This is a genomic window from Deinococcus malanensis, from assembly GCF_014647655.1.
GTDB lineage: Bacteria > Deinococcota > Deinococci > Deinococcales > Deinococcaceae > Deinococcus > Deinococcus malanensis.
Genome location: NZ_BMPP01000005.1, coordinates 1 through 113,163, shown reverse-complemented (window position 1 = coordinate 113,163; position 113,163 = coordinate 1). Strand labels below are relative to the sequence as shown.

General features: G+C 65.2%; 105 protein-coding genes, 1 tRNA gene and 2 pseudogenes (1 of these 108 only partly in view). 62 read left to right on the top strand and 46 right to left on the bottom strand.

Annotation, left to right across the window (positions count from 1 at the left end; all coding sequences use genetic code 11):
- The 12 genes from fakA to aroQ all read left to right on the top strand — a co-directional run.
- Positions 1–353, top strand: the end of a protein-coding gene (gene fakA, locus IEY49_RS07435; protein WP_189006554.1) for a DAK2 domain-containing protein. Its footprint begins 1,210 nt before the window's first position; the window shows 353 of its 1,563 coding nt (coding positions 1,211–1,563); its start codon lies off the left edge, out of view; the stop codon is at positions 351–353.
- A gap of 74 nt (positions 354–427) precedes the next feature.
- Complete coding sequence (murF, locus tag IEY49_RS07430) at positions 428–1,735, top strand: UDP-N-acetylmuramoyl-tripeptide--D-alanyl-D-alanine ligase (RefSeq protein ID WP_189006096.1); 1,308 nt, start codon at positions 428–430, stop codon at positions 1,733–1,735.
- 239 nt (positions 1,736–1,974) lie between these two features.
- Positions 1,975–2,757: a hypothetical protein gene (locus tag IEY49_RS07425; RefSeq protein WP_189006093.1), complete on the top strand. Its 783-nt coding sequence runs from the start codon at positions 1,975–1,977 to the stop codon at positions 2,755–2,757.
- A gap of 390 nt (positions 2,758–3,147) precedes the next feature.
- Entirely contained in the window at positions 3,148–4,326 is a 1,179-nt protein-coding gene (gene pilM / locus IEY49_RS07420) for a type IV pilus assembly protein PilM (RefSeq protein WP_189006090.1), read from the top strand.
- Positions 4,319–5,023 carry a fimbrial assembly protein gene (locus tag IEY49_RS07415; RefSeq protein WP_189006087.1) on the top strand — a complete coding sequence of 235 codons (705 nt, stop codon included), beginning with the start codon at positions 4,319–4,321 and terminating at the stop codon, positions 5,021–5,023. The genes pilM and IEY49_RS07415 overlap by 8 nt, the downstream gene beginning before the upstream one ends.
- On the top strand, positions 5,013–5,678 hold the full coding sequence (locus tag IEY49_RS07410) for a type IV pilus inner membrane component PilO (protein WP_189006084.1): 666 nt from the start codon (positions 5,013–5,015) through the stop codon (positions 5,676–5,678). The genes IEY49_RS07415 and IEY49_RS07410 overlap by 11 nt, the downstream gene beginning before the upstream one ends.
- A complete protein-coding gene (locus IEY49_RS07405; RefSeq protein WP_189006081.1) occupies positions 5,675–7,036 on the top strand; it encodes a hypothetical protein in 1,362 nt (453 codons plus the stop codon). The genes IEY49_RS07410 and IEY49_RS07405 overlap by 4 nt, the downstream gene beginning before the upstream one ends.
- A gap of 3 nt (positions 7,037–7,039) precedes the next feature.
- Positions 7,040–9,124 (top strand): secretin N-terminal domain-containing protein, encoded by a 2,085-nt coding sequence (locus IEY49_RS07400; protein WP_189006078.1) that lies wholly within the window; start codon positions 7,040–7,042, stop codon positions 9,122–9,124.
- Positions 9,125–9,217: 93 nt separating this feature from the next.
- Positions 9,218–10,366: a chorismate synthase gene (gene aroC / locus IEY49_RS07395; protein ID WP_189006075.1), complete on the top strand. Its 1,149-nt coding sequence runs from the start codon at positions 9,218–9,220 to the stop codon at positions 10,364–10,366.
- A gap of 136 nt (positions 10,367–10,502) precedes the next feature.
- Positions 10,503–11,102, top strand: coding sequence for a shikimate kinase (locus tag IEY49_RS07390; RefSeq protein ID WP_189006066.1), 600 nt, complete (start codon positions 10,503–10,505; stop codon positions 11,100–11,102).
- Positions 11,089–12,174 (top strand): 3-dehydroquinate synthase, encoded by a 1,086-nt coding sequence (aroB, locus tag IEY49_RS07385; RefSeq protein ID WP_189006063.1) that lies wholly within the window; start codon positions 11,089–11,091, stop codon positions 12,172–12,174. The genes IEY49_RS07390 and aroB overlap by 14 nt, the downstream gene beginning before the upstream one ends.
- Positions 12,175–12,183: 9 nt before the next feature.
- A complete protein-coding gene (aroQ, locus tag IEY49_RS07380) occupies positions 12,184–12,621 on the top strand; it encodes a type II 3-dehydroquinate dehydratase (protein WP_189006060.1) in 438 nt (145 codons plus the stop codon).
- 484 nt (positions 12,622–13,105) lie between these two features.
- On the opposite strand, the gene IEY49_RS07375 is transcribed toward aroQ, so the two are convergent.
- The 6 genes and pseudogenes from IEY49_RS07375 to IEY49_RS07345 all read right to left on the bottom strand — a co-directional run bounded on the left by IEY49_RS07375 (position 13,106) and on the right by IEY49_RS07345 (position 17,595).
- Positions 13,106–13,378, bottom strand: a complete 273-nt coding sequence (locus IEY49_RS07375) for a DUF4242 domain-containing protein (RefSeq protein ID WP_189006057.1) — start codon at positions 13,376–13,378, stop codon at positions 13,106–13,108.
- Positions 13,379–13,461: 83 nt separating this feature from the next.
- The gene (locus IEY49_RS07370) at positions 13,462–14,667 is read right to left on the bottom strand and encodes a helix-turn-helix transcriptional regulator (protein ID WP_189006054.1); all 1,206 of its coding nucleotides are present in this window, start codon (positions 14,665–14,667) and stop codon (positions 13,462–13,464) included.
- A gap of 72 nt (positions 14,668–14,739) precedes the next feature.
- On the bottom strand, positions 14,740–15,339 hold the full coding sequence (locus IEY49_RS07365) for a hypothetical protein (RefSeq protein WP_229780688.1): 600 nt from the start codon (positions 15,337–15,339) through the stop codon (positions 14,740–14,742).
- A gap of 11 nt (positions 15,340–15,350) precedes the next feature.
- A pseudogene (locus IEY49_RS21395) lies at positions 15,351–16,033 on the bottom strand (ATP-binding protein).
- Positions 16,034–16,268: 235 nt separating this feature from the next.
- Positions 16,269–16,345: transfer RNA gene (locus tag IEY49_RS07350), tRNA-Ile, on the bottom strand.
- Between the two features lie 107 nt (positions 16,346–16,452).
- Complete coding sequence (locus IEY49_RS07345) at positions 16,453–17,595, bottom strand: deoxyguanosinetriphosphate triphosphohydrolase (RefSeq protein ID WP_189006045.1); 1,143 nt, start codon at positions 17,593–17,595, stop codon at positions 16,453–16,455.
- Between the two features lie 316 nt (positions 17,596–17,911).
- Here IEY49_RS07345 and IEY49_RS07340 point away from each other — a divergent pair, with 316 nt between their 5' ends.
- The 4 genes from IEY49_RS07340 to ribF all read left to right on the top strand — a co-directional run bounded on the left by IEY49_RS07340 (position 17,912) and on the right by ribF (position 23,418).
- Positions 17,912–21,034: an eCIS core domain-containing protein gene (locus tag IEY49_RS07340; RefSeq protein WP_229780687.1), complete on the top strand. Its 3,123-nt coding sequence runs from the start codon at positions 17,912–17,914 to the stop codon at positions 21,032–21,034.
- Complete coding sequence (locus IEY49_RS07335) at positions 21,031–21,891, top strand: hypothetical protein (RefSeq protein WP_189006043.1); 861 nt, start codon at positions 21,031–21,033, stop codon at positions 21,889–21,891. Before IEY49_RS07340 ends, IEY49_RS07335 begins: the two co-directional genes overlap by 4 nt.
- 124 nt (positions 21,892–22,015) lie before the next feature.
- Complete coding sequence (locus tag IEY49_RS07330; RefSeq protein ID WP_189006040.1) at positions 22,016–22,522, top strand: NUDIX hydrolase; 507 nt, start codon at positions 22,016–22,018, stop codon at positions 22,520–22,522.
- Positions 22,519–23,418, top strand: a complete 900-nt coding sequence (gene ribF / locus IEY49_RS07325; RefSeq protein ID WP_189006038.1) for a riboflavin biosynthesis protein RibF — start codon at positions 22,519–22,521, stop codon at positions 23,416–23,418. Before IEY49_RS07330 ends, ribF begins: the two co-directional genes overlap by 4 nt.
- A 123-nt stretch (positions 23,419–23,541) precedes the next feature.
- On the opposite strand, the gene IEY49_RS07320 is transcribed toward ribF, so the two are convergent.
- A complete protein-coding gene (locus IEY49_RS07320; protein WP_189006036.1) occupies positions 23,542–24,075 on the bottom strand; it encodes a DUF6174 domain-containing protein in 534 nt (177 codons plus the stop codon).
- A 110-nt stretch (positions 24,076–24,185) separates the two neighbouring features.
- Between IEY49_RS07320 and IEY49_RS07315 the strand changes: the two genes are divergently transcribed.
- The 3 genes from IEY49_RS07315 to IEY49_RS07305 all read left to right on the top strand — a co-directional run bounded on the left by IEY49_RS07315 (position 24,186) and on the right by IEY49_RS07305 (position 26,878).
- On the top strand, positions 24,186–25,064 hold the full coding sequence (locus tag IEY49_RS07315) for a 1,4-dihydroxy-6-naphtoate synthase (RefSeq protein ID WP_189006034.1): 879 nt from the start codon (positions 24,186–24,188) through the stop codon (positions 25,062–25,064).
- A 67-nt stretch (positions 25,065–25,131) separates the two neighbouring features.
- Positions 25,132–26,070, top strand: coding sequence for an ABC transporter ATP-binding protein (locus tag IEY49_RS07310; protein WP_189006032.1), 939 nt, complete (start codon positions 25,132–25,134; stop codon positions 26,068–26,070).
- A gap of 34 nt (positions 26,071–26,104) precedes the next feature.
- Positions 26,105–26,878, top strand: coding sequence for a DUF2705 family protein (locus tag IEY49_RS07305; RefSeq protein WP_189006030.1), 774 nt, complete (start codon positions 26,105–26,107; stop codon positions 26,876–26,878).
- Between the two features lie 58 nt (positions 26,879–26,936).
- On the opposite strand, the gene mglA is transcribed toward IEY49_RS07305, so the two are convergent.
- Together mglA and mglB are read right to left on the bottom strand one after the other, a co-directional pair.
- Positions 26,937–27,527: a GTPase MglA gene (gene mglA, locus IEY49_RS07300; RefSeq protein WP_012693871.1), complete on the bottom strand. Its 591-nt coding sequence runs from the start codon at positions 27,525–27,527 to the stop codon at positions 26,937–26,939.
- A gap of 24 nt (positions 27,528–27,551) precedes the next feature.
- A complete protein-coding gene (gene mglB / locus IEY49_RS07295; protein ID WP_189006028.1) occupies positions 27,552–28,037 on the bottom strand; it encodes a GTPase-activating protein MglB in 486 nt (161 codons plus the stop codon).
- A gap of 128 nt (positions 28,038–28,165) precedes the next feature.
- Here mglB and IEY49_RS07290 point away from each other — a divergent pair, with 128 nt between their 5' ends.
- The gene (locus IEY49_RS07290) at positions 28,166–30,064 is read left to right on the top strand and encodes a phosphodiester glycosidase family protein (protein ID WP_189006026.1); all 1,899 of its coding nucleotides are present in this window, start codon (positions 28,166–28,168) and stop codon (positions 30,062–30,064) included.
- 457 nt (positions 30,065–30,521) lie between these two features.
- Complete coding sequence (locus IEY49_RS07285) at positions 30,522–32,966, top strand: putative bifunctional diguanylate cyclase/phosphodiesterase (RefSeq protein ID WP_189006023.1); 2,445 nt, start codon at positions 30,522–30,524, stop codon at positions 32,964–32,966.
- A gap of 223 nt (positions 32,967–33,189) precedes the next feature.
- Here IEY49_RS07285 and IEY49_RS07280 read toward each other — a convergent pair whose 3' ends face one another.
- The 4 genes from IEY49_RS07280 to IEY49_RS07265 form a co-directional block, all read right to left on the bottom strand.
- On the bottom strand, positions 33,190–33,759 hold the full coding sequence (locus IEY49_RS07280; protein WP_189006020.1) for a 3'-5' exonuclease: 570 nt from the start codon (positions 33,757–33,759) through the stop codon (positions 33,190–33,192).
- A 127-nt stretch (positions 33,760–33,886) separates the two neighbouring features.
- Complete coding sequence (gene uvsE / locus IEY49_RS07275) at positions 33,887–34,792, bottom strand: UV DNA damage repair endonuclease UvsE (RefSeq protein ID WP_189006018.1); 906 nt, start codon at positions 34,790–34,792, stop codon at positions 33,887–33,889.
- A complete protein-coding gene (locus IEY49_RS07270) occupies positions 34,789–34,956 on the bottom strand; it encodes a DUF2256 domain-containing protein (RefSeq protein ID WP_229780686.1) in 168 nt (55 codons plus the stop codon). Before IEY49_RS07270 ends, uvsE begins: the two co-directional genes overlap by 4 nt.
- A complete protein-coding gene (locus tag IEY49_RS07265; RefSeq protein WP_189006013.1) occupies positions 34,949–35,461 on the bottom strand; it encodes a gluconokinase in 513 nt (170 codons plus the stop codon). The genes IEY49_RS07270 and IEY49_RS07265 overlap by 8 nt, the downstream gene beginning before the upstream one ends.
- A 96-nt stretch (positions 35,462–35,557) precedes the next feature.
- Between IEY49_RS07265 and IEY49_RS07260 the strand changes: the two genes are divergently transcribed.
- The gene (locus IEY49_RS07260; RefSeq protein WP_189006011.1) at positions 35,558–36,433 is read left to right on the top strand and encodes a DUF817 domain-containing protein; all 876 of its coding nucleotides are present in this window, start codon (positions 35,558–35,560) and stop codon (positions 36,431–36,433) included.
- On the opposite strand, the gene IEY49_RS07255 is transcribed toward IEY49_RS07260, so the two are convergent.
- Together IEY49_RS07255 and IEY49_RS07250 are read right to left on the bottom strand one after the other, a co-directional pair.
- Entirely contained in the window at positions 36,357–37,199 is an 843-nt protein-coding gene (locus tag IEY49_RS07255) for a DUF72 domain-containing protein (RefSeq protein WP_189006008.1), read from the bottom strand. The two genes, IEY49_RS07260 and IEY49_RS07255, sit on opposite strands and share 77 nt — an antisense overlap.
- A gap of 71 nt (positions 37,200–37,270) precedes the next feature.
- On the bottom strand, positions 37,271–37,690 hold the full coding sequence (locus tag IEY49_RS07250) for a response regulator (protein ID WP_189006005.1): 420 nt from the start codon (positions 37,688–37,690) through the stop codon (positions 37,271–37,273).
- Between the two features lie 179 nt (positions 37,691–37,869).
- On the opposite strand from IEY49_RS07250, the gene hisF reads away from it, so the two are divergent.
- From hisF to IEY49_RS07200, 10 genes are all read left to right on the top strand, one after another.
- The gene (gene hisF, locus IEY49_RS07245) at positions 37,870–38,679 is read left to right on the top strand and encodes an imidazole glycerol phosphate synthase subunit HisF (RefSeq protein ID WP_189006003.1); all 810 of its coding nucleotides are present in this window, start codon (positions 37,870–37,872) and stop codon (positions 38,677–38,679) included.
- A complete protein-coding gene (gene hisIE / locus IEY49_RS07240; RefSeq protein ID WP_189006000.1) occupies positions 38,679–39,341 on the top strand; it encodes a bifunctional phosphoribosyl-AMP cyclohydrolase/phosphoribosyl-ATP diphosphatase HisIE in 663 nt (220 codons plus the stop codon). Before hisF ends, hisIE begins: the two co-directional genes overlap by 1 nt.
- 198 nt (positions 39,342–39,539) lie before the next feature.
- Positions 39,540–40,409, top strand: a complete 870-nt coding sequence (locus tag IEY49_RS07235) for a DUF4394 domain-containing protein (protein ID WP_189005997.1) — start codon at positions 39,540–39,542, stop codon at positions 40,407–40,409.
- Positions 40,410–40,584: 175 nt separating this feature from the next.
- Positions 40,585–41,319, top strand: a complete 735-nt coding sequence (locus IEY49_RS07230) for a zinc dependent phospholipase C family protein (protein WP_189005994.1) — start codon at positions 40,585–40,587, stop codon at positions 41,317–41,319.
- Positions 41,320–41,539: 220 nt separating this feature from the next.
- A complete protein-coding gene (locus tag IEY49_RS07225) occupies positions 41,540–42,343 on the top strand; it encodes a phosphodiesterase (RefSeq protein WP_189005991.1) in 804 nt (267 codons plus the stop codon).
- Complete coding sequence (locus IEY49_RS07220) at positions 42,331–42,891, top strand: 5-formyltetrahydrofolate cyclo-ligase (protein WP_189005988.1); 561 nt, start codon at positions 42,331–42,333, stop codon at positions 42,889–42,891. The genes IEY49_RS07225 and IEY49_RS07220 overlap by 13 nt, the downstream gene beginning before the upstream one ends.
- Positions 42,892–42,920: 29 nt before the next feature.
- Entirely contained in the window at positions 42,921–44,102 is a 1,182-nt protein-coding gene (locus IEY49_RS07215; RefSeq protein ID WP_229780685.1) for a DUF885 domain-containing protein, read from the top strand.
- Between the two features lie 70 nt (positions 44,103–44,172).
- Positions 44,173–46,149: a serine/threonine-protein kinase gene (locus IEY49_RS07210; protein WP_189005982.1), complete on the top strand. Its 1,977-nt coding sequence runs from the start codon at positions 44,173–44,175 to the stop codon at positions 46,147–46,149.
- A gap of 69 nt (positions 46,150–46,218) precedes the next feature.
- Positions 46,219–46,527 (top strand): Sec-independent protein translocase subunit TatA/TatB, encoded by a 309-nt coding sequence (locus IEY49_RS07205; RefSeq protein WP_189005979.1) that lies wholly within the window; start codon positions 46,219–46,221, stop codon positions 46,525–46,527.
- Positions 46,528–46,655: 128 nt separating this feature from the next.
- A complete protein-coding gene (locus tag IEY49_RS07200; RefSeq protein WP_189005977.1) occupies positions 46,656–48,155 on the top strand; it encodes a YifB family Mg chelatase-like AAA ATPase in 1,500 nt (499 codons plus the stop codon).
- Between the two features lie 4 nt (positions 48,156–48,159).
- On the opposite strand, the gene IEY49_RS07195 is transcribed toward IEY49_RS07200, so the two are convergent.
- On the bottom strand, positions 48,160–48,435 hold the full coding sequence (locus IEY49_RS07195) for a hypothetical protein (protein WP_189005974.1): 276 nt from the start codon (positions 48,433–48,435) through the stop codon (positions 48,160–48,162).
- Positions 48,436–48,591: 156 nt separating this feature from the next.
- On the opposite strand from IEY49_RS07195, the gene IEY49_RS07190 reads away from it, so the two are divergent.
- Genes IEY49_RS07190 through IEY49_RS07180 form a run of 3 tightly spaced genes read left to right on the top strand, consistent with a single transcriptional unit; the run spans position 48,592 to position 52,566 of the window.
- On the top strand, positions 48,592–49,725 hold the full coding sequence (locus tag IEY49_RS07190; RefSeq protein WP_189005971.1) for a hypothetical protein: 1,134 nt from the start codon (positions 48,592–48,594) through the stop codon (positions 49,723–49,725).
- A complete protein-coding gene (locus IEY49_RS07185; RefSeq protein WP_189005968.1) occupies positions 49,715–50,812 on the top strand; it encodes a [LysW]-lysine hydrolase in 1,098 nt (365 codons plus the stop codon). The genes IEY49_RS07190 and IEY49_RS07185 overlap by 11 nt, the downstream gene beginning before the upstream one ends.
- Before the next feature lie 5 nt (positions 50,813–50,817).
- Positions 50,818–52,566: an SLC13 family permease gene (locus IEY49_RS07180; RefSeq protein ID WP_189005965.1), complete on the top strand. Its 1,749-nt coding sequence runs from the start codon at positions 50,818–50,820 to the stop codon at positions 52,564–52,566.
- Positions 52,567–52,844: 278 nt separating this feature from the next.
- Here IEY49_RS07180 and IEY49_RS07175 read toward each other — a convergent pair whose 3' ends face one another.
- Both IEY49_RS07175 and IEY49_RS07170 read right to left on the bottom strand, forming a co-directional pair.
- The gene (locus tag IEY49_RS07175) at positions 52,845–53,006 is read right to left on the bottom strand and encodes a hypothetical protein (RefSeq protein ID WP_189006587.1); all 162 of its coding nucleotides are present in this window, start codon (positions 53,004–53,006) and stop codon (positions 52,845–52,847) included.
- 46 nt (positions 53,007–53,052) lie between these two features.
- On the bottom strand, positions 53,053–54,357 hold the full coding sequence (locus IEY49_RS07170; protein ID WP_189005962.1) for an MFS transporter: 1,305 nt from the start codon (positions 54,355–54,357) through the stop codon (positions 53,053–53,055).
- A gap of 163 nt (positions 54,358–54,520) precedes the next feature.
- On the opposite strand from IEY49_RS07170, the gene IEY49_RS07165 reads away from it, so the two are divergent.
- Entirely contained in the window at positions 54,521–55,519 is a 999-nt protein-coding gene (locus IEY49_RS07165) for a C40 family peptidase (RefSeq protein WP_189005959.1), read from the top strand.
- A gap of 67 nt (positions 55,520–55,586) precedes the next feature.
- Here the strand turns inward: IEY49_RS07165 and IEY49_RS07160 are convergent, their stop codons facing one another.
- Complete coding sequence (locus IEY49_RS07160) at positions 55,587–55,811, bottom strand: transcriptional regulator (RefSeq protein ID WP_189005956.1); 225 nt, start codon at positions 55,809–55,811, stop codon at positions 55,587–55,589.
- A gap of 268 nt (positions 55,812–56,079) precedes the next feature.
- Here IEY49_RS07160 and murA point away from each other — a divergent pair, with 268 nt between their 5' ends.
- Positions 56,080–57,357 carry a UDP-N-acetylglucosamine 1-carboxyvinyltransferase gene (murA, locus tag IEY49_RS07155; protein WP_189005953.1) on the top strand — a complete coding sequence of 426 codons (1,278 nt, stop codon included), beginning with the start codon at positions 56,080–56,082 and terminating at the stop codon, positions 57,355–57,357.
- An 81-nt stretch (positions 57,358–57,438) separates the two neighbouring features.
- Here the strand turns inward: murA and ald are convergent, their stop codons facing one another.
- Positions 57,439–58,545 carry an alanine dehydrogenase gene (gene ald, locus IEY49_RS07150; RefSeq protein ID WP_189005950.1) on the bottom strand — a complete coding sequence of 369 codons (1,107 nt, stop codon included), beginning with the start codon at positions 58,543–58,545 and terminating at the stop codon, positions 57,439–57,441.
- Between the two features lie 199 nt (positions 58,546–58,744).
- Here ald and IEY49_RS07145 point away from each other — a divergent pair, with 199 nt between their 5' ends.
- The 4 genes from IEY49_RS07145 to IEY49_RS07130 all read left to right on the top strand — a co-directional run bounded on the left by IEY49_RS07145 (position 58,745) and on the right by IEY49_RS07130 (position 63,669).
- A complete protein-coding gene (locus IEY49_RS07145) occupies positions 58,745–59,215 on the top strand; it encodes an Lrp/AsnC family transcriptional regulator (protein ID WP_012693912.1) in 471 nt (156 codons plus the stop codon).
- Between the two features lie 62 nt (positions 59,216–59,277).
- A complete protein-coding gene (locus tag IEY49_RS07140) occupies positions 59,278–60,090 on the top strand; it encodes a peptidylprolyl isomerase (protein WP_189005947.1) in 813 nt (270 codons plus the stop codon).
- Between the two features lie 73 nt (positions 60,091–60,163).
- Entirely contained in the window at positions 60,164–61,105 is a 942-nt protein-coding gene (locus tag IEY49_RS07135; RefSeq protein ID WP_189005944.1) for a hypothetical protein, read from the top strand.
- Between the two features lie 167 nt (positions 61,106–61,272).
- Positions 61,273–63,669 carry a putative bifunctional diguanylate cyclase/phosphodiesterase gene (locus IEY49_RS07130; RefSeq protein WP_189005941.1) on the top strand — a complete coding sequence of 799 codons (2,397 nt, stop codon included), beginning with the start codon at positions 61,273–61,275 and terminating at the stop codon, positions 63,667–63,669.
- Between the two features lie 209 nt (positions 63,670–63,878).
- Here IEY49_RS07130 and IEY49_RS07125 read toward each other — a convergent pair whose 3' ends face one another.
- Positions 63,879–65,696, bottom strand: coding sequence for a diguanylate cyclase (locus IEY49_RS07125; RefSeq protein WP_189005938.1), 1,818 nt, complete (start codon positions 65,694–65,696; stop codon positions 63,879–63,881).
- Between the two features lie 187 nt (positions 65,697–65,883).
- Between IEY49_RS07125 and IEY49_RS07120 the strand changes: the two genes are divergently transcribed.
- Positions 65,884–66,288 (top strand): response regulator, encoded by a 405-nt coding sequence (locus IEY49_RS07120; RefSeq protein WP_189006548.1) that lies wholly within the window; start codon positions 65,884–65,886, stop codon positions 66,286–66,288.
- A 411-nt stretch (positions 66,289–66,699) separates the two neighbouring features.
- On the opposite strand, the gene IEY49_RS07115 is transcribed toward IEY49_RS07120, so the two are convergent.
- Positions 66,700–67,191, bottom strand: coding sequence for an Hsp20/alpha crystallin family protein (locus IEY49_RS07115; RefSeq protein ID WP_189005929.1), 492 nt, complete (start codon positions 67,189–67,191; stop codon positions 66,700–66,702).
- A gap of 376 nt (positions 67,192–67,567) precedes the next feature.
- Between IEY49_RS07115 and pyrR the strand changes: the two genes are divergently transcribed.
- The 3 genes from pyrR to IEY49_RS07100 are packed head-to-tail and all read left to right on the top strand — an operon-like array spanning position 67,568 to position 70,322.
- Positions 67,568–68,119 (top strand): bifunctional pyr operon transcriptional regulator/uracil phosphoribosyltransferase PyrR, encoded by a 552-nt coding sequence (pyrR, locus tag IEY49_RS07110; protein WP_189005927.1) that lies wholly within the window; start codon positions 67,568–67,570, stop codon positions 68,117–68,119.
- A complete protein-coding gene (locus tag IEY49_RS07105; protein ID WP_189005925.1) occupies positions 68,116–69,063 on the top strand; it encodes an aspartate carbamoyltransferase catalytic subunit in 948 nt (315 codons plus the stop codon). The genes pyrR and IEY49_RS07105 overlap by 4 nt, the downstream gene beginning before the upstream one ends.
- 2 nt (positions 69,064–69,065) lie before the next feature.
- The gene (locus tag IEY49_RS07100; protein ID WP_189005923.1) at positions 69,066–70,322 is read left to right on the top strand and encodes a dihydroorotase; all 1,257 of its coding nucleotides are present in this window, start codon (positions 69,066–69,068) and stop codon (positions 70,320–70,322) included.
- 53 nt (positions 70,323–70,375) lie between these two features.
- On the opposite strand, the gene IEY49_RS07095 is transcribed toward IEY49_RS07100, so the two are convergent.
- The 4 genes from IEY49_RS07095 to IEY49_RS07080 all read right to left on the bottom strand — a co-directional run bounded on the left by IEY49_RS07095 (position 70,376) and on the right by IEY49_RS07080 (position 74,403).
- Positions 70,376–70,561, bottom strand: coding sequence for a hypothetical protein (locus tag IEY49_RS07095; RefSeq protein WP_189005920.1), 186 nt, complete (start codon positions 70,559–70,561; stop codon positions 70,376–70,378).
- Positions 70,562–70,967: 406 nt separating this feature from the next.
- Positions 70,968–72,050 (bottom strand): quinone-dependent dihydroorotate dehydrogenase, encoded by a 1,083-nt coding sequence (locus IEY49_RS07090; RefSeq protein WP_189005917.1) that lies wholly within the window; start codon positions 72,048–72,050, stop codon positions 70,968–70,970.
- A gap of 171 nt (positions 72,051–72,221) precedes the next feature.
- The gene (locus tag IEY49_RS07085; protein ID WP_189005914.1) at positions 72,222–73,724 is read right to left on the bottom strand and encodes a SulP family inorganic anion transporter; all 1,503 of its coding nucleotides are present in this window, start codon (positions 73,722–73,724) and stop codon (positions 72,222–72,224) included.
- Positions 73,725–73,947: 223 nt separating this feature from the next.
- The gene (locus tag IEY49_RS07080) at positions 73,948–74,403 is read right to left on the bottom strand and encodes an RrF2 family transcriptional regulator (protein ID WP_189005911.1); all 456 of its coding nucleotides are present in this window, start codon (positions 74,401–74,403) and stop codon (positions 73,948–73,950) included.
- 162 nt (positions 74,404–74,565) lie between these two features.
- Between IEY49_RS07080 and IEY49_RS07075 the strand changes: the two genes are divergently transcribed.
- Together IEY49_RS07075 and IEY49_RS07070 are read left to right on the top strand one after the other, a co-directional pair.
- On the top strand, positions 74,566–76,458 hold the full coding sequence (locus tag IEY49_RS07075) for a chorismate-binding protein (protein ID WP_189006545.1): 1,893 nt from the start codon (positions 74,566–74,568) through the stop codon (positions 76,456–76,458).
- Complete coding sequence (locus IEY49_RS07070) at positions 76,455–77,159, top strand: aminotransferase class IV (protein ID WP_189005908.1); 705 nt, start codon at positions 76,455–76,457, stop codon at positions 77,157–77,159. The genes IEY49_RS07075 and IEY49_RS07070 overlap by 4 nt, the downstream gene beginning before the upstream one ends.
- Positions 77,160–77,314: 155 nt before the next feature.
- On the opposite strand, the gene IEY49_RS07065 is transcribed toward IEY49_RS07070, so the two are convergent.
- Positions 77,315–77,914: a hypothetical protein gene (locus tag IEY49_RS07065; protein ID WP_189005905.1), complete on the bottom strand. Its 600-nt coding sequence runs from the start codon at positions 77,912–77,914 to the stop codon at positions 77,315–77,317.
- 105 nt (positions 77,915–78,019) lie between these two features.
- On the opposite strand from IEY49_RS07065, the gene IEY49_RS07060 reads away from it, so the two are divergent.
- From IEY49_RS07060 to IEY49_RS07050, 3 genes are all read left to right on the top strand, one after another.
- On the top strand, positions 78,020–78,994 hold the full coding sequence (locus IEY49_RS07060; RefSeq protein ID WP_189005902.1) for a polyprenyl synthetase family protein: 975 nt from the start codon (positions 78,020–78,022) through the stop codon (positions 78,992–78,994).
- Positions 78,995–79,335: 341 nt separating this feature from the next.
- Positions 79,336–80,580, top strand: a complete 1,245-nt coding sequence (locus IEY49_RS07055; RefSeq protein ID WP_189005899.1) for a Glu/Leu/Phe/Val family dehydrogenase — start codon at positions 79,336–79,338, stop codon at positions 80,578–80,580.
- A gap of 114 nt (positions 80,581–80,694) precedes the next feature.
- Complete coding sequence (locus tag IEY49_RS07050; protein ID WP_189005896.1) at positions 80,695–82,002, top strand: Glu/Leu/Phe/Val family dehydrogenase; 1,308 nt, start codon at positions 80,695–80,697, stop codon at positions 82,000–82,002.
- 70 nt (positions 82,003–82,072) lie between these two features.
- On the opposite strand, the gene IEY49_RS07045 is transcribed toward IEY49_RS07050, so the two are convergent.
- The 3 genes from IEY49_RS07045 to IEY49_RS07035 all read right to left on the bottom strand — a co-directional run bounded on the left by IEY49_RS07045 (position 82,073) and on the right by IEY49_RS07035 (position 83,979).
- Entirely contained in the window at positions 82,073–82,441 is a 369-nt protein-coding gene (locus IEY49_RS07045) for a helix-turn-helix domain-containing protein (protein ID WP_189005893.1), read from the bottom strand.
- Between the two features lie 174 nt (positions 82,442–82,615).
- Entirely contained in the window at positions 82,616–83,437 is an 822-nt protein-coding gene (gene panB / locus IEY49_RS07040) for a 3-methyl-2-oxobutanoate hydroxymethyltransferase (RefSeq protein ID WP_189005890.1), read from the bottom strand.
- Between the two features lie 68 nt (positions 83,438–83,505).
- On the bottom strand, positions 83,506–83,979 hold the full coding sequence (locus IEY49_RS07035; RefSeq protein WP_189005887.1) for a DUF420 domain-containing protein: 474 nt from the start codon (positions 83,977–83,979) through the stop codon (positions 83,506–83,508).
- Positions 83,980–84,166: 187 nt separating this feature from the next.
- Between IEY49_RS07035 and IEY49_RS07030 the strand changes: the two genes are divergently transcribed.
- The 6 genes from IEY49_RS07030 (at position 84,167) to ruvB (ending at position 91,908) form a co-directional block, all read left to right on the top strand.
- Positions 84,167–85,165 carry a COX15/CtaA family protein gene (locus IEY49_RS07030; protein WP_189005885.1) on the top strand — a complete coding sequence of 333 codons (999 nt, stop codon included), beginning with the start codon at positions 84,167–84,169 and terminating at the stop codon, positions 85,163–85,165.
- Positions 85,162–86,103, top strand: coding sequence for a heme o synthase (locus IEY49_RS07025; protein ID WP_229780684.1), 942 nt, complete (start codon positions 85,162–85,164; stop codon positions 86,101–86,103). Before IEY49_RS07030 ends, IEY49_RS07025 begins: the two co-directional genes overlap by 4 nt.
- A gap of 232 nt (positions 86,104–86,335) precedes the next feature.
- The gene (coxB, locus tag IEY49_RS07020) at positions 86,336–87,550 is read left to right on the top strand and encodes a cytochrome c oxidase subunit II (protein WP_189005884.1); all 1,215 of its coding nucleotides are present in this window, start codon (positions 86,336–86,338) and stop codon (positions 87,548–87,550) included.
- A complete protein-coding gene (locus tag IEY49_RS07015; RefSeq protein ID WP_189005883.1) occupies positions 87,547–90,000 on the top strand; it encodes a cbb3-type cytochrome c oxidase subunit I in 2,454 nt (817 codons plus the stop codon). The genes coxB and IEY49_RS07015 overlap by 4 nt, the downstream gene beginning before the upstream one ends.
- Positions 90,001–90,108: 108 nt before the next feature.
- The gene (locus IEY49_RS07010; RefSeq protein WP_189005882.1) at positions 90,109–90,792 is read left to right on the top strand and encodes an SCO family protein; all 684 of its coding nucleotides are present in this window, start codon (positions 90,109–90,111) and stop codon (positions 90,790–90,792) included.
- Positions 90,793–90,903: 111 nt separating this feature from the next.
- Positions 90,904–91,908 (top strand): Holliday junction branch migration DNA helicase RuvB, encoded by a 1,005-nt coding sequence (ruvB, locus tag IEY49_RS07005; RefSeq protein ID WP_189005881.1) that lies wholly within the window; start codon positions 90,904–90,906, stop codon positions 91,906–91,908.
- 61 nt (positions 91,909–91,969) lie between these two features.
- Here the strand turns inward: ruvB and IEY49_RS07000 are convergent, their stop codons facing one another.
- From IEY49_RS07000 to IEY49_RS06985, 4 genes are all read right to left on the bottom strand, one after another.
- Complete coding sequence (locus IEY49_RS07000) at positions 91,970–92,578, bottom strand: alpha/beta hydrolase (protein WP_189005880.1); 609 nt, start codon at positions 92,576–92,578, stop codon at positions 91,970–91,972.
- Positions 92,579–92,723: 145 nt separating this feature from the next.
- On the bottom strand, positions 92,724–93,686 hold the full coding sequence (locus IEY49_RS06995) for a ring-cleaving dioxygenase (RefSeq protein WP_189005879.1): 963 nt from the start codon (positions 93,684–93,686) through the stop codon (positions 92,724–92,726).
- Positions 93,683–94,669, bottom strand: coding sequence for a ring-cleaving dioxygenase (locus IEY49_RS06990; RefSeq protein ID WP_189005878.1), 987 nt, complete (start codon positions 94,667–94,669; stop codon positions 93,683–93,685). The genes IEY49_RS06995 and IEY49_RS06990 overlap by 4 nt, the downstream gene beginning before the upstream one ends.
- The gene (locus tag IEY49_RS06985) at positions 94,666–95,106 is read right to left on the bottom strand and encodes a MarR family winged helix-turn-helix transcriptional regulator (protein WP_189005877.1); all 441 of its coding nucleotides are present in this window, start codon (positions 95,104–95,106) and stop codon (positions 94,666–94,668) included. The genes IEY49_RS06990 and IEY49_RS06985 overlap by 4 nt, the downstream gene beginning before the upstream one ends.
- 107 nt (positions 95,107–95,213) lie before the next feature.
- On the opposite strand from IEY49_RS06985, the gene IEY49_RS06980 reads away from it, so the two are divergent.
- Complete coding sequence (locus IEY49_RS06980) at positions 95,214–95,570, top strand: ArsC/Spx/MgsR family protein (RefSeq protein WP_189005875.1); 357 nt, start codon at positions 95,214–95,216, stop codon at positions 95,568–95,570.
- 316 nt (positions 95,571–95,886) lie between these two features.
- Here IEY49_RS06980 and IEY49_RS06975 read toward each other — a convergent pair whose 3' ends face one another.
- From IEY49_RS06975 to IEY49_RS06965, 3 genes are all read right to left on the bottom strand, one after another.
- Positions 95,887–97,935: a molybdopterin oxidoreductase family protein gene (locus tag IEY49_RS06975; RefSeq protein WP_189005873.1), complete on the bottom strand. Its 2,049-nt coding sequence runs from the start codon at positions 97,933–97,935 to the stop codon at positions 95,887–95,889.
- Positions 97,936–98,118: 183 nt separating this feature from the next.
- Positions 98,119–98,943, bottom strand: a complete 825-nt coding sequence (locus IEY49_RS06970; protein WP_189005870.1) for a phosphotransferase family protein — start codon at positions 98,941–98,943, stop codon at positions 98,119–98,121.
- A 16-nt stretch (positions 98,944–98,959) separates the two neighbouring features.
- A complete protein-coding gene (locus IEY49_RS06965; RefSeq protein WP_189005869.1) occupies positions 98,960–100,036 on the bottom strand; it encodes a M4 family metallopeptidase in 1,077 nt (358 codons plus the stop codon).
- 279 nt (positions 100,037–100,315) lie between these two features.
- On the opposite strand from IEY49_RS06965, the gene pnp reads away from it, so the two are divergent.
- Positions 100,316–102,487, top strand: coding sequence for a polyribonucleotide nucleotidyltransferase (gene pnp, locus IEY49_RS06960; RefSeq protein ID WP_189005866.1), 2,172 nt, complete (start codon positions 100,316–100,318; stop codon positions 102,485–102,487).
- A gap of 92 nt (positions 102,488–102,579) precedes the next feature.
- On the opposite strand, the gene IEY49_RS06955 is transcribed toward pnp, so the two are convergent.
- Positions 102,580–105,030: a transglycosylase domain-containing protein gene (locus IEY49_RS06955; RefSeq protein WP_189005864.1), complete on the bottom strand. Its 2,451-nt coding sequence runs from the start codon at positions 105,028–105,030 to the stop codon at positions 102,580–102,582.
- Positions 105,031–105,254: 224 nt separating this feature from the next.
- Between IEY49_RS06955 and ttcA the strand changes: the two genes are divergently transcribed.
- Complete coding sequence (ttcA, locus tag IEY49_RS06950) at positions 105,255–106,157, top strand: tRNA 2-thiocytidine(32) synthetase TtcA (RefSeq protein WP_189005862.1); 903 nt, start codon at positions 105,255–105,257, stop codon at positions 106,155–106,157.
- 59 nt (positions 106,158–106,216) lie between these two features.
- Here ttcA and IEY49_RS06945 read toward each other — a convergent pair whose 3' ends face one another.
- The 4 genes from IEY49_RS06945 to IEY49_RS06930 form a co-directional block, all read right to left on the bottom strand.
- Positions 106,217–107,296, bottom strand: coding sequence for a 3-deoxy-7-phosphoheptulonate synthase (locus tag IEY49_RS06945; protein ID WP_189005860.1), 1,080 nt, complete (start codon positions 107,294–107,296; stop codon positions 106,217–106,219).
- A 375-nt stretch (positions 107,297–107,671) separates the two neighbouring features.
- A complete protein-coding gene (locus IEY49_RS06940) occupies positions 107,672–107,986 on the bottom strand; it encodes a hypothetical protein (RefSeq protein ID WP_189005858.1) in 315 nt (104 codons plus the stop codon).
- Between the two features lie 115 nt (positions 107,987–108,101).
- Entirely contained in the window at positions 108,102–108,698 is a 597-nt protein-coding gene (locus IEY49_RS06935; protein WP_189005856.1) for a YIP1 family protein, read from the bottom strand.
- A gap of 46 nt (positions 108,699–108,744) precedes the next feature.
- Positions 108,745–108,996 (bottom strand): hypothetical protein, encoded by a 252-nt coding sequence (locus IEY49_RS06930; RefSeq protein WP_229780697.1) that lies wholly within the window; start codon positions 108,994–108,996, stop codon positions 108,745–108,747.
- Between the two features lie 30 nt (positions 108,997–109,026).
- Between IEY49_RS06930 and IEY49_RS06925 the strand changes: the two genes are divergently transcribed.
- On the top strand, positions 109,027–109,440 hold the full coding sequence (locus IEY49_RS06925) for an SDR family NAD(P)-dependent oxidoreductase (protein WP_189006538.1): 414 nt from the start codon (positions 109,027–109,029) through the stop codon (positions 109,438–109,440).
- A 156-nt stretch (positions 109,441–109,596) separates the two neighbouring features.
- On the top strand, positions 109,597–110,520 hold the full coding sequence (gene era / locus IEY49_RS06920) for a GTPase Era (RefSeq protein WP_189005854.1): 924 nt from the start codon (positions 109,597–109,599) through the stop codon (positions 110,518–110,520).
- Positions 110,521–110,548: 28 nt separating this feature from the next.
- Here the strand turns inward: era and IEY49_RS06915 are convergent, their stop codons facing one another.
- The 4 genes from IEY49_RS06915 to IEY49_RS06900 form a co-directional block, all read right to left on the bottom strand.
- Positions 110,549–111,037 (bottom strand): Nudix hydrolase, encoded by a 489-nt coding sequence (locus IEY49_RS06915; RefSeq protein WP_189005852.1) that lies wholly within the window; start codon positions 111,035–111,037, stop codon positions 110,549–110,551.
- Positions 111,038–111,040: 3 nt separating this feature from the next.
- Positions 111,041–111,559: a YfiT family bacillithiol transferase gene (locus tag IEY49_RS06910; RefSeq protein WP_189005850.1), complete on the bottom strand. Its 519-nt coding sequence runs from the start codon at positions 111,557–111,559 to the stop codon at positions 111,041–111,043.
- On the bottom strand, positions 111,556–111,972 hold the full coding sequence (locus IEY49_RS06905; RefSeq protein WP_189005848.1) for a nucleotide pyrophosphohydrolase: 417 nt from the start codon (positions 111,970–111,972) through the stop codon (positions 111,556–111,558). The genes IEY49_RS06910 and IEY49_RS06905 overlap by 4 nt, the downstream gene beginning before the upstream one ends.
- 84 nt (positions 111,973–112,056) lie before the next feature.
- Positions 112,057–112,560 (bottom strand): DUF4384 domain-containing protein, encoded by a 504-nt coding sequence (locus IEY49_RS06900; protein WP_189005846.1) that lies wholly within the window; start codon positions 112,558–112,560, stop codon positions 112,057–112,059.
- Between the two features lie 93 nt (positions 112,561–112,653).
- On the opposite strand from IEY49_RS06900, the pseudogene IEY49_RS06895 reads away from it, so the two are divergent.
- Positions 112,654–113,163: pseudogene (locus tag IEY49_RS06895) on the top strand (ATP-dependent zinc metalloprotease FtsH); the annotation flags it as partial.

Sequence of the window (113,163 nt, the reverse complement as noted above, 5' to 3'; positions counted from 1 at the left end):
TCATGGAGGGTGCCTCGCAGGCCGTCACCACCTTCGAGGTCACCCGGGCCAGCCGCACCACCAGCATCACGACGAAAACTGGTGCGACGCTAGCCATTGCCGAAGGTGACGTCATCGGCCTGCAGGACGACGAACTGGTTCAGGCCGGCGGCAGTCCCGAAGACAGCGTGCTGGCCATGCTCAACCAGGGCTATAACGGCCAGGAGATCGTGACCATCTTTGGCGGTCCACAGAAGACCCAGGAGGACCTGGAGGCCCTCACGGCACGCATTCAGGAAGCCTTCCCGATGGTCGAGGTCGAGGCCCATGCCGGCGGCCCGGACCTGTACGACTATCTGGTGACCCTGGAGTAAAGCCTCGAAGGCTGCGGGGGCCGGCGCCGGTGGCGTTTGGCCCCCTTCTTTTGGTCCTCTGCTAGCCTCCCGTCATGCTCGACCCGCACGCGACGCTTCCCTTTGCTGCTGTCCCCCACCCGGAGGCCCGACCGGCCCGGCGCCTCACCTGGGATTCGCGGGAAGCTTCTCCCGACGTGGCATTCGTTGCCCTACCCGGCGAGCGGATGCATGGCAACGCCTTTGTGGAAGCGGCCCTGGCGGCCGGGGCCCCGTTCGTGCTGACCGATCTGGACGTGCCACGTGCCCTGCGGGTTCCCAGCCAGGAAGGAGCAGGGGCCAGAGACGCGCTGTTTGCTTGGGCCCGCCTGGAACGGGCCCGGAATCCTCTGGTGGTGGGCATCACGGGCAGCGCGGGCAAGACCACCGCCAAAAGCTACGCGGCGGCTGCGCTGGAGGCCCACTACATGCCGGTGTACAACACCATGCCGGCCATTGCCTGCTTCCTGATCGAGTACGGCGCTTCGGATCAGCCTCTGGTGGTGGAAATGGGCATCGACCGCGTCGGGGAAATGGCCGAACTGGTCGAGCTGGTGCAGCCGGATGTGGGCGTGGTCACGTCTATCGGTCCGGCACACCTGGAGCAGCTGGGAAGCATTGAAGGCATCGCACGGGAAAAGGGCGTGATTCTGCAGGGTGTCCGCGGACTGGTCGGTGCACAGGCAGCGGCCTACTACCCGCCAGACCAGTATCCGGGCGTGGAGAGCTACGGTTTTGGCAACGTCGATCATGCCGGCCAGAATCTGCAGGTCACGCCGGAAGGCGCACGCTTTACCTTTGGCGGCGTGGACATCGCGCTGCCGCTGGCTGCGCCGGTTCAGGCAGAAGCAGCGGTGCTGGGGCTGGTTCTGGCGCAGTTGAACGGGATGCCGCTGGACAACGCGGCGGAGAGGCTGGCCCAGGTCAGCCTTCCGGGTGGACGCTACCGGGTGCATCCGGGACGCTACACGGTGATCGACGACGCGTACAACGCCTCTCCCCTGGCGGTTCAGGCTGCCCTGGACGCGCTTCATGCCCTGCCAGGACGGCGAATCAGCGTGCTGGGCCGCATGCTGGAACTGGGACCGACCGAACAGGAGCTGCATGCACAGGTCGGCGCGTACGCCCGTAAGCGGGCCGACCTGACCTACGGTGTGGGCCCTTACGCCGCCGAGCTGGGCGAGCGCGCCTTCGCCACGGTGCCGGACCTGCTCAGCGCCCTGACGACCGAGGTCCGCGACGGCGATGTGGTGCTGATCAAGGCCAGCCGTGGCATCAGCTGGACACCGGAGCGCCGCGCGCAGGAAGGCGTGGGCCTGGACGTGGTGGTCAACACGCTGTTGCACTTTCGCGACAACGGTTGAGACCTAAGCAGCCCGGGGGAACACCTGGCAGCGGCGTGAGCGCACACCGGCGGTGCTCCTCGGCCCTATGGTCCGCAGCGCGGAGAACGGCTGTCTTCCCGGCAAAGGTTTCCTGCGCATAAGTCCGACTTCGCCCGCACCGGAGGGCTGAAGCATTCGCCAGGCCCGCAGCCTCGCACGACCCGTAGCGGCGGCAACCACCTCACGCCGCTCAGCGCACTTTGCCAGACAATGTCTCCATGCGCCGCTCTCTGCTGTCCGCCCTGTGCCTGCTGCCTCTGCTGTCCTGTGCACCTGCTGCGACCGGAGGCCTGCCCAGAAGCACCACCCCCGCCCCCGCTGCGACGCCGGTCCGGCCAGCTGCAGACACGACCTTCCGGGCAGCCTTCAGCAACGACGGCGTCGTGTGGGTGAGAGGAGGTCAGGCCTGTGTGGCGCGGGCACCCTCGTTCCGGACGGTCTGCCCACGGCTGCCGGCTGTGACCGATGTCGCCTGGAACAATGGTGAAGCCTGGGCCGCAGTCCCCTCGGTTGACGCGGTGGTCACGCTCGACGGTGCTCCACGCAGCGTGCCGGTGGGCCGGGTGGTGACACTCAGCTCGGGACGGGTCTACCGGGAAGACGGCAGTGCCGTGACCTTTGCCGGAACCGCCGCGCGTGGTGTGGCAGGGGCCCCCACACAGGCAGTAACCGACGGCCAGGGCGAAGAATTCGTGGTGCTGTCGGACGCCCTGCGGCGGGTCTCGGACGGCGCCGTACTGGAGCGGGCGGCGGGCCCCTATCTCGTTGCGCTGCCCAGTGGCGCGCGCACGCAGGAGGCACCGGAAACAGTCGGGCAGTTCGGCTCGTACCGCCTGGCCAACGGACGGCTCGAAGCGCTCGACGCCCTGGGGCAGGTCCGCCACGCCGTGACACACGGGCCCGGGCGGGTCGGCGTGGTGGGTCAGTGGGTGGTCACGGTCAGTCCTGCCGGAACCCTGCGCCTGTTCGATTCCCAGCTTCAGGAACGGTCCCAACTCTAAACAGGCACCTTCACACTCAGGCAGAGCGCCCAGGTCCAGTCAGGCTGACAGGAGCCGGCAGGGGGTCGGAAATGCGTCCTTTCCGAAACTCTATATGCCCCCTCTCATCCAGTCTGGCTGGCCAATTGTGCTCTACGAGGGCTTGACATCATGGTCTCTTGAGGCCTGACTAACTTCAGGCTCATGTGTTTCCCATTCAACAAAATCAACCTGCGTACGGCTGTTCTAGTCAGTTTCCAGGCGTGTCAGAAAACCGTTTGGGAGTGAATGTTTGCATAGACGCCAGCTGAGCGATTGCCTATGCTAACCGGACTTTCAGCCTGCCTTCCCGCCATTCCTAATTTCCACCGGATGAGTGAATGCTAAAATCATGCTGATCCTGGAGGGACAATGTCGAGTCTGTTTCAACGTCTACTCAACCCACGCCCCAACGCTCTCGGTGTGGAAATCGGAACCAGTTCCATCAAAGTGGTGGCGCTGCGTCCTGGTTCACCACCTTCCCTCCAGCACGCCCTGATGGTTCCCACTCCCATTGGCAGCATGCGCGACGGCCTCGTGGTGGAACCGCAGGCGGTGGCCACCGAACTCAAGAACCTGCTCGCCGAGCACCGCATCACCACCCGGCACGCGGTCACGGCTGTTCCCAACCAGTCGGCCGTGACCCGCAACATCATGGTGCCCAAGATGGACCGCAAGGACCTGCAGGAGGCCATCCGCTGGGAGGCCGAGCGCTACATCCCCTATCCCATCGACGAGGTCAGCCTGGACTTTGACCTGCTCGACGACCCCGCCACAGTCCCCGATGACGGCCAGATGGAAGTGGTGATTGCCGCAGCCCCCAGTGAAGCCATCGCACGGCAGGTCGAGGTGCTGCGTCTGGCGGGTCTGGAGCCCACGGTCGTGGACCTCAAGAGCTTCGCCACGCTTCGTGCACTGCGCGGCAACCTGCTGGGCGAGCACCTGACCAAAAGCACCCTGACCGGCACCAACTACACCGAATCCGGAGAGGTCGCCCTGGTGCTGGAGATCGGCGCGAGCAGCAGCGTGATCAACCTGGTGCGCGGCGAGCGGGTGCTGATGGCCCGCAACATCAATGTTTCGGCCGACGACTTCACGGCCGCGCTGCAAAAAGCTTTCGACCTGGACTTCACGGCAGCCGAGGAAGTCAAGCTGGGGTACGCGACGGCGACCACCCCCACCGAGGACGAGGAAGACCTGCTGAACTTCGACCAGTCGCGCGAACAGTACAGCCCCGCGCGGGTCTTTGAAGTCGTGCGCCCGGTGCTGGGCGACCTGATCACCGAAATGCGCCGCAGCCTGGAATTCTACCGGGTGCAAAGCGGTGACGTGGTGATCGACCGGACCTTCCTGGCAGGCGGCGGTGCCAAGATGCGCGGGCTGGCCGCCGCGATCAGCGACGCCCTGGGGTTCCGGGTGGAGGTCGCCAGTCCCTGGCTGATCGTGCAGACCGATCAGGCCAACGTGGACACCGGGTACCTGCAGGCCAACGCCCCTGAGTTCACGGTGCCGCTGGGCCTGGCGCTGCGGGGGGTGACTGGCCGTGGTTGAAATCAACCTGCTGCCCCAGCAATACCGCAGGCAGTCTGAACCCAGCGTCTGGCGCTATGCCACCTATGCCCTGCTGCCCCTGACACTGGCCGCCATTGCGATTCCCGAGGCCATGACCGCCAGCACCATCCGCGACCTGCGCTCGCAGCTTGATCAACTCAACGGCGAGATCACGGCGCTGGAACCGGCCAAACGTGAATTTGACGCCCTGACCCAGGAACGCACGGCCCTGGAGCAGGTCACGGCAGTGGCGGGTCAGCTCCGCGACCAGAAAACCTACTGGTCCAACGACATCGCGGCGTTCAGCACCGAACTGCCCACCAGCGCCGGGGTATCGGTCAAGAGCATGAGCGTGCGCCCAGTGGACGCCGCCGCCCTGGCCACCCAGCAGCAGGGTGGCGTGTATGTCGGCAAGAACGTCGTGCGCGAGTTCGAGCTGTCCGGCACGGCCAGCAGCCAGCAGGCGGTGGTGAATTTCCTGAATACCTTCGAGAACAACCCCAACTTCGGCGTCAATTTCAGAAACCTGCAGCGTGAGGAAGAAGGGGGCCAGTACACCTTCGCGGCCACGGTCGGTATCGTCGGCAAGCCCCCTGCAGCCACTCCTACCCCCGCAGCGGGCACCAGCGGAACCACCACGCCCACTGCGGCGCCCGCCGCCCCGACCAGCCCAGGAGGCACCAGCGGTGTTCAGTAAGCTTGCTCCCCGCAACCTGTTCCTGATCATGCTGGGGCTTGCTCTGGCCGTGATCGCCATGTGGTACACCTTCCGCTTCCAGCCGCGCCAGCAGGAGATCAGTCTGCTGCGTACCGACCTGGATACGGCCCAAACCCGCGTGACCCAGCTGCGTTCGGCGTCGGCGCAGCTTCCGGAACTGCGTAAGACCGTCGAACGGCTGAAGGTCGAGCAGGCCGAGTTCGTGCGTGCGCTTCCCAACACTGCCAATTTCGGCACCGTCCTTGACGAGGTCCGCCGCACCACCGCCGCGACCGGAGCCGAGATGTCCACCTTCAGCGTCCAGAGTGGCAACGCCGCTGGTCTGCCTGCCGGAGTGCGCCCCATCGGCCTGAATCTGAGCGTCAGCGGGACGTTCGCTGAACTGTTCCAAACCCTGCGCGCCCTGGAAACCATGGGCCGCTTTACCAACGTCAACACGGTGGCCCTGCAGCTGCCCCAGGCCGACAGCTTCAACCCCAGCCTGGAAGGCACCATGGGCCTGACCGTCTACACCTTTGACCCCACACAGGCCACCCCCGGCGCAACCGGCGATACCCCTGGCGCCCCGCCTGCCGCACCGGCGCCAGCCCCCGCCAGCCCGCCTGCCGGCGGCACCTCAGGAGGCACCCAGTGACCGCGCGCCCGCCCGTGAAACTCTCCCGCGAAATGAAGCTGCTGCTGTTGCTGCTGCTGATGGTCGCATTGATCGGTCTGTGGTACGTGTGGACCAGCAACCGCAGTGCAGGCGAGTCGGCGGTGACCGCCACGGAAAGCACCACGACCAGCACCACGCCACCGGCAGAAGGCGGCGCCACCACGGAAGGCACCAGCGGCGAAACCGCAGAGGGCGGCGCTCCGACTGCCCCCCAAGCCGGAGCCGACACGTCCAGCGACACTCCGCTGGGTGTCACCCCGGACGGTCCAGTGGACGTGGAAGTCATCCCGCCATTTCCTGTCAAGCCTGACGACAGCGCCGAGGCCGATGTGCCGGCTGCGCCCAAGGGCATCAATCCGGACACCGCGCTGGCATCGCTGCCGAGCAGCAACCCCTTCCGGCCCCTGCGCCTGGACCCCCGCGACAACACCGGCACGGGCAGCACTGGTGCTGGCAGCACGCCGGCCATTACGTCTGCCCCCGCTGCGCAGGACAGTGCTGCGCAGCCTTCTGGCAGCCTGGCGTTTAATCCGCCTTCCACAACCAGTGGTTCGGCAGGCACGAGCGGCAGCAATGCAGCGGGCAGCACGCTCGGCTCCGGCCCGGTAGCTGTCACCCCTATCCCCGGCTCGCGCGGCAATGTGAGTGTTCCCTCTGCAGCTGTCAGCGGCGGCGCCCTGCCCACCCCCGTCATTCCTGGGGCTGACGGCCGCACCGGCTCGTCAACTGGGGTCTCCCTGCCCGGCGTGGCTGTGACGCCTGTGCCCACTTCCAGTGCTGCCGTCCGCCTGCCTTCGGTCACGGTCCGCCCACCCCTGGTAACACGCAATCCATCGACCGGCAATTCGGTGGCGGTCAATCCTCCGGCCGTCGTGAGCCCTCCGGCCGTCAAGCCTCCGGTCGCGGGTGTGCGGGTGCCCAGCGTACCCTCCGTGCCCGGCACCCTCGCCAGTGCAGGCAGCGCTGCCAGTACCGGCGGCGCAACTGGACAAGGCGGCGCCGGCGGCACAACGGGCACTGGCACCGACATCGCAGGCGAGGTCCCGGCCATCACCACTCCTCAGGTCATCACTGAACTGGGAGCCGAGCCTGGTACCGCTCCGGTGGCCACGGAAAGCACGCTCAATCAGCTGGTGCAGACTCAGGACTTGGCGTTCAATGCCGTGGTGCTGGGTCCGGTGAATACTGCCATCTTCCGCAGCCGCAACGGCTTCGTGGTGGTGTCGGTCGGCCAGAAGCTGCCGGACACGAACGTCACTGTGCAGGAAGTCACCGCGAACAGCGCCACGCTGGCACTGGGCAACGAAACGAAAATTCTTGAACTGGACAAAAGGTGAGCCATGACTAAACGCCACGCCCTTCTCCTGACCGCCCTGCTCGGCATGGCCGCCGCGCACACCGCCTCGGCCCAGACGGCCACCCCGACCCAGACCACGACCACTGCCACCGCCGATCCCCAGCTGTCCCGTGCGAGCGTCACGGTGGAAATCGGTCGCTACGGCGGGCCGCTCTCCAGCCTGCTGGCCGCGATTGCCAAAGCAGCCGGCTACGGCCTGATCCTGGACGCCAACGTGGACAGCCTGCAGAGCGCGGCGAGTGCCGTCGCGCCCGCCACGGGCACCACGCCGGCCACAGGAACCACAGCAGCCACCGGCACTCCAGCAGAGGCTACACGGCCCATCGTCTACTCGTTCCAGAACAAGCCATTCAACGAGGTCTGGCCCCTGCTGATGGACGTGTACGGCCTGAGCTACGAGGTCGTCCAGCTCGGCGGGCAGCCGGTGCTGCGTGTGGGGAACACCCCCATTCAGCGCATTTTGGCACTCCGGAACGCGGACGCCGCCCAGGCCGCCAACCAGGTCAAGCTCTTTTTCGGCACGCCGACCTACACCGAAACGCCCCAGCGCGATGCCCAGGGCAACACCACCGGCGTCACACGCACCCTGGTTGATGTCAAGCTCGACTCGCCGACACTGCGCGTGGTGCCGGATGTGCGCAGCAACAGTGTCATCGTGCGTGGCACCAACAAGGAAGTGGCCGAGGTCGAGCGTCTGCTGGCCCAGCTCGACCGCCCGGGCGCCGCAACCACTGCCACCACGACAGCGCCCACGACTGAAGTGCAGACTGTGCAGCGCGTCTACACCGTCAAAGGCCAGCAGGCCGACATCACCGCCCTGCTGGGTGCCCAGTACCCCGGACTGAAGGTTACGCCAGTCGGACAGACCGGTCAGCTGGTCATCACGGGACCGCAGAACCAGCTTGACGCCGCCCTGACGCTGCTGGGGCAGGTGGACCGTCCGACGCCGCCGCCGGCGCCTGTCGTGCGCGACCAGACGGTCCAGCGCGTGTTTACCCTGGTGAACTCCAGCGCCGAGGAAGTCAAGGCCACCCTGGAAGGCACCCTGTCGCGGGACCTCAGTACCAACGCCGGCAGCAACCTGACGCCCAACGCCACCCTGATCAACCCGCTGACCGGGCAGCCCTACACCAGCGGCCCGCTGGCGAACGTACCGGTAGGCGCCGCTGCGGCAGCCACCGGCGCGGCACCCGCGACGACGGGGACCGCTCCTGCCGCCACGCCTGCTGCGGCCACGGCCGTATCGATCATCGCTGACAAGCGCACCAACACGCTGATCGTGCGCGGCACGGCAGAGCAGGTCGCCCAGGTGGCAGAGCTGATTCCTCAGCTCGACAGCCGCGTTCCGCAGATCAACGTGCAGGTCCGGATCCAGGAAATCACCGAAAGTGCGGCGCGCAGCCTGGGCGTCAACCTCCGGGCCGGCTTCGGGGGCTTCACGGTCTCGACAGGCGGCGGGGGCCTCAGCGCCGCCTTTGATCCTACCCAGAGCCTGGTGGGCTTCAACCTGGGGGCAACCCTCAATACCCTGCAGAACCAGGGCCTCAGCAAAAGCATCTACGACGGCAGCATCACCATGCAGAGTGGCCAGCGGGCCCTGGGCAGCAACACCGACGCCCAGAATGCCTCGAACACTGCCGCCGCCAGCATCAAGAGCGGCGGGCGCCTGGAGATCAATATCCCCTCACAGGCCGCCAACGTGCCGGCCATCCAGCGCCAGATCGATTACGGCGTGAATCTGGACTTCTTCAGCCCCCAGGTGGCCCCTGACGGCACCATCACGCTGCGTGTGCGCGGACAGGTCAATGACCTGCAGACCCCGGTGACCGCCAGCACCATTCCCAACCTGCTGCAGTTCACCAACAGCGAGGCCCAGACCACCCTGACCTTGAAGACCGGCGAGACGCTGCTGCTCAGCGGACTGCTGGCCACCAAGGAGTCCAGCACCAACTCCGGCGTGCCGTTCCTGTCGAGCATTCCAGTGGTGGGCGCGCTGTTCGGTCAGCAGACCACCCGGAGCCAGAAGACCCAGCTGCTGGTGGTAATCACCGGCAACGTCATCCGCTAAATCCTCCTCCTTTACGGGCGCCTCCCATGTGGAGGCGCCTTTGTTTGATCAGGAGGGGGGCCAGGTGGCTGCCAAGCCGCTAGAGTCCGGAAGATGAGGTACTTGACCGCCGGGGAGTCACACGGGCCGCAATTGACGGCCATTATCGAGGGGGTGCCCTCGCAGCTTCAACTGGGCAAGGCAGATATCGATCCCTGGCTGCGGCGCCGGCAAGGCGGCTACGGGCGTGGCCGGCGGATGGTGATCGAGACCGACGAGACCGAGATTCTCAGTGGCGTGCGTGCAGGGCGGACCACCGGCGCCCCGGTCACGCTGGTGATCGCCAACAAGGACCACCGGAACTGGACCGAGATCATGTCGCCGGAGCCCGGCGGCGAGCCCCGCAAGAAGGCCCTAACCGACGCGCGGCCCGGGCACGCCGACCTCACCGGCGGGATCAAGTACCGTCACAAGGACCTGCGTGACGTGCTGGAACGGGCCAGCGCCCGCGAGACGGCCGCCCGGGTGGCGGTGGGCAGCGTGGCACTCAAGTTGCTGTCGGAACTGGGGATCGAGGGGGCCAACTACGTGGCCAGCCTGGCGGGCATCGAGACCCGGCAGGCGTTCTCCTGGGACGCCCTGGACGCCATCGAGGATTCGGACCTGCGCACACCGGATGCGGACGCCGCCGCGCAGATGCGCGAGCGCATCGACCAGGCCAAAAAGGACGGCGATACCCTGGGCGGCATTCTGGAGGTCCGTTTCCGTGGGCTGCCGGTCGGCCTGGGCAGCTTCGTGCACTGGGACCGCAAGCTCGATGGACGCATCGCTCAGGCCTGCCTGAGTGTGCAGGCCATGAAGGGTGTAGAAATTGGCCGGGCCTTTGAAAATGCCGTCAGGCCTGGCAGCAACGTGCACGACGCCATTCACTACCGGGAGGGCACCTACGCCCGCGACACCAACGGCGCGGGTGGCGTGGAGGCCGGCATGACCAACGGTGAGGAGCTGATCGTACGGGTCGCCATGAAGCCCATTGCCACCCTGATGAAGCCGTTGCCGACCGTAAACGTGGTGACGCATGAGCCCTCGGACGCAGCCCGTGAGCGCAGCGACACCACTGCGGTACCGGCTGCAGGAGTGATCCTGCAGTGCGTGATCGGCTGGGTGCTGGCCGAGGCGGTTCTGGAGAAATTTGGCGGCGATACCTTACCGGAACTGCAGGAGCGTGTCGCTCAGTCACGGGCTTTTGCGCACACCTACTGACCCGGGGAGCGGCACTTCGAGGCTCTGGACCGAACATCTGGAGCAGTGCCTGCGCGCTGAACTCGACAGCGGCGCCGATGACCCGCAAGGTGCGTCGGTTACGCCGCCAGACGCGAATTCCCGTAGACTGGGCCCCATGTTCACTGCGGGCCTGATTGAACGCCCCGTCAGCTGGGTTGCGCTGGCAGGCTTCATGGGGACCGGGAAAAGCCGGATCGGCTGGGAGCTTTCGCGTGCCCTGGCCATGCATTTCGTGGACACCGACAAGCTGATTACGCGCGTGGTGGGCAAGAGCATCCCCGAGGTCTTCGCCCAGGAAGGCGAAGGCTATTTCCGCTCCTGCGAGCAGGAAGTGGTGCGCCGCGTCACCCGGCTGGAACACGCGGTGATCAGTCTGGGCGGCGGCACCTTCATTCACGAGGAAAACCGGCGCATACTGCTGGAACGCGGTCCAGTCGTCGTGCTGTGGGCCACCCCGGAAACGGTCTATCAGCGCACCCGTCACAGTGACCGCCCGCTGCTGGCCAGCGACGATCCGCTCTCGCGGATCCGCCACCTGATGGACGAGCGCGAGCCGGTCTACAAGCAGGGCACCATTCACGTTCACAGTGACGGCCGTCCCAGCGAGGAAATTGTGGAAGAGATCGTGGAGCGCCTGTGGGCGTGGTCGGACACCCAGCACGCCTGGGCAGAGCGGTCCGGCACGCTGGGAGGAGGGGACCGTGCGGCAGATTGAGGTCACGGGGACCCGGCCCTACCGCGTGCAGGTGGGACCGGGACTGCTGGGCCAGGCAGCCGTGCCGCAGCGGCAGGTCGCTCTGATCTGCCCCCAGGACCTGCCAGCGGAATTTGTGGCGCAGGTTCAGCGTCGCCTCTCCCCCGTGGTAACGGTGACGGTGCCGGCCCGTGACGACTGCAAGACGCTGGACGTCATGGCCGGGGTGCTCTCCCAGCTGGCCCAGGCCAATCTGCCTCGTGACGGCGCCGTCGTCGGCCTGGGAGGCGGCGCCGTCACCGACCTGGCCGGGTTTGTGGCGGCCAGCTACCTGCGGGGCGTGGCCTTCTACACCATGCCGACCACGCTGCTGGGCATGGTGGACGCGGCGGTGGGAGGCAAAACGGGAGTGAACCTGCCAGAGGGCAAGAATCTGGTCGGAGCGTTCTGGCCCCCGGCGGCGGTGTGGTGCGACACCGACACCCTGGCGACCCTGCCTCCAGCCGTGTTCCGCGAGGGGGCTGCAGAGGCCTACAAGCACGGCCTGATCGATGATCCCAGCCTGCTTCCACGGGTGCTGCATCCGGATTTCCGCCCCGGCGGGCCGCTGCTGGAAGGCACCCTGGCTGACGCCATTGCGGTCAAGGCGAGAGTGGTCAGCCGCGACCTGACCGAGCAGGGTGAGCGCGCATTCCTGAATTTCGGTCATACCTTGGCCCACGCGCTGGAAGCGGTGACCCACCACGGCATACCTCACGGGGAAGCCGTGGCATACGGCATGCATTACGCTGCGCGCCTGAGCCACGCCGTCTACGGGTCAGAGGCCGCCAGCCTCAGCACCCACACCCTGAACTTCCTGCGCTGGCAGCAGCCTGCGCCTCTCCCCGAGCTGAACTTCGACGACCTGAACGCCTTCATGGCCCGTGACAAGAAAGCCGATTCCGACGGAGTCCGGTTCGTGCTGCTGCGTGCCCTGGCCCAGCCGGAACTGTCCCGGGTGCCCGGGGCGGTACTGCGCGCCGAATTCGAGGGCTGGCTTAAGGACATGCGTGGTCTTGGCAAAGCGGCAACGCCCGCCGCACTGCCCGGCTAGACTGCCCCCATGCTGCTGGTGCTGAATGGCCCGAATCTTAACCGCCTCGGCCTGCGTGAACCTCAGGTGTACGGGTCACAGACCCTGGAGGATCTGGAGCGGCAGTGCGAAGCTTGGGGCGCGGAACTGGGCGCAAGCGTCACCTGCCGCCAGAGCAACTTCGAGGGCCAGCTGCTGGAATGGATCCACGAGGCCCAGGAGCAGGGGTTTACCGGCATCGTGATCAATCCCGGCGCGCTGACGCACTACAGCTATGCCCTGCGCGACGCGATTGGCGGGCAACCCCTTCCAGTGGTCGAGGTTCACATCAGCAACGTGGACGCGCGCGAGGAATTCCGGCACCGCTCTGTGACCGCCGCCGTATGCCGCGGCAAGATCAGCGGTCTGGGCTTCATGGGGTATCGCCTGGCCATGGAATACCTGACCGAGCAGGTGCCGGTCACGTAACACTGCTCACAGGAGAGTACTCGCATCACCAGTAAAAGCCCCCGCCGAAGCAGGGGCTGAGGTGAGGTGACTGCCCAGACCGGAATCGAACACCTCAGGGGCCTTGCTCTGTGCGACTGCTTCCGGAAGCCCGGCGTTACGGTGCGTGATAACCCGGCGACCGTGCCTGAGCAATACAAAACGACGCTCCAGGCGCGATGTTTGGGAAGTGGAAGCCAGGGCCAGGACCCCCAGGCACAACGGTTCCCGTGCCTCTGACAGCCGAGCCGACCATCCCGGCAGGAGGCCAGGCCAGATTCTGATGGCCGGTTCCGGTGACATAATCGCCGACCACATGCTGTCCGTGAACCACGATGCCCAGCACATCCGAGCAGGTGGGAGTCGCTGCCAGTGCGGGCGAAGGCGCGGCGAAAGTCGAGGCCGTCAGGACAGTCACGAGGACCGCCCTGGTTCGCAAGGCCGGTACGTTCATTGCATCCCTCCCTTACTTATAGAAATACGGATCGAGCACGGAAACCTTCGAAACCTGATCCACAGGCAGCCCATTGCGTTCCGCTGCCTGCCGGATGGCCTCCGGCGTCGGGCCGTCATAGATGCAGAAGGTCTTGCGTTTGTCGTCACTCACGTAGGAGTGAACCCAGGTCACACCCAGATCCGCATTACGGTCCACCACCCCCAGGCAGGCAGCGGCGCCCTCACTGTTCATGGGAATCTCGAGACCGTCCGGGAAGGTACGTTCGACCATATAACGCGGCATAGCACTCTCCTTTGAAAGGGCCGGTGTCTCCAGCCGGGAGTATTGTCCGCCTCAACGGCCCGGTATGGCATCGGGAGAACTCCCTAGTTTGGGCGGTCCGGGTCCCCATGCTGAAGAAGGGCCAGGCGCGTGGCTTCGCGCACTGCCTCGGTCCGGCTGCGCACTCCCAGTTTCGAGAGGATTGAGGATACGTGGTGTCCCGCAGTCTTGGTGGACAGGTGCAGTTTCCGGGCGATCTCGGCGTTCTGCAGGCCCTGCTGCAGCAGATGCAGGACTTCCAGTTCCCGGGTGGTGAGGTGGGCAGGGTTGGCACGTGTCGCGGCGCGCGGCCCCCGGGGAATGCCTCTGACGCCGTGTTCCCGCAGGTGCCTGGCGGTCATGCTGGCGGCGGGCCAGGCCCCCAGGCGTTCAAAGATGTTCAGGGCCTCTCTGAGTGCGGTCTCGTCCTCACTTTCCGCCAGAGCCCTGGCAGTCTCGTAGGGACACTTCAGGCGCTGCCATTCCTCGGCCGCTTCCCGCCACTGCCCGGCCATCTGAAGCGCAAAGGGCGTGGCGACCATGGGCGCGTGAATTTCCGTATCGCCGGCCTTCCAGCGCCAGTAGACCAGCTCACCGACGAACCACACATGCCGGTGCCTGACCGCCAGTTCCAGAACTTCACGGGTCTCGTTCAGCACCCGGTTGTGGTCCCCGGCCAGCCACGCCGTTTCGGCCCGGGCCGCACCCACCGGGGCGAGCCGTTGCAGCGTCACGGTCTGGACAGCCATCGCCAGGGCTTCATCAAGCGCACTCAGCGCTTCCGGGTCACCGCGGCGCGTCCGGATTCGCCCCAGGGACACCAGAGCCATCATCCGGCTGATGGCCGACGCTCTCGAAAGCCGGGTGACGCCGAGGGCTGCTTCGGACGCGCGGTTCCACTGTCCCTGGTAGAACCAGGAAAGGGCCTGCCACGCCTGTATGTAATGCCCCTGGCTTTCAATACCGTGCTCCGCGCAGTACCGGAGGCCCGCCTGAAGGTACTGGTCAGCCCGTGGGAACTGATAAAGCTCACCGGCCACCGAGCCCAGGTTGCCGTAGGCTACGGCAACCTGCTGGTCGAGTTGAGCCTTTTCCCCCAGATCAAGACTTCTTTCCAGGTAGCCGCGCCCGTCCTCGTTGCCGGCCAGCAGCATGGCCGTACCCACGGTGCCGAACGCCAGCACCAGAGCCTCGGTATCCTGGCAGTCCTCAGCGATTTTGACTGCTTCCATGCCCCACCGCACAGCATCGGCATTGTCCCGGTTCAGCATGCGCAGATGAGACTGATACCAGTAGGCAAAAGCCAGCTCCGGTCCGGCGGGCAGAGACCTGAGGACTTCCAGTCACCCCTGACTGGCCTGTTCTGCTCGGGCATTCTGGCCCATCACCAGGTACAGCCGGCCCAGCTGAACAAGGTTCTCTCCCTCCTTCTCCCGGTGTCCGGCACGCTGCCAGATGGTCAGCGCCTCCTGCCGGGCCCGGGCCGCCTCCTCGAGCTGTCCTTTGATGTAACACTCTTGCGCGTAGCCCTCCAGCAGGAGCGCCCGTTCGGAGGGCGGAAGCTGTTCGGCGAAACCAAGGGCCCGGGCATACTGAGCTGCGGCCTCCCGGTGCGCCCTGAAGCCGGATGCCCTCCTAGCCGACAGTGGGGCGTAGTGCAGCACCGCCTCGGGATCTCCAGCCTCCTGCGCGTGATGTGCCAGCCTTGCGTAATCATGCGCGGTTACCGACTGTGCCCTGAGGGCTTCCAGGACACACCGGTGCAGATGCAGTCGTTGCTGGGGCAATACGGTTTCGAGGATTGCCTGACGGGCCAGTTCATGCCGGAATGCCAGCGAGGTGCCTTCGGCTTGCAACATGCCTGCCCCGAGACACTCGTCGAGCGCGGCCGGGTTCGGGAAAACAGTCTCCAGCAGCCACATCTCCGCCCGGGAACCGATCACGGCGGCAGCCTCTATGGCCTGCTGTGCTGCCGGTGAAAGCCTGGCTGTCCGGGCAAGCACCGCGTCACGCACGGTGGGGGAACACCCTGTGCCCCGCTGGCGATGACCTCCGTGACGAAGAAGGGATTCCCGTTGGTCTGCCGGTAAAGCGTGCCCGGGTCAAGGCCGGTTTCTGCGGCGAGGTAACTGACGGCCTCCTGCGAGAGGCGCGAAAGCATGAGCCTGCGTGTCGCGGGCGAGGTTGCCAGGTCTCCGATGACGACCCTCAGCGGGTGCCTGGGCCCGACTTCCTCATCCCGGAAACTGGCAATCAGCAGCGCGTGCGCGTTGTCCATTCTCCGGCCGAGAAACCGCAGGAGATCGAGCGTGGCCTCGTCTGCCCAGTGAACGTCCTCAAAAACCACGACCATTGGTTTCGCAGAGCGCTGCAGGATACTCTGGAAACTGCGGAATGCCTGATTTCGCCCCCTGCCTGCTGCAGGAGGTCCTTCAGTTCTCCGTCCAGAGCGGCAGCCATATCGACCAGCGGCTCCAGAGGCCTTGGCGTCGAGAAAGGATCACAGGCACCCACGATGACCCTGACTTTGTCTCCAGCGGTTCTGCAGAACTCCCGGGTGAAAACCGTCTTGCCCACCCCCGCCTCGCCTGCGAGGAAAACCAGCCGACCCTCGCTGGACAAGCTTCCCGGAACCATCCGAGAAGCTTGTCCAGCGAATCAGCCCGTTCCAGCAGGTTCACGGTGAAATCCACTATACGCCCGGCCTCTGAAGACTTCAGCGCCGGAGCCGGCTGCGTCGCGTTGTTCATCGATGACGCTGTTGTGATGGCTTCTGGACAGCGCACGACAAAGAGAATCGTCGGCAGTCATTTCTCGACCAACCAAGCATCCAAAACGAAGAAAACCCCGTCAAAGACAGGGTTTTCGTTCTTGGTGCGAATGCCCAGACTTGAACTGGGGACCTCACGCTTATCAGGCGTGCGCTCTAACCAGCTGAGCTACACTCGCGCGCTTCCGCCGCCTCTTGAGCAGCGGGAGTTAATTTACCAGCGAAGGCGTGGGGTGTCAACGGGGCCACTGGGGGAGGTCTCCGCTGAGCAAAGGCAGCCGCCCGCTTAATAGGGCCAGCTGGTCGGCGCGCCTGGCGGCGTGATGGCCGCGTGGGTCTCCAGCGCGTAGCGGTCGGTCATGCCCGCAATGTGGTCGCACACCGCGCGCGGAAGGCCACTGTGCTCGGCACGCGCCCGTGCGGCGGGAGGCAGCAGGCTGGGACGGGCCAGGTAGGCGCGGAACAGGGTGGTCAGGACCCGTTCGGCCTGCTCGACCTGCATCTCCACGCGCCAGTGCCGGTACAGGTGTTCGCGCAGGAAGGTTCCTGCCGATCGCAGCAGGTCCCGGACGGCGCCACTGTAGGTGATCAGCCGCTCCGGGTGGGCACGGACCTGTGCCGCGCTCTGCACTCCGCTCTGGGTAATAGCCTGTGCGCTGGCCTGGGTCAGATCACGGATCAGCCAACCCAAGAGTTCACGGTGCAGCGTTCGGCGCTCGCGGGAGGTCAATGGGGCAGGTGTACCTGGAACGCGGGTCAGCAGTTCCTGCCACAAAGGCAGTTCCTGCAGCTGCGCAGATGTAATCAGGCCGCTGCGCAGGCCGTCGTCCAGGTCATGCGCGGTGTAGGCCAGCGCATCGGCGGCGTCGACCAGTTGCGCTTCCAGGCTGGCGTGCCCTAGGCCGGCGCGGTCATGCTTGTTCAGGCCGTCGAGGGTATCGAGCGTGAGGTTTAGGCCAGGAAAGTTGGGGTAACGGCTTTCCAGATGCGTCACGATCCGCCGGGCCTGGGTGTTATGGTTAAACCCGCCATAGTCGTGCATCAGCGCGTTCAGAACCCGCTCGCCAGCATGGCCAAAAGGCGGATGGCCCAGGTCGTGTGCCAGGGCAATGGTCTCGGCCAGTGTCTCGTTCAGTCCCAGATTCAGCGCCACCGAGCGGGCCACCTGCTGCACTTCCAGCGTGTGCGTCAGGCGGGTGCGGTAGTGGTCGGCGTGCCCGGACTGCGAGACATTCAGGAACACCTGCGTTTTGGCCTCCAGCCGCCGGAAGGCGGTGGTGTGCAGCACCCGGTCACGGTCTTTCTGAAAGGCGGTGCGGGTCTCGCTCTCGGCTTCCGGGTGCTCGCGTCCGCGCGTGTCGCGGCTGAGGATGGCGTAATGGCAGAGCGTTGCTGCCTCGCGCGCCTCCAGATCAGTCCGGCTGAACATACAGGCAGTCTAGGCTGCACGCTGGCCCACGCGGCTTACGCCGGCCTTCACGGGCCGGTACCTGCAACCAATACCAATGGCATGTTCCCGGCAAGCAGGCTGTGATCTGCTCCAGGCCAACCTACTACCGCGCAGCCGTATGCAAAATTTTATATGTATAACCCGGGCAGCGCGCCGCGAATTCCGCTTCAAGCGACTACCACTGAGAACACTCAGCACAGCGCAGGCCAAGGTCCGAGCACGCTGCACCATGGTGTATAAACCAGAAATCACCTGTGACGATAAGTCCGACTGCAGCTGGGTGTGATGAGGCTATGTGCCTCATCTGCGCTGGCTGCCCTTCTATCAGCAGGGTACGCTGAGCGCCATGACTGAGCGTGCGGCCAGGGTGGAACGTAAGAACCACCGTGCGAAACTAAAAAGGTCGGTCATCCCAGCACATACATCCGCTGGGCCATTGCAGGCGCATCTTCCTGTGTTGAAAGCCCATACCCTCAGGCCCGTGAGGACCCAGGTGCAGGCTGCTTCTCCGGTTCTGCACGCCGGGGATCTGGGACGGCACGAGGAAGCACGTCTGGCCGACGAGCAGCATGACGTGCAATGCCAGATCCGAGAACTGCAGACCACCCTGCCACCTGAGGCGGTAATTACCGCTCTACAGCGGCAGAAGCCCACTCCGGTTTCCGTCCCTTCGCAACCGAGGACTGCCGAAGAATGGGTTACGGTCTTGCGCTACCGGGCCGAGCAGATTGATGGAAAGCTCCTCGATTCCCGTCAGGCCGCGTCCTTCACCGCCTTGCAACGCCATGTGGCTCACACACTTGTAGAGGCATACCGCAGTGACCGGCAGGATCCCAGTGTGCGGCGCGGCGCGTATGCCGCTCAACTCACAACTTTGCAGCGCCATCCGGTCAGTGCTCCGGTCGCACGTGTGGTGCTGAGCCTGATGCCTTCCACCGAACGCCTTGCCCTGCAGCGTGCGATGGATGACCGCATGCTGTGGGAACTGGCTCAGGCGACCCAGGATCAGGCCGCCCTAAAATTGCACACGCTACAACGCCGGCAAGCAGAACTGGATCAGCAGGCGACTCTGCCTGTCGTGCAGCGCATTCAGGCTCGGCGCGGCACTGGGAATCCTTTGCCTGAAGCAGTGCGGCGGCATCTGGAGCAGGGACTCAACCATGATTTGAGCCAGGTGCGAATTCATGACGATGCAGAAGCCGACAAGCTGGCCAAAGGCGTTAATGCCATCGCCTTCACAACCGGCACGGACATCTTCTTTCAAAAGGGGCGCTTCAACCCCAACACGCAGAGCGGCTTGGAACTGCTGGCCCATGAAGTGACCCATTCTGTTCAGCAGAGTAGAAGGCTCGTCGGCAAAGGTATTGATCCAGATGCTGGCCTGGAGCAGGAAGCTACTCGCATGGGAAGGGAACTCTCACATCAGCTGATCGAGAGAAAAGTCCGGGAGCCTGCCCGCCCTGTAGATGTAGTTCAGCAGTTATCACAAGTAAACATTTCAAATTCCTCTACTACCATTCAGCGCCTCGCACAAGCAGCGCAACCCGACTCATGGGATTTGAAGCTTGTGGGATCGCTCGCCACAAAGAATATTTTTATGGCCATTCGCAATGATCGCGGAAAGCTACATGGAAACTATCATTATGCAGGCAACGCAGATAAAATGACACTCGAAGGAGAAATCAAGGCAGGGGGCGACGCCATTTTAGTAGAGCGCACGCAAGATGGAAAAGCGACCGGGAAATTCACCGGGAAAGTGACCGGGCATAATGAATCTGTTCAATACCGTGGCATATGGTCTTCAAGTACAAGGGAAAAGACGTTTGGCTTTTCGGCAAAGTATGCGAGCAGACTGGCGCCATTGCCGTCTAAAGTAAAAGACTCAAAAAATTACGGCGGCAGAATCGGCGACTACGAAATCCGCATGAGAGCCAATTTTAACCAGGGCAGAGTGTCAGGGTACTATTATTACGCCAAGCAGGGAAGCAGCCATAAGATCAAGTTGACGGGCACTCTTACCGGACGGAAACTTCGCCTTCTTGCAGGAGCCGAAATCTTCTCAGCGGACATTGCCACCAGCCTTGACCAGATTCAAGGTTTGTGGGAGTTGAACGGCAAGTCGCTGCCCTTTTCCATTGGTGTGGAAAGTGCCTCAGCAGACAGCCCCAGCAGCGTAAATCCCGAGTTCATTAGCGAAATTATGGCTGCTCTTCCCAAGGCCATGCTCCATGACCTTGACCGGTATGGAAATTCAGTAATGTCTGCTGATTTCAGGACGAACCCTCTATACCGACGAAACGTCACAATGATCGTTGAGGAGTGTTTGAAGTCAGGCGTAACAGACAGAGCGCAGATTGCTTACATCATCGTCACAGCAGCCCACGAAAGTGCTATGGGCGCTAATATGCGTGAGCGCCTGTGGGGATCAAATGTAACGGCAGCCCAGGAGCGGAGATACTTCGATAATGCCTATGGCCCTTCCGGTGCAAATCCAACCCGTGCCCGGAAGCATGGGAATGTGAAGGAGGGAGATGGTTACAAATATCGGGGACGAGGTTTTGTACAGCTGACGTGGGCAGACAATTACGCCAACTGGACGCAGAAGCTTGGTCAGCAAGGTTACCGCATCAATGGTCAGACGCCTGATCTCGTGAACAATCCGGATCTCGTTGCCCAGAATCCGCAGATCGCCGCCGCAATTCTTGTTCAGGGAATGAGAGAAGGCAGTTTCCGCCCGGCCAAGGGACCGCTCAGTCAGTATGTCGGCCATGGCCGCACAAACTTTATAGGTGCCCGCAACACCGTCAACGGGGACGTCAACACGAATGGGATCAAGATGGGCAGGGCTGCTCAGGCACTTTTTAATGCCCTGCAGAACACTAAACTGGTATCTCAGCCTGATCCCCAGGAACGCAATGATCTGCGAAGAAAAATCCTCGCTTCAGCGCTTGCTGGACTAAAAGGCTCAGGCACCGTAAAAATCGCATACTCATGCTCCGCCTGGACTCGTCAAGTTGTCACACAACATGTTGACCCGAATCGCACTCTTTTTGGCGCCTCGGCCTTAGGTACGTACAACGCGTTCAAAAAGGCAGGACTCACTCGGGCCTACTCAGGAACAGGCGACCTGCAGCCAGGAGACATTCTGTTCTGGGATGTACCCCCTGTGTACTGGCATGTTGCCATCTACACCGGAGATGGGCAGGTTGCTGGCAACCATTACGCGATTTATCTCCAGAAATATAAGGAGATCAAGGCGAAAGGCCGCACCATGCCCGGCACCATACAGTTCTACGTCGGGAATATGGCTGTATACGATGGCATTGATGCACGGGGTACTCTCCCATTGCTTCAGGTTGCCGGCAAGAATCCTGCTGCGGTTGCCACAATCCCTGACGGGTGGAGGCCAAAACCATGAAACGGGCATTGCTTCTCGCAGGAGTTGCGCTTCTCTCAGCCGCCGCTCTACGGCCCGATCAGGAATGGGAAGGCAAAGGCGGGGCTGTCATTCAAAATATTCCTTTCATCAAAGAAGGGCTGCACAACCGCCTGACTCAATTTGGCCTTGCCCGACTTATCGCTCCAGTTGCACCTGCCTACGCTCTGACTCAGCCTGAACTCACTAGTCATACCCTATGGCACGTTCCTTACCAGATGCGGGTCTTCAACACCACAGTAGGCGCGGGGTACGCCATGTCGTTTGGTCCGCAGGCAGGCTGCCCGGACCAGGGTGCAGTACGTTGTAATCTGGGCAGCCTGACTGTCCGGGTCTCAGATCGTGCCCTGTCGCGTAAAGCGGTTCAGGAAGTACCGCTTGTTGGCGCCCTGACGGGTCATATCGATGCTGCGGGTATGTGGTGGCGGTTGGGCAAAGCAAACTATGATCTTTTGCTGACCAATACCACTGCACTGCAGTTGGTCATTCTGACCAATGCCGCCTTGACCGATGAGCGTGAAGCTCAAGCACAGCCGCTTAAGCTCACAGGGACAATTGGTCAAGCTCAAATCCTGAGTATGGATTTAAGGCGAACAGATGACGAGGTCTGGGGTTCTTACCTCTATCAGTCAGCGCAGAGTTCAAAGGCGCGCCTTTATCTGTACGGACGCGTCAGAAACCGTGTGCTGACCCTGAATGAATACGATCTGTCGTCGAGACGTCTTAAACCGATCACCGGAACGTTCAGGGGGATGCTCACCGCGACCGGCTCCTTCTCAGGTATCTGGACTTCCCCCATAGGGAAGAACATAAATTTCAAGCTGGCGCAGCAGAAGTAGACGTGGTCATGACGGGAGCACCCGAGCCCTGAAAACTTGTTCACCAGAATGATGGAACTGTCCTTCTCGATAGCCCACCCGGCTTACGCCGGCCTTCACGGGCCGGTGCACTACAGTGGCCGGCATGAGTGGGAAGACGCAGGTGGTGTACCAGGGCCGCATCGTGCAGCTGGAACTGCTGGATGGCAAATGGGAAGTCGTGCGCCACGCCGATGCGGTGGCGATCCTGGTTCTGAACGAGCGTAAGGAGATGCTGCTGGTGCGTCAGGAGCGGCGCGCGATCGGTGCCATGACGGTGGAGGCTCCCGCGGGCCTGATCGACGACGGTGAGACCCCCGAGCAGGCGGCGCGACGCGAACTGCAGGAGGAAGCCGGTCTGGACGGCGACATGACCCTGCTGACACGCTTTTACTCCAGCCCCGGCTTCTGCGATGAGCAACTCTATGTTTTTGAGGCCCGAAACCTGCGGGAGAGCCGGTTGCCGCAGGACGAGGATGAGGAGATCGAAATCGTCTGGATGGCTCCTCAGAAAGTGCTGGACGGACTAAGGGACGGCACGCTGGTGGGAAGCGCCTCCACGGTGACCGCCGCGCTGTACGCCACAGCGCACCTGGCCAGGACCGGAGGGTGAAGACCTACGTCTCCCCCACCCAGCGGCCAGACACCGCCACCGTGGTGGCCATCGGCTCCTTCGATGGCGTGCATCTGGGCCACCAGGCGCTGATCGCGCAGCTCAAGGCGCGGGCCCGGCGTCACCGGGTGCCGAGCGTGGTCTACACCTTCGACCCGCCCACCCGGGTGCTGACCCAGGGCGTGGAATTCCTGTCCACCCTGCCTGAGAAGCTGGATCTGCTGGACCGCTACGGCGTCGACGAGACGGTGGCAGTGTCCTTCACCACCGAGTTCGCGGCCCGGCCCAAGGACGCCTTTCTGGAGGACCTGCGGCTGCTGCGGCCCCGAACCATCGTCGTCGGGGAGGACTTTCACTTCGGACGCGGCCGGGCCGGGTCGGTCGAGGACCTGCGGCTGGTCGCGCCGGAGGTGCTGGTGGTTCCGATTCACGGCCTGAGTGGCGAGGACATCAAGAGCACCCGGGTCCGCGAATACCTGCGCGCCGGGGACGTCGCGGGTGCCCGCCGCCTGCTGGGCCGCCGTTATGAGGCCCAGGGCGTGGTGGTGCAGGGCGATCAGCTGGGGCGCACGCTCGGCTGGCCCACCGCGAACATCCAGGTGCCGGAAGGCAAGGCCCTGCCGCTGGGGGTCTTTGCCGTCACCGTGACCGGCGAGGGGCTCGACGCCTGCCCCGGGATGGCCAACGTGGGACTGCGCCCTACCGTAAACGGGCGCGAACGCCGCTTCGAGGTTCACCTGTTCGATTATCAGGACAACCTGTACGGGCAGGAGCTGCAGGTCAAGTTCTTTGCGCTCCTGCGCGGCGAGCAGAAGTTCAGCGGTCTAGACGCCCTGACAGCGCAGCTGAACCTCGACGCCCAGGCCGCCCGGGCTGCGCTGGCCAGCAGCGACTGAAACGCGGCACTCACAGCGGTATGCGGTATTCCGTTCTGTTGACGGGAGGAGCGCATTCCCGTCAACTCCACTCGCCCCACAGCCGTTGACGGTGGGAACCCTCGACAGCTGTAGGTACCGCTATCAGGGCAGGGGAAGCAGGCGGCGGATGCTCCACTCGCCGTAGCCGTCAGCCACGTTGGCTTCCGCCGTGCCGCTGTAGACCAGGGTGGGATACCCAAGCGCAGGGTCAAAACGCAGCTTCAGGTCCGGACACCGGGTCTGCTGCTGCGCCCGCAGGGTCTGCCGGACTGTGGCAAAGCGCTCTTCCATGGGGCCGGCCGTCATGGGCAGGGCTACCATGACATCACCCTGGACAGGCTTCAGGCTGGTCCGACGGCTGTTCCTGACAGTAATCCTGACCTCCGGAAACAACACCGGCGCCGCCAGCTGACGCAGGTCATAGGTGTAGTTCCGGAGTCCTGCGGCGGCCCACTTCGCCTGGGCCGCCTGCAGCTGACGGTTCAGCGTCACGAAGTCCGGGCGGATATATCCGGGCCTGCACCCCTGTGTCGAGGGCGGAGGGCGGGACCCCTCTGCACCGCCCGCGTGTGCAGGAGGACCCAGAAGCAGGGCAGCCAGGACCAGCGTGGAGACGTGCCGTCGGTGAAGGGTCATGCCGCACAGGGTAAACCCGAGCGTTGGCCTGGAGCAGAAGAATCCAGCGGGCACCCCAGTCCGGCCTGACGACAGCAGGTTACACGTCGCGTGGGGCGTACCCTGTGTCCATGAGCACCACCGACCCGATCACCCTGCCCCCTGTACTGGACCTGGGCTATTCGCTGTGTCCCAACGACACCTTTATCTTTCACGCGCTGCACGCCGGGCTGGTACGTGGCCCATTGCCGGTCCGGGAGGTGCTCGAAGACGTTCAGACCCTCAACGAGTGGGCCCTGAGCGGCCGGCTGCCCATGACCAAAATCAGCTACCGGGCCTATTTCGAAGTCATGGACCAGTATGTGGCCCTGCGCGCCGGTGGAGCTCTCGGGCGCGGCGTCGGCCCGCTGATCGTGACGCGTGGAGCGGGTCAGGACCTGAACGGACGGCGGGTGGCTTCTCCGGGGGCCCTGACCACGGCCGAGCTGCTGCTGAAGCTGGTCTTTCCTGAGGTTCAGGTGGTCCGCATGCGGTACAACGAGATCATGCCGGCCGTGGCCCGTGGGCAATACCACGGTGAGCCACTGGACGCCGGGCTGATTATTCACGAGTCGCGCTTTACCTACCACGAATATGGCCTGAACCAGCAGCTGGACCTGGGGGCCTGGTGGGAGAAGGATACCGGCCTGCCGCTGCCGCTGGGTGCCATTCTGGTTCGCCGTGACCTTCCCAGCGAGCTGCAGTGGAACCTCAACACGGCGGTGCGCCAGAGCCTGGAGTACGCCTACGCACACCCGGAGGCCTCACGCGGCTATGTGCGCCAGCACGCGCTGGAACTGTCCGACGAGGTCATGCAGGCGCATATCGACCTGTACGTGAACCCCTTCAGCCTGGACGTAGGCACACAGGGTGAGCAGGCCGTGCGCGAACTGTACCGCCGGGCTGTGGATGTGGGGGCCGTGCCTCCAAGCTCTCTGCCGCTGTTTGTCACGCCGCCCCACGGCAGCTGATGGGCAGGGCGTGGAAAAAGATGGGAATTATAAAGACAGCCTGAAGCCCTTGGGCTAGGCTGAGCGGGTGACCACACCCGGCGCCCCCGCGCAACCGTCCATCGAGGTGATGGGGCTGTACAAGAAGTACCGCTCCCAGACCGTTCTGGAAGATGTGAACCTGACCGTCAGCCCCGGTGAGGTGTATGCCCTGACCGGCCCCAACGGCGCCGGCAAGACGACCCTGATCCGGACCATCACTGGCCTGGCCTTCCCTACCCGGGGTGAGGTCCGGCTGCTGGGCCGCAGTGTCCACAAGGAAGGCGTGCACGCACGGGCCCACCTGGGCGCTGTGGTGGAAGCCCCGGCCCGCTTTTATGGGCAGTTCACGGGAACCCAGAACCTGATGATTCACGCGCGTCTGGCCGGCATGGCACCCGGCGCCCAGCCGGTTACCCGCGCCCGGGTCCGCGAGGTGCTGGCCCTGCTGGAACTGACCCGTATGGCCGACCGGCGGGTCGCCGAGTTCTCACTGGGGCAGCGGCAGCGGCTGGGCGTGGCCAGCGCCATCCTGGCCGAACCGAAGGTGCTGATTCTGGACGAGCCCACCAGCGGCCTGGACCCGCTGGGCATCGGACTGATTCACCGGATCGTGACCAGCATGGCCACCAGCGGCTGTGCGGTGGTTCTGAGTACCCACCACCTGCGGGAAATCGCCACCTATGCCCACACGGTGGGCATCCTGACCGGCGGGCGGCTGGTGGAAAACGTGGACCTTCGGGCCCGGCAGTCGGCCTACCGCTTCCGGGTGGACGATCCGGTCGCGGCGGCAGCGGCCCTGGAACGCCTGCCTTACGTGAAAAAAGCCAGCACCCGCACGCCCTATGCCGTGGCACACCTGGGCAGCGACTCACGCGTGCCCGAGACCCTGGCGCACCTGGGTGCCCTGGGCATCCGGGTGTTCGAGGCCAGCCCGGACCTGTTCGACCTGTACGAGTACTACCGCGAACGCGTGGAGCACCCCTGATGAAGACCCTGCTGACCCCCATAGCGGAGGCGCGATGCTGAGCCTCCTGTCCCTGGAATTCCGCAAGATGCTGGGCTCGCGTAGCGCGAGGCTGGCCCTGCTGGTGACCTTCTTTCTGCCCCTGGTGTGGGCCTTTGCTCCGCGGTTGAACGTGCTGGTGCCTATCGGCATCATCAGCGGCTGGCAGTTGCCGGCTGTCAGCCTGGGGATCGCCGTGCAGACGCTGATTCCACTGTTTCTGGCCGTCACGGTCGCCGAACTGATCGGCGCCGAGGTTTCGCAGGGCACGCTGGCGCCGCTGCTGCTGCGCCCGGTGGACCGCACCCGCGTGATTCTCAGCAAACTAGTTGCGGCGCTGACCTACCCCTTTATCCTAGTGGCCAGTACCGTGCTCGGAGCCCTGCTGGCCGGTATTCCACTGGGATTCGGCTCCTTTACCGGCGGCACCGGCCTGGGCCCCGGGCTGTTCGTGGGCGTGGGTGAACTCAGCAGCGCGGCGGCCCTGGGGCAGGTCGTGCGTGGCAGCCTCCTGGCCGGCGTGATGCTGATGCCCATTGCCGCGCTGGCCCTGCTGTTCGGGGTGCTGTATATCAACACGGCCGCCGCCGCCCTGGCGACCATCGCGGCCCTGAGCGTCATGCGGCTGCTGGTGGTGTTCCCCGAAGGCCTGCAGCGCATCCTGCTGACCAGTCACCTCAACCTGTACGTGCAGCAGGGCAACCTGACCCAGCCGCTGATTCTGCTGCTGATCTACACCCTGGGCTTCGGGCTGATTACCGCGCTGCTGTTCGAGAACCGCGACCTGTAACGGCGAAGGCGAAGGGCCCGGACACACCACGTGTCCGGGCCCTTCGTGTCGTGGGCGCTTACTTGTTCTGGGACAGGCGCTCAAGGACCAGTCGGCTGACCGTCTTGAGGGTCTCGAACACGCCGCCGCCGGTATGGGCCGTCGCCTCGAACAACAGCAGTTCCTTCTTGGGGTCCACGACCGCGCGGATCATGTCGGCCGACAGGGCGTCAGGCAGGTCACGCTTGTTGATCTGCAGCACGATCGGCACGTCGCGCACGTCGATGCCATGCTCCGCAAGGTTCTCACGCAGGTTGCGCATGCTTTCGGCGTTGGCGCGCAGGCGGTTGGGTGCGCTGTCCGCCACGAACACAATGCCGTCCACGCCACGCAGGATCAGCTTGCGGCTGGCGTTGTAGAACACCTGTCCCGGCACGGTGTACAGGTGAAAGCGGGTCTTGAAGCCCTGGACGGTACCCAGGTCCAGCGGCAGGAAGTCGAAGAACAGCGTCCGCTCGTCTTCTGTCGCCAGGCTGACCATCTCGCCGCGCAGGTGGCCGGGCACCTTGGAAAAGACGTGCTTGAGGTTGGTGGTCTTGCCGCTCATGCCAGGACCGTAGTAGACGATCTTGCAGTTGATTTCTCGGGCCGCGAAGTTGATGGTGCTCATGCAGTCACTCCTGTATGAAAAAGGTCAGCCCAGCAGGTCGTCGAGCAGGGCGCTGGCGCCTTTGCTGAAGTCATCGGTGAGCTGCATGGGGGGCACATCCTTGAGCTCTTCGAGAATGGCGGCAAGCTGCGCGATGGTTTTCTTGGCGTAGACCTTTACCTTGCCCAGGGGCACGCTGCCGTCGAAGATCAGCGTCAGCAGGGCCGAGTCGCCGACCGACTCGACGTACAGGGTGCCGTTCTCGCCCTGGTGGATCTGCTCGCTGAAGGTGCGCTCGCCCAGCATGTTGGCCAGGGCGGCGGTGGCCGCAGCGTTGCTGGCGACTAGTGTGGCCACGCTGTCGAGTGCCGGAGGACGGGGCGCCCAGAGCGCTTCTTTGTGAGAGAGCACGAAGCCCTTGCGGTCTACCAGCAGGCCGTAACGCACACCGGTGGTCACCAGCAGGTCCTGAATATGCTGGTCCACGCGTTCAAAGGCGTCACCGTACAGCGCAAGTGAAGGTTCAATCATCTCCCCCGGAGTATAGAAGTGACTTTCATACAGGACCGTCACATGCCTGTTGTCCAGCGTGAGGAAATCCACCTGAAGGCGCCGGAAACTCATGCGCCTGTCAGGGAGCGGGCGTTACACTCGCCCGCGTGAAGGGCGAGTCAACATTCCGCACGCGCCGGCTTCTGAAGCTGGCGCTGCTTTCCGGCAGCCTGCTGCTGACCACAGCGGCGGCCCGGCCACTGGCCATCGGCGGCGCGCTGCAAAGCGCCAGCGTGGGCACCCGCGTTATCGGCGGCCATGAGATGCTGGCGGTGTGGACGCTGCCGCGCCTGGGGATCAGCGTGCGCAACGACCCGCTGGACCTGCGCCTGCTGATGGGGGGACGCGAACTGCGCTACTCGCCGGACACCGGCTGGCGGGCCGTGGGCTTTGCCCTGAACACTCCACTGCCGGTGCCGCAGATCATCGAGGGCAGCCTCTATGTTCCGCTTCAGGCCCTGCTGGCCCTCAACGTCGGCGTCCTGGCCGATACGCCGGACCTGCTGGACCTCCGGGCGCCGGCCAGCGTGCCGACCACGACGTTGCCGCCCACCCGGCCTGTTGCAGGTGGTACCGCCGCAGCCCCCGTCTCCCCTGCTCCGGTCACTCCCGCGCCGGTGACCCCGGCCCCAGCGCCACCGGTCTCGCCTGCTCCAGCGCCTGTGGCCCCGCCTGCACCCTCCTTCACCTCCGTCGCCCGCCTGGACACGGTGCGGGTCAGCCGGACCCTGCACCGCACCGTGGAGGTGCAGCGTGTCGTGCTTGAACTGAGCGGCGCCGCGCCGCACAGCGTCAGCCGGGAGGCGCGTGGCCTGAGTGTCTCCCTGCCCGGCGTAAGCGCCCAGAGCAGTGTGCAGACCCTGCCGTCCGGCGATACCCTGACCGTGACCCAGACCTCGACAGGCACCAGCGTGGCCCTGGCCACCGGCGGAGGACGCAGCGAGATCTTTACGCTGGACGACCCTCACCGGGTGGTGATCGACACGACCACCTACACCGACACCCGCGTGCCGCCGCCCATCAATCCGGACGAGCTGCCGGCGGGGGTGACCTACCGGCATAACGGCAAGCTGCACCTGCTGAGCTTCGACCCGGCACGTTTCCAGGCCCGGGTGGTCAGCGCTCCGCAGGGCCGCGCCCTGGACGTGGCGCAACTGGTCAAGGGAGCCGGAGCCGTTGCTGGGGTCAACGGAGGGTACTTCGATCCCTCCAGCAGCCTCCCGGTGGACCTGGTGGCGGTCGGCGGCCTGATGACGGCCGGCAGCCTGGAAAAGCGCGCCACGGTGGGCTTCACCGCACAGGGCCAGACCCTGTTCGGGTATCCGCGGCCCCGGTACGTGCTCAGCGGCCCCTGGGGCAGCGTGACCGTCAATGCCGTGCGCAGCCGGGCCACACCCAGCCTGCTGACCGCGTTTGTGGGAGACGGACGGACTTCCGTGGGGGCCGACACCCTGACCACGCTGTATCTCCAGCCGGGTGCCGGCAGCGTTGCCCGCGCCCTGAGCGGTGTCAATACCCCTCCAGCCGGTACACTGGCCTTTACCTTCGACCCCGCCCGGTATCCGCAGCTGCCCCGCGCCGCCGGACAGCCGCTCAGCGCCGCATTGAACTGGCAGGCCAGCGACGCCCCCTGGCCCACAGCCCAGGACGCCCTGAGTGCCGGGCCACTGCTGCTGCAGGGCGGCCGGGTGGTCCTGAACCCTGCCCGCGAGGACTTCGATACCCGGACCAACATCTGGCGGCCGACCCGGCAGGTGGCCTTCGGCACGCTGGGGGGTCAGCCGACCATCGCCTATCTGGAGCACGGCACACCCGAGGCCTTCGCAGCAGCTCTGGCCGGCGCCGGAATGCAGGACGCCGTGCGTCTGGACAGCGGCAGCAGCGCCACCGCTTACCTCTCCGGTGGTTACGGGGGCCTGGGAGGCTACCTGAATACCGTCTGGAGCCGCCCGGTACCGAACGCCATCGTGTTCGTTCCGAAAACAGGTACGGCGCAGAAAAAGTAGGTCCCCGGACCGGGCGGGTCGCTCTTCAGGGCACTTCAGACGCCTACGAATATTCCGCACGGTTATGACCTGCAGGAGTTTCTCTGGCATCGGCCGACACAAGCAAAAACTCGATGCCGGAAAGGTCAGGGGGCTGGCACCACTTCGCCCGCCTCAGCGCGGGCAGAGTCTCCTGTGTTCCGGCGCGCAGGTACTTGCTGACGTCAGCTGGAATGGTTGAGTCGCAGCCTCTCGCGGAGCGGCAGGAGGTCACCCCCCCTACCCCCAATTTTCCTCCTGAACCCTGGCGTCTTTCTCTCTTCAGCCCAGATTCAGACGTACACGAACTTGCTAAAGTTGAAGGCAAGCTCCACATTCGTCGCAGAGTCGACGTCCATTTGTGCCTGTCCCTCGTCAGGGCCACAGGCCCGGCCAGCGCGCCGAGCCATCACCGAGTTCAAGCCAACCGGAGCCCGTCATGCCCGACCCCCAGAAGCAGCGTATTAAAAGCCTGATCGCTGAGGCGGACGCTCTGGTGGTGGCGGACCCGCAGCAGGCGATGGCCACGGCACAGCGGGCCCTTGCCCTGGCACGTGACGCCCGCGACGACGAAAGCTACGGTCAGGCGCTGTGCAGCTACGCGGCCACGCTGTTTTTTCAGTCGAAGTACACCGAGGCACGTGAGGCATACCTGGAAGCGCAGCACGTTGGCAGGACCCGGGCCGACCAGCGCCTGATGGCACGCGCGGTCAACGGGCTGGGCATCACGTCCAGGGCCCTGGGAGAGTACGGCGCGGCCATGGAATTTTTCCTGTCCAGCCTGCAGCTCACCCAGGAGGCGGGCGATGAGGCCATGCGGCTGCGGGTCCTGAGCAACATTGGCCTGATTCACAGCCAGCTTGGAGATCATGCCCTGTCTCTTTCTCTCCAGCTTGAGGTCATGGCCAGCGCCCACACCCTGAGCCTGCCGCTCGTGGAGTCCGCCGCCGCAGTCAACGCGGTGGTCGCCTCCCATGACCTGGGAGACTTTCAGGCGGCGCTGGCCATGATCGACGAGCGCCTGCCGGTCACACGGCACCAGGGCAATCAGCTCAACGAGATGCTTCTTCAGACTTATCAGGCACTGAGTCTGCTGGCTCTGGACCGGCCCGGCGAGGCGGTGGCGCCAGCGACGGCAGCACTGCAGCAGGCTCAGGACCTGGGCAACGAGGACAGCGTGGCCCAGCTGCACACCACGCTGGGTCACGCCTACCATCGTCTGGGGCAGGTCCTGCTGGCCAGGGACCACCTCGAACAGGCGACGGCTCAGGGTCAGCGGGTGGGCCAGCTGCGGGAGAGCCGGGCGCTGAAGATCCTGAGTGAGCTGGAAGCAGACCAGGGCAACTGGCAGGCCGCCTATACCCTGAGCCAGCGTCAGCAGGTGGTGGAGCGGGAGTTGCAGGAGCAGACCACCCAGCGCAATGTCCAGGTGCTCTCGGCCCAGATGCAGCTCGAACTCCTGAAACGCGAGGCCGCCGCCAGCCGGAGCCGCGCGGCGGAACTCGAGGAGCATGTCGCACAGCGCACCCGCGAACTGCAGCGCGTCAATGACATGCTCCAGCACGCTGCCTTTCACGACTCGCTGACCGGGCTGGGCAACCGCTCGCTGTTTCACCAGTATCTGGGCCGGGTCATGCAGGCGGGCACCCAGGGCGCAGGCCTGACCTACGCGGTGCTGTTTCTGGACTGCGACCGCTTCAAACAGATCAACGACACGCTGGGACACGACGTGGGCGATCAGGTGCTCCGGGCCTTCGCCGCGCGCCTCCAGGCCACGCTGCCCCCCGGCGCCGTACTGGCCCGCTTCGGAGGCGATGAATTCGCCGTACTGCTGGAACAGGTGCAGAGCCCCGGAACTGCCCTGGCGGTGGCCTCACAGATCAGCGAGTCGCTGGGCACCCCGATTGCCCTGGCAGGGCGCACCTTTCTGATCACGGCCGGAATCGGCGTCGTGATGGGCCACAACCGCTACCTCAAAGTCGAGGAGGTGCTGCGCGACGCCGATATCGCGATGTACCATGCCAAGGCCAGGGGACCCTCCCAGACCGCCGTGTTCACGTCCAGCATGTACGAGCGCATGCTGCGCCGCACGGTCCTGGAAGACGAGCTGCGGGCGGCCCTGAACCAGCACCTGTTATCGGTGCACTATCAGCCGATCGTCGATGTCCGGACGGGGGAAATTGCCAGTCTGGAGGCGCTGGCGCGCTGGTTTCATCCCGAGCTCGGAGAGGTCCCGCCGGACACGTTTATTCCAGTAGCCGAAGACGCCGGGCTGATTATCGAGCTCGACCGGCAGATCCTGAAACAGGCCTGCCTGCAGGTCCGATTCTGGAACGCCCAGGTTCGGCCCCGGGCGCCGGTCCACCTGAATGTGAATATCAGTGCCGTCCACTTCGCCCACACGACCTTCGCCGGAGCGGTCATGCACCTGCTGGAAGACACTGGCTTTCCCCCCTCGCTGCTGCGGTTCGAAATCACCGAGCGGCTGCTGCTCGACCGGTCTCCGGTGGCCCAGGCCAATCTCGACGCGCTGCACCAGCTGGGCATCCAGTTTCATATCGATGACTTCGGCACCGGGTATTCCTCACTGTCCTACCTGCAGGAGTTCACGGCCTCCACGCTCAAGATCGACCGTTCGTTCATCCGGGGCATCGACCAGACATCCAGGAGCGCCGAAATGGTGCGCATCATCCTGGCCATGGCGAAAAACCTCAACATGTTGGTCGTCGCCGAAGGAGTGCAAACCCAGCAGCAATGGGCGTGGCTCAGCCGCGAGGGCTGTGATCAGGCCCAGGGGCACTACTTTTCTCCCCCGGCACCGGTAGACACGGTGACGGGCCTGCTCCAGGAGCGCTTCCGGACAGCCCATGCCGATTCCGGTTAAAGCCTGCGAGCTTCAGGCAACCCGCGCCGTAAGGAATGCCGCTTCCGGACCTGCAGCGATGAGCGGGTGGACCTGCGAACGCTGAGCACAGCCGGTGGGGGCGTCCCAGAGCCTCCCGTGCCTCTTGGCACACCGGTCCCTTCCCGGTCAAAGGACATAACAAACGGCAGAGCATATCAGGGCTAGTCTCCATAAGGCAGGTGCTGCCTGTAGCAACCCCGCCCTACCGCCTGCCCGAGACCTTCTGTGGAGACTCTGCCGTTCCCAGCATTTCCAGCAGACGCACGTAGGCCTGGGCAGTGACCTGGACGTCACCGAAACTGCGGTGTCGACCGCCTGGCGCAAAGTTCAGGCCCAGGCGCTCGGCCAGCACGGTCAGGTTGTGGGCGCGTTCTTTAGGAAAAGCACGGCGGGAAAGCTGCACCGTGCAGTGCTCGGCCGCAGGTGCCCAGGCCATCCCCAGGCGGCGCGCCTGGGCGCGCATGAACCCGCCATCGAAGCCCACGTTGTGGGCGACCACCGCCGCGTCCCCCACGAACTCCAGGAATTCCGGCAGGACCTCCTCGATTGCCGGCGCACTGCGGACCATCTCATTGCTGATGCCGTGAACCCGCTGGGCATGCCAGGGGATCATCAGCCGCTCACCTGCGGCGTTGGTGGGCCTCACCAGGGTCTCGTATTTGAGGTGTTCGTGTACCTGGCCGTCCACCACCCGAAGGGCACCGATCTCCACAATCCCGTCTCGTTCAGGGGAGAGGCCGGTGGTTTCCAGGTCGAACACGACTACGTTCACGCCTGCAGGGTAGCGCCTCACGCCGGGAGCAGCGCCTCAGCGCACCGCCAGAGGCGTGCCGGTGGTCCTGCCAGCGCTGTGGGCAACCCTCAGGCGGGCGATGGTGCTGAGTCTGGCCTGCTGTGGTTCAGCCGCTGGCGGGCAGATGCGCCTGCATCAATGCGCTCACTGCCTCCTCTTTGCCTTTGGCTTCCACCTCGATCCAGGGCACGTCGGCGTACGCACTGGGCAACTCGGTGATCAGGTAGCTGTGCCGGCGGTCCTGGGGACCATCGATACCGTTGCTCAGGTGCACCACCTGCCACTCCGGCGGCGTCCAGGTACGCCGGGCGGCCAGCACCCATTCGCGGACACTTGGGTGCTCCTGGTTCGGCAACCGCTCGCGGACGACATGGTGATGGGCGTCAAAGACAAACGGGGTGCCGGTGGCCTCACAAACGGGCAACAGATCCTGGGCCCCGTAAGCCCGTTCATCGTTTTCCAGACCCAGGCGCGGGCGGACCGATTCCGGCAGGTCGGGGATCAGGGCCTGCAACTCGGCGGCGCGCCCGCCTTTGCCACCGTGAAGCAGCAACAGATTCCACGCGCTGCGCTCCAGGCCCAGGCCATCCATCACCCGGGCGTGGGTGGTCAGCGCCGCCAGGCTGGAGGCGCGAACCTCGGGACGCTCACTGTTCAGCACGATGAACTGCTCCGGGTGCATCAACACGCGTATTCCGGCCGCACGAAAAGCCTTTCCTGCCTCACGCAGCGGCCCGGCCAGCGAGGAAAGCACCGCCTCACCTGTGTCGTCCCCGGCAAGGTCGAGCATGGGAAACAGGCTGGAACTCATTCGGTAAAGGCGGATGCCGCGTGCAGCGCAGTAAGCGGCCGCCGCATGCAGCCGGGAAATATTGTCGGCGTACAGGTCCAGCAGTTTCGCTTCACGCTCATCTGGTCCCAGCGTCCGGTAGCGGCTGAGGGTCACGGTCCGGAAGCGCACCTCGGGACCCACCGTGAGACAGACCAGGCCGTAGGCCGGCGCCCCGGTCATGCCGGCCTCCGCACCACATGCCGGCAGCGGTCGGAACAGTACCGCACCTGCTCCCAGTCACGCGCCCACTTGCGCCGCCAGGTAAAAGGCAGCCCACACCCGGCGCAGATCTTAGTGGGGCGTTCAGACGGTTTGCGTCCGCCACCAAAGCTCTTCTCAGGCATCGTGCCTTTCTCCGGCATGGTGCGGCTCCAGGGCCTGAAGAGTGCGGCGCAGCAGCTCATGTGGTGTTTCGTCGGCGCTTACGCGGAGTGTCAGGACATCAGACTCCTGTGCCCCGGGCAGCTCCAGGGTGGTGAGTTGTGACGACAGCAACGTGGGACCGACCGGATGGTTCTGACGCTGCTGCAGGCGCACACTGAGGACAGGGGCCGGTACGTCCAGAAATAAAAACCGCACCTGTGCTCCGCGCAGGATGTCGCGTGCACCACGGGTCAGAGCTGAGCAAGCCAGCACCGCGTGCGGCTGGGCCTGCAGGGCGCCGTGTACCCGCTCAAGCCAGGGCCGCCGTTGCTCGTCCGTCAACCCGACCCCCCGGGCCATCTGCTCCACGGCAGCCGGGTCGTGGAAGTCATCCGCGTCCAGAAACTGCCAGCCCAGTCTGTCAGCCAGCGCGCGGCCCAGCGTGGTCTTGCCACTGCCCGCCACGCCCATCACCACCAGTCTCATGAGCGCCAGTCTGCCGCACGGGCAGGTCGGTGACCGTGGCACGGCCCGCATCTTTGGGCGGATGACCCGGCCACGGCCTTGCGAAAGGCTGAAGGCATGACTCAATGGCGAAGTCGGGCAGTCCTTCTGGGCCTGTTTGTGGTCACGCAGCTGCGCTGTTGTGTCTTCGCCCTGCTGGTCGTTGGTCTGCTGGCGGCCTCTTCAGCATGGCCTCCGGATCAGTGGGGAATCGCGCGCTACGACGCGCTGCTGGCGGGCTGTGTGCTGGCCCAGCTGGGGCTGATCCGGGCCCGCGCCGAGTCCGCGCGTGAGGCCGCGGTGGTGCTGGCTTTCCATGGACTGGGCTTTGCACTGGAGGCCTTCAAGGTGTCGCAGGGCAGCTGGGCGTACCCTGACGAGGCCCACAGCAAGGTCTTCGGTGTGCCGCTCTATGCAGGATTCATGTATGCCAGTGTGGGCAGTTACATGGCCCAGGCATGGCGGCAATTCGGCCTCCGCCTGTCAGGACTTCCGCCGATGCCGCTGCAATGGGTGCTGACGGGCAGCATCTACCTCAACTTCTTTACACACCACTTCGGGCCGGACCTGCGCTACGCCCTGGCTGGAGCGCTGGCGCTGGCGTTCCGGCGTGCTCAGGTGACCTTCGCCGTGGCTGGGCACAGCCTGCGGATGCCGCTGCTGCTGTCCTTTGTCCTGATTGGGCTGGCGGTGTTCGTGGCCGAAAACGGCGCGACCTACCTCGGTGCCTGGGTCTATCCACACCAGCAGGGCAGCTGGCAGCCGGTCCACCTGGGTAAATGGCTTGCCTGGACCCTGCTGGTGGTCGTGGCCTTCCTGACCGTCTCGGCGCTGAAGACCTGGGAGGCACAGCAGTCAGCCGAACTGCGCCCAGGTCCTACAGCAGACGGCCGGAATCAGAGGAGCCCGCTTCCAGCGGATCAGGGGCGCGGACCGGCACCCCGCGTGCATTGAGGGCCTCGCGCAGCATGGGAATGTTCTTCAGGGCATGCCCGCGCGTGGTGTTCATAAAAAACACGTAGAGTTCCGCCAGTTCGTCGTTGACAAAGGCAATTTTCTCAGCCCACTCGTCCATTTCGGTGCGGCTGTACAGGTAGTCGTGCCGCTCGGCCGCGCTCTGCCCTTCCCACCAGCTGCCACTGTTGCGGCCGTGTAGACGCAGATACCCCACGTCTCCAGTCACGTGCACCTGCGGTTCGGGCATGCCGCCCACCGGCGGGTAGTCGGGACTGACCCAGATGAGCCCGAATTCGGCCATACCTTCGCGCACTTCGGGCTTGTCCCAGCTGGCATGCCGCAGTTCCACTGCCAGTTCCCGCCCGGCAAAGCGCTCGGAGAGCATGTGCAGGTACTTGCGGTTGTCGGCTGTGCGGTGAAACGAGTATGGAAACTGCGCCAGATACGGACCCATGATGCCTGCCTCACGCAGGGGCTCGGGACTTTGCAGCATGCGGTCGAAATCCACGTCGGTGGGCGCGCGGTCGTGAGTGAAGACCTTGTTGAGTTTCACCGCGAAGCGGGTGCGGCCCCCCGACTTGCGGGCCATACCCTCAAATGCCTTCAGGCCGGGAATGGCGTAGAAGCTGCTGTTGAGTTCCACCGCGTCGAAGGAGGCGGCATAGGTGCTGAGGTAGTCGTCCTTGCGCACGCCCTCATAGATCAGGCCCGGGGCTGTCCACTCCTCGTTGCTGTACCCACCGCAACCGATATACACGCGCATACTCCGAGGCTAGCGTGCAGGCGCGGCAGCGCGCATCTGCGTGAACGCTGGGTTGAGGCCCCGGGAAAAGCTCAGCCAGAGTGGGCCACGCGGTTCAAACGGGTCCAGAAGGCGGTGATGGTCTTCAGGGTTTCAGCAAACTGCCGCAGTTCCAGTGGCTTGACCACGTAGGCACTGGCACCGTGCTCGTAGCTGGCCCGCACATCCCTGCTTTCGCCGCTGGTGGTCAGCATGACGACTGGAATGCGGCGGGTCGCGTCGTGAGCACGGATCTCGTCCAGAACAGCCAGGCCGTCCATGTGAGGCATTTTGAGGTCCAGCAGAATCAGGTCCGGCAATTCCCCGGCCTCTCCGTGCAACAAAGCCACCGCCTCACTTCCGCCGCCGGCGACCACCACATTGTGCTGCTGGCCGGACTGTGCAAAAGCATGGAGGGCCAGCTCCACATCGTGAGGATTGTCGTCTATCAGCAGAATGCGTCGGCTTTCCATAGCGTCTCCTCGAAGGGGGCGACTGGACGAATCGTATGAACAGAGTATCAAGGTACTGTGAAGAAATTCATGAACAAATCCACGTTTGAAAGATAGTTGTAAAGGCTTAGCTGCAGGAGGCTACACAACGCAGTCCCGACACGAATGAGGTCAAGCCAGCGGCGCGTAGACTGCACAGCGTGTTGACCAAGCGCATCATTCCCTGCCTGGACGTCCAGAACGGACGTGTGGTGAAAAACGTGCGGTTCTTTGAGAACCACCGTGACGCCGGTGATCCGCTAGCGCTGGCGCAGGCCTATGAGGCCCAGCAGGCCGACGAACTGGTTTTTTACGACATCACGGCCACGCATGAGGGCCGCGCCCTGATGCTGGATGTCGCTGCGCAGGTGGCCGAGCAGGTGATGATGCCCCTGACCGTGGGTGGCGGGATCAATGCCGTGTCGGACTTCCGGCAGCTGCTGATGGCCGGCGCCGACAAGATCAGCGTGAACAGCGGCGCCGTCAAACGTCCCGAGCTGATCCGTGAGGCCAGCGACCACTTCGGCGCCCAGTGCGTGATGCTCAGCATTGACGCCAAACGCCGTCCCGGCACGCAAAGCTGGACGGTGCATGTGGGCGGGGGTCGGATCGATACCGGCGTCGACCTGCTCGAGTGGGCTGTCCGGGGCCAGACCCTGGGAGCCGGAGAAATCTGTCTGAACATCATGGACACTGACGGTACGCGGGAGGGCTTCGATCTGGAGGCCACCCGGATGGTGGCGCAGGCCGTGGACCTGCCGGTCATCGCCTCGGGAGGCGCCGGCCAGATGCAGGATTTCTGCGACGTGCTGCGTGGTGGCGAGGCCGGCGGCCATGCGGACGCGGCCCTGGCGGCCAGCGTGTTTCACTTTGGCGAACTGACCGTCCCGCAGGTCAAGGCCTTTCTTCAGACCCAGGGTGTCCCCGTCCGCCCGGATTGGCCGGCCGACCCGCTCAGGAAGGGGGCGTGATGACGGCTCCTGATCTGAGTGGCCTGAAGTTCGGTGCGGACAACCTGCTTCCGGTGGTGACGCAGGACGCCCGGACCGGCGCGGTGCTGATGCAGGCCTATGCCGACCGCGCCGCCATCGAGCGCACCCTGGCCACGCGTGAGGCGACCTATTACAGCCGCTCGCGCCAGGAACAGTGGGTCAAGGGGCAGAGCAGCGGCCACACCCAGCACGTGGTCAGCGTTCACCTGGACTGCGACGGCGACAGCGTGCTGTACCGCGTGGAACAGACCGGTCCGGCGTGCCATACCGGGGCCTACAGCTGCTTTTACACCCCGCTGCTGGAGAACCCAGAAAGCAGCAGCGGGCTGGACGGCACCCTGGAGCGCGTCTATGCCACCATCACCGAGCGGCTGGCAACCCTGCCGGAAAACAGCTATGTGGCCCGGCTGCATGCCGGTGGCCTGGACCGGGTGCTGAAAAAAATCAGTGAGGAAAGCGGGGAGGTGCTGCTGGCCGCCAAGAACGCTGACCGCGCTGAGTTGGCGACTGAGGTGGCCGACCTGCTGTTTCATACCCTGTTCGCCATGGCGGAGGTCGGGGTCTCTCCTGGTGATGTGGCTGCCGTGCTCCAGCAGCGCGAGGGCCGGACCGGATTGAAGGGCCCCAAAGAAGCCGGCTGAGCCAGAAACTGAACTGGGGGACCCTGACAGCGCTTTGCCTGTTCCCCACACCGTTTGGGCAGCAGATGCCTTTCGACGTGTGAACTTTATAAAAACACCATCAAGGAGGCGAGTGATCCAACAGGGTCAGACCTGCTTAGGGATGAGTGAACAAGGGAGCGGGCCCACTGGCTCGCCTTGCCCTCCGGAGGTTCACCCATGAAACGACTTGCCCTGCTGTCTGCCACCTCTACCCTGGCTCTTACCGCCTGCTTTACTGTCCGGTCCCCCGATGCGCCGATGGGCATGACTGCCTACGGTCTGGACGCCCAGGGTCAGCTGGTCATCTTCGGCACCGACAACCCCACCAACAGCACCCGCCGCCTGGCGCTGACTGGCCTGGCCAGCGGTGAGGTTCTGGTGGACCTGGATGTCTTCAACCGCGACGGCATGCTGTACGCCCTGTCCGACAGGGGCACGCTGTACAGCGTCAACACCACGACGGGAGCGCTGACCCGCAATGTGGGCACCGCGGCCATGGGCACCCCCACCGTCATGGACTTCAATCCGGCCGCCGAGCGCCTGCGGGTCTTCAGCAACGGGGATCTGAACTTCCGTCTGACGCCCGCCACCGGCAGTTCGACCGATGGCACCGTCACCGCCGACGGCACCCTCATGTACGCCCAGACGGACCCAGCCAACGCCGGACGCAATCCGAATCTGGTCGCTGCGGCCTATACCAACTCCTTCCGCATGTTCAAACCGACCACCGAGTACACTCCGGCCACGACGCTGTTTTCCATAGATGCGGACACGGACATGCTGGTGAGCCACACCAACTCCCCTGCTCCCGCGCCTACCGGCAACTTCAGCACCCTGAACGTGGTCGGCGCCCTTGGGGTGGATGTGAGCGCAGGCCGGACCGGCTTCGACATCGCGGGCGAAAACAGCGCATTGCTGTCGGTCAGCAACGGCACCAGCACGACGCTGTACACCGTAAATCTGGCCACCGGACGTGCGACGACCAAGTCCACCCTCGATGGAGTCAGCCTGAAAGCCTTTGCTCTGGCACTGCCTGCGCGTTCCTGAGGCCTGTTCCGGACGAGAGGTAATCAAGGGCCAGCGGCGGGTCCGGAGATGACCGCTCAGATGATGTGCCCTGCTGCTCCCCCTGCCTTGAATCAGGGGGAGTCACCTTGTAACCGGGGTAAGCCGCCTCATTTCGGCATTCCAACTCGGGCCAACGCTCTAGACTCGCAGCTGTATGGCCACCTGGATCGCCCATTTTCGTATCGCCGAGCGGCTGCTTCAGGACTGGCCACACCTGGACACACCCGCTTTCGTGATCGGCAATGTCGCGCCGGACTCTGGACGGCCAAACCACGACTGGACCCAGTTTGATCCCCCCAAGTCCGTCACCCATCTGCTGTGCCCCGGTGAGGATGAGGGCCACATACCGGACCTGACCTTCTGGCGGGAATACGTGCAGGGACAGCAGGATATGGACCCGTCACGGTCCGCATTTGTGCTGGGCTACTTCACACATCTGGTCAGTGACAACCTCTGGATGCATTTCATCGGGCGCTCGACCCAGGAGACCTTCGGGACTGAATTCGCCGCCCACCGGGCCGCAACCTGGGAGCGGGTCAAGGACGACTGGTACGGCCTGGACCACAAGTACCTGCGTGACCATCCACATAACGTGTTTTCCAGTCAGGTCGTGCCCGCGCCCAATCCACCCTCTCCCCTGCCGTTTCTGGGGAGCGAGGCACTTGCACATCGCCTGGATGACCTGCGTGAGTTCTATGCGCAGCCTGGCGGCTTCGTTCTGGACCGTTCCTATCCTTACCTGAGCGAGGACAGCATGAACCGGGTCGTCGAGGATTGTGCCCGGGCCATCGTAGTCCTGACCAACCGCCTGGAGGCAGGAGAGATCCCCGCCGATCAGCGCATTTCCCTGCATGTCATGGACCTGCCAGTTGCCTACACTCTGCCCTGAAATGCGCTGGTCTGAACAGCGTTCTTATAGTACTGGACGAATTTCGCCTCTGGGAATGCCCCTGTCTTGCGCAGAGAGATTCCTTCCGACGACAAAAACAGGACCGCTCTGACCGTGCATCCAGTTCGGCGACCGTTTTGCAACCAGTTGTGCCACCGCTGCGCAGACCGGAAGAGTAGGCTGGAACCCACAGACCCTGAAGCCCGGAGGTGAAGCTTTCTTGCTTATTGCTCAGCTCAGCGACCTGCATATCACGGCCGCCCCGGACGACGAAACCGCCCGGGCGCTGCGGCGCGCGGTCAGCCACCTGCTGACGCTGCCGGTACTCCCCGATCTGGTGCTGATCACCGGGGACTGCACCGAGCATGGGGAGGTAGGCGAGTACGCCACCTTCCTGGCCCTGATTGAGCCCCTGCCGATGCCGGTCTACGCCGTGCCCGGTAACCATGACCGGCGCGCCCCTATGCTCTCAGCACTGGGTCAGCCCGGAACGCAGGGCCTGGACGGGTTCATGCAGTACGTGGTCGAAGCCGGGCCGCTGCGGCTGATCGGGCTGGATACCCATCTGCCCGGCCACGATGCCGGAGAACTGTGTGAAACGCGCCTGGGCTGGCTCAATGAGCGGCTCAGTGAAGTGCCGGAGCGCCCCTGCGTGATTTTCATGCATCATCCGCCGACCCCCAGCGGTCTGAAGGTGATGGACGGCATCGGTCTGCGCGACCCACAGGTTTTTGAGGCCCTGGTGTCACGACACCTGCAAGTCGAGCGCGTGCTGGCCGGTCACCTGCACATGGCCATTACCCGGCGCTGCGGCGGTACGCTGCTGATGACGGCGCCCGGCACCCGGCACACCTGGCTGCCGGACCTGGGACACCCGGAGAGGCTGTCGGTGCAGTTGCAGTCCCCCGCCTGCCTGCTTCATTCCTGGACGCCTGGCGCCGGTCTGGTCAGCTTCACCAGCGTGATCGGAGACGGGCTGTACCAGACCCTGGACCTTCACGACGGGACAGCATGGCGCTCCTGAGCTCACCGGCTGTGCAGGACTCCAAGGCTAAGTGGCGGGTATGGGCCCGCGAAGCGCGTGCCGCCGTGCCGGACGCCTCCGCCCCGCTGTGCACTTCTCTGGCCACTTTCCTGCACGAACAGGGGGTGCGGCGCGTGCTGGCCTACCGTGCCCTGCCGGGCGAACCCGACGTGTCCACACTGGCCAACCAGTTCGAGTTGCTCACCAGCCGGGCGCGCTTCCGGCCGGAACCCCATCTGACACTGCATCCCTGGGCCAGCGCCACCGAGTTCAGCCGTTTCGGGGCGCTGCAGCCGCCGGCCGATGCCCCGCGCGAGGCGCTCAGCACGGTGGACGCCGCGCTGCTTCCAGGGCTGGCCTTCGATGAGCGGGGCGTCCGGTTGGGGTATGGGGGCGGCTTTTACGACCGCCTGCTGCCCGGCTTCGGAGGTCTGGTGGTGGGGGTGGTGTGGTCGGCCCTTCTGGTGCCGGAGCTGCCGTCTGACCCGCATGACGTCCTGGCGGGCTTTCTGGCCACCGAAACCGGTGTCCGGCCCTCAAGACCGTAGCCCGCAGGGCGCCCGCTATGCTGCGGCGCATGGACATCGCAGAGCGTTACATCCGGCTGGCCCACGCCATCGACGCGCACGCCCCGGGGTTTATTGACGGCTACGGAGGCCCGCAGGAGTGGGCCGACCGCCAGGAGCGTGACCCCGCCCAGCTGCGCCTGGAAGCGAATGACCTCGCTGTCCGTGTGGAGGAGGTCGCCGAGGAACAGCGCCGAGCGTGGCTGGCGGTCCAGGTCCGGGCCATGCAGACCATGACGCGCCTGCTGGCTGGCGAGCAGCTGCGGTATTCCGACGAAGTGCGCGGTCTGTACGACATCGAGCCCCGGCGTGCTGACCCGGCTGCCCTGGACGCCAGCCTGCGGGTGCTGGAAGATGCCCTTCCTGGCAGCGGATCGCTCGTCGACCGCAAGAATGCCCTGCGCGACCGGGTCGTGGTGCCTCCCTCGGCCCTGCTCGACGTCACCGCGCCTATTCTGGCCGAGCTGCGGGAACGGACCCGCACCCGCTTCGGGCTTCCGCAGGGAGAAGGCTTCAGCATCGGTCTGGTCAGCGGCAAGCCCTGGGGCGGCTACAACTGGCCGCTGGGCGGGCTGCAAAGCCGCATCGACATCAACACTGACCTCCCGGTGACCCTCACCGGCCTGCCGGACCTGATGGCCCATGAAGGCTACCCTGGTCACCACACCGAACACAGCACCAAGGAAGCACGGCTGGTTCGTGAGCGCGGCTGGCAGGAGCATCACATCCAGCTCCTGAACGCCCCGGAATGCGTGGTGTCCGAGGGCGTGGCCACAAACGCCCTGGACGCTGTCATGACCCGCGAAGAGGTTCATTCCTGGCTGACCGGCGAACTGGCAGCCCACGCCGGGCTGGACCCGGACGATGTGGCCGCAATGCTGCGGGTCTCCGAGGCGCAGTCCAGCATGAAGGGCGTCTCGGGTGCGGCCGCCATGCTGCTGCACGAGGACGGCCGACCCGAGTCCGAGGTCATCGAGTTCCTGAGCCGCTACAACGTGGTCACTGAGCAGCACGCGCGTAAAAACCTGGAATTCATTACCCAGCCGAACCTGCGCGCCTATATCTTCACCTACTCGGTGGGGAGCGATCTGGTGCGGGGCTTTATGGCCTCGCATAGGCAGGGTGCCTTTGCCCGGCTGCTGTCAGAACCGCTGACTCCGGGTCAGCTGGCAACGCAGGTCCCGGTCGCCTGACGTCCGGCCTACCTGACGTCCAGCACCGCGTCCAGGCATCCGGGTGAGGGCGCGCTACACTCGCGGACGTATGGCGCTCGACGTTGGCACGGTGCTTGCGGACCGCTACGACCTGCTGGCCCTGCTTGGTGAGGGCGGCAGTGCCCGTGTATTCCGTGCCCGCGATCAGGTGGTCGACCGCGAAGTGGCGGTCAAGGTGATGCACGAACATGTCCCGGATTCGGACCGCTCGCGGTTTCTGCGTGAGGTGCGCACGCTCGCCCGGCTCAACCATCCTGGCGTGGTGCCGGTGCTGGACCTAGGCGTGGACCCGGGCACCGGACGGCCGTTTTTCACCATGCCGCTGATGACCGGAGGCCCGGTCACCGGCCTTGGGCCGCTGGAGGACGCGCCTGGGCCGCTGGCACGCTTCCTCACTGCCGCCGCCTTTGCTTCCCGCGCGCTGCACTTCGTGCACGCCCAGGGCATCACGCACCGCGACCTGACACCCGGCAACGTGCTGCTGGACAGCACCGGGCTGCCCTGCATCATGGATTTTGGCCTGGTGGCCCTGTCGGAGCACACCCGGCACCTGACCCGCAGCGGCGTGACCCTGGGCACCCCGGCCTACATGGCGCCGGAGCAGGCGCGTGGGATCGGTGTCGGGCCGCTAAGCGACCTGTATGCACTGGGGGCCGTGCTGTACCGGGTGGTGTGTGGCAGCCCACCCTTCGTGGGCGACAGCGACCAGAGCGTGCTTTACCAGCATGTCTACGAAAAGGTCCCGGACCCCCGTGACGTCAACCCGGCGGTCCCGGATGCCATAGCCCGGGTGCTGCTGGCCCTGCTGGCCAAGAAGCCCGAACAGCGCCCCGAAACCGGCGAGGCCCTGGCGCACCTGTGGGCGCTGGCGCGGCGCGACGTGTGGACCATGCATGCCCGCAGCCAGTACCGCGGCGGGCGCACCCGCACCGGAGAGCATCCCGACGGGCCAGCGCGCGCCGGACAGTTGCAGGAGGTCTGGAGCGTCCCGTTGCCGGGTGAGGTGACCTGGCCGGCCGCCGTGATGGGCGAGGCTGATCTCGTCACGGTCGGCACCCGGGGCGGGCAGCTGGTCCTGACGCATGCCTCGGGCCGCCCCTTTGCCACCTACGCCGCGCGGGACGAGGTCACGGCCCCGCCTACCTTCCAGGGTGGGCACGTGCTGTTCGGCGCCTGGGACGGGACCCTGCGGAGGGTGGAACTGCACAGCGGCGCCGAACAGTGGCGCTACCAGGCGCGGGCAGAGCTGACCGGCGCGCCGACCCTCTGGAACGGCCGGGTCCTGGCGGCCAGCCGTGACGGGCACCTGCATGCGCTGAACGCACACACGGGCGAACTGCTGTGGGCCTACCGCGCAGACGGCCCGGTAGCGGCCAGTCCACTGGTGTGGGCCGGCGCAGCGCTGGTCTGCGACGAGAACGGCTGGCTGCACGCCCTGGACGCCCGCACTGGGGCCCCGCTGTGGAAGGTGCAGGTTGGGACCGTCCACGGCACCCCGGCGCTGCTGCCCACGGCACCGGGCGAAGCGGCCCTGGTGATAGCCACCTGGGAAGGTGAGGTGCACGCCCTGGCCCTGACGGCCTCCGGCGGCCGCGCGGCTTTGCGTGGCCCGGAACCCACCCTGTGGACCTACGACCTGGAAGACGAAGTCTGGGCCTCGCCTGCCCTGAGCGCACAGCCGGGAGAGACCGGGGGCGTGGCGGTGCTGGCCGGCTGGGGCGGAACGGTCCGGGCCCTGCGGCTGGCCGATGGTGAGGACCTGTGGGCCCGGACCCTGCGCGGCCGGGTTACGGCCAGTCCGGTCATCAGTGCCGGGCAGGTGTTTCTGGCCTCCGAAGAGGGTGAGCTGACCGCACTGGACGTACGCACCGGCGCGGTCCGCTGGGCACACCAGGAGCGGCACGGCGTCCAGGCCACGCCTCTGGCTGCCGACGGGACCCTGTACGTGGCGTTCATGAACGGAACCCTGCGTGCCTACCGGGATGTCGTTCCCGGTCATGCGGGCGAGGGTTCAACCAGTTCTTAGACCGGCGCACTACACTGCACAAAAGGCCGGGGCGTCACCACAGGCCCCTGCCCCTCACGGAGGTCAATCATGCCGAATATTGGTGCTGGAGAACTGCTGATGATTCTGCTCGTGGCACTCGTGGTATTTGGACCACGCAAGCTGCCGGAGCTGGGCAAGAGCCTGGGGGCGGGGCTGCGGGAATTCCGGCGCAGCACCCAGGGGCTGAAAGAAGAGCTGGAGGGCAGCTTCAAGGAAAGTGCTGCACCCAGTGCGCCGGTCCAGACGATCCATGCCACGGTGGACCCACGCGCAGTGACTCCGGTAGTGCCTGCACAGGCCGTGATTCCGCAGCCAACCGCGCAGCCTGAACCGGTTCAGGACACGCCCAGCCGATAAAGCTTTTCCAGAACGCCGCCCCTGCATCCGTGTGCTGAAAGTGGGCGGCGTTTTGTGGTGGCTATGCGTACACTGGCCGCCGTGACTCTTGCAGGAAGAAGCGCGCCCATGCGGCGCCCGGACCACTGATGCTGGCCCGCGTACGCAGCGTGGCCCTGATCGGCGTGGACGCCGTGCCGGTTGAAGTGGAAGTGGATGTCTCGCCAGGGCTGCCATCCTTTATGGTGGTGGGCCTTCCCGATCAGGCGGTCAGCGAGGCGCGTGAACGGGTCCGCGCAGCGGTGCGCAATGCCGGACTGCCGTTCCCGGCGGCGCGCATCACCGTGAACCTGGCTCCCGCAGACCTGCGAAAGGAAGGGCCGCTGTACGATCTGCCCATTGCCCTGGGCGTCCTGGCCGCGCAGGAACTGGTATCTGCCGATGCGCTCTGTGCTCTGGTGGTGGCCGGCGAATTGGCGCTGGACGGCAGCCTGCGGCCCATCGCCGGGGCCGTGAATGTGGCATTGCTGGCCGCTGGGCTGGGCCTGTCCGCGCTGCTTCCAGCAGCCAGTACTCAGGAAGCGGCCCTGATCGACGGCGTGACGGTGTTTGGCGCCCGGACGCTTTCGGAAGCGGCCGCGCACCTGAGTGGCCGCGCGCCCCTGATCCCCGCCGAGCCGACCACACCCGGGGTGGACCATGACAGTCTGCCGGACCTCGCTGACCTCAAAGGTCAGGCCGGAGCGCGCCGGGCCCTGGAGGTGGCGGTGGCCGGAGGCCACAATCTGCTGCTGATCGGCTCCCCGGGCAGCGGCAAAACCATGCTGGCGCGCCGAGCGCCGGGGCTGCTGCCTCCCCTGACCCGGGCAGAGGCACTGGAGGTCACACGGATCCATTCGGCGGCCGGACTGCTGACCCGGCGGGGAGCCCTGACCCTGACCCCGCCCTACCGTTCGCCGCACCACACCGTGTCGGACGCCGGACTCATCGGCGGCGGCAGCGTTCCACGTCCCGGAGAGGTCAGTCTGGCGCACCGCGGCGTGCTGTTCATGGACGAGTTCCCGGAATTCAGCCGCAAGGCACTGGAAACGCTGCGGCAACCCCTCGAGGAAGGCCAGGTGGCCATCAGCCGGGCAAGGGCCAGCGTGCAGTACCCGGCCCGCTTTCAGCTTATCGCTGCCATGAACCCGTGTCCCTGCGGGCATCAGGGCGATCCGGAAAAGCCCTGCACCTGCACGCCAGCCGAGCGAACCCGCTACGCCGCACGTCTGAGCGGACCGCTGCTTGACCGGATCGACCTGCGGGTGACTGTGCCCCGCCTGACGGTGGACGAACTCACCCGGGCTCCCGAGCCGGAGCCGTCTGCACCAGTTCGCGAACGGGTAGCCGCCGCCCGCACCCGGATGCTGAACCGGCAGGGCAGCCGCAACGCCGATCTGGCCGGACAGGCGCTTCGCCGCCACTCAGCGCTGACAGCCAGTGCCCAAGGCTTTGCCTGTGCGGCAGCCAATCAGCTGGGATTGACCGGCCGCGGCTATGACCGGCTGCTGCGGGTGGCACGCACGGTAGCGGATCTCGCCGGCAGCGACGAGATCCGCGAGGTACACCTGGCCGAAGCAGTCACCTTTCGACCGGTGGGTTCAGGCTAAGGGCTCAGGTTTCGCTGTCGTCACGCCGTGCACTGTCGCCGCTGCGCGCCGTGCCGTCGTCCGCACCGCCCGTGCGATCGGCCAGCAGGCCAGCCCCCACCACCGCCCCCGGGGCACCGCTGGTGGTGCCGCCAATCACAGCCGGCACCACCAGGCCATCGTCACGGCGCCGGTCCTCACCCTGAACCGGGGAGTTCTCCAGATTGCCGCCCTCGCGTTCGATCTCCTCGACGCTCTTGCCCAGAGGTTGATCGCCGTACCGGTTAGAGGAGTCCGTCATGGTTGCAGTGTGCGTCGCCTCCACGATGCCGAGGTGAGGCCAGGGTGGGAGGGTCTTCATCCCGCGGCGCGCGATACTGCCCAGGCGGTAAGGAATCGCTGAGTGCGGTGGCCGGCGGCGAGTGGGTATGCTGGCAGGCAGTGAGGAGTGAAACCCATGACAGAACCTGCCCCTGAACGGGCCGCGGCGGCCCTCAAGACCATCGGTATGGAGGAGCGGCCGGTCGCTACCCTGGAGCGTGAGGATGCACTGTTTGTGCTGACCGAAGGCACGCTGCTGTATCAGGACGGTGCTGGGACCCGGCGCGTGACCCTGCGTGACCTGACCCGGATTCACAGTGACCAGGAAGGCCTGCTGCGGGTGGAAACGCCGGCAGGTACGGCCCTGACGGCCAGTCTGCTGGGCTTCGAACCCTCGCGGGTTCAGGGCTTTTTTGCGCAAGTGCGCGACGCCACGGCGCGTGTCAAACAGCTGCCGTCCTCGCCACTTCCGGCAGCGGTGCCGGCCACCAAGACTTTTGCCAGCGCTCCGGCGACTCCCGCCCCGCGCCCGGCTTCAAGCGGGCAGCCTGCCAGCACCTCAGCCAGCCCACCGCTGACCAGCCTGACCCCCGCACCGGACCGAGGCCCGCCGCCACGTCCCCGCGGAGACGCTGCCCCGGTGGCCTCCGAGTCCAGCATCCGGCCAGCTTCCGTGATGCCAGGCCCGGTAACTCCGGGCCTCGCAACACCTGTGCCAGGCGTCGTTTCCGGACCTGCGTCCGCCACTGATCCGTCCCGGCGCACCGAGCGGGTGGTGATCACCTCGTCCGGATTCTCGCCCGCGGCCAAGCGCCCCGAGGCCAAAGAGGACCCCAGGCCAGAGCCGCAGCTGGACGAGGCGCGGCAGAGACCAGCCTTCAGCGAACCTGCACCGGGGGCCACCCTTGCCACAGAGCCGCCTCCCAGTGCTGCCATGACGGAAACGACCACCGAGGCGGTGGTGAAGCCAGGCGCCCAGATCCCCCACCTGAGCGCCCAGGCCGAAGCGGTCGCCGCGCTCGCGGGCCGGTTGCGCTTCCTGGGCGTGGTGCTGTTCGTGGGGGCCGTACTACTCGCAATCTTCCAGTTCCTGGGGGGCCAGCGCCTCGAAGGCCTGTGGACCCTGCTGGCCGGCGGGGTGGGCACCGTTACCCTCACGGTGCTGTCGGAAGCGGCGCGTCTGCTCACGGCCATGGCGATCCACCTGGGCCAGAACACCCACGGCCACCAAAGCGCGGGTCCGGAGAGCAGGCCCCTGGATGTCCGCTGACGCTCTGGGCCCCGGAACCCAGGCGGCCCGGGACCTGATTGTCGAAGCGGTACGGATTCGCTCGCTGTCTGGTGAGGAGCATCAGGTGGCGGCCTTCCTGACTGGCTGGATGGCCAGCCGAGGGTTCGACACCCGCATCGACGAGGCCGGCAATGCAGTAGGAGAGCGCGGAACCGGACCGCTGACGGTGGCGCTGCTGGGTCACATGGATACCGTTCCGGGGGACCTGCCAGTGTTTGTGGACGAGACCGGGGTCCTGCACGGACGCGGCAGCGTGGACGCCAAGGGTCCGCTGTGCGCCTTTATGGCGGCGGTCGCGGCGCTGCCCGAAAATGCCCTGCGTGCGGCGCGTTTTGTCGTGATCGGCGCCACCGAGGAGGAGGCGCCCAGCAGCCGTGGCGCCCGGCACATCCGCACCGCCTTGCAGCCGGACCTGGTGCTGATCGGGGAACCCAGCAGCTGGGCCGGGCTGACCCTGGGCTATAAGGGGCGGCTGGTGGCCCGTCTTCAGGTTGTCAAGGACAACTTCCACACAGCCGGCGAAGGCACCAGCGCAGCGGATGATCTGACCGAAGCCTGGTTCCGGGTGCGAGCCTGGGCCGCCGCACGATTTGAGGGAGGTGGGGTCTTCGACGCTGTTCAGGCCACCATCCAGAGCCTGGAGGCTTCGACCGACGGCGTTCAGCAGATTGCGCGGGCCACGCTGGGCTTTCGTCTGCCGCCAGCCCTTTCGCCGGCTGAGGCCGAGACCGCGATTCTGGACCTGTTGGGAGACCGGCCTGGACTGGTCGTGTCGTTCACCGGCCAGGAACGCGCCGTGCGTTATCCCAAAGACAATGTCCTGACTCGCGCGATGCGCGTGGCGATCCGAGCCCGGGGCGGCACCCCGGTCTTCAAGGTCAAAACGGGAACCAGTGACATGAACGTGGTCGCCGGGCACTGGCCTGTTCCGACCCTGGCGTATGGCCCGGGGGACAGCGCCCTGGACCACACCCCGGAAGAGCGGCTGGACCTGCAGGAGTACGATCGCTCGGTCGCCGTGCTGACCGACGCCCTGACCCGGCTGGCCCTGGGCGCCCGGAGCTGATCGTCATGGACCCGGTCACCATCCTGCTCCTCCTGTTTGTGGTGGCCCTGGTGCTGTTTGCCACCGAACTGCTGCCAGTGGACGTTACCGCGCTGGGCCTGCTTTCGTCCCTCCTGCTGCTCGGCCTGATTGAACCCAAGGAGGCTTTTGCCGGTTTTGGCAGTGAGACGGTCCTGACCCTGGCCTCGCTGTTCATCCTGACGCGGGTACTGTTGCGGGCCGGCGTGATCGAATGGGTGGGAACGGCGCTGGCCCTGCGCTCCAAAAACCCCACCGCCACACTGCGCTCAATGCTGAGCACCGTTGCGGGCGTCAGTGCCTTTACCAGCAACACGGCCACCACCGCCGTCTTTCTGCCGGTGGTAGCAGGAGTTTCACGCCGGGCGGGCATCGCGGCCAGCCGCGCGCTGATGCCACTGGCGTATGCCAGCATCCTGGGCGGAACCATCACGGTGATCGGCACCAGTACCAACCTGGTGGTCTCAGGCGCCCTGCCGGCCAGCGGCCAGAAGTCCCTGGGCTTTTTCGAGCTGGCCTGGGTGGGCCTGCCGGTTGCCCTGATGGGCCTGCTCTATCTGTTTTTTGTGGCCCCACGCCTGCTGCCCGAGCGCGACGCACAGCTTGAGGAATCCTTGCGGGCGTATCTCGCCGACCTGACCGTCGCCCCAGGCAGTGCTCTGGCCGGACAGACCCTGCGCGACTCGGGCCTGGGCCGCGATCACGGGCTCACCGTGGTGGCGGTGCGCCGCGGGGACCAGACTGTGTACGCTCCCCGTCCTGACTTTCAGCTTCAGGAAGGCGACACGCTGGCAGTTGAGGGCGCGACCGAGCGCATTCTGGCCGGCAAAAATACCTTGGGGATTGTCAGCAGAAGTGAGGAAAAACTGCAGGCCCTGACCGGTGAGAGCGGCGAGGTCCGGCTGGTCGAGGCGGTGGTGATGCCGGGTTCGCCTCTGCTGGGCCGCACGCTACGCGAGTCGCGCTTCCGGGAACGCTACGGTCTGTCGGTGCTGGCCCTGCACCGGCGCGACAAGAACTTCGAGCGGCTGGGCCGCATGCGCATCCGGGTAGGCGACGTGCTGCTCATTCAGGGACGGAGCGAGCGGGTGGACGCCCTGGGCGAACATCTGGTGGTGCTGGGAGACCTGACCGAGCGCCAGAGCAATTTCAGGCGTGCCCCGGCTGCCCTGCTCCTGTTCGGAACGGCGGTCGTGCTGGGTGGCCTGGGCGTGGTGCCGCTCGCCGTGGCGGTGGTGGTGGCCGTGGCCCTGAGCCTGATGCTGCGGCTGATCTCCCCGGAAGAGGCCTACGGAGCGGTGGAGTGGCCGATCATCGTGCTGGTGGCCTGCATGCTGGCCTTCGGCACGGCTTTCGAGGCCACCGGCGCGGCCAGGGTCCTGACCGGAGCACTGTCCGGGGTAGTGGAGCCACTGGGTCCCTACGGACTGCTGGCCGCCCTGTTTGCCGTGACGGTCGCGCTGACCCAGCCCATGAGCAATCAGGCCGCCGCGCTGGTGATGCTGCCGCTCGCCATCGGCACGGCCAAAACCCTGGGTTACGATCCTCGGCCGTTCATCATCGGCATCACCGTGGCCGCCAGCAATTCGTTCATCACGCCGCTGGAGCCGTCGTGCATGCTGGTCTACGGCCCGGGCCGCTATACCTTCCTGGACTTTGTCAGGGTCGGCACCGGACTGACGCTGGTGACCTTCGTGGTCGCCATGCTGGTCATTCCCCGGGTCTGGCCATTCTGATTCGGCACGTCCAGGCTTGAAGTGGGCCGGGAATGACCACAGCACAGGTCACCTGTTGCCCCGGCACTGCTGGAAAGCGGGCAAGCTCGTCCGGTGGGAGCAACAAATTTCCCCGTTTTCACCCACGAAGTTCCAAACACCAGTGGGCGGGCGCTTGCCAAACCAGGGCTTGAGAGCAGCAACCCCCGGTCCGCAGATCGAAGCAGCCTACCTGGACCGGAAACAGAGCCGCCGAGAAGACATCCCCGGCGGCGTGATCCGGTAAATGCTCTGAGGACTCAGATGAACAGGGGAGCGTCCGGGTCATCTGGCAGGGGACGGTCCTTGCGGGCCATCAGAGCGGCAGTGGTCCCGATACCCAGCAGCGCCCCGACCGCGAGGACGACCAGTGTCCAGGTCATCATCACCTGCGAGCGATCTGACGTACGACGTGAAGCCATGCCCGCAGCATAACAGCCCTCCCCACTGCCCTACCTTAAAAGGTATTTATCCGCCTACTGGTGCCTTTGTCGGGGCAGCGCCCGCATCCGAGAAGGTGCGGGGGAGTCGGGTCCACAGCGCGGCCAGCGCCAGCAGGCCCAGGGCAGCCAGCACCACCAGACCCCAGCGCGGTCCCAGGATGAATTCACGGCTGATCAGGGTGCTCGACAGCAGCGCGCCGGGCGGGCCCATGCCCACCAGCACAAAGGAATACAGGCTCATGACCCGCCCGCGCAGATGGTCCGGAATGGTGAGCTGCACGCTGCTGTTGGCACTGACCAGCAGGCTGAGCATGCCGAAGCCACACATGGCCAGAACCGGGGCCGCCAGCGAGGCTGTCGGGGTCAGCGCCAGCAGCACCGCACTCAGGATCAGGATAATGGCGCCTACCCGCAGGTTGCGCAGGGGGTTGGGCTTGCTGGCCTGCCACAGGGCTCCCGCCATGGCACCAATGCCAAAGGCCGCCGACAGCAGCCCGAAGGTTCCTTCCCGCGCCTCAAAGACCACCCGGGCGTAATAGGGAATGATCACGTTGAAGTTAACGATGCTCAGGCTCATGGTGCCCACCAACAGCATCACATTGCGTACAGCGGGCGTGCGGCGCACATACCGCAGGCCCTCCCGCACATCGTCGAGCATGCTGCCATGCGGCGCGCTTTCACGCTCCGGGAAGGGCAGGGTGGCGATCACATAGAGCACCACGAAGAAGGAGGCGACGTTCAGGTAAAACGGCAGGGCCAGCCGGGCAATATTGTCGCTGTTGCCAGCCGCCAGCAAACCCACGCCCAGGGCCGCCACCACCCCGAACAGCGCCTGCCCCAGCGTGCGGCTGACGTTGAACGACAGACTGTTGAGGGCCACGGCATTCGGTACGTCGTGGCGGGGAACAAAGTCCACGACCATGCTCTGGCGGGCTGGCATATCAAAGGCGTTGGCGGTGCCCGCAATCAGCGCCAGCAGCATCACCAGCGGCAGTGTGACCACCCCCAGGTGTGTGGTGACGGCCAGGGCGGTGGCGGTGCCCAGCAGCGTCAGCTGCGTCACCAGCAGGACCCGCCGGCGCGGCACCCGGTCAATCACGGCCCCGGCAAACAGCGACAGCAGCAGGCTGGGCAGGAACTGCGCCACGGTCACCCAGCCCAGCGCGGCGCTGCTCTGGCCCGAAAGTTCCAGTACCAGATACTGCTGGGCAGTGGTCTGCATCCAGGAGCCGATCAGCGAGAGAAGCTGGGAGTACCAATAACGGCGGTAATGAGGGTGACGCAGCGCACTGAAGGTTCGGGTGCGCCACGCCTGGGCACGCGAGAGCATCCGTACAGAATAGGCGCCAGCATCCTCACGAAAGCGGCACAGCCGATCTCATGAAGTCTGGGGGCTAGGCAACGCCTGAGCGGGCATGTTACGGTGCGCGAGTCTCGTTACATTTATGCAACTTTTGGTCTGCACTCATCTCGCCCCCTGTGAGTCTCCACGAATGCCTGAATCTGCTTTTCCCGCATTGCGTTTCCTGCTGCTGACCTGCGCCCTGAGTGCTGGAGTCGCAGCTGCCCAGGGCGAGACCAGTGGGTCCAGCACCAAAGGGGCGTCCGTCTCCTCCCCCAGCCTCCCGGCGGGTCAGCCCGTGACTGCGCAGCCACAGACCGTTGTGGTACAGGCGGGAGATACGGCCTATAACCTGGCCCGCCGCGCAGGCATCCCGGTCGAGGCGCTGTTGAGCCTCAACGGCCTCAGTTCGCCGGATCTGCGGGTGGGTCAGGTCCTGCGGCTGCGTGAGGTGCCGGTGACCCATGTGGTACAGCCGGGCGAGACACTGTATGCCCTGGCACGCCAGTACGCGGTGAGCGTCGATGTTCTGCTGGGCCTCAATTCCCTGGCTCCCGAGGCAAAGATCGCTGTAGGTCAGGTACTGAAGTTGCCGGCGGTGGCTGCTCAGAAATCGTCAGGAGCACAGCCCTCTGCTGTGCATCCTGCTTCCGTGCAGGCCACCCAGGCTCCCGCGGTGGGAAATGCACCTCAGGTCTCGCTCACGGGGGTTCTCGGCGCCCCGCCTGCGCCTCTGGCCAGTCCGCTTCCCGGTGACTGGCGCGGCACGGCCATGGCGCTGCTGGGCACGCCCTATGTGCTGGGCGGCACCACCCTCTCCGGACTCGACTGCAGCGGCTTCGTGTTGCAGGTCTTCACGCCGCTGGGTGTGAAGTTGCCGCGTGTCAGCGCCGACCAGGCGACAGCTGGCGTCCCGGTGGAGGTCTCTGAGCTGCAGCCGGGGGACCTGGTGTTCTTCGATACCGCTGGAAGTGGCCGCGTGACCCATGTCGGCATCTACCTGGGTGAGGACCAGTTTGTCAACGCCAACAGCTATAAAGGCGAGGTTACCGTAGACCGGCTGCTATCCGACCGCTACTGGGCTCCCCGTTATCTGGGAGCCCGGCGGGTCATGGGCAGTGTCGTGGCACAGCAGCCCGCCAGGCGATGACTTAACAGTCCAGAGAAGAGACGCCTGGTCTGCAGACCAGGCGTCTCTTCCTCTTCTCCAGAGCGATTCAGATGTCGTCGCTGACGTTTTCGGAATCCAGAATGGAGCGGTATTCCTCCAGGTGGGCCCCTTCACCCAACTCCTGGGCGATCTTCTCGATCGCCAGCCGCACCACTTCACTCTTGCTGATCAGGCGTTCTGGACTAGACAGTTCATACGCCGTACGAGTCAACAAGGCGTCCTGCTCCTCGCTGATCACCACCTGCAGGCGTTTGCGTTCCTTCTTGGGCATGCCTCTCCTGTGTGCGGGCCGCGCTTGAACACCTCCGGACAGGCGTGACCGTCGTTATTCAGGGTAGCACGCATGGTGAGTGTGCTCAACATAAAACTCAGTTCAGTCCTATGTGCATGGGTTGCACATCTAGATCATGAGTGCCCGACGTAAGGTCAAACTAGACGTACGGTGAGCATCATGTGTAAGATGCACCTGCGTTGCCGACTGGGCCCGGAACGTGTTCCGGCCTGCACCTACTTCACCGCCCCACCAAAAGGATCTACCGATGCAACTGACCCCACTGCACATCCAGGGAGGCCGCGAACTTCGCGGCGAGATCACCGTTCAGGGTAGCAAAAATGCTGCTCTGCCCATTATCGTGGCCAGCCTCCTGAGCAGTGAGAAAGTTACCCTTCACGGCATCCCACGCCTGAGCGACGTGTACACCATCCTGGATCTGGTGCATCACATCGGCACGCAGCACCAGTGGGTGGGGCCCAACAGTCTGGAACTGCATACCCCTACCATCATCCATACCGACGCACCCTATGCCCTGGTCAACAAGATGCGCGCGAGCTTCGTGGTGCTTGGGGCCATTCTGGCGCGGGCCGGGCAGGCCCGGGTGTCTATGCCCGGGGGCTGTGCGTGGGGTCCGCGCCCGGTGGACCAGCACGTCAAGGCGCTACGGGCACTGGGCGCCGAGATCAGCGAGGACGGCGGCAACTTTCATGCCCGGCGCCACGGCAGCCTGAACGGCACCTTTGTTTTTGAACTGCTGACCGTCGGCGGTACCCACAATGCGGTCCTGGCCGCGGTCCTGGGCGATGGTGTGGTGACTCTGGAAAACGCCAGCATCGATACCGACGTCGTGGACCTGATCGAATTTCTGAACAGCCTGGGCGCCGATATTCAGGGAGCCGGCACCAATACCCTGGTGATCCGGGGAGTGAAGCAGCTGCGCGGCGGGGAGTACACCGTGATTCCTGACCGCATCGAGGCCGGCACCTTCATGATGCTGGCGGCCGCGACCCGCAGTCAGCTCACGGTGCGCAATGTGCGTCCTGACCATCTGCGCGCGGTAAGCGCCAAGCTTCAGGAGATGGGCGTAGACATCCTGGAAGCGGGCAACAGCCTGATCGTGGACGCCCGGCAGCGCGAGTTGCGCCCGGTGAATGTGACCACCCAGAGCTACCCCGGCTTCCCGACCGATGTACAGCCGCAGATGAGCGCCCTGCTGGCCACCGTCCCCGGCACCAGCGTCGTGCAGGATCCGGTTTACCCTGACCGCCTGACGCACGTGGCCGAACTCCACCGCATGGGTGCCAACATCACCGTCAGCGGCTACACCCAGGTGATTCAGGGCAGCGCCCTGCATGCTGCCCCAGTCAAGGCCGCAGACCTGCGCGCCGGCGCCGCGCTGTTCATTGCCGGCCTGACCTGCACCGGGGAAACCATCATTGACGGGGTGCAATACCTCAACCGCGGTTATGAGAACCTGGCCGAGCGCCTTTGCGGCATCGGTGCCGTTGCACATCAGACCCAGCTTGCAGTGGCAATGGACTGAGTGGCGACGACCTGAGCCTCAGGCCCCAACGCAGAGTGCCCGCCTTGCTTGAAGGCGGGCACTCTGCGTTGGGGAACGTATTCAGGCTAGCGCAGCGCCGGCTTCCACGACTTCCATTTCGAAGGCCTCGCCCACGCCGGCGTAGGTCAGCTTGCCCTGGTGGGTATTGAGCCCCAGTCGGAGCGCCTTGTTGCTCTTCAGGGCATTCAGACCCTGGTCCGCCAGCATCAGGGCGTAGGGGAAGGTCGCGTTGGTCAGAGCGAAGGTGCTGGTGCGCGGCACGGCGCCAGGCATGTTGGCCACACCGTAATGGACCACACCGTCGATGACGTAGGTGGGATCGTCATGGGTGGTCGCGTGGATGGTTTCCACACAACCGCCCTGATCCACCGCCACGTCCACGATGACGCTGCCTTCCTGCATGAGGGGCAGCATGTCACGGGTGATCAGGTGCGGGGCCTTGGCGCCGGGAATCAGCACACCGCCGATCAGCAGGTCGGTCTCGGGCAGCAGGGTGCGGATGTTGGCCTCACTGCTCATCATGGTGGTGAGCTTGCCGAAGAAGACATCATCCAGGTAGGCCAGGCGGCGGTGTGACACGTCCAGGATGGTCACCTTGGCGCCCAGACCCATGGCCATCTTGGCCGCGTTGGTGCCCACGACACCACCGCCCAGGATCACCACATGACCGGCCTGCACGCCGGGAACGCCGCCCAGCAGCACGCCGCGCCCGCCCACGGGCTTCTGCAGGTGGTAGGCACCGGCCTGCACGCTCAGGCGGCCGGCGACCTCGCTCATGGGCGTCAGCAGCGGCAGGCTGCCATCGTCAAGCTGCACAGTTTCGTAGGCGACGCCGGTCGTGCCGCTTTGCATCAGCGCTTCGGTCAGGGGGCGGTCGGCGGCCAGGTGCAGGTAGGTGAACAGCAGCAGGTCGTCTCTGAGGTAACCGTACTCACTGGCGATCGGCTCCTTGACCTTCACGACCATCTCGGCGGCCCATGCCTCAGCGGCGCTGCCCATGCGTGCGCCGGCCACCTCGTATTCGGTGTCCTGAATGCCGCTTCCGACACCAGCACCCTGTTCGACGGTGACGGTGTGGCCACGGCGGACCAGGGTGGCAACGCCGCCAGGTGTGAGTGCGACGCGGTTTTCCTTGACTTTGATTTCTTTGGGCAGACCAATATGCATGAGTGGTTCCTCCGGAACAGTGCAGGGGCAAAGAACGCGGGCGGCCATAACACCGGGCGTACAAGAGAGATGGCGTGAGCCGTAAGAGGCTTTCAGCGCAATGGTAGCAGGGCACTCACTCGGCATGATTGCCGGCAGATGCCGTCTCCAGCCCGTTTCCGCAACATGGTTGCGAATAAGCCGTACAATTGTCGTGTTTATGTCTCAATTCCATCTGGACGCCATTGACCGGCAGATTCTGGGGATCCTGCAGCGCGACGCCCGCATCGCCAACACTGAGCTGGCCGACGAGATCGGTCTGACACCGGCTCCCACCCTGAGGCGGGTGCGCCGGCTGGAGGAAGAAGGCATCATCCAGAGCTACGTGGCCCTGCTGGACCAGAAGAAGGTGGGCCGTGAGCTGATGGTCATGGTGCGCGTCACGCTGGATAAACAGACCAAGCAGGGCTTCGAGGAGTTTGCCCGAAAGATGCAGCAGCGTCCCGAGGTCCTGGAATGCTTTCTGTGCCTGGGCGATATCGACTATCTGCTCAAGGTGTGCGTGCCCGACCTGGACGCCTACCAGCACTTTCTGGTCAACACGCTGGCGGCCATCCCCGGGGTGCGCAACACCGCCAGCACCATCGTGGTCAAGCAGGAGAAGTACACCACCAGCCTGGCACTGGACTGAATGAAGCCAGGGTTCGGACTTTCTGAGTGGCAGTCTGCTCTGAGCGGGTGATACTGGCCCCTATGAAGAAAATGGTCACCTTTCCGATGCTGGCCCTGGGCCTGAGCCTCGCTGCCTGCACGCCCCGCCTGACTGCCGCACCAGTCACAAGAGCACCCGTCACAGCAACTCCCTCGACCGCAGCACCTGCCAAGACGGCGCCAGCAACAACTTCCCCTGCAACGGCTTCCTCCGCTACCACTTCGACGTCTACTGCCACGACCTCCACGGCGACTTCGGCGCCGGCAGCGCAGACTGGCTTTCAGGCGCTCGCTCCGCTCAGCGAAACCCGGCGCACTTCGTTTGCGCGCGCCGAGCAGGTGATTGACCCGGCCAAGCGCTACCGTGCGGTTCTGAACACCAGCCGCGGCGCCGTGACGGTCGAACTGAATGCCAAGGCCGCCCCGGTGGCCGTCAACAACTTCGTGTTTCTGGCGCTGAACCGCTTTTACGACGGCACGCGTTTTCACCGGGTCATCGAGGGCTTCATGGCGCAGGGCGGCGACCCCCTGAGCACCGACCCGGCCCGGCGCGAGGCCTGGGGAACCGGTGGGCCCGGGTACAGCTTCATGGCCGAGCACCGCAACGGGCTGCGCTTTGACCGCCCGGGCGTACTGGGGATGGCGCGTGGCGGCAGCCTGGACTCACAGGGCAGCCAGTTTTTCATCACGCTGGCGCCAGCCGACTTCCTGAGTGGCGAGTACACCGTGTTCGGACAGGTGGTGGCCGGGCAGGAGGTCGTGAACCGCCTGACACGCAACTACACCTCAAGCCAGCCGATTGCTGGGGCCGGCGCGGACGTGCTGAGCAGCGTGCAGATTCTCGTTGGTCCCTGAGGGCTTCCACCTCATTTATGCCCGGCACGAAACGGGCCCGGCCTTGCCCTATGCTGGGACCGGAGGACTGCGCGTGCTGGACAGATCTACAGACAAGACAGGGGCTGAACGCCTCAGCACGCCTGAGCGGGTCAGCGAGCGGCTGATTGCCGACCGCAAGGTGCGCGCCCTGGCGCAGGCCGGCAGCTACGGCACCGATGAACAGTGGGCCGGCAGCCTGCCCACCTTCGTCGCCTTCGAGCGCGGCGTGACGGAGATGCACGAGGACGTCCGGGCCGGGATCAGCGTCATCCGGTACCCGTACGAAGCGCTTGACCAATGGCGCGACTGGCAGGTGGCCCAGCAGGAGGCGCCGCTGGCGCTGCTGGCGACCAGCCGCGTGCTGTATGACCCGACCAATGGCTTCGGCCGCATCCAGCGCACCCTGTGGAATCTCAACGAATCCCAGCTCGCGGCGTACCGCGCCGAACTGATCAACGCTGCGGCAGAGCGGCTGGACGCCTCGCGCAGGCACTACACCGGCCCCGGTCACGGCGCACAGGAGCAGTTGCTGGCGCTGGCTGACGCGCGCGATATTGCCCTGACGCTGCTGTATCCCGCCCTGCTGACCTACCTGCATGCGTGGCCCGAGTTTGAAATCCGGCTGCCTCATGCCTGGCGGGCACGGGCAGGCCTGCGCTATCCCAAGGCCGTGTATCACCTGGAAGGTCTGTATGCGTTTGGCGGCGCCGATGAAGCCCGCCGGGTGCTGCTGGCCACCCGTGGTCTGGGACTGGTCGAACAGGAGCGCCGGGCCCGGGCTGCCTTTCAGGCCGGCTACTACGATGGGGCAGTGCGCTACCTGCGCGACGAGGCGGCGCGCAAACACCGGACCGACCTCGACCGCTGGGCCCACCTGAGCAGCGCCCGCCGCGACAAGCTGGGAACCCTGCTGGGAGTCACCCGCGCGCCGCTTGGACCAGCCGCCCTGGCGGTGGCCACCGCCATGCTCGAGGCAGTCCGCGAAGGCCATTAACGGGCGCTTTTGCAGTCTCTGCTACAAAGGGCGCTTTCATTTGAAAGCTGTTCAGTACTGGATAACATGGCTGGACTGTCCCGCACACGACACGTACCGGAGGAGTCCCCACCTCTGATGCCTACCGTAAGAGTTAAGAGACCTGACGCGGCGCAGACTGCACAGATATGAGCCGAATCGTCGCGTGGCGCCCGCCTGCCGGCCTGGGTTCGCTGTTGCCGTCACGCTTCGACCGGCAGCTGGTCGCGCTGCTGCTTGGCTTCGCAGTGGCCCACCTGGCTTTTATTCTGCTTCCTCACCGCTCTGAACTGGTACGGGAATGGGCTGGGAATCTTTTTTTCCTGCCGCCTTTTGTCATCAGTGCGGTGCTGGCCCTGCGCGCTGCGGCCCGGCACCCGGCGCAGCGGGCGTCCTGGATATGGTTCGGCGGCGGGCAGCTGGGCTGGGCCGCCGGGCAGATCATCTACACACATCTGGACCTTGTTCAGCTCTCCTCGCCATACCCGTCGATGGCCGACGCTTTCTTCCTGGCCCTGATTCCGTGCTTCATCATCGGGCTGCTGCTGCTCAGCCGTTCGCCTGTGCCGCGTCAGCAAAGGCCGATTCTAGCCCTTGATACCCTGATTATCGTTTCCGCCCTGGCGGGCGCCTACTGGGAGGTGGCGATTGGCCGCAGCATCGTCGGCCATCAGGGCAGTGCCCTGGCGATGGCTGTCGGTGTGGCCTACCCGGCGGCAGATCTGCTCCTGATCGCGCTGTTGACCGTCTTCTGCGTGTGGCGCCCCCGCGAATTCGCGGGGCCCGATACCCTTGCGCTGACTGCCGGACTGCTGAGCCTGCTAGTCGCTGACGCCGGCTACCAGATCAAGACCGCCGCAGGAACCTATCAGGTCGGCTTTAGCCTGGACCTGTTCTGGACAGCTGCCACGACCCTGTTTGGACTGGCCGCTGCGTTGGCTGGAGTGACCCTGACCCACCGGCGCGTCCGCTGGGAACAATTGACCCAGGGGTGGTTGCGCGCGGCGGCTTTCGGCCAGTTGGCCCTCCCCTACCTGGCCATAGCGATGGCCCTGAGCCTCGCCGCGCTGCATTACCTGTTTCCCGACCACGAGGCTGACGGCGTCATCCTGATGGCCTTTGTGGTGGTGGTGCTCTCCTCTGTCCGGCAGTTCCTGACCCAGCAGGAAGCCCGGCGGCTGCAACGCGACCTTGACCTGCAGGCCAAACACGATCCGCTGACTGGTCTGGTGAACCGGTCGTTCCTGCTGCACCTGCTGGAACAGGCCATTCTCCGCGCAGACACCCGTTGTGGGGTGGCGGTGCTGTTCATTGATCTGGACCGCTTCAAATCGGTCAACGATATTCATGGCCACGCCGCTGGCGACGATCTGCTGCGTGAGGTGGCGCGGCGACTTCAGGGTGAGGTCGGTCCCCGGGACACCGTGGCGCGGCAGGGCGGGGACGAGTTTGTCGTGATGGCCACCGGCATTGACCACACCTCGGCGGTCAGTGACATGGGGTACCGGGTACTTCAGGCTTTGAGCCGCCCATTCGCGGTCGGGAACGAAACGGTGTCTGTCTCGGCCAGCATCGGGGTCACCCTGTGCCCGGCAGACAGCTCCACAGCCAGCGAGGCCCTCAGAAACGCGGACATCGCCATGTACGAGGCAAAACGGCGGGGCCGCAACGGGATGCAGTTCTATAACCAGCAGATCGAACAGCAGACCGCCGAGATTCACCGCATAGAAGTTCAGCTCAGGGGCGCCGTCGAGCGCGGTGAGCTGAGCGTGCATTTCCAGCCCCTGGTTTCGCTGGCATCCCGGCAGGTCCGGTCCGCCGAGGCGCTGCTCCGGTGGACTTCGCCGGTGCTGGGTATCGTCTCTCCGGCGACCTTCATTCCTGTTGCCGAGCAGCGGGGCCTGATTCACGCCGTCGGGAGCTGGGTGCTGGATACGGCAGTGGATCAGGTCCGTCAGTGGCGGGCCGCCGGGCAACCGGACCTGGGTGTTTCCGTCAACGTCTCACCGTTGCAATTCGAGCGCGACGACTTTGTTGCGCAGGTACAGGCGACGTTGCAGCGCCACAGTCTGGCGGGCAGCGCCCTGACCCTTGAACTCACGGAAGGCTCGCTGCTCTCGGATTTCGCGGCGTCGAACATCAAGCTCAGAGAGCTGCGGGCGCTGGGCATCCAGGTGGCAGTGGACGACTTCGGAACCGGGTACTCGAGCCTGGCCTATCTGCGCACCCTGCAGGTCGATATCGTCAAAATCGACCGGTCGTTTATCTGGGCCATGCAGGACGACGGCCTGACCTTCGTCGAGGCCATCGTGCGCATCGCCCATCATCTGAAGCTGCGGATCGTGGCCGAGGGCATCGAGACGCCGGAGCAGTGCTGCAGCCTTCAGACGCTGTCGTGTGATCTGGGACAGGGCTACCTGTTTTCAAAACCCCTGCCATCCGCTGAATTTCTGGCCTTCGTGCAGGAAACCAACCGCGCCACACAGCCAGACGCTGCTCACGCACTGCCGCACGGTGCACCCGGGCCGGAAGAGCAGGCAAACTGACTTCAGGAAGCAATCACAGCAGCCAAACCCTGAACTCCGCATGCCTTCGTCAGCACGGCCAGCCCAAGAGCTCACAGGTGCAGTCCTGAGTCAGCGCTTTGTCCCGTGAGTCTCCTGCCTGACAACCGCCACAAAAGCAGCGGCTCCGCGCTCCCATCAGGCCGCAAGACGCATCTTTGTTCCCCTGCAGGCTCCCCAGGCTGTGCGGGCTAGCGGAGAGGCCGGAGGGCCGTCACGCTCTCGACGCGGTTGCGGCCTTGCTGTTTGGCCAGATATAGCGCCTGATCGGCCTGATTGATCAGCACTCCGGCGTCGGTGCCGTGCTCGGGATAGGTCGCCACCCCGAGACTGACCGTGACCTGTCCAAGCGCCTGACGCTCGTAGTTCACCGTCAGCTCGGCAATTTTCTCCCGGAAGGCATGTGCCCGGGCCAGGGTATCCTCGTGCGAGGCATTGAGCAGCACGATGATGAACTCCTCGCCGCCGTACCGGCAGATCATGTCCTCGGCCCGGAAAAACTCCTGCATGGTTTTGGCCACCGCCATGAGCACCGCGTCGCCCGCCTCATGGCCGAAGGTGTCGTTGAATCTCTTGAAGTGGTCGATATCCGCCGCCAGAATGCTCACGGACTGCTGGGCCCGCGTCGCGCGGTGAAGTTCGCGCTCCAGGGTCTCTTCCAGATACCGGCGGTTGAACAGCCCCGTCATGGGATCGCGGATGCTCTGCTGGCGCAGGGTCTCCCGCAGGCGCAGATTGCCGATGGCCAGCGAGATCTGCTGGGCGACGGTCAGGGCAAAGGACCGGACGTGCTCGGGCACCGACGCGGCTTCCGGCCCGCCGAAAAGCTGAAGAACCCCCAGAGCCTCGTTCTGCGCCAGGAGAGGAATACACAGGTACATGCCCGCCTGGCCGTCGTGATGGGCACAGGTGGGACTGAGTTCGGTGGGCTCATAGGCATGGCCGCGCCGCAGGGCCAGACACGAATCCGGGTCACGAACCGTACCCACGGTGTCGAGCGCAACGTCTCCCCACACCGCGCGGGTTTCCAGCAGGTTCTTTGACGACTTCAGGGTCAGGAACGTGCCGCTCCAGCCACTGAAGAGGTGCGGCAACGCCTGACTCAGCACGCGGTACCCTTCTTCCTTGTCCTGGCACGATTGCAGGGCGTCACTGAGTTCAGCGAGCTGACTGACTTCGCGGTGCCGCCGTTCCAGAATCATGTTGCGGTCGGCGACCTCGTTCTGTGCGCGTTCCAGGGCCCCTGCCATCTGGTTGAAATCCTCGGCCAGCAGGCGCGGCTCGTGCAGGTCGCTCAGCGGGGCGCGGGTGGTCAGGTTTCCGGAGGCCAGTTCGCGGGTCGAGGTGCGCAGGCGGTCAAACACCTGCGCGACCCCCGAAGCCAGCCGGGCACTGAAGAAGATGCTCACCAGCAGCGCGAACAGGACCCCCAGAGGGGCAAACAGCTGCAGGCGCCTCAGATTCGCCTGATTGAGGGTCTCCTTTTGCTGCACCTCCCGCGTCAGATGTTCGCTCAGGCCAAGAAGCTCCCTGCGGATGGCATCGACCACCACCTTGCCCCTCTGGGTCTTGACCAGAGCGACCGCCAGTGCAGGATCTTTCTGGTACGCAGCAAGCTGCGGGCGTGCCGCCTCGTCGAGCCACTGCTCAACCTGCCGCTCCACTTTCTGAACCACCTGAAGATGCTCGGCAGCATGTTCAGGATCGACGTGGTCGGTCATCAGCTGACGTTCCAGTTCCGACAGTTCACGTGGCAGCCGGGTCCTGGCCGCCAGGTGAGGCATAAGAAACGCCGATTCGCCGGTCAGCAGATAGCCGCGCAGTCCCGTTTCCAGATCAAGCACACTGTTCAGCAGCGCGGTGATCTGGGTAATTTCCTCCTGCTCCTGCTGGATTTCGCTGACCAGACGGTTGTTCTGTTCAATGCTGACATACACCCCTACCCCCCCCAGCAACGTAAAAAGCCAGAGGACGCTGAAAGTGCGCAGGATAAGGGTAGACAGACGCATGAGGTTCACCGAGGCATACCGAACAGTAGCCAGGATTAAGCTATGGTAAAGCCTCTTTCCATGCCCTTACAGCTGTGTAGGCTACAGATTAGCCTGTTCCAATCCGGGATTGTGCCAGCAGTTTCAGGAATGTGACAAACCATCCCCGATTTTTTTATTTAACCTTTATAATTTAGCAGTGAACCTCTTGCACCATTTTCTGCTGATTGACGACAATCTGGCAGACCAGCTGCTGGCCGAGGAGGCATTTCAGCAGCTGTGTCCGGACTGCACTCTGACGTGCGTCACGGACGGGAAAACCGCGCTGGACCTGCTGAGACGAAAAGAGGTTCAGCCAGACGTCATTTTGCTGGATGTAAACATGCCGGGAATGAGTGGGTTCGAGGTGCTGGCCGCACTCAAGGCAGATCCCGAGCTGGCCCTGCTGCCGGTCGTGATGCTTTCGACCTCGGGTGCCAAGTCGGACGTCCGGGCAGCGTATACCCTGCACGCCAGCTCCTATCTGGTTAAAGCGCAGGAGTTCGAGCAGTTTGTTCAGCAGATCGATACCTTCCTGGCGTTCTGGCAGAAAAATCAGGTTGCCCGCGAGTAACAAAGGGGCCAGGAGGAAAGCGGCTGCGGCGGGGTAGTGGCGGACTGGGTACTGGCTGCCAACAGCCAGCAGAGGGGCTACGGCGCAGAAGTGTCAATGCATGTCTCCCCTGCCCAGCGCGTAAACATTTTCAGCTGAAGCCATAGCACCACGGGGCACAGCTGATCATCACAGTTCAGACCTGAATCCGGCAGAAATGATCGGGGCTGGCCATCAACCTGGGCACGCGGTGGCGGTAGAGCTGTCGCGGGCTTCGCACAATACCTGCTCGCAACGGGGCCACGAGCGCCTGATCCGCTGTTCGGCAGGATGGCTGCGAAGTGTTCACACGTCTCCGACAACGCTCAGCAGGCCCCGGTGCAAAGGAAATGGCCGGAGCACCTGAGCTCCGGCCATTCTTCAGGACTGAGTTCAACCAGCCTGCGCCACTTCACTGCCCGCCGCCCTGTCCGCATCACCAGACTCCACGGTCCTAGGCGAGGTCAGCTGACCGGCGGTCCGCACGCTGACCGAGCGCTTCTGAGCCGCTTCACTGCGGGGAACGCGGATGGTCAGGGTGCCATGGTCGAAGTCGGCCTCGACCTTGGTCAGATCGTACTTGGCCGGCACGCTGAACGTGCGGCTCATGGTGCCGTAGGGACGCTCGACGCGGTGGGCGGTGCGGCCGTCGGTGCGGGAGTAACGGCGCTCGGCCTGAACGCTGAGCGTCTGGTTCTCCGCCTCGATCTGAATGCTTTCGGGCGACACGCCAGGCAGGTCAAGGGTCAGTTCCAGGCCCTGAGCATCTTCGTGCACGTCGACGGGTGGGGCCAGACGGGCACCCTGGCCGCCAGAGTTGCCGAAGGCACGGTCCATACGCTGAGTCAGTTCTTCAATTTCACGGAAGGGATCAAATCGCATCATGGTGTGGCCTCCTGTGGATTGGAGGCACAGGTCGGGCTGGGCTGTCCGGCCCGCTCCTCGCCTGTCTGCAAAAACTATAAAACCTGAGTGTTAACGTGTCAAGTTTAGTGCGTCTGAAGAATCCGGACCTGGAATCCTATTGCCCCATGATCGCCATCACCGGACAAGACCAGAGCCGCAGGCAGCGACCGGACTGTTAGACTCCTTGGCGGCCCCGGCACCATGCCCGCGTGCCTTAGACGTCACCACCCTCTCTCAGCCGGCCCGTGAGCCGGCACCCGCCCCGTGAGGCAGGAGAAGGAGCCCCCATGACTGACCTGATGACCTGCCGCCAGCCTGCGCTGGACGGCCTTTTTTTTGTGCTGCGGAGCCTGCTTTGAACGCTCCAAAAGCCACCATCCTGACGGCCGATGAGGTCCGGCGGGCCATGACCCGCATTGCGCACGAGATTATCGAGCGCAACAAGGGCGCCGAGAATCTCGCCCTGATTGGCATCCACACCCGTGGCATTCCGCTGGCCGAGCGCCTGGCCGCCAAACTGAGTGAACTGGAAGGCGTCACGATTCCCACCGGCATGCTGGACATCACCCTGTACCGCGATGACCTCTCGGAGGTGGCGCATCAGCCGATCATCCGCGAGACCCAGGTGCCCTTCGACCTGGGGCAGCGCCGCGTGGTGCTGGTGGACGACGTGCTATACACCGGCCGCACCGTGCGCGCCGCGCTGGACGCTCTGATTGACCTGGGACGCCCAGCTGGCATTCAGCTGGCGGTGCTGGTGGACCGTGGGCACCGCGAGCTGCCCATCCGAGCCGACTACGTGGGCAAGAATCTGCCTACCGCCGCCAGCGAGGTCGTGAAGGTCAAGCTGCATGAAACGGACGGCGTGGACAGCGTGGAGCTGTGGGACCTGGAGGACCTCAAGTGACCTCGGCCACCTCCACCCCAGGGCCGCGCCCCCGCCACCTGCTGGACTTTCATGACTGGACCCCCGAGCGCCTGACCGCGCTGCTGGACAACGCCGACACCATGAGTCAGGTGCTCGACCGACCGGTGAAAAAGGTCCCGGCGCTGCAGGGCCTGACCGTATGCACCGTTTTTTTCGAGAACAGCACCCGTACCCGCACCTCCTTTGAACTGGCCGCGCGGCGCATGAGCGCTGACGTCATGACCTTCGCGGCGGGCAGCAGCAGCGTCAGCAAGGGCGAGTCCCTGCGCGACACCATGGAGGTGCTGACTGCCTACAAGGTAGACGCCTATATCGTTCGTCACCACGCCGCCGGGGCCGCACATCTGGTCGCCCGGTACAGCGGCAAGCCCGTGATCAACGCGGGGGACGGTCGCCGCGCCCATCCGACCCAGGCGCTGCTCGACGCCTACACCATCCGCCAGGAGTACGGCAGTCTGGAGGGCAAGCGCGTGGCCATCATCGGCGATATCCGCCACAGCCGCGTGGCCCGCAGCAACGCCGAACTGCTGCCCAAGCTGGGCGCCGAGGTCGTGCTGTGCGGCCCGGCGACCCTGCTGCCGCGTGATCTGGCCGCACTGCCTGGAGTCACCGTCACCAGCGACCCGCGTGAAGCGGTGTGCGGGGCCCACGCCGTTATGGCGCTGCGCCTGCAGCAGGAGCGCATGAACGGCGGCTTCCTGGCCAGCCTTCAGGAGTACGCCGACACCTATCAGGTGAACGAGGCACTGCTGCAACACGCCGAAAGCGGCGCCATCGTGCTGCATCCCGGCCCGATGAACCGCGATCTGGAAATCAGCAGCGACGCGGCCGACGGCGGAAGAAGCCGGATCCTGAAACAGGTCGAGAACGGCCAGGCCGTGCGGATGAGTGTGCTGTACCACCTGCTGGTGGGCCGGGAGTAACCATGAAGGAACTGACCATCAAGAACGTGCGCCGCGTCGGGTCTGACGCCCTGGAATCGGTGACTGTCGAGGGCGGCGTCATCAGGGGCTGGAACCTGGGCGAGCTGGGTGAGGTCATTGACGGCCAAGGCGGCACGGTGGCCCCGGCCCTGATCGAACTGCACGCCCACCTGCGGGAACCCGGTCAGACCGAAAAAGAAGATCTCGCCTCCGGGCTGGCAGCGGCGGCGGCGGGGGGCTACGGCACGGTCGTCTCGATGCCCAACACCCGTCCGGTGGTGGACGATCCGGCCATCGTGCGCGCGCTGATCGAGAAGGCCAATAGCCTGGGCTTCGCGCGTCTTCGCCCGGCTGCGGCCCTGACACGCGGCCAGAAAGGCGAGCAGCTGGCGGAACTGACGGCCCTGAAAGAAGCGGGCGCGGCCATGTTCACCGATGACGGCCTAACCAACGAGAACGCCCGGACCCTGCGCCTGGGCCTGGAATATGCCGGCAGCCTGGGGATGGTCGTCAGCGTGCACGCCGAGGACGCCACCCTCCGGGCCGACGGCGTGATGAACGAGGGCCCGGTGTCCGAAGCGCTGGGCCTGCCGGGCAACCCGGCCGCTGCCGAGGCCGCCCGAGTGGCGCGGGATGTGGAGATCGTGGCGCAGACCGGCGCCCGGCTGCACGTGCAGCACCTGTCCACCGCCCGCGCGCTGGACATCGTGCGCGAGGCCAAGGGGCGCGGCCTGCCAGTCACCTGCGAGGTCTGCCCACATCACCTGACGCTGACCGACGAGAAGCTGCGCTCGTTCGACGCCATCTACAAGGTCGCGCCGCCCCTGCGCACCCAGGCGGACGCCGACCATCTGTTGCAGGGGCTGCTGGACGGCAGCGTGGACTGTATTGCCACTGACCACGCGCCGCACACCCGCGCGGAGAAGGAACGCGACCTGCTGGAAGCGCCCAGCGGCATCGCGTACATCGAACTGGCCTTCCCGCTGATGTGGACCCGCTTCGGTGAGCAGCTGGGTCTGGAGCGACTGCTGGACCTGATGACCGGAGCAGCCGCGCGCGTGATGGGCTGGCCGGAGCCGACCCTGGATGAAGGCGCTCCGGCGGATCTGGTCGTGCTGGACCTGCAGGGGGAACGCGAAGTGAATCCCGCCAGCTTCAAGAGCAAGGCGAAGTTCACCCCCTGGGCAGGAGAGAACCTCCGAGGCTGGCCGACCCTGACGGTCGTGAACGGAAAAGTGGCCTACCAGCGTCAGGACTGAAGACACAAAACCCAGCCGCCCGCTCCTTTTAGGGATGCAGGCGGCTGTTCTGTTTACAGGTCGAGCGGATCAGGGTTCTGGCTGTTGAGCTTCCCCTGGTCCTTCTCGTGCTGACGAAGGACCGTGTCCTTCTCGTCTTCACCGATCCCCGGGTTGAGCCGTTCGGTCTTGGCGGCGGGCAGATCGGCGCGTTCGGGATCGTTGCTGTCGGTCGTGGCGAGGTCACCGGGATCAGTCATGTGTCGCTCCTTTTGGAGCCTCATGCTGGCATTCAGAGCCACCTGCCGGGTCAGAAGGCCCTCATTCCTCTTGGGGAAGCGTTAAGCGCGACCACCCGAACCTTCAGCCGAAGACGGCTTGGCCGCCACCGAAACTACCGGACGAATTGCGCGCGGTCCTTGACTGCAAACCAGGCGTCAGCATCGGCCTGCGGGCAGTGGGCGTGGTGGCGACCTGGGGGCGTATCAGGCCCAAATACCATCCGCAGAAGATGGGGATTCAGGTGCGCGTAGCCGCTGAGCACCCTGGCCTGCTGTGTCCGCGCCTGAATCAGATCAGCGGATGGGCCCCAAAAGACCAAGGCCAGCCCTGTACCCATATCGGGCGCACCGGTGACCTGGGGTGTCCTGCAACCTCAGGCAAGACTCAAGCGTCGGCTCCGACGGCCTCACCGATACGGCCCACACCATCACGCTCCAGCAACTGGCCCAGACCACGGTGAATGCGGGCAGGCAGGCCAGGGCCCTCGTAGATCAGGCTGCTGTAGACCTCGACCAGACGGGCGCCGGCCCGGATCTTGGCATAGGCGTCGTCCGCCGAGAAGATGCCGCCCACGCCCACGATGGGCACTGCGCCCCGGGTCAGACGGTAGGCATCCCGCACGAGCGCTGTCGCCCGCCGGGTCAGGGGCCGCCCGCTGAGCCCGCCGGCCTGCTCACGGTGCGTGTGCGTCAGGCCGTCGCGTGACAGCGTGGTGTTGCTGACGATCAGCCCCTGGACCCCGGCATTCATGGCTGCGCCTACGCTGGCCTCGAAATCCGCCGGGTGCAGATCCGGGGCCAGCTTGACCAGCACCGGAGGTGTCCGCCGGGCCGTGCGCAGGCGCTGAGCTTCTGCCTCGTTCAGCACGGCGCGCAGCAGGACTTCAAGTTCCGCGGAGGCCTGCAGCGCACGCAGGCCCGGCGTGTTGGGACTGCTGACGTTCACCACAAAGGCGTCAGCCACGTCATACAGCGCCTTCACGCAGGCCACGTAGTCCTGGCTCGCGTCCTGCGTCAGCTTGTTCTTGCCGATATTGACCCACACTGGCACCGTTCGCCGCCCCAGACGCGACAGCCGTGCACGCAGCGCCTCGGCGCCCGCGTTATTGAATCCCATGCGGTTGATCAGGGCCCCGTCGGGGGGCAGGCGGAACAGCCGCGGCCGTTCGTTACCAGCCTGAGGCTGTGGGGTCACCGTACCAACTTCGACAAATCCGAAGCCCAGGGCGCTGAAAGCCGGCACCGCCACGCCATTCTTGTCCAGGCCGGCCGCCAGACCAACCGGTGAGGTGTAGGTATGCCCCCACAGCGTCTGCACCAGCCGGGGGTCGGCAGGAGCGCTCAGGCGACGGGCCACGGCAGGCCAGCCGGGAACGCGAGAAGCCAATGCCAGGGCGTTCACGGTGAGGTGGTGGGCGTCCTCGGCGTCCAGGCAGAACAGCGCGGGCTTGATCACTTGGCGGTACATCGGTTCCCAGGATAGGCGTTTGGGGGTTATGGCAGCTTGAGTGCGCCGAAACTGCCGGAAGAAGGCGCCTGACAGCTCTGTCCCCGGTGCTGGACGATCAACTGAGCCCGGCAGGATTCCTCTGGGTTATCTTGTTCTAACTCCTCTGTTGCCGGCCCAGTTACCGGATCATCAGTGGCCAGCCGCAGTCCTGGCATCCGGTTTGTCGTGCACTGCCAGCCGTTCGATCAGGGTCGCGGAAGCCTCATTCAGACCGAGCAGTTCGACCGGAGTGCCCTGACGACGGTAACGCAGAACGACCTTGTCGAGCGCAGCCACCGACGAGCCGTCCCAGAAGTGGGCATCGGTCATATCGATCACCACCTGCCGCGCCGGAGCAGTGAAGTCGAACTGCTGAACGAAATCATGGGTGCTGACGAAAAACAGTTGCCCGCTGACCCGGTAGGTGCAGGTGCCGTCAGGAGCTTCGCTGTGCGTCACGCTGGACAGTTGCGAGACCTTGCGGGCAAACAGCAGGGCGCTGAGCACCACGCCGACCAGCACGCCGCGCGACAGGTCGTGGGTCAGGACCGTCACCAGCACCGTCGCCAGCATGACCAGGGTCTCCCCTTTCGGATGCACCGCCATGCTTTGCAGGCTTCCCCAGTCGAAGGTGCTGACGCTGACCACGATCATCACCGCGACCAGGGCCGCCATGGGAATCTGCACCAGCAGCGGCTGCAGGACCAGAATCAGCAGCAGCAGGAACAGACCTGCCACGAAGGTGGACAGCCGTCCACGTCCGCCGCTGGTCACGTTGATCATGCTCTGGCCGATCATGGCGCAGCCGGCCATGCCGCCCAGGAACCCGGTGGCGATGTTGGCGATGCCCTGCCCGCGTGACTCGATGTTCTTGTCACTGGTGGTGTCGGTCCGCTCATCGATCAGCTGCGCGGTCAGCAGACTTTCGAGCAGACCCACGAAGCACAGCGTCAGCGCTACCGGAAAGATAATGTTCAGGGTCTCCAGATTCAGCGGCACCTGTGGCAGGTGAAAGGGTGGCAGGGCGCGGGGCAACTCACCCATATCACCGACCGTCTTCACGTCCGCGCCGGTGAGGACTGCCACGACGCTGAGGGCCACGATGGCGACCAGGGCGCTCGGGACCGCCCGGAACACGCGGGGCAGCAGATAAATAATGGCCAGCCCGGCGGCCACCATGGCGTACATCTGCCAGTTCGCCCCGGCAAACTGCGGCAGTTGGGCCATGAAGATCAGGATGGCCAGCGCATTCACGAATCCGGTCATCACCGGGCGCGGCACAAACTTCAGGTACCGGGCCAGCCGCGCCCAGCCGAAGAAGATCTGAAGCACCCCGGTCAGCAGGGTGGCAGCAAACAGGTATTCCAGTCCGTGGTCCCGCACCAGCCCCACCATCAGCAGCGCCATCGCGCCGGTCGCGGCACTGATCATGGCCGGACGCCCGCCGATAAAGGCGATCACCATGGCGATGGTGAACGAGGCATAGAGACCCACCTGCGGGTCCACCCCGGCGATGATCGAGAAGGCGATCGCCTCGGGAATCAGGGCCAGGGCCACAACCAGACCAGACAGCAGGTCGCCGCGCGGGTTCTGGAACCACTCGTGCAGATAGACCTGGAGCCTGGAACGTTCGGGAGGGGAAATGGTCGTCATGAAATGCACCTCGCTGGTGCCGTGATCACCGGCCGCTTAAAAAAGCAGCTGAAAAGCAGGTGCGCAGGGCGCGGACATGCTGGAATTCGGTTATCGTCAGGGGCGTCTCTCGCAGTTCCTGTGTAAGGTCCCGGGGACGCCGCACCTGCGGCCCGGGCAGTATGACGTGCGCGGGCCAGACCTGCAAGTATCGCTGCTCAGGTCCGGCCCGGAGAAGACAGGTTCAGGCGCTGGGATAATGGGGGTCGAGCTGCACCAGGCGGGCATGCTGAAGCTGCTCGCTCTCCACGATCAGGTCGGCTAGGGTGGTGCTGCCCAGCACGTCTTTGAGGGCCGCGTCCACACGGTGCCACAGGTTCTGGGTGCCGCAGACGTTCTGATGGTCGCAGGTATGGTCGTCTTCCACGCAGGACACCGGCGCCAGGCTGCCTTCCATGGCGGTGACCACGTCATAGGCGCTGATATCAGCGGCCGGCCGCGACAGCCGGTAGCCACCGTGCGCCCCACGGATGCTCTTGATAAATCCGGCCCGGCGCAGGTTGCTGGCAATCTGCTCCAGGTAGTGCTGGCTGATGCCCTGACGTTCGGACACGTCCTTGAGCGGCACGGCCTCACCGTCGCGGCGGCCGATCTCGATCAGGGCGCGAAGGCCATACTGTGCTTTGGTCGACACCCACATATTCAAATTGTACCTCTTAATTCCGGGTCAATTGTAGGGAATTAGACCGGGCTCAAGGTTTCCAGAGTGGCTTCAGAACTAAAGCCCTCTGCTCTATTCGCGTGACTGGGCTCTGTTCCAGCGTCCCCCGCGCCCTGGACCATTACAATCCGGCGCGTGAAGATGTCCACGAGGCCAGACCTCTCGCCAGCCGACGTGCTGCTGCGCCTGCGGGCAGCCGGCGCGCCCGGCTTGATCCTGCTGGAGTCGCTGGGGCCGGTGGTGCCGTATGGCCGCTACTCGCTGCTGAGTGCCTGGCCGCAGGCGGTCCAGACGGAACTCCCGGAACGGCCCCAGGGAGGCAGTCTGTTTCCAGCATGGCTGGGCGGCCTGAAGTACGAGGCGGCACGCGAGTTCGGTCTCAGTGTGCATCCACCCCGGGGCACGGCCATGTGGTGGGGCCTGTACCCCTCGGGGCTGCTGTGGGACCGTGAAGCCGGGACCTTCAGCGTAGTAGGCGAGCCCCACGTGGACTGGAAGGCGGTGCTGGAAGGACCCGGGGCTACGGTCCCCGCCCTGCAGGTCGGCCCGTTCGGTGCCGATGACGTGGACTATCCGGCCGGCGTGCGGGCCGTTCAGGAGCTGATCCGCGCCGGCGAGGTCTATCAGGTCAACCTCTCGCGCGGGGTGCGGGCCGGGGCCAAGGGGGATCCCCTGGCCGCCTACCTGCGTCTGCGGGAGCTCAATCCCAGCCCGTTTATGGCGTTCGCTGACCTGGGCGACGAGGTGGTCGTGTCATGCAGCCCCGAGCGGTTGGTGCTCTGGGAAAGCGAGACCCTCAGTGCCCGGCCCATTGCCGGCACACGCAGACGCGGCGAAACTTTGCAGGAAGACACTGCCTTCGAGGCGGAACTGCGAGAAAGTCCCAAGGAGGTCGCGGAGCACACCATGCTGGTGGATCTGGTGCGCCACGATCTGGGGCGGGTGGCCGCGCCGGGCACGGTGCATGTCCCGGACCTGATGCTGGTCGAGCGCTACAGCCACGTCATGCACCTGGTTTCGGAAGTCGAGGCAAAGGCGCGGCAAGGCGTGACGCTCCGGGAAGTACTGGCCGCGACCTTTCCAGGGGGCACCATCACTGGCGCCCCCAAGGAGCGGGTGATGGAGGCGATTCACGCACTGGAACCCGGGCCACGAGGCTGGTACACCGGCGGGTTGGGGGTAGTCAGCGGGGCGCGCGTGGACCTGAACATCCTGATCCGGACGGCCGCATTCACCCGGGCCGGTGCCCCGGACCACTGGACCGTGGAGGTCCGCGCGGGCGGAGGCACCGTGATCGACGCCAATCCCGCCCGCGAAGCGCAGGAAACGGTTCACAAGGCCCAGGCCCTGCTGAGTGTGCTCTCAGGGGTGCCAGGCCGGGCCGCCCAGCCGACCGCACCGCCTGTTCCGGGCCGGGTCTGGGCTCCACCGCAAGCTCCAGCCAGCATGCCAGGACTGCGCGTGCTGCTGCTGGACAATCGCGATTCGTTTACCTGGAATCTGGTGCACGACCTGCTCAGCCTGGGTGCTCAGGTAGAAGTGCGCTCGCAGGATGAAGAGGCCGGAGCGCTGCTGGAGACCCAGCCGGACGCAGTGCTGGTAGGGCCGGGACCCGGCACGCCGGACTCCAGCGGCTGCACCCTGCCGCTGACCCGGCTGTGCCTGGAACGTGGCGTCCCGCTGCTGGGTGTCTGTCTTGGCCATCAGGCGCTGGGGCAGGTGCTGGGCGGCGAGGTGACGCGGGCGCAACCGGTGCACGGTCGTCTGGCCCGGATCAGCCATGGGGGCACCGACCTGTTTGCAGGCGTGGCTCCGGGAGCCCCGTTCGGGCGCTATCACTCGCTGGTGGTGCGCGGGCTGCCGGACCCGCTGGTCACGGCCCGCAGCCTCGACGGTGAGGTCATGGCGCTGCGGGCGCCCGGGCAGCAGGCCTGGGGAGTCCAGTTTCATCCCGAAAGCGTGCTGAGCCCGGCGGGGCGCACGTTGCTGGGCAACTGGCTGCGGCTGTCGGATCCGTCCGCGCGCCGCCCATGAAACCCCTGCCCCATCACCTTGACCACCCAGCCTGGCTGCACGGAGCGACCGCGTTCACCACCGTACGCACGCGCTATGGTCAGGCCCTGCACTGGTCCACGCACCTCAGCCGCCTGAAGGACACCTGCAGGTTTCTTGGACTGCCTAACCCTGATCCAGACCTGTTGCCATTCGAGCCATTGCCCTGGGGCCTCGCACGCGTCACAGTAACAGCAGGTGGTACGTTTCTGTCTCACCGCCCCCTGCAGCCAGGCCCCAGACCTGAAGCGGGCGTGCGGGTCCGCCTCACCGACGTGCAGGTTCATCCCCAGCTCGCTGTTTATAAAACCGGCAACTATCTGCCGTACCGGCTGGCCATGCAGGCGGCCGCAGAGGCCTACGAGGGCTGGCTCCAGACAGCTGCCGGTCACGTGGTGGACGGCAGCCGGACCTCTCCGCTGCTGCATCTGGACGGCCAGCTGGTGGTTCCAGCCGGAGGCCTTCCTGGCGTGACCCGCGCCCTGTACCTGCGGGACACGCTCCATGTCGAGCGGCCCGTGCACCGTGAGGAACTGGCCGAGGTCGCGGCCGCCTGGGTCTGTGGCAGTGGGGTGGGAGTGATCCCGGTGTCGGAGCTGGAGACGCCTGCGGGTGTCCGGTCCCTACGGGTCCACTGGCCCGACGCCACCGACCCTGCCCTGCTCTGGCCTGATCCGGACTGAATACAGGCGGCGAGGGAAGCCCGCCTCGCCGCCTGTTCAAGGGTTTCAGAACATGCCTTATAACGGTTCTCCAAATCACGCCGCCGAGAACACAGAGTCTCGGCGGCGTGATTTTGCGATCTGCTCGGGCGAAAAGATGCCGCTTGACCGATACTTTAGTGCCCGTCCTGACCGCTGCGTTCGCTTTGCAGGCGCCCGCCACCGTGAACGTCTTCGAGCCTCACGGCACCGTGCTGACGCATCAGCCTGAGGGCTTCGTCAGCACGGGTTCCGGCCGGGTCACGGGCAATGACCAGGACATTACCGGACTTGAGTCCGTTGGCGAAGCGCTCGGCATGCGCGGCCGGCACCCCCATACGGCGCAGCAGCTTGACGTAGTCTCCGTGGTCCGAACCGGTCAGCGCACCGAACAGGCCGCCAATCCCCAGGCCACCCAACGCACCAAACAGCATGGAGGTCAGACCGCCGTCACTGTAGATCCGGGTATCGGGAATAATCAGAAACAGCAGCCAGATCGGCACGGTGAGGGCCAGCCCGCCGACCAAACCTAGAAAGGCTCCACGCATCACGCTGGCACTGCCTCCGGGTTCCCCGGCTTCGGGGCTGATGCCGGTGGCCTGCGCAATATCACGCTCGATCACGGTATCGGCCAGGGAGAAGCCCAGGTGTTCACGGCCAAAGCCGCGTGACTGCAGCGCTTCCAGGGCCGCCTGGGCCTGGCGCGGCTCGCGGAAGAGGGCAACGACGCTTTCCATGCCCGCATTTCTACCATGAGGCCTGTCTGAAACGCGAGGGACAAAGCACCGTAAGGGAAAGGTCCGGTACGTTTCACCCTACCCCCTTTTCCTATACTGCCCCTCATGGTGAACGTGGTTTCTGTGGCCCTCCCCGACGCAGCGTTTGAAACGCGTCTGCGTGAGGTGCTGCGGTCCCGCGTGGAATTTATCGAGCTGATTGGTGACGACCTGGTGGCGGCCGGCGGCAAGCGCACCCGCCCTATGATCACCCTGCTGGCTGCGCAGGCGCTTGGTGTGGGTCCAGGCTCGCCCCAGTGGTCCGGGGTGGTGGACCTGGGCGTGTGTGTGGAACTGCTGCACTCCGCGTCGCTGCTGCACGACGATCTGATCGATGACGCCGACACCCGCCGCGGCCAGCAGGCCGCCTTCCGGCGCTTTGGCAACGTGGTCAGCGTCATGAGCGGTGACTTCATGCTGGCGCGGCTGCTCACGCTGCTTGCAGGAATGCCTTCCGGTACGGCGCTGACCCGCGCCTTTGGCGAAACCGCCTCGCAGATCTGTGAGGGCGAGGTGCTGCAGTTTCAGGTCGCGGCCTACGCTGACTACCGGCTGGAGCACTACCTGAACATCATCCACGGCAAGACCGCCGCCCTGACCGAACTGGCCGCCTGCGCCCCGGCAATGCTGCTGGGCAGCTCAGCGCTTCAGCGCGAGGCGCTGACCACCTTCGGACGCGAGTACGGTCTGGCATTTCAGATGCAAGACGACCTGCTCGACCTGGCGGGCCAGGAAAACGTGATCGGCAAGCCGGTCGGCGGCGACCTGCGCGAGGGCAAAGCGACCCTGCCGACCCTGCTGATGCTGGACGGTCCCCACGCTGACGAGGTGCGCGAGGTGCTGGAACGCCGCGCCGCGCAACCGGGAGATGTGCAACGGATGCAGATGCTGGCCGGGGAATGCGGCGCCCTGGAACAAACGCGGGAGGAGATCCGCCGGCGGGCCCGGCTGGCTGCTGAGGCTCTGGAAAGTCTGCCTCCGACGGAAGCGCGTACTGCCCTGCTGGCCATGGCCCAGCGCGAAATCCTGCGTACTCACTGACTTCACCACGGATCCTGCAGGTGTTCGGTCAATCTGGACAATCTGGCGGGGGTCAAGCACACACCTGACATTTGCCAGGGTCCGGGCAGCACAGCCTGGCGGCTTCTATGGTGGAACCGGTTCAAGGTTTCGCACGCCTGGGCGGGAGTGCATGCGCCTTGACGCCTGCGCGCCAGGCGAGTAGAACGTGTGGGGTTTGCTCAAACCGGAAGTCCGTCCTGGCCGGGGTTTCTCCCGCGTCTCGAAGACGGCTCGGGGCACCTGTCTATATAGGTTGGCGGGGCCATGTATGCTGCCCTGGACCACCCAGGCAAAGCCCCTTTTCAAAGGAGACCGTACGAATGCGGGCATCAGGACTCAACTGGCAGGGCCTCATGGAGCAACTCCAGCAGGCGCTGCCGTATTGCGAGGTCACGGATCAGTCCCTGGCCTACTTCAAATACCCCAAGCGCACCCTCAGCGTGAACCTCCCCGTACGCATGGACGACGGCCGAGTACAGGTGTTTCGTGGCTACCGCACCGTTCACAGCACCGCGCGCGGCCCGAGCATGGGGGGCGTCCGCTTTAAGGCCGGTCTGAACGCGCACGAATGCGAGGTGCTGGCCGCCATCATGACGCTCAAGGCCGCCGTGGCAGACCTGCCGCTGGGCGGGGCCAAAGGCGGCGTGGATGTAGACCCGTCTATCCTGAGCCCACATGAGATCCAGGGCCTGACCCGGCGCTACACCAGTGAGCTGGTCGAGCTGATCGGCCGCAACGAGGACATCCTGGCGCCCGACGTCGGCACCGACGAGCAGATCATGGCCTGGGTGCTCGACGCCTACAGCGAGAACACCGGGGAAACCGAAAATGGTGTGGTGGTCGGCAAACCTCTGACCCTGGGAGGCAGCTACGGCAGCAAGGACGCCCGTGGGCGCAGCGCCGCGCTGGTGGCTGTGCGGGTGCTGGAGTCCGGGGGCCAGAGCATAGACCGGGCCCGGGTCGCCGTGTACGGTTTCGGCAACGTGGGCCGGCGTGCGGCCCAGACGCTGGCCGCGCAGGGCGCCCTGGTCGTGGCGGTCAGTGACCAGGACGGCGCCGCCTTTGCCAGCAGTGGCCTGGACCTTGACGCCCTGGTGGCCTACCGCGAGATGCACGGCACCGTGCAGGGCTTCGGTATGAGCATCACGCCCGACGAAGTCGCCGAGCTGGATGTGGACGTGCTGATGCTGGCCTACGACTACGGCGCCATTCATGCCGGTAACGCCCACGCCATTCGCGCCCGCTATGTCGTGGAAGCCACCAACCGCGCCGTGATGCCCGAAGCCGAACGCTTCCTGGAAGCGCAGGGCGTGGTCGTGCTGCCGGATCTGGTGGCCAGCATCGGCGGTCTGGTCGTCAACTACCTGGAATGGGTGCAGGACGCCAGCAACTTCTTCTGGACCGAGGACGAGATCGAGAAGGCGGTGGACTCGCGTGTCAATGCGGCGCTGGACAATGTACTGGCCTTCATGACCCAGCAGGGCGTCAACATGCGCACTGCCGCCTATGCTATCGCCCTGAACCGGCTGAACAACGCCACGGTCATGCGCGGGGTGTATCCGTAAGCAGCTTCAAGCTCCACGGCACCAGCACACCAGTCTGCGCGCCCTGGACCACCATCTGAATTTCCCCCCCAGGAGCCGCCCGCGTTCCTTTTCCTCCCCAAGGAGTGTCCACCCATGACCACGACCCAGGACCCCAAGTCCACCCGCCAGCACGAGATTCCCAGCTATCTGGACCCCAACAACATCGGCCCCTACGAGATTTTTCTGGAGCAGGTCGAGCGCGTCACGCCGTACCTGGGCAAGCTCGCTTACTGGGTCGAGACCCTCAAGCGGCCCAAGCGGATTCTGGTGGTGGACGTGCCGGTCCACCTGGATGACGGCAGCGTGGCGCACTTCGAGGGCTACCGCGTACAGCACAACACCTCGCGCGGCCCCGCCAAGGGCGGCGTGCGTTACCACCAGGACGTGACCCTCAGCGAAGTAATGGCCCTCTCGGCATGGATGACGGTCAAGAACGCCGCCGTCAACCTGCCCTACGGCGGCGGCAAGGGCGGCATCCGCATCGACCCGCGCAAGTACAGCACCGGGGAACTCGAGCGTGTCACCAGGCGCTACACCACCGAGATCGGGCTGATCATCGGGCCGGAGAAGGACATCCCGGCGCCCGACGTGAACACGGGCCCGCAGACGATGGCCTGGATGATGGACACCTATTCCATGAACGTGGGCCGCACCGCCACCGGCGTGGTCACCGGTAAACCTGTCTCCCTGGGCGGCTCGCTGGGGCGCGCCGACGCCACCGGACGCGGGGTGTTCGTCACCGGCGCCGAGGCCATGCTCAAACTGGGCATGCCGATGCAGGGCGCCCGTATCGCCGTGCAGGGCTTCGGCAATGTGGGCGAGGCGGCCGCGCGCATCTTCCACGAGCACGGCGCGAAGATCGTGGCGATCCAGGACGTGACCGGCACCATCGCATGCGAGACCGGGATTGATCCCGCGGTGGCCCTGGCCCACCTGCGCCAGAGTGGCTCGATCACCGGTCTGGAGGGGACCGACACCCTGCAACGTGACGAGTTCTGGGACGTGGCCTGTGACGTACTGATTCCAGCGGCACTGGAAAAGCAGATCACGCTGGAGAACGCCGGACGCATTCAGGCCCGCCTGATCGTCGAAGGGGCCAACGGACCCACCATTCCGGCGGCCGATGACCTGCTCGCCGAGCGTGGGGTCACCGTGGTTCCGGACGTGCTGGCCAACGCCGGTGGCGTGACAGTGTCGTACTTCGAGTGGGTGCAGGACTTCAGCTCGTTCTTCTGGACCGAGGACGAGATCAACAACCGCCTTGACCGCATCATGCAGGACGCCTTCCGCAGCCTGTGGGACGTCAAGGAGCGTCATGGCGTCACCCTACGCACGGCGGTGTACATCGTCGCCTGCACCCGGGTCCTTGAAGCCCGCGCCCTGCGCGGCCTCTACCCCTGAACCCAGGCTGTGCATCTGAAGAAGGGCCACACCTTAGGCGGTGTGGCCCTTCTTCAATATCTGGCCATGCTCAGGCCTGTGCCCAGTCGCGCAGGTATGCCGCGACCAGATCGCTGACGTTGATGCCTTCGCGCTGTGCCTTCTCGATCTGGCGGGCCTTTTCCTCGCGGGTCATGGGTAACCACAGCGCCACCTTTTCCTGCCCGTCTTCCACCATGAACTCGCCGCCAAACCCGTCTCGCTGAACCACGCCACTGTTTTCCATGCTGTCCTCCTGCCCGGCCTGCATCAGCCACTCTGTTACCCGCGCTCTGAGAAACCGCCATTCCCGACCCACCTTGCGCCCTGGAATTCCGCCTCCACGGACGAGCTGGTAGGCGGTCGTCTCACTGACCTTCAGGTACGCGGCGAGTTCTTCCAGGGTCATCACTTCGTCCATCTCCGGTCGCCTCCCTGCAACTGGTGCCATCTTGCGTCATCTAATGAAATTTGTCAATATCTAACGTAAGATAGCTACAGATAGCCCTAGATCTGGCAGCAGACTCCCCGTCTGGAAACACATAAAAGACGAACCGGCCGCTGTTCCAGGCGACCGGTTGACTCTGGAGCAGCCTTAGTACAGCTTGTCCAGCACGTCGTCTTTCATGACAAAGCTGTTCTCGCGCGTGGGGAATTCGCGGCGGCGCACCTCGGCAGCGTACTGCGCGATGGCCTCGCGGGACACCCGGCCCACCTCGGCGTAGCGCCTGGCGATCTTCTTTTCCTCGCCTTCGTAGATGCCCAGCAGGTCGTGGGTTACCAGCACCTGTCCATCACAGTTGATCCCAGCACCAATGCCGATGGTAGGTACCCGGAGCCGCTCGGTAATCAGCTTGGCCAGCCGCGCGGGGATGGCTTCCAGAACCACACAGAAGGCCCCAGCTGCTTCCAGAGCCAGCGCCCCTTCGAGAGTCCGGCGCGCCGTGTCGTCATCCTTGCCCTGGACCCGCAATCCGCCCTGAGCCGTGGCCGTCTGAGGCATCAGGCCCACGTGCCCGACGACCGGGACACCGTTGCGGGTCAGGGTATCGACCACCTGAAGAACTTCCGGGGTGCTGCCCTCCATTTTCACGGCGTCGGCACCAGTCTCCTGGATAATCCGGACGGCTTTGCGCATGGCGTCGGTCACGCCCGTGTGGTACGTCCCGAACGGCATGTCCACCACCAGAAAGGTCTGTGGGGCCCCACGGCGTACGGCCTTACCGTGATGGATCATGTCTCCCAGGGTTACGGGCGCAGTGCTCTCGTACCCCAGGACGACGTTGCCCAGGCTGTCGCCGACCAGAATCAGATCCACGCCGGCGGCCTCGGCGTGCAGGCCGCCCGGATAGTCATAGGCGGTCACCATCACCAGGGGCTGCTCGGATTGCAAAAGCTCTGGGATACTGCGTTTCATGCGGCGAGCGTAGCAGAACAGGGCGCGGCGGCCTGTACCAGCCCCGCGCCCTGTTTCCATGCCGGTTCTCAGGCCTTGATCACTTCTCCGTAGCGGCCCAGCAGCAGATAGATGATCCAGCCGGTGACGGCCACATACAGCCACACCGGCACGGTCCAGCGCACCCACGCGCGGTGCCGGTTGAAGTAGCCACGGGCGGCCGGCAGGTCGATGTTGCGCAGGTTGCCCGCCGCCTTAAGTCCCTTCCAGGCGTTCCACAGGGCCAGCAGGGCCAGCGGCAGGTTCGCCGCCGCCAGGATGATGTGGCTGATCAGCAGCGCCAGGTAAGCACCCCGGTTGGGACCGATGTATTTCTTCTCGTAGCCCAGGCCCAGCCGGGTCAGGTACAGCACCAGAAACACCGTGGCCAGACCACTGGCCAGCAGCATGGCCTTCATATGCGCCTCGCGGTTGCCTCCCCGGATCAGGAACACCCCGGCCATCAGCGCCAGCCCGCTCAGAACGATCGTGAAGACCGCCCATTGATTAATCGTTTCTGCCATAACAGCGCCAGTGTACGGGTCACCCCCCGGGGCAGGTGTCTGACTGCGGGGGTGTCCGTGCGGCGGGGGACAATTCTCAGCCCGGTGAGGTGTCTAGAATGCCGGCAGGACCGCACCGGTCCCGGTGAGGCGCCAACTTCTGCCCCGGGACCCCGCGGAAGGGACGGTGAATGAATTGAGCTCAACCTTGAGGGCCACCCCTGGCACGGACACCCGGCCCACACCAAGCCTCTGGCTGCCCCGGCTGGCGTGGGGTGCGCTGGCCTACAACGTACTGGTCATTCTGTGGGGCGCGGTGGTCCGGATTACCGGTGCCGGCGCCGGCTGCGGTGACCACTGGCCGCTGTGTAACGGCCTGGTCGTGCCACAAGACGCCACGGTGCATACGCTGATCGAGTTCAGCCACCGCCTGACCAGCGGGCTGAGTGGTGTGCTGGCCCTGGTGCTGCTTTTCCTGGCCTTCCGGCATACACCGGCGCGTCATCCGGCGCGCCTTGGGGCCGTGCTGAGCTTCGGCCTGATCCTGCTTGAAGGGCTGGTGGGCGGGGTGCAGGTCCGGCTGGGCCTGACGGCCGACAGCACCGAACCGGCACGTGGATTCGTGCAGGGGATTCATCTGGCCAACACCTTTGTGCTGCTGGGTGCCCTGCTGCTGACGGCCCTGTGGGCCTCAGGACGGCCGGCGCTTCGGCTCAGGCAGCAGGGACAGGCCGTCTGGCTGGGGGGCGCGGGCCTGGGACTGCTGCTGGTGCTGGGTATGGCCGGCGCGGTGACAGCGCTCGGCGACCTGCTGTTCCTGCCGGCCGACGGCAGTACCCCCATCGAGACGGTCAAGCGTGACTACGCGGCCACGGCGACCCTGATCGAGAACCTGCGAGTGCTTCACCCGATGCTGGCGATCCTGACCAGTGCCTACCTGCTGTGGATGGCCTCCAGGCTCTTTCGGCTGCGCCCGGACGCACAGGTGCGGCGCTGGGGACTGTGGCTCTCTGGGGCCATTGCCGTGCAGATGCTGGCCGGCTTTGCCAACGTCGCCCTGAAGGCCCCGGGATGGATGCAACTGACACATCTGCTGCTGGCGTGCATGATGTGGCTTGTGACCGTGATGCTGGTGTACCGCGCCCTGACTGCCCTGTCCCTCCGTTCCCCCTCCACCGTCTCTGGTGTGCAGGGGCAGGGCGCGTGACCGCAGTGCCGGAGACGGCCGTGCCCTCCGCAGTCCAGACCAGCCCGTTGCGGGCCACCTGGCGGGACTATCTGGCGCTGACCAAGCCCAAGGTCATCAGTCTGTTGCTGTGGACCACGCTGGCGGCAATGTTCATGGCCCAGCGGGGCTGGCCCGGGCTGGGGCTGCTCGTGGTGGTGTCGCTGGCCGGGTACATGTCGGCCGGTTCAGCGGGCGTATTCAACATGATCATCGACCGGGACATCGACCTGAAAATGGCACGTACGGCCAAGCGTCCCACCAGCAGTGGCCTGATCACCAGCCGTCAGGCCGCTGCGTTCGGCGCCACTCTGCAGGTGCTGTCCTTTGTCATGCTGTGGATCTGGGCCACCCCGCTGGCCGCCTGGATGAGTCTGGCCGGCTTCCTGACCTACGTTGTGGTCTACACGTTGTGGCTCAAGCGCAACACCTGGCACAACATCGTGCTGGGCGGTGCAGCCGGGTGTTTCCCGCCGCTGGTGGGCTGGGCGGCCGTGACCGGGGACCTCAATCTGTTCGCCTGGTTCCTGTTTGCCATCATCTTCTTCTGGACGCCGGTGCACTTCTGGGCCCTGGCCCTGATGATCAAAGACGAGTACCGCGAGGTCGGCATTCCGATGTTGCCGGTGGTGCACGGTGACAAACTGACTGTGGCACAGATCGGCCTGTATGCCATCTATACGGTCGTCCTGTCCGTGATGCCGGTGTTTTTCCGTGAGGTTGGGGCGATCTACTTCCTGTCCGCTGCCCTGCTCGGCGGCTGGCTGATGGTGCTGTCGTGGCGCCTTTACCGGCATGTCATGGACGGAAACGCGGTAGAACGCCGGGTGGCGGTGCCGTTGTATCTGTACTCCATGCTGTATCTGGCGCTGCTGTTCGTAATGGCGGCGGTAGACCGGATCGTCTTTGCTCATCTGTAAAGCGAAATAAACAGAGCTTTCAGGCGGCTTCCAGAACAGGGGGCCGCCTGTGCTGCTTTCTTCTTAGCCCGGCAACGTCGTGATATGGCAGGACACTTGCCTGCCCTTCAATCTGGGCTCATGACAGCGGCCTGACCGTTCGGTCGAATAGGGAAACTGGCCGGGCCGGTCGCGTGCGCCGGAAGCGCGCATTTCCTGTCATGACCAATTAGACTGCAGGCAGACGAAAGGAGTGAAGTTGAACACCATCCAAGACCGCCACAGCGGCACAGCCCGGCCGCGCAAACGCCCAGCGGCCTTCCCGGCCCTGGCTGCCGGGCTGGCCGCCACGTTGCTCACCGGCTGCCAGCAGTCCGAACAATTTCTCTCAATTGGAGACATGAGTTCGGACTACAACAAAGAGATCTTCTGGATGAGTCTGTGGGCCATTGCGCTCTCGATCATCGTCTTTGTTGGGGTCTCGTGGGCTCTGTTCTACTCGGTGCAGAAGTTCCGCGAGGACCGTCACGAGGCGCCGCCGGCCCAGTTCCACGGCAACAACCGCCTGGAAGTCATCCTGGTGGCTGTGCCGGTTGTGATCGTGATCCTGCTGAGCGTGCTGACCGTGCGCAGCATGGCCCGTCTGAACCCCGTGCCCGTCAATGCTCCCAAGATTGATGTGCTGTCCAAGCAGTTCTGGTGGAACTTCGCCTATCCCACCGTGACCAGTGACGCCGGCGGCACGGTGGCCAACGCCAACGAGATGGTCATGCCCACCAACCAGCCGGTGGTGCTGAACCTGACCAGTGGGGATGTGATTCACGGTTTCTGGGCTCCCAACATCGGTGGACAGCGTCACGCGCTGCCCAGCGTTATCCGCACCTGGAAGGTCGACACCGAACGTCCCGGTGTTTATCAGGGCAACTGCTCGCAGCTGTGTGGGGCCAGCCACGCCAACATGCGCTACAAGGTCATCGCGCTGGAGCCCGAACGCTACGCAGCGTTCCTGGCGGCCGCCAAGGCCTACCGTGCCCCCACGCCCGCCGAGGGCAGCGCCGAGGCCCGCGGCTACACGCTGTTCATGCAGGGCAAGGCTTCCACGGGCGCTCTGGCCTGCTCGGCCTGTCACCGCGTTCAGGGAACGCCGGCTGCGGGCGCGGCCGGCCCGGACCTGAGCTTTTTCGGCACCCGCCGTACGCTGGGTGCCGGCATGTGGGAAGGTGAGGTCGCCGAAAGGAACCTGGTTCCGTGGATCGCGAACAGTCCAGGGATGAAGCCCGGTGCCCTGATGCCCACCTATGACGGCAGCGAGTACCTGGTCAACGGCAAGGTGCAAAAAGGTGGCGTTCTGACCCGGGCGGAAATCGAGGATATCGCCGCTTACCTGCGCAGTCTGAAGCTGCCGGAAGAGGCGGACTATTGGCGCGGCACGCCGGTGTACGGCGTCCGTGCAGGAGGAACGCAGTGACCGTTCAGCACGCTCCGCAGACCACCGCCACCCAGCGTGGCGTGTGGGAGGTCGTCAAGGACTACATGATGACCACCGATCACAAGAAGATCGGGATTCTGTACATCTTCGTGTCTATTCTGGCCTTTGCTGCCGCTGGTCTGCTGGCGGTGGCCATCCGCGTGCAGCTGGCGCTGCCCAATCAGGAAATTCTGGTCGGCACGGCCTACAACCAGGTGCTAACGGTCCACGCGGCCCTGATGATCTTTTTCTTCCTGATTCCCATCGGGCTGTTCGGCTTCGGAAACTTTTTCCTGCCGCTCCAGCTGGGAGTACGGGACGTCGCGCTGCCGCGCGTCAACACGTTTGCGGTGTGGCTGTTTGTCTTCAGTCTGATCCTGGTCGTACTGGGCCTGTGGAACGGCGGGGCACCCAGTGTCGGCTGGACCTTCTACTACCCGCTGTCCGTGGACGCCAACCAGACCGGTGTCAGCGTGCTGATGGTGGCCCTGATCCTCAACGGCATCGGGTCGCTGCTGGGCAGCGCGAACTTTGCGGCCACCATCGTCAACCTGCGGGCCCCGGGCATGAGCCTGTGGAAGATGCCCATCTTCTGCTGGAGCATCTTTGCCACCAGCATCCTGCAGCTGGTGTCGCTGGGAGGCCTGACGGCGGCGGCGCTGGTCACCTATCTGGAAATCAAGATGGGGCTGAGCATGTTTAACCCCGGCATCAACGGTGTGCCGGTGCTGATGCAGCAGTTCTTCTGGTTCTACTCGCACCCGGCCGTGTACGTCATGCTGCTGCCCTACCTGGGGATCGGCGCGGAAATCGCCTCCACCATGGCCCGCAAGCCGCTGTTCGGCTACCGCGTGATGGTGTACTCGCTGCTGGGCATCGTGCTGGTCAGCCTGCTGGTATGGGTACACCACATCTTCGCGGTGGGCCTGCCGGAAATCTGGCAGATTGCCTTCGCCGTGATGACCCTGATCGTGGCCGTCCCGACCGGTGTGAAAATCTTCAACCTGATCGGTACGCTGTGGGGCGGCCGCATTCTGATGAAGTCCCCCACCTACTGGCTGGTCGGCTTTATCTTCAACTTCCTCGTCGGCGGGATTACCGGCGTTTCGCTCGGCATGATTCCCTTCGACTATCAGGTCACGATGTCCTACTACGTGGTGGCGCACTTCCACAACGTGATGATGTTCGGCACGGCCTTCCTGGCCATGGGCGGCATCTACTACTGGTGGCCCAAGATGACCGGGCGCTTCCTGGACGAGAAGTATGGCCTGTGGCACTTCTGGCTGTTCATGATCGGCTCGTGGCTGACCTTCCTGCCGCAGTACATTCTGGGAATGCTGGGCATGCCCCGGCGCTACTACACCTACCCCGAAGGCAACTTCGCCTGGACCGAGCTGAACTTCCTGAGCACGCTGGGCGCCCTGACCCTGCTGGCCGGCGGCGTGGTGTGGGTGTGGAACATGGGGCAAAGCCTGCAGCGTCCCATTACGGCCGGGCCCAATCCCTGGGGCGGCTTCACCCTGGAGTGGACGGCAGCCTCACCACCTGCTGCCTACAACTTCGCGCATGACTTTCCCACCAACTTCCCCACCGAGCGCCCACTGTATGACTGGGAGAAGAGCGGAGAAACCCTGACCCCGGTGGACCCCAAGACCATTCACCTGCCGGTGGACAGCATCTGGCCCTTCGTGACCGCATTTGGCCTGCTGCTGATGGGGTATGGCCTGAGCTTCGGTTGGTTTACCAACTACTCCCCGGCTGTCGGCCTGAGGCCCTTCTCCGAGGCCTCACCGGGTTTCCTGTTCGCGACGGTGCTGCTGTACCTGAGTTTCCCGGTGTTCCTGTGGGGCCTGTTCAAGTGGGCCGGTACCCGTGAGTACGCCGTGCCGGTCGAGCACCACCACCTGACCAAATACGACAACGGCTTCATGGGCATGAGCTGGTTCATCCTGAGTGAAATTGGCCTGTTCGCCGTGCTGATCGCCGGGTACGTGTACCTGCGTGTGATTGGTGCCGCTGAGCCGCCGGCCCTGCGTCCCCAGCTCTGGCTGGCATCGCTCAACACCCTGATTCTGGTCAGCTCGTCGGGCGTGATTCACAAGGCCGAGCAGGACATGCACCATGGCCGCGTGACGTGGGGCCGCCTGGGGCTGTTCATCACCCTGCTGCTGGGCGCGCTGTTCATGATCTTCCAGGTGTACGAGTTCGCGCTGTTCGGTGTGGAAAGCGACTGGAAACAGAACCTGTGGCAGGCCTGCTTCTTTATCATCGTCGGCCTCCACGGTCTGCACATCCTGATCGGGGGCGTAGGCGTGGCTCTGCCGTACTACCAGGCCGTGACCGGCAAGATCGATAAGCACAACCACGGCTCGCTGACCGCTGCCAGCATGTACTGGCACCTGGTGGACGTGGTGTGGCTGCTGATTGTGGCGATCTTCTACGCCTGGTAACCATCAGCTGTTCTGAGAAAGGAGTGCCCGGGCGGGCACTCCTTCCTTCGTTGTAGGGCCTTCGTCGTGGGGACACACGCCCGCCACATCCGGCCTACCCTGGAGGTCATGAAGTGGTTGACCGCCTCCCTCCTGACCATCGCTGCCGTGCTGGCAGGTCTGCTGCTGTTCCGGAGCCTCTCCCCTGCCCCCCTGGGAGGGGACGACCTGGGCACCCCGAAACCACTACCCGCCCTGAGTCTGATCAGCGAGCGCGGCCAGCCCACCCGTCTGAATGCTGCTGATGGCCGTCTCCGGCTGGTGTTTTACGGCTTCGTGCGCTGCCCGGACGTGTGCCCGGCCACGCTGACAAGCCTGAAAACCACCTACGACAAGCTGACTCCGCAGGTACGCCAGCGCGTGCAGGTCCAGTTCATCACGGTGGACCCGGAGCATGACACACCGGCAGTCGTTCGCCGGTACCTTGCGGGTTTCAACCCGTCCTTCAGTGGGCTGACCGGGAAGGCCGAAACCATTGATGAGGCCGCCCGGCAGATGTTCGTGACCAACGTCAGGCCCATGCCCACGCGGGACCACAGCAGTCATCAGGACACACCGCCCACCGCAGGATCCGGCGCCGACAACGCGCAGCAGGCAGGAGCATCAGCGCGCGAAGCTGCGAGACTGCACGGCGATCAGGTCAGCGTGGTGGATGGACAGGGCCGCTTCGTGCGGGTCTATGGCAACAGCGATGTGCTGGCCGGGGTGCTGGACCAGGACCTGCCACAGCTGGTACGGCGGTACGCCGACTGAACCGGACCGTGCGGCGCCGTCCGAAGCCTGATCTCTGTGTCTCCGCATTCTGTCATGCAAATAACCTTCTTGCTTGTTCCGTTTCTAGCGAAATCCAGGTATGATGAACCCATGACCGACCCCGCCACCAACCTGGACGCTGCCCTGCGCCCAAAAACCCTGACCGAATACGTAGGACAGGAGAAGCTGAAGGACAAGCTCGGCGTGTATCTGCAGGCAGCCAAGGGCCGGCGGGAGGCGCTGGATCACACGCTGCTGTTTGGCCCGCCGGGACTGGGCAAAACCACACTGGCGCATATTATTGCCGCCGAATTGGGTGTAAATATCCGCGTCACCTCGGGTCCTGCCATTGAGAAGCCGGGGGACCTTGCGGCCATCCTGACCAACAGCCTGGAAGAGGGTGACGTGCTGTTTATCGACGAGATTCACCGCCTGGGCCGCGTGGCCGAGGAACACCTCTACCCGGCCATGGAGGATTTCAAGCTGGACATTGTGCTGGGCCAGGGCCCGGCGGCCCGCACCATCGAACTGCCTCTGCCGCGATTCACGCTGGTGGGCGCCACCACCCGCCCCGGTCTGATCACTGCGCCCATGCGCAGCCGCTTCGGGATCATTGAGCACCTGGAGTACTACACGGCCGAAGAGATCGGCACCAACCTGCTGCGTGACGCCCGGCTGCTGGGCTTTGGCCTGGAGGAGGACGCCGCCCTGGAAATCGGGGCACGCAGCCGCGGCACCATGCGCATCGCCAAGCGCCTGCTGCGCCGCGTGCGCGACTACGCTGACGTGGCTGGCGAAACGGTGATTGGGCTGGAACGTGCCCACGACGCCCTGGATAAGCAGGGGCTCGACGCGGCCGGATTGGACGACCGCGACAAGAAGTACCTCGAAACGCTGATTCACCGTTTCGCGGGTGGTCCCGTAGGCGTGGACACCCTGGCAACCGCCATCAGCGAGGATGCCCTTACGCTGGAAGATGTATACGAGCCCTACCTCATCCAGCTGGGCTTTATCAAGCGCACCCCGCGGGGGCGCGTGGCCACCGCGCACGCCTATGACCACCTGGGATTGCCGGTCGGTGGCGTGGACGGGGACCTGGGGCTGTTTATCAACTGAGGGCAGCACCAACCAGGCGGGCACCGGAAGCTTACCTCCGGTGCCCGCCTGGTTACGTCGTTCAGCGCAACTGGCCCAGCCACTCCTCACAAAGCTGCACGTCCTCACCCGTCAGTTCGTGCCCTGCATTCAGCAGGTGCTGCTGCACCTGGGCACCGGCACCTTTCAGGTAAGGAGTCACGCCCCCGGCATGGGCGGCGTATGGGTCGTGCGCTCCATGCAGCACCAGGACGGATACCCCGCTGAGGTCTGTGGCTGGCGGCTCATCCAGAGGCATCACCGGCCGCAGCAGGGCAGCTCCCAGAAAGGTCTGCGGGTGGGTTGCCAGAGTGGCCAGGGCGATATTGGCCCCATTGCTATAGCCCAGGGCGACCACCCGCGCAGGGTTCAGACCGTATTCCTCAGCGGCGTCCTGAACGAACCGGGACAGAGCCGCCGCCTCGCTGCGGATCTGCTCCTGGTCATATCGCGTGGCGGAAAAGCGCCGGAAATACCTCGGGAAACCTTCCTCCAGCGAGCGCCCGCGCACGCCCAGCAGATTCGCCTCAGGCGCCACCTGCCGGCCCAGGGTGAGCAGCTGCCGCTCGTTGCCGCCTGTGCCGTGCAGCAACAGGACTGTAAGGTCTCCCGTACCCCGCTCCAGGTGATGAATCCAGTTCAGATCAGTCATGGTGTACCTCACATAAGTCCCGGTTGAATCCTGAAACCTGCAGGATCCACCCCAGCTAAAGGAAGAAGGGTGGAAATGCATTCCGGGCGTGTAATGCCCAAACCGGCACCTTCCCGGTTGGAACACGAAACCAACGGAAACGCGCTTAGTCGATAGGCTTGAGACCGGCAACGATCTGCTCGCGGCGGGCTTCGAAGCGGGGCGGGAGAATCACTTTCTCACCCAGGGTCGTCATGTCCTCGTCCACGCCAAAGCCAGGGCCGTCGGTGGCAATTTCGTACAGGATGCCATTGGGCTCCCGGAAGTACAGGCTGCGGAAATAGTACCGGTCCACTTCACCGCTGGTCTGCAGGCCAAAGTGCCGGAAATGCTCGGTCCAGGCATGGTACTCGTCCTCGTTGGGGGTGCGGAAGGCCACGTGATGCACTCCGCCCGCACCAGGCTGCGCTGGTGACAGGTCCGGGCGCACGGCCACATGCAGTTCCGCGTGCGGGCCCCCGTTTCCCATTTCGTACACGTGTACGGTATGGGCAGGACTCTCCGGGTCGGGGTACTGGCGCACCGGGCGCAGGTTCATGACGCGCTGCAGCACCAGATCGGTGTTGCGCAGGTTTGGCACGGTCATGGTGATGGGTCCCAGGCCACGGATCTGGTGCTCGGTGGGCACGGGGCTGGCCTCCCAGGGAGCCGGCGCGTCTCCAGTGCCACCGTCCACGATCAGCGCCAGGCGCTGACCCTCGTGGTCTTCGAAGTCCAGGGTTGCCCGGCCGTCCCGCTCGACGATCTGACCGTGCTGCACATTCAGGGCGCCCAAGCGCTCGTGCCAGTAGGTCAGGCTGGCTTCATTCCGGACGCGCAGCGCTGTACGCGTCACGGTATGGTTGCCGCGCCGCTCACGGCCCACCGGCCAGTCGAAGAAGGTCAGGTCCGTGCCGGGGGTGCCAACCGCGTCGGCGTAAAACAGGTGATAGGCACTCACGTCGTCCTGGTTCACGCTACGTTTGACCAGCCGCATTCCCAGATCCTGGGTGTAGAAGCGCTTGTTCTCACGGATGTCGGCAGACACGGCGGTGAGGTGGTGGATGCCAGTCAGGTTCAGGGTGGTCATGCAGGGTCTCCTTGGCTCAGGGTCAGGGGGCGCAGGTGCGCTTCGATGGTGGCGCGGCGGGGCTCCAGAAAGGGCGGCAGGGCCAGACGCTGGCCCAGTTGCCCGGCCGTCTCATCGGTGGCGAAGCCGGGACCATCCGTGGCGAGTTCCACGACCAGGCCGTTGGGGTCGCGGATGTAGATGGACTGGAAGTAATAGCGGTCCACCCTGCCACTGTTGCCGTACCCGGCCTGCTCCAGATGCAGCAACCAGGCCAGCACATCGCTGTCCCGCAGGCGCAGGGCCACATGGTGAACACTTCCGGCACCCGGCCGGCTGCGCGGCAGATCGCCTCTCTCGGTTACGTGCAGCTCGGTGTGGGGACCCTGGCCTTCCCCGGGCGCTGCATTCATCTGAAAGACATGCGTCGTGAAGCCTTCGGTGGGATAGGTGCGGATCTCGCGTAGGTGCAGGCCCGTTTCCAGAAACGCGCGGGTTGGCCCCAGATCCGGAACCGTGAAACCGCTGTATCCCAGGCCCTGAATCTGATATTCGACAGGCACGTCGGTCAGGGGGTTGGGCAGCGCGCGGGGGCCTTCTCCCACGTCGTCCACCAGCGCGAGGCGGGTGCTGTCCACATCCTCATAGTACAGGTGGGCGCGTCCGTCCACCCGGGTCACGCCGCTGTGCAGCACGCCATGCCCGGTCAGGCGCCCGGCCCAGTAATTCAGGGCAGCCTCTCCGGTGACGCGGAAGGTGGTCAGGGTCACCGAGTTGTTGCCGCGGTGCTCGCGGGCGGCCTGAGGGAAGTCGAAGAAGGTCATATCGGTTCCCGCACTGCCAGCGCCGTCTGCATAAAACAGGTGGTACATACCCGGCGAGTCCTGATTAACCGTCTTTTTGACCAGACGAAGCCCCAGCACCCGGGTATAGAAGTCATGGTTGCGCGCAATATCGGCGCTGAGTGCGCTGACATGGTGAACGCCGTGCGGCGTGCTGTTCATCGGGCTTCCTCCTGAAAACGGGGCCACAGGCCCGCGAGCAGTCTGGTTTCCTCTGGGGTCAGGCGGTCCAGGAAGCGGCGGCGGACCTCCCGCAGATGACGCACGTGAACCCGGCGCAGCTTCTTTTGCCCCTGCTCGGTCAGCGCCGCTTCCCACCCCCTCCCATCGGTGGCACAGCGGCGGCGTTCGATCAGCCCCTGCGCCTGTAACTTGTCCGCCAGGCGGGTCAGGCCACCTCCGCTGAAGCGCACCCGGCGGGCCAGATCAGTCATACGCAGCCCCTGGGAACCGGCCTCTTCCAGCGTGGTCAGCAGTTCGTAGGCCGGAAGGTTGAGGTCATGGGCGGTCAGTTCGGCGTCCAGCGCCTTCCAGAGGGTGTCGTGGGCGTGCAGGAAGCCGCGCCAGGCGAGCAGTTCGGTAGGAGTCAGGGTTAACATCAGTGATCCTCCCTTCTTGAGAGTTATTCTATATCTAGTTGCTTTGCAAAGCAAATAATTTGGAGACAGGTCGGGCATGTTGTCCGTGGTCTCGCTACACTCGCGGCATGAGCGACCTGCAGGTGCAGATATTTGGGGTCAAGAAAAGTGCGGCGACCCGGGCCGCCGAGCGCTTCTTCAAGGAGCGGAAGATCAAGATCCATATGGTGGATCTCAGGGAGCGGCCCATCGCCAAAGGCGAACTGGCGCGCTTCGTACAGAAATTTGGCCTGAATGCCCTGCTCGATCTGGACGGCAAGGCCTACGCCCAGAGCAATCTCGCCTACCTGCGCACCACCGAGGACGGCGTGATCGCCAGGGTCATCGAGACACCCGATTTGCTGAAGCTCCCGCTGGTCCGTGCCGGCAAGGTGCTGACCGTGGGTGAGGATCTGGCTGGATGGAAGGCCATGCTGGACGGCTGAATACCATTCACCCCACCCTGAGCAAACTCGATGCCGCTGGCCATACGGACCTGTACATCCCGAACACGCCAGAAGAGCTTCGGTCAGGCCTGGACGCACCTGCACACCCGGCAGCATCTTCATCCGGGTGGCGTCCCGCAAGGGCACTTTCTGACGCTACCGCTGCGAGTTCAACCATTACCAGGGCTGGGGGTCATTCGGTAAGTACGGCTTCGAGCCGGTCCGGCAGGTTGCCGTAAACAAGGCCTGAACTGCCCTTCGCCTGCGGCAGGTGCAGTGATCAATTCCCTGAAACACGCCGGGAACAGGCTGATGCTCAGACTGAGCTTTGTGCCGCAGGGCTGAGCCGCACCCGGGTGTTGTGGAAGGTGCTGCCAGCGCCCAGGTCCGTCAGGGTCTGCGCCGTCAGTTCATTGATGCTCGTTCCGTCCGGCGCGGACAGGCCCCACCATGTGCCCTCCACCACCGCGGTGCCCGGCTGGGTCACGTCGGTGATCTTCACGCGGCGGCGTACCTGCCCCACCTCGCTTTGCAGCCACGCGTAGGTTCCGTCGTTCAGACCCGAACGGGCCGCGTCGTCCGGGTGGACCAGCACGTGGGGCTCACTGCCCTCGGCGCGGTTGAGATTGTCCAGCACGCCATAGGTGCTGTTCAGGAAGTGGTGCGCGGGTGGCGTGAGCAGCCTTACCGGATACTCGTCATTCAGTGTGGCCAGGGCCTCACGGTGCTGCGGCGCCGGAGAGAACTGCACCCTGCCGCTGGGCGTCTCGGCGCCATATGCATACGGCAGAAACTCTTCGGGCAGGTTGAGGCGCACGCTGCCCTCGGCCTTGAGCCGTTCCAGTGTGATGCCAGCCAAATGCGGGTGGTCCGTTTCCAGCAGGGCCGTAATCAGCTCATCCACCGTCCAGTACACGCTGGGCTCCGTCACGCCCAGGCGCTGGCCAAGTTCCTGCATGACCCACGAGTTCGGGCGGGCCTCGCCCGGGGCCTCCAGCGCGGCCGGGTTGTAGCCCAGGAAGTGATGGCCGTAGCTGGTGTACAGGTCGGCGTGCTCGGCAAAAGTGGTGGCAGGCAGCACGTAATCGGCCAGCCGGGCCGTTTCGGTCATGGCCTGCTCCAGCACCACCACAAACAGGTCCTCGCGCTGCAGACCGGCGCGCACCCGACCGGCATCCGGAGCCACCACCGCCGGGTTGGTGTTGTACACGACCAGAGCGCCCAGGCCCGCCTCCGGCCTCAGTGCACCGGCCAGCTCATTCATGTTCACATGCGGCGTGTCGGGGCGGATCAGGTGTGCGGCCCCCAGTTGCGAGCGGTTAAGCTTGAAGGCGCCGCTGGCACTTAAGCTGCAGCCCCCCCCACGCAGGCGCCAGTCGCCGGTCAGCGCCGGCAGCAGCGTTACGGCGCGCAGGTTGGTGCCACCGGACTCATGACGGGTCATGCCGTACCCCACCCGGAAATAGCTGGGACGTGTGGTGCCGATTGCCTGGGCGAAGGCACGAACCTGCCCGGCGTCCAGTCCCGTGACCTGCGCGGTACGTTCGGGGGTCCATTCTGCAGCGGCAACGCGCAGCTCTTCCACGCCGGTGGTGGCCTCGGCAATGTAGGCCTCATCGGTCCAGCCTTGCGCAAACAGCTCGTGCATGACCCCCAGGGCCAGCGCCGCGTCGGTCCCAGGCCGGATTTTCAGGTGCTCGTCGGCGAAGGCAGCGGTGCGGTTGCGGTACGGGTCCACACAGATGATCCGGGCGCCACTTTTGCGGGCAGCGGTGAGGTGGGGGGTGAGGTGGCTGTTGGTCGACAGGCTGTTGATGCCCCACAGCACGATCAGGCGGGCATGAGCCACGTCCGGCGGGTCCACCGAGTAGCGCGTCCCGTAGCCCATGCTCCACGCCTCGGTACCGGCGGTCGCACAGATGGTTTCGTCGAGTTCCGGCGTACCCAGCGCACGGAACAGGGCATGCACGTGGGTGCCTTCCATCAGGCCCATGGTGCCGGCGTAGTTGTAGCGCAGCACGCTCTGCGGACCACGCGAGTCGAGCAGCACCCGCAGCCGGGCGGCGATGTCGTCCAGCGCCTCGGCCCAGCCCACGCGCTCGAACACCGGCTCAGGCTCGGTCTTGGCATTCACGCGCCGCATCGGATACAGCGGGCGCTCCGGGTGGTTGGCACGCGCCGGATAGTGCACGGTCTTGACGCAGGCAAAGCCCCGGGTAATGGGATGTGCAGCGTCACCCGTCAGCTTCACCATGCGCTCAGCCACCTGTCCGGTTCTGGCATCCTCCACCGGCGCCACCGTGATTTTCAGGCGGCAGGCGTCCGGGCAGTCCAGCGGGCAGGTCAGCAGTACTTCACGCGTCATGCCCGAAAGTCTACGCGGCGTGCCCCGGGAACGGCAGGGCCACTTTTCACCTTTGCGGGCGGTCAATCGGGGCAAACAGCAGCCTGCTAAAGAAGTGTGGCTCAGCCCGGATACCTGCGGCCGGAGCCGCAGTCCAGCTGGCCCCACCCGATTGACCAGCCTCTGTCTAGCGCTGGCAGCAGTTCAGGCTCCAGCCTGGCGGACAAACCAGGCGTGACGACGCTCCCATTGCGCCTGCACGGTGGGCTCCAGCCCCCAGCTGGTCAGCCGGCCACAGGGCCGCAGCGCCGCCCTCAGGTCCCAGAAACGCAGCCGATCCAGGTTAAGATCGCGGTGACGTGCGTACTCTTGCGTGAAGGCGTGCATAGCCCCTTTGCCCTGTGAAAACAGCAGTTCCAGGCGGGTGTTGCCCACATCGGCCAGCGGGTCGCCCAGAGCAGCGTCTTCCCAGCCCAGAACCGCCGAGAGGTGTCCAGCCTGCCACAGCGTATTCCCCGGCCAGAGGTCACCGTGCAGCACCGACAGGCGGCCGCACTCACCCGGATCCAGATCATGCAGGGCACGGCGGATCCGGCTCCCGGACAGGGATTCGTCTGGCATAACAGGTGCCGGGCCGGGCCCAGGCAACAGCGGTAACTCCACCCCTGCCGGGTCCAGGGCGTGCAACCGGGTCAGGAACCCGGCGAGGTGCCTGAGGTCCGCAGCGGTAGTGGTCCCATTTTCGCCCTCCAGGAAGGTGGTGACCAGCCTGCCCGGCTGATGATGCACGGGGGAGGGAACGGGAAGCCCGGCGCGGTAAAGAACCTCCAGCAGGTGGAACTCCCGCGCTGCGAGGTCAGGAGCGCGGATCAGATCCTGACGCCCATACTCCCGGACCACCAGCCGGCGGCAGGGCCCACCCAGACGGACATCCAGGGCGGTGACCCGGGCAGACACCCCGCCGGCCAGAGGCCGGACGCCCAGCAACTCGGTGCCAAGCTTCAGCGCCAGCTGCTGGAAACTGCTCATGTCAGCGCAGGCGGTGTTACTGCAGGATGCCGCGGTCGACAAAGGCTTTCTTTACCGTGGCCGCTGTCTGCTCGTCGTACATGGCCCGGGCCGTCCTGACCGTCTGCTCGGCGGCGGCAACAAAGCTGGTGTCAGGCGCGAAACCGAACTGCGCGTTGATGACGATGCGGTCAGCAGTGCGAGCACCCAGGGCATTCCAGATATCCCACAGGGCGCGTGACCAGATCATGCCGTCGGCGTGCACCTGTCCCCGCAGATCCTCGGGGTAGTGCCTGTCGGTGTCGATGCGGCGCAGGCAGTGCGGTTCGGTGCTGGTGTAGCTGACCGCGTCCCAGTCCATGATGCAGCCCAGCGGAGCCTGGGTCGGCGCGCCGTTGGCTGTGGAGATGGCGTACCCGACCGTCATGGCCAGGTAGTCTCCGAAGGCCTCGCCGATGGCACCGGCCTGCAGGCTGCTCCCAAAGCCCGGCACCTGGGCAGCGTGCACCGCGTGACCATACTCGTGCACGATCACCTCGCCGTCCTCGGCATCGTCCACGCCACCCTTGCCCAGGCGCAGCCAGTTGTGCTTGTCCCACATGTAGCTGTTGTCGATCCCGTACTGGCTGACCTTGATCAGCTGCTGCTGCATGTTGACCGGGCGCAGCTCGGTGCCGAAACCCAGGCTCTGCAGGTACTTCTGGGTCTCGGTGACCCAGAAATAGGCCATCACCTGCTCGAAGCCGTCCTGGTCACGGGTGAAGCTAAAGGGTCCGGTACCGTAGACCGGCGTACCCGTCTCATTGATCACCTTGGCCCACTTACCGCTCAGGTAGCCGCTGCCGTCGAGTTCGCTCAGTGTGACGTTGTAATAGGCGCTGGCAGGAACGGCGCTGGCACTGTCTTTGTCGTCAACAAGCCCCTGATTGCCGGTGCTCTGCACCGGGTTGGGCAGAAAGACCCGCGCGGCGGCGGTGGTCTGGCCAGTTGCGGGCTTGCCATTGCCTCCCTGAGCGCTCAGCGGCGTGTCCTGACTGGCCTGCTGTCCACAGGCGCCGAGAAGAAGGGCGGTCACGAGGGCCGTCAGGCCCTGCCGGCTGAGCTTGGTTTGCATGGTGAGGGCAGTGTATCGGCTTTCAGGGCATCACCTGTACGCAACTAAGGCACCGGGTGCATAGAACACCGTCAGGCACGACAAGTCACAGATGGTTTCCCCTGTTCTGGCTGCCCGGGCAGCCAGCAGAAGTCCCGGCACTGGCAGGGACCGTGGCCGCATGGCAGAAACCAGACCATGTGGCAGTCCAGTAACAGTCAAGGATGCCTTCAGGCCGCCGCGCAGGCACAGGTTCCCAGGCGCATTCCCGATTCTGCCTGCGGGTATAGACTGCCTCCTATGATTGGAAAGACCTATACCACGATGCTGGGCGGACGTGAACTCAGTATCGAGACCGGCCGGCTGGCCAAGCTGGTCAGTGGCAGCGTCACGGTGCGCTACGGCGACACCATCCTGCTGGTCACCGCGCAGGCCCGCGAAGAGAAAAGCCCACTGGACTTCCTGCCGCTCACGGTCGAATTCGAGGAGCGCCATTACGCCGTCGGCAAGATCCCGGGATCGTTCCACCGCCGTGAGGGCCGCCCCGGTGAGAAGGCCATCCTCTCGGCGCGCATTACCGACCGACAGCTCCGCCCGCTGTTTCCCAAGGGCTACCGGCACGAAACGCAGGTGATCATCACGGTGATCTCGGCCGACCAGCAGAACGCACCCGACGTGCTGGGGCCTATCGGCGCCTCGGCGGCACTGAGCATCAGTGACATCCCCTGGGTGGGTCCCACCGCCTGCGTGCGTGTGGGTCAGGTGGACGGACAGTTCATCGTCAACCCCACCTCCGATCAGCTTTCGCGCAGCCGCATGGATCTGGTCGTGGCCGGCACCCGTGACGCCGTGATGATGGTCGAGGCCGGCGCCCAGACGGTCTCCGAGGAAGATCTGGTCAGCGCCATCGAGTTCGCCCACGCCGAGATGCAGGGCGTCATCGACCTGATCGAACGCATGCGCGCCGAGATTGGCCAGGAGAAATTCAACTTCCTGGCTGAGGGCGACCTGACCCAGGACCTCGTTCCTGAACTGGCCGAAAAGGCCCGCGCCGGAGGCATCCGCGACGCGCTTCTGACGACGAAGAAAAAGGAGCGCAGTGTCCGCACCAAAGCCGTGCGCGACGCGATCATCGCAGAATATGTACCTGATCCCAACGCAGAAGGTGCCGGGGCACGCATCATGGCCCTCAAGGACGCCTATGCCAAGGTGGAAAAACAGGAACTGCGCCGCCTGATTCTGGAAGAGGACCTGCGCGCCGACGGCCGCAACGGCCGCGCGGTCCGGCCGATCTGGATCGAGGCCCGGCCATTGCCCCGTGCGCACGGCAGCGCCATCTTTACCCGGGGAGAAACCCAGGTGCTGGGGGTAGCCACCCTGGGCACCGAGCGCGACGAAATTTTGGTGGACGACCTGACCACCGAGGACAACGACAAGTTCATGCTCCATTACAACTTCCCGCCCTACTCCACCGGCGAGGTCAAGCGCATGGGCGGGCAGTCGCGGCGCGAGATCGGGCACGGCCACCTGGCCAAGCGCGCCATCCGCGCGGTGCTGCCTTCCTTTGAGGAATTTCCCTACGTGATCCGCCTGGTGGGCGAGGTCCTAGAGTCCAACGGCAGCTCCTCCATGGCGACGGTCTGCGCCGGAGTCCTCGCCCTGATGGACGCAGGCGTGCCGATCAAGGCCCCGGTGGCCGGTGTGGCGATGGGGCTGGTGATGGAAGGCGACAGGTACCGGGTACTAACCGATATCCTGGGCCTGGAAGACGCGCTGGGCGACATGGACTTCAAGGTGTGCGGCACCGCCGAGGGCGTCACCGCCCTGCAGATGGACATCAAGGTCGGCGGCATCACGCCGCAGGTCATGCGTGAGGCGCTCGCGCAGGCCCGCGAGGGCCGCCTGCATATCCTGGGCAAGATGGCCGAGGTGCTCAGCGGCCCACGCCCCGAGCTCTCACCCACCGCCCCGCGCATCATCAGCCTCAAGATCAACCCCGAACTGATCGGCAAGGTCATCGGCCCGGGCGGTAAGCAGGTCCGCGAACTTGAAGCCATGGGCGCGCAGGTGACCATCGAGGAAGACGGCACCATCCGCGTGTTCAGTGCCGACGGCGCCGCTGCCGAGGCTGTACGGGCCCGCATCGCCGGGCTGACCAAGGAGGCCAAGGTCGGTGAGGAGTACGAGGGCACGGTAGTCAAGACCGCGCCGTTTGGTGCTTTCGTGAACCTCTACGCTGGCCAGGACGGCATGCTGCACATCTCGCAGATCAGTGAGGAGCGCCTGAACGCGGTGGAAGATGCCCTGAACGTCGGCGACAAGCTGCGTGTAAAGATCGTGGGCATCGACGACCGCGGCAAGATCGACCTGATCCGCCCTGAGCTGGAAGGCAAGATTGCGCCGCGTGAGCCGCGTGCTCCCCGTGGAGACCGCGGTGGGGACCGTGGCCCACGCCCTCCCCGGCGCGACTGAAGGTCGGCTGCCCCGCCGTCACAGGACAAGGCAGGAAGGAGGCCGCCCGAGGTGTACGGGGCGGCCTCCTTCCTGCCTTGAAATGCCAATGCTTACTCGAAAGGTGGTGGTGCACTTTCCGGATCTGCTGGGGGTTCGCCGAGGAACCCATCATCGGGAGGGGTGTCGGGTAGGGGCTCAGGTTCCGGTGGGGCTGGCTCCTCGGGCTCGTATTCCACGGTGCCGCTGGGCTGGCCGGTGGCGGCTGGAGGAGGCTCTGGCGGTGACACAGGTTCAGGGGCCGGCTGCTGGGGGGCCACTGGTTCCTGGGCCGCGGGCTCCGGGGCGGCGGGCTCATCCGCGGCTGATCCGAAATCCTGCGGTACGGGCTCGGGGTCCGGCGGCGGGTCAGCCGGCAAGGCCGCCGGGATTTCCTCCACTGTCTCCTGCGCAGGCTCCGGAGGGGCCTCCACCGGCGGCTGAGGGGCCGGTGCGCTGGGTCTGGTCTGACGCCTGCCGAAGAATCCACCGCCCTGTGCCGTGCTGCGGTCGCCATTGCGCGCCACGGGCTCCGTGTCAGCCTCGGCTTCCCGGAACGCCATGTTGACCTGACGGACCACCCGGTAGGTGATGCCCGAGGGCTGCTGAAAGGTGGCCTTCGGCTGGCCCTGCAGGGCCCCGGCGACGGCCTGCTGCCATATGGGCGTTGGGACCGTGCCGCTGTAGGCCCAGTCCGGCATGGCGCCGCCTTCCTGCTTGCCCACCCATACGGCTCCGGCAATGGTCGGGGTGACCCCGGCAAACCACAGGTCCTTGATCTCGTTGGTGGTTCCGGTCTTGCCGCCCACGTCCCAGCCGGGAATCTGTGCGCGGGTGGCCAGGCCGCCCTGAGGCTCCGTCAGGTCATTGACCACCCCGCGGATCATGTCCAGGCCCAGCCAGGCGGTCTGGGCGTCCCAGATGCGCTTGGGGGTAGGAGCAGGACGGGTGTACAGCAGTTTGCCGCGGGCGTCCTGAGCTTTACGAACCAGCGTGGGCGCGTAGTACAGCCCGCCGTTGGCAAAGGTCGCGTAGGCCGAGGCCATCTGCAGCGGGCTGGCCTCCAGCGTGCCGATACTCAGGCTCAGGCCGGCATCGCGCGGAACGGTGAAGTTCATCTCGCGCAGCTTGGCCTCGAAGGTCTGGATCCCGAGTTCCTGGGCAATGCGCACGGTGGGCAGGTTCAGGCTGTGGTCCAGCGCAAAGCGCATGGTCACGTAGCGCCCGCTCCAGCGGCGGTCGTAGTTCATGGGCTGGTAGTCACCGGCAATCGGCGCGTCCAGCACCGTATCGCTCTGCTTCCACTTGTTCTCCAGCGCCAGCGTGTACAGCAGCGGCTTGATGGCGCTGCCCACCTGACGGCGGCCCTGGGTGGCGTTGTTCCAGTCACTCGGGCGCCCGGCCGTCAGCTTCTGGCCCACCAGCGCCAGGACCTCCCCGTTGACCGGGCTGACCAGCGCGATGCCCAGAGTGGCGCCTTCGGGCAGGTTGCTGGCCTGCCGGCTGGCCTGCTCGGCGGACTGCTGGGCCTGCAGGTTCATGCCGGTGTAGATCTGCCCGCCTCCGTACAACGCCTTGCGGCCAATCAGGGGCAACAGTTCCTTTTCGACCGCCTGCAGGTAGTGCTGAAAGCGGTAGCGGCTCTCTCCGCCCTGCGCTTCCATAGTGTTGATGTTCTCCTGAAGCCGGTCGGGGCGTTCCAGTGTGGCTGTGCGCACCGTTCCGTCCGGGCTCCATCCGATGCGCCAGCCGGCCGGATAGATCTCCGTCTTCCAGGCGGCGTCCGCCTCGGCCTGGGTGACGCGGCCATCCTCGACCATGCGCGCCAGCAGGCTTTTCATCAGCGGCCTGTAGGCCTTGAAGTCCTTGTAGCGGCGGTTGGGCGCGGGAATGATGGTGGCGAGGTAGACGCTTTCGGCCAGGTTCAGGTCCGCGGCGTTCTTGCGAAAGTAGGCGTGCGCGGCGGTACCGGCCCCCACGATGTCGGTGCGGCCACCGTCGCCCCAGTACACGACGTTCAGGTACGAGTTCAGGATCTTGTTCTTGTCGAAGCTGCGGTCAATCTGGTAGGCCAGCAGCGCTTCCTTGAACTTGCGCTCCGGCGTGCGCGCACCCTGAAGATCCGAGAGCAGGGTATTTTTCACGACCTGCTGGGTAATGCTTGAGCCGCCTTCCAGATCGTTGCGCAGCAGGCCCTTGAGCAGGCCGCGCGTGATGCCGATGTAATCCACTCCGTGGTGCTCGAAGAAACGCCGGTCCTCGCTGGTGACCACAGCTTTCTGCAGCCAGGGACTGATCTCGCCCAGTTTCAGCAGGTTGCGGTTCTCACCGCTGCCGCTGCTGAGGCTGGGGGTCAGGGTCCCGACCAGCTGACCCGTGCGGTCGTACACGCGGGTCTGCCCACTGAATTCCAGCACGTCCAGGTCCGAGACGCTGGGAAGGTCACGTCCCCATGCGCCCCACAGGCCAGCCACCCCCAGGATGACCAGGACCAGCACTGCGCCAAGTAATCGAAACACCCACATCAGCGCCACTCTACCGGGCTTTGATGTGACCGGACCGTATGACCTGAGACGAGCGGAAGCGCTAAGGCCCACATGCCAGTCAGCCTACCCCCCGGCAGCCTTCCGGAACGTCCGCCATAAGCATGAGCCTTTGCCGCTTCCTTGCTCTTTCCAGTGGCTCTTTCCAGTGCGGCCCACACTTGCCCAGCAGCAAAAGCCGGTAGGATGACACGGTTTTGCTGCCCATGACCCAGCCTGCATCCCCGTCCCCATCTGCCTCCGCGCCCGACGCGGACACTGCGCGCCTGTTCCAGCCCATCGTGAAAGGAGCCGGACAGGCCATCGGCGACTACCGCATGATTGAGGATGGTGACCGCGTGATGGTCTGCCTGTCCGGCGGCAAGGACAGCTATACGCTGCTGGACGTGCTGCTGCACCTGCAGCGCAAGGCGCCCATCAGCTTCGAGATCGTGGCGGTCAATCTGGACCAGGGTCAACCGGGCTTTCCTACCCACGTCCTACCGCAGTACCTGAGCGGCCTGGGTGTGCGGCACGACATCCTGACCGAGGACACCTACAGCGTGGTCAAGGAAAAAACGCCTGAGGGCAAGACCACCTGCGCCCTGTGCAGCCGCCTGCGCCGCGGCATCCTGTACGGGCACGCACGCAGGATCGGTGCCACGAAAATTGCGCTGGGGCATCACCGCGACGACATTCTGGAAACGCTGTTCATGAACCTGTTTTTCGGTGCGCGCCTGAAGGCCATGCCGCCCAAGCTGCAAAGCGACGACGGCACCAATGTGGTCATTCGCCCGCTGGCCTACGTGGCTGAGACCGACATCATCCGCTACGCGCAGGCCCGCGAATTTCCGATTATTCCGTGCAACCTGTGCGGCACCCAGGAAAACCTGCAGCGCCGCATCGTGGGCGAGATGCTGGAAGGCTGGGAGCGTGAGCACCCGGGGCGCCTGAACAACATCCTGCGCGCACTGACACGGGTCACGCCCAGCCACCTGCTGGACCGCGAGCTGTTTGATTTCGCCTCGCTGAGTGTCACGCCGGCCGAGGGTGACCGGGGCTTTGACGCCGAGGACTATCCCGAGCGTGAGTTCCTGGCGGGCCTGGGCGAGTTGAAGATGCTGGGCTGAAAGAGACGTGTCTCCTTCAGCCCAGGCTTCCCGGGGGTCCTATGAAGAGCTCAGGCTTTTCAGCGCAGAACGGCGCTGCGCCCGAGTGCAGCGTGGGCTTCGAGCAGCAGCGCTTCGGTTTCGTTCCAGCCGACGCAGGCATCGGTCACGCTCACGCCGGGGCGCAGCGCGCTGAGGTCTGAGGGGATCGCCTGCTTGCCGGAGTGTTCGTTGCTTTCGAGCATCACGCCACGAATGGCGCTCACGCCTGCCTGACGCTGCTGCAGCACGTCGCGCCAGACCAGCGACTGCCGGGTGTGGTCCGAGCCGCTGTTGGCGTGTGAGCAGTCCACCATGACCGCTGGCGTCAGTCCGGCTGCACTCATCAGGTCGGCCGCTTCCCGCACGAACTGCGGCGCGTAATTCGGACCACCGCGTCCGCCACGCAGGATCACGTGGCCGTCCGGGTTGCCGCGCGTATGCACGATGCAGGCCTGACTGTCGTCGTCCACGGTGAAGAAGGCGTGCGCGTGGCTGGCGGCCACAATGGCGTCCACCGCCAGCTTGATTCCGCCGCCGGTGCCGTTTTTGAAGCCCATCGGCGCACTGACGGCGCTGGCCATGGCGCGGTGCGTCTGCGACTCGGTGGTGCGTGCACCCAGGCAGGCCCATGCCACGGTGTCGAACAGGTACTGCGGCGCAAACGGGTCAAGCAGTTCGGTGGCCACCGGAACGCCCATTTCCGAAACGCGCAGCATCAGTTCACGGGTGCGCTCCAGGCCCCGCGCGACGTCATTCGCGCCGGTCAGGTCAGGATCCAGCAGAAACCCCCGCCAGCCCACGGTGGTACGGGGTTTGTCCACGTACACGCGCATCTGCACTTCCACCCGGTCGGCCACCCGCTCACGCAGCGCAGCCAGCCGGCGGGCGTACGCCAGGGCCTCGTCGACGTTATGTACGCTGCACGGACCGACCACGGCCAGCAGCCGGTCATCCTGGCCGTGCACGATGGCCTGGGCAGCCCGGCGACCGGCCAGCACTGTGCGCTCGGCTTCCGGGGTCAGAGGGTAGCGGCGTTTGAGATCGCGCGGGGTGGGCAGTGGGGAAAAGCCGGTGACGTTCAGGTTCTCGGTGGTGCTGGGGGCCGGTTGACGGGTCATGAGTTCTCCTTGGAGAGCAGGTGAGCTGGGGGCAAAAGGCAAACCGCCCGGTGGCTTCCTCTGAGGGGTGCACCGGGCGGTGAGGGTGGAACAAACGCAAAGCTAGGCCCGGAGCACCCCGAACCAATAAAAAAACGCGCTGCGGACCTTCATACAGGCAGTCTACGGTTCAGGAAGAGCGCAGCCGGCAGCGGTGTCTAGCGGGGGTCGGCACCAGTACATCGGGCCTGCACCAAGCCGGCTGTTCAGGTCAAGGGGAGGGGTTAACAGGCCCATACGAACTGGAGCTTCAGGTGTACGTTCCTCCGGCGGGGCCGGCATTACTGGTCAGCAGTGCCCAGGTCCGTCAGGCATCCTCCGAACCCGCTTGTGCGCTCAGCCTTCGTCGATCTGGCGCAGGCGCTCCAGGCGGGTGGCCAGTTCTCCCATGTCCAGGGCACGCAGGGCCTTGGCGGCGCGGGTCAATCCTGCCTCGTCCACACGGCCCTCGTTCCAGCCGGCGATCAGCATCGCGCAGCCCTGCAGGGCGTCGGTTACACTTTCGCGGTGAAACATGGCCGCCAGGTTGCCGGGCTGAGCCGGCCTGGTGGCCTGCACCTGCGCCTGGGCGTCCAGGATCACCTGCATGAAAATCTGATCGAGACGCACACGGTCGTCTGCGCTGATGGCCTTCCCGGCACTCTGGGTCATGCCGCGCAGCATACCGGCCAGCCCGGCATGAAAGCGTAAACACCGCCGCAGAGACAAAGAGACGGGGTGTGGCCAGCTGGCCACACCCCGCGTCCGCAAAGGGAGAGGTCCCGTATTAGCCTCCATAAAACAGCGCTGTAAGCAGCCCACCCACCACACTGCCCAGCAGCCAGTGGGCCACACCGGCCAGCACCAGCGTAATGACCGCGCTGCCCTGGTCACGCAGATTCATGCTGGACTGCACGGCAAAGTAGCCGAACGCCACCATCACCAGGGAGATCAGCAGAGCGAGCAGCCAACCAAGGACCGGAACAATGCCGATCAACGTGCCCAGAATGGTGAGCGGCACGAAAAACAGCGCGAAGGTATACGCCACTTCCGGATAGGTCCCGGTGCCCTTGAACAGCTTTCTGCCAATCAGATACACCGCGCCGGTGAAAATCAGGAACTGAGCCGGAATCAGGATCAGCCGGGAGATCAGCTGTCCAATTACCGTGACGTCTGTATGAAAGATGGCGAAAAAGGCGGCAATGAGGGCGGAAACCACTGCGGCAAGACCCACGTAGACCAGGGCATGCCGGGTGCCGCCCCGGCGCTCGAAACGTTCGAACGTGGCCGGGCCGGGGCGGGCCAGTACGGCACTGCTCTGCGCGAACATATCGGTGATCGTGGCCTTGACCTCAGCGGTCTGGTACCTGGTGGGCTTGCTCATGGTGCAGGGTACGGGGTGGAAGAAGGAAAGGTTGCCGCTTGCGGCATCACGTGGCGTTCACGGTCATGTCGCCGGGCTGGGTCAGACCGCTGTAGAGGGCGCGCAAGGCGCCAGGAAGTGCGGCTTCCAGTGTCAGGCACAAAGGCGCCAGCGCCGGGTCATGCAGGGCAGCCTGAACCGGCGCGGCAGGGTCGGTCATGGGGTACAGCCCGGCCACCAGAGCCTGGGTATACGTCAGCAGGGTGACCCCGCCACCAGCAGGCAATGCGGGCAAGCCGCGTTCGAGCGCCTCCGCGATCGGCTCCAGCTGGGCAAGCAGCCAGTGCTTATGCTGACGGGCACGTTCCTCACTGAGCTGAACGTGGCCAGCACGGCCGCTTTTATGCCCGGCCCGATGATGGCGGTGTATTACGCCACCAAGGCGTACGTCCTGAGTTTCAGCGAGGCGGTGAACGAGGAAGTGCGGGGAAAGAGCGTGAATGTCACCGCGCTGTGCCCCGGGCCAGTCGAGACCGGGTTCCAGGCGGCGGCCGATCTGGGCCAGAGCAAGCTTTTCAGCGGTCCGAACCGGCTGGCCATGCTGAGTGCCACCGAAGTGGCCCGGATTGGGATCCGCGCCATGCTGCGCGGTCAGCCGGTGGCCGTGGCCGGCAGGATCAACCAGGTGCAGACGCTGCTTCCACGGCTGCTGCCCCGCGCCGTGCTGCCACGCCTGGTGGCGTCCGCTCAGGCGCGGCACTGATATCAGAAGCCAGTTTGGCTGCTCTGCAGGACCGGGGCAGTCGGCGGCCTGTGAAGGCGGTTTCTCCGGACAATGATCTGCCGGCACGAACCCTCAAGGTGCGAAAAGTGCGGCAGGCGAGGGCAATGGAACCCACTCCATGAGAGAATGCCGACCATGAGCGACCCCACCATGACCTCCGACGGCGCCACTACCCACTCCGGGTTTGTGGCGATCGTCGGCAAGCCGAATGTCGGCAAAAGCACGCTGCTCAACAGTTTTCTGGGCACCAAGGTGGCGCCCACCAGCCCGCGCCCACAGACCACCCGCCGGGGCGTGCGTGGCATCTTTACCACCGACACACACCAGATCGTCTTTGTGGACACGCCGGGGCTGCACAAGCCCAAAGACGCTCTGGGCAAATACATGAACCACGAGGTGCACAGCGCCCTGGCAGACGTGGACGTGATCATCTGGGTCGTGGACCTGCGCCACCCCCCCACCGACGAGGACGAGCTGGTGGGCCGGCAGGTGCGCGAGTTGCCCAAGCCCCTCTTTCTGGTGGGCAACAAAACCGACGCCGCCAAGTACCCGGACGAGGCCATGAAGCTTTACCGCGCCCTGCTCGAAGGCCGCGCGGCAGAAACCAGCGAGACGATGCTGTCGGCACAGAACGGCCCCCTGCAGGTGGCCACCCTGCGCGAGCAGATTCTGGACACCCTGCCGGAAAATCCCTTCTTCTACCCGCGCGGCGCCGCCAGTGACCAGAGCCGCGAGATGTGGGCCGCCGAGATCATCCGCGAGGAAGCCATGAAAAAGCTGCGTGAGGAGCTCCCCTACGCCGTGGCCACGCGGGTCAACCGCTGGACCGAGCGCGAGGACGGGCTGCAGCGTATCGAGGGCGAGATCGTGGTGGAGAAAAACGCCCACAAGGGCATGGTTATCGGTTCGGGCGGCAAGCAGCTGCGCGAGATCGGTCAGGCCGCCCGCAAGCAGCTGGAGGTCTTCCTGGACCGCAAGGTCTTTCTGGGCCTGGAAGTCATTGTGATTCCCGGCTGGCGCGAGGACGAGGAAGCGCTGCGCGAACTCGGATACGAGTAAGGACAGGGGCAGTCAGGGAGGCGGTGGCTCAGGCCCCCGCCTCCTGCCTCCTCATGGCGGCCCGCACGCGAAGGGCTTCCTCGTAGAACAGCTTCGTGTGGTACATGCGAATTTTTCCAGTGGCGTACAGCGTCCCGAACTCCACTTCGCTGACAAAGCGCACCTCGCTCACCTCGTGCCCCAGGACCGGCCGGAACACCGAACCCTCCAGCGGCTCGGCCAGCCAGGCGTGCCGCAGCACCAGCACCCCATCCGGAAAACGGCCCAGCAGGGCCCCCAGAAATGTGTTCAGGCGGACGCGCACGCCGGCCTCTTCCCAGGCCTCACGCGTGGCGGTGTCCTGGGGATTCTCGCCGTTCTCGACCGTGCCGCTGGGGATATGCCATAAGCCTGCCTTGCCCATCTGTCCGGGGAGCCCGCGTTCGCGGACCAGCAGAATGTCGCCGGCTCCGTTCAACACCACCACACCGGCCGCCCGGTGCGTGACCGGAACATGCAGTGACTCGCCGAACTGCACCCGCTACCAGCCCTGGCGCCCGCGCAGACCGGTGATGTGGGCAATGTGGTGGCGGCCATGCCAGGCATACATCCCCAGCAGGGTGTCCAGGGTGTAGGTGCGGCCCTGCGCCGGATGGGTCCAGGGGCGGGTCCAGTCATTCACGCCTTCCAGCGTGGCCACCCAGCGGCGGTGCAGGCTCTCCAGCAGGTCCAGGCTGACGCCGACCGGCAGCCGGGCATCCGGCAACTCGGCCCAGAGGGTCTCATCGTAGGGTCTGACATCGGGATTGGTCTCGGTCAGCGTCAGTTTCGTCCGGGTGTACGCGTTCAGGTGGCTGTCGGCCACATGATGCACGACCTGCCGGACCGTCCAGCCACCTTCACGGTAAGGGGTGCCCAGCTGATCGTCCGGCAGCCCTTCTACTGACGCCCGCAGCGCCTGAGGCAGGGCGCTCAGGGCGGCCAGCGCCCCAGACCGTTCCTCCCCGGACAGGCTGAGAGGCGTGGGCATGGGTCCCAGGGGGTAGCGCAGGTCGCTCATACCTGAGTTTCCCCTGCCTGAGGCTCGCCGGGCTGCAGCTCACTAGACTGCAACTCACCGGGCTGCGGCTCACCGGGCTGAACCGCTTTCTTCGTCCAGCGGGTCGCGTCACGCCTTTCGATCTTGTCCATCATGCGCTCAAAACCGCGCTCCAGATCCAGACCCCGCTCGTTGGCCATGCACAGGGTCACGAACAGCAGGTCGGCCAGTTCCATCTCCAGGTCACCCGGATCTTCCCCGGCTTTGGGCTTCTTGCCGTTCTTATGCGAGACCACCCGGGCGATCTCGCCGACCTCCTCGGTCAGGCGAGCCAGCATCAGGAGAGGCGGAAAGTAGCCTTCCTCGAACTGGGAGATAAACGCATCCACACGCTCGGACGCCTGCACGAAGGTCAGCGGTTGACTGGAGGTCATGTCTTCAGGCTAGCGGGCTCGGGCCTCCCATAAAGCCAAAGAACCGCGCCCGATGACAGGTGCGGTCCCAGGCAGGACTAACGGTCAGCGGATGTACAGGAACGTTTCCTGAACGTCGCGGTCGCTGGCGGCATACGGCGTCAGGTAGGCGCTGGTCGCCGCGTTCCACTGGCTGCCGTCATAGGTCCCGCGCAGGATCAGGTCACCCGTGGGGCGCGTGCGCGTGAAGATCGCGCGGACACGCTGCACGCCGCGCGGCGCGGCGACGTTGTAGGTCACGCCGTCCTGCGGACGGGGAAACACGGTGGTGCCGGCGTTCACGTAGACGTTCTGGGCCAGGGTCGTCGCGTAGCCGTTCTGGAGGGCCACCAGGGTCACGTAGCCGGCCGTGCGGGTGGTCAGCTGGAAGCGCACCGCCTCACCCACGAAATACGAACTGCCTTCCCCACGGTCCGGGGCGAAGCGGACAATCAGGTTGCCGGTGCTCCCGGTCAGGGACACATTGGGGCGCACCGTGACCGAGCAGGCACTGAGACCCAGGGTCAGCGTACCGAGGGCCAGGGCAGAGCGGACAGAAAGCTTGCGCATAAGCCCAGCGTAAGATTCATATCTGACCCGAATCTGAGGCCCGTGGCTGGATCGGCTCACCGTCTCCCACCGGGAGCAGGCGTAGCATGGAGCATGTTCCGTCGAGGCGTCCGGAGAGTGGTCCTGAGCCTGCTGCTGGCGCTGCCTGGGGCACTGGCCTCGACAGCGCCGCCGTCCACGCCTCCCCGCTCCGAAACGCCGCAGGGCCCCTATACCACCAACCGATTTTTTGAGGACCTGAAAGAGGGCCAGGTCGCGGCGGTCACGCTTGATGGCGCTGGAAACGCCAACGTAACCCTGCACAGCAGCATGCGTCCCCAGGCGCTGGTGGTTCCGCCCGACGCCACGACCCTGGCACGGATCCGCGCTGCAGACGTACCTCTGCGTATTCTGGCCGGAGGCTCGCCCCTGGGCTGGATCGGTCAGGTCATGCCGCTGCTGGTCACTGCCCTGATTCTGCTGGTACTGTGGCGCTCGTTGCGAGGGCCACAGTCCAACAACACGACGAGTCAGTTTGGGAAGTCGAAGGCGGCGGTGATCAGCGAGGGGCAGGTAAAGCTGAACTTCACCGACGTGGCGGGCTGCGACGAGGCCAAGCAGGAC

What these genes read in the sequence shown, in the direction of transcription:
- murF (WP_189006096.1), top strand. Translation starts at nt 428, where the DNA reads ATGCTCGACCCGCACGCGACGCTTCCCTTTGCTGCTGTCCCCCACCCG.
- IEY49_RS07425 (WP_189006093.1), top strand. Translation starts at nt 1,975, where the DNA reads ATGCGCCGCTCTCTGCTGTCCGCCCTGTGCCTGCTGCCTCTGCTGTCC.
- pilM (WP_189006090.1), top strand. Translation starts at nt 3,148, where the DNA reads ATGTCGAGTCTGTTTCAACGTCTACTCAACCCACGCCCCAACGCTCTC.
- IEY49_RS07400 (WP_189006078.1), top strand. Translation starts at nt 7,040, where the DNA reads ATGACTAAACGCCACGCCCTTCTCCTGACCGCCCTGCTCGGCATGGCC.
- aroC (WP_189006075.1), top strand. Translation starts at nt 9,218, where the DNA reads ATGAGGTACTTGACCGCCGGGGAGTCACACGGGCCGCAATTGACGGCC.
- IEY49_RS07390 (WP_189006066.1), top strand. Translation starts at nt 10,503, where the DNA reads ATGTTCACTGCGGGCCTGATTGAACGCCCCGTCAGCTGGGTTGCGCTG.
- aroQ (WP_189006060.1), top strand. Translation starts at nt 12,184, where the DNA reads ATGCTGCTGGTGCTGAATGGCCCGAATCTTAACCGCCTCGGCCTGCGT.
- IEY49_RS07375 (WP_189006057.1), bottom strand. Translation starts at nt 13,378, where the DNA reads ATGCCGCGTTATATGGTCGAACGTACCTTCCCGGACGGTCTCGAGATT.
- IEY49_RS07370 (WP_189006054.1), bottom strand. Translation starts at nt 14,667, where the DNA reads ATGCTGAACCGGGACAATGCCGATGCTGTGCGGTGGGGCATGGAAGCA.
- IEY49_RS07345 (WP_189006045.1), bottom strand. Translation starts at nt 17,595, where the DNA reads ATGTTCAGCCGGACTGATCTGGAGGCGCGCGAGGCAGCAACGCTCTGC.
- IEY49_RS07335 (WP_189006043.1), top strand. Translation starts at nt 21,031, where the DNA reads ATGAAACGGGCATTGCTTCTCGCAGGAGTTGCGCTTCTCTCAGCCGCC.
- IEY49_RS07330 (WP_189006040.1), top strand. Translation starts at nt 22,016, where the DNA reads ATGAGTGGGAAGACGCAGGTGGTGTACCAGGGCCGCATCGTGCAGCTG.
- IEY49_RS07320 (WP_189006036.1), bottom strand. Translation starts at nt 24,075, where the DNA reads ATGACCCTTCACCGACGGCACGTCTCCACGCTGGTCCTGGCTGCCCTG.
- IEY49_RS07315 (WP_189006034.1), top strand. Translation starts at nt 24,186, where the DNA reads ATGAGCACCACCGACCCGATCACCCTGCCCCCTGTACTGGACCTGGGC.
- IEY49_RS07305 (WP_189006030.1), top strand. Translation starts at nt 26,105, where the DNA reads ATGCTGAGCCTCCTGTCCCTGGAATTCCGCAAGATGCTGGGCTCGCGT.
- mglA (WP_012693871.1), bottom strand. Translation starts at nt 27,527, where the DNA reads ATGAGCACCATCAACTTCGCGGCCCGAGAAATCAACTGCAAGATCGTC.
- mglB (WP_189006028.1), bottom strand. Translation starts at nt 28,037, where the DNA reads ATGATTGAACCTTCACTTGCGCTGTACGGTGACGCCTTTGAACGCGTG.
- IEY49_RS07285 (WP_189006023.1), top strand. Translation starts at nt 30,522, where the DNA reads ATGCCCGACCCCCAGAAGCAGCGTATTAAAAGCCTGATCGCTGAGGCG.
- uvsE (WP_189006018.1), bottom strand. Translation starts at nt 34,792, where the DNA reads ATGACCGGGGCGCCGGCCTACGGCCTGGTCTGTCTCACGGTGGGTCCC.
- IEY49_RS07270 (WP_229780686.1), bottom strand. Translation starts at nt 34,956, where the DNA reads ATGCCTGAGAAGAGCTTTGGTGGCGGACGCAAACCGTCTGAACGCCCC.
- IEY49_RS07265 (WP_189006013.1), bottom strand. Translation starts at nt 35,461, where the DNA reads ATGAGACTGGTGGTGATGGGCGTGGCGGGCAGTGGCAAGACCACGCTG.
- IEY49_RS07260 (WP_189006011.1), top strand. Translation starts at nt 35,558, where the DNA reads ATGACTCAATGGCGAAGTCGGGCAGTCCTTCTGGGCCTGTTTGTGGTC.
- IEY49_RS07255 (WP_189006008.1), bottom strand. Translation starts at nt 37,199, where the DNA reads ATGCGCGTGTATATCGGTTGCGGTGGGTACAGCAACGAGGAGTGGACA.
- IEY49_RS07250 (WP_189006005.1), bottom strand. Translation starts at nt 37,690, where the DNA reads ATGGAAAGCCGACGCATTCTGCTGATAGACGACAATCCTCACGATGTG.
- hisIE (WP_189006000.1), top strand. Translation starts at nt 38,679, where the DNA reads ATGACGGCTCCTGATCTGAGTGGCCTGAAGTTCGGTGCGGACAACCTG.
- IEY49_RS07235 (WP_189005997.1), top strand. Translation starts at nt 39,540, where the DNA reads ATGAAACGACTTGCCCTGCTGTCTGCCACCTCTACCCTGGCTCTTACC.
- IEY49_RS07230 (WP_189005994.1), top strand. Translation starts at nt 40,585, where the DNA reads ATGGCCACCTGGATCGCCCATTTTCGTATCGCCGAGCGGCTGCTTCAG.
- IEY49_RS07220 (WP_189005988.1), top strand. Translation starts at nt 42,331, where the DNA reads ATGGCGCTCCTGAGCTCACCGGCTGTGCAGGACTCCAAGGCTAAGTGG.
- IEY49_RS07215 (WP_229780685.1), top strand. Translation starts at nt 42,921, where the DNA reads ATGGACATCGCAGAGCGTTACATCCGGCTGGCCCACGCCATCGACGCG.
- IEY49_RS07210 (WP_189005982.1), top strand. Translation starts at nt 44,173, where the DNA reads ATGGCGCTCGACGTTGGCACGGTGCTTGCGGACCGCTACGACCTGCTG.
- IEY49_RS07205 (WP_189005979.1), top strand. Translation starts at nt 46,219, where the DNA reads ATGCCGAATATTGGTGCTGGAGAACTGCTGATGATTCTGCTCGTGGCA.
- IEY49_RS07200 (WP_189005977.1), top strand. Translation starts at nt 46,656, where the DNA reads ATGCTGGCCCGCGTACGCAGCGTGGCCCTGATCGGCGTGGACGCCGTG.
- IEY49_RS07195 (WP_189005974.1), bottom strand. Translation starts at nt 48,435, where the DNA reads ATGACGGACTCCTCTAACCGGTACGGCGATCAACCTCTGGGCAAGAGC.
- IEY49_RS07190 (WP_189005971.1), top strand. Translation starts at nt 48,592, where the DNA reads ATGACAGAACCTGCCCCTGAACGGGCCGCGGCGGCCCTCAAGACCATC.
- IEY49_RS07185 (WP_189005968.1), top strand. Translation starts at nt 49,715, where the DNA reads ATGTCCGCTGACGCTCTGGGCCCCGGAACCCAGGCGGCCCGGGACCTG.
- IEY49_RS07180 (WP_189005965.1), top strand. Translation starts at nt 50,818, where the DNA reads ATGGACCCGGTCACCATCCTGCTCCTCCTGTTTGTGGTGGCCCTGGTG.
- IEY49_RS07175 (WP_189006587.1), bottom strand. Translation starts at nt 53,006, where the DNA reads ATGGCTTCACGTCGTACGTCAGATCGCTCGCAGGTGATGATGACCTGG.
- IEY49_RS07170 (WP_189005962.1), bottom strand. Translation starts at nt 54,357, where the DNA reads ATGCTCTCGCGTGCCCAGGCGTGGCGCACCCGAACCTTCAGTGCGCTG.
- IEY49_RS07165 (WP_189005959.1), top strand. Translation starts at nt 54,521, where the DNA reads ATGCCTGAATCTGCTTTTCCCGCATTGCGTTTCCTGCTGCTGACCTGC.
- IEY49_RS07160 (WP_189005956.1), bottom strand. Translation starts at nt 55,811, where the DNA reads ATGCCCAAGAAGGAACGCAAACGCCTGCAGGTGGTGATCAGCGAGGAG.
- murA (WP_189005953.1), top strand. Translation starts at nt 56,080, where the DNA reads ATGCAACTGACCCCACTGCACATCCAGGGAGGCCGCGAACTTCGCGGC.
- ald (WP_189005950.1), bottom strand. Translation starts at nt 58,545, where the DNA reads ATGCATATTGGTCTGCCCAAAGAAATCAAAGTCAAGGAAAACCGCGTC.
- IEY49_RS07145 (WP_012693912.1), top strand. Translation starts at nt 58,745, where the DNA reads ATGTCTCAATTCCATCTGGACGCCATTGACCGGCAGATTCTGGGGATC.
- IEY49_RS07140 (WP_189005947.1), top strand. Translation starts at nt 59,278, where the DNA reads ATGAAGAAAATGGTCACCTTTCCGATGCTGGCCCTGGGCCTGAGCCTC.
- IEY49_RS07130 (WP_189005941.1), top strand. Translation starts at nt 61,273, where the DNA reads ATGAGCCGAATCGTCGCGTGGCGCCCGCCTGCCGGCCTGGGTTCGCTG.
- IEY49_RS07125 (WP_189005938.1), bottom strand. Translation starts at nt 65,696, where the DNA reads ATGCGTCTGTCTACCCTTATCCTGCGCACTTTCAGCGTCCTCTGGCTT.
- IEY49_RS07115 (WP_189005929.1), bottom strand. Translation starts at nt 67,191, where the DNA reads ATGATGCGATTTGATCCCTTCCGTGAAATTGAAGAACTGACTCAGCGT.
- IEY49_RS07100 (WP_189005923.1), top strand. Translation starts at nt 69,066, where the DNA reads ATGAAGGAACTGACCATCAAGAACGTGCGCCGCGTCGGGTCTGACGCC.
- IEY49_RS07095 (WP_189005920.1), bottom strand. Translation starts at nt 70,561, where the DNA reads ATGACTGATCCCGGTGACCTCGCCACGACCGACAGCAACGATCCCGAA.
- IEY49_RS07090 (WP_189005917.1), bottom strand. Translation starts at nt 72,050, where the DNA reads ATGTACCGCCAAGTGATCAAGCCCGCGCTGTTCTGCCTGGACGCCGAG.
- IEY49_RS07085 (WP_189005914.1), bottom strand. Translation starts at nt 73,724, where the DNA reads ATGACGACCATTTCCCCTCCCGAACGTTCCAGGCTCCAGGTCTATCTG.
- IEY49_RS07080 (WP_189005911.1), bottom strand. Translation starts at nt 74,403, where the DNA reads ATGTGGGTGTCGACCAAAGCACAGTATGGCCTTCGCGCCCTGATCGAG.
- IEY49_RS07075 (WP_189006545.1), top strand. Translation starts at nt 74,566, where the DNA reads ATGTCCACGAGGCCAGACCTCTCGCCAGCCGACGTGCTGCTGCGCCTG.
- IEY49_RS07070 (WP_189005908.1), top strand. Translation starts at nt 76,455, where the DNA reads ATGAAACCCCTGCCCCATCACCTTGACCACCCAGCCTGGCTGCACGGA.
- IEY49_RS07065 (WP_189005905.1), bottom strand. Translation starts at nt 77,914, where the DNA reads ATGGAAAGCGTCGTTGCCCTCTTCCGCGAGCCGCGCCAGGCCCAGGCG.
- IEY49_RS07060 (WP_189005902.1), top strand. Translation starts at nt 78,020, where the DNA reads ATGGTGAACGTGGTTTCTGTGGCCCTCCCCGACGCAGCGTTTGAAACG.
- IEY49_RS07055 (WP_189005899.1), top strand. Translation starts at nt 79,336, where the DNA reads ATGCGGGCATCAGGACTCAACTGGCAGGGCCTCATGGAGCAACTCCAG.
- IEY49_RS07050 (WP_189005896.1), top strand. Translation starts at nt 80,695, where the DNA reads ATGACCACGACCCAGGACCCCAAGTCCACCCGCCAGCACGAGATTCCC.
- IEY49_RS07045 (WP_189005893.1), bottom strand. Translation starts at nt 82,441, where the DNA reads ATGGACGAAGTGATGACCCTGGAAGAACTCGCCGCGTACCTGAAGGTC.
- panB (WP_189005890.1), bottom strand. Translation starts at nt 83,437, where the DNA reads ATGAAACGCAGTATCCCAGAGCTTTTGCAATCCGAGCAGCCCCTGGTG.
- IEY49_RS07035 (WP_189005887.1), bottom strand. Translation starts at nt 83,979, where the DNA reads ATGGCAGAAACGATTAATCAATGGGCGGTCTTCACGATCGTTCTGAGC.
- IEY49_RS07010 (WP_189005882.1), top strand. Translation starts at nt 90,109, where the DNA reads ATGAAGTGGTTGACCGCCTCCCTCCTGACCATCGCTGCCGTGCTGGCA.
- ruvB (WP_189005881.1), top strand. Translation starts at nt 90,904, where the DNA reads ATGACCGACCCCGCCACCAACCTGGACGCTGCCCTGCGCCCAAAAACC.
- IEY49_RS07000 (WP_189005880.1), bottom strand. Translation starts at nt 92,578, where the DNA reads ATGACTGATCTGAACTGGATTCATCACCTGGAGCGGGGTACGGGAGAC.
- IEY49_RS06995 (WP_189005879.1), bottom strand. Translation starts at nt 93,686, where the DNA reads ATGACCACCCTGAACCTGACTGGCATCCACCACCTCACCGCCGTGTCT.
- IEY49_RS06990 (WP_189005878.1), bottom strand. Translation starts at nt 94,669, where the DNA reads ATGAACAGCACGCCGCACGGCGTTCACCATGTCAGCGCACTCAGCGCC.
- IEY49_RS06985 (WP_189005877.1), bottom strand. Translation starts at nt 95,106, where the DNA reads ATGTTAACCCTGACTCCTACCGAACTGCTCGCCTGGCGCGGCTTCCTG.
- IEY49_RS06980 (WP_189005875.1), top strand. Translation starts at nt 95,214, where the DNA reads ATGAGCGACCTGCAGGTGCAGATATTTGGGGTCAAGAAAAGTGCGGCG.
- IEY49_RS06975 (WP_189005873.1), bottom strand. Translation starts at nt 97,935, where the DNA reads ATGACGCGTGAAGTACTGCTGACCTGCCCGCTGGACTGCCCGGACGCC.
- IEY49_RS06970 (WP_189005870.1), bottom strand. Translation starts at nt 98,943, where the DNA reads ATGAGCAGTTTCCAGCAGCTGGCGCTGAAGCTTGGCACCGAGTTGCTG.
- IEY49_RS06965 (WP_189005869.1), bottom strand. Translation starts at nt 100,036, where the DNA reads ATGCAAACCAAGCTCAGCCGGCAGGGCCTGACGGCCCTCGTGACCGCC.
- pnp (WP_189005866.1), top strand. Translation starts at nt 100,316, where the DNA reads ATGATTGGAAAGACCTATACCACGATGCTGGGCGGACGTGAACTCAGT.
- IEY49_RS06955 (WP_189005864.1), bottom strand. Translation starts at nt 105,030, where the DNA reads ATGTGGGTGTTTCGATTACTTGGCGCAGTGCTGGTCCTGGTCATCCTG.
- ttcA (WP_189005862.1), top strand. Translation starts at nt 105,255, where the DNA reads ATGACCCAGCCTGCATCCCCGTCCCCATCTGCCTCCGCGCCCGACGCG.
- IEY49_RS06945 (WP_189005860.1), bottom strand. Translation starts at nt 107,296, where the DNA reads ATGACCCGTCAACCGGCCCCCAGCACCACCGAGAACCTGAACGTCACC.
- IEY49_RS06940 (WP_189005858.1), bottom strand. Translation starts at nt 107,986, where the DNA reads ATGACCCAGAGTGCCGGGAAGGCCATCAGCGCAGACGACCGTGTGCGT.
- IEY49_RS06935 (WP_189005856.1), bottom strand. Translation starts at nt 108,698, where the DNA reads ATGAGCAAGCCCACCAGGTACCAGACCGCTGAGGTCAAGGCCACGATC.
- IEY49_RS06925 (WP_189006538.1), top strand. Translation starts at nt 109,027, where the DNA reads ATGCTGACGGGCACGTTCCTCACTGAGCTGAACGTGGCCAGCACGGCC.
- era (WP_189005854.1), top strand. Translation starts at nt 109,597, where the DNA reads ATGAGCGACCCCACCATGACCTCCGACGGCGCCACTACCCACTCCGGG.
- IEY49_RS06910 (WP_189005850.1), bottom strand. Translation starts at nt 111,559, where the DNA reads ATGAGCGACCTGCGCTACCCCCTGGGACCCATGCCCACGCCTCTCAGC.
- IEY49_RS06905 (WP_189005848.1), bottom strand. Translation starts at nt 111,972, where the DNA reads ATGACCTCCAGTCAACCGCTGACCTTCGTGCAGGCGTCCGAGCGTGTG.
- IEY49_RS06900 (WP_189005846.1), bottom strand. Translation starts at nt 112,560, where the DNA reads ATGCGCAAGCTTTCTGTCCGCTCTGCCCTGGCCCTCGGTACGCTGACC.